This is a genomic window from Sneathiella sedimenti, assembly GCF_017313765.1.
Classification (GTDB): Bacteria; Pseudomonadota; Alphaproteobacteria; order Sneathiellales; family Sneathiellaceae; genus Sneathiella; species Sneathiella sedimenti.
Genome location: NZ_JAFLNC010000001.1, coordinates 511,850 through 627,192, shown reverse-complemented (window position 1 = coordinate 627,192; position 115,343 = coordinate 511,850). Strand labels below are relative to the sequence as shown.

The 115,343-nt window shown below is 51.9% G+C and carries 107 protein-coding genes and 2 tRNA genes (2 of these 109 running past the window's edge); 48 read left to right on the top strand and 61 right to left on the bottom strand.

Features of this window, described 5'->3' with window-relative positions; genetic code table 11:
- From miaB to tsaB, 6 genes are all read right to left on the bottom strand, one after another.
- On the bottom strand, positions 1 to 674 hold the beginning of the coding sequence (gene miaB / locus J0X12_RS03040) for a tRNA (N6-isopentenyl adenosine(37)-C2)-methylthiotransferase MiaB (protein WP_337925136.1). It extends 688 nt beyond the left edge of the window; 674 of the gene's 1,362 nt are visible here — the first part of the coding sequence; its start codon is at positions 672 to 674; the stop codon falls past the left edge of the window.
- A gap of 162 nt (positions 675 to 836) precedes the next feature.
- Complete coding sequence (locus J0X12_RS03035) at positions 837 to 1,619, bottom strand: lysophospholipid acyltransferase family protein (protein ID WP_207042092.1); 783 nt, start codon at positions 1,617 to 1,619, stop codon at positions 837 to 839.
- A gap of 21 nt (positions 1,620 to 1,640) precedes the next feature.
- The gene (locus J0X12_RS03030) at positions 1,641 to 2,126 is read right to left on the bottom strand and encodes a Fur family transcriptional regulator (protein ID WP_207042089.1); all 486 of its coding nucleotides are present in this window, start codon (positions 2,124 to 2,126) and stop codon (positions 1,641 to 1,643) included.
- A 96-nt stretch (positions 2,127 to 2,222) separates the two neighbouring features.
- A complete protein-coding gene (locus J0X12_RS03025) occupies positions 2,223 to 2,636 on the bottom strand; it encodes a Ros/MucR family transcriptional regulator (RefSeq protein ID WP_207042087.1) in 414 nt (137 codons plus the stop codon).
- A gap of 143 nt (positions 2,637 to 2,779) precedes the next feature.
- Positions 2,780 to 3,238: a ribosomal protein S18-alanine N-acetyltransferase gene (gene rimI / locus J0X12_RS03020; RefSeq protein WP_207042086.1), complete on the bottom strand. Its 459-nt coding sequence runs from the start codon at positions 3,236 to 3,238 to the stop codon at positions 2,780 to 2,782.
- A 12-nt stretch (positions 3,239 to 3,250) separates the two neighbouring features.
- Positions 3,251 to 3,955 (bottom strand): tRNA (adenosine(37)-N6)-threonylcarbamoyltransferase complex dimerization subunit type 1 TsaB, encoded by a 705-nt coding sequence (gene tsaB / locus J0X12_RS03015; protein WP_207042077.1) that lies wholly within the window; start codon positions 3,953 to 3,955, stop codon positions 3,251 to 3,253.
- Positions 3,956 to 4,047: 92 nt separating this feature from the next.
- Between tsaB and ddpX the strand changes: the two genes are divergently transcribed.
- Genes ddpX through J0X12_RS03000 form a run of 3 tightly spaced genes read left to right on the top strand, consistent with a single transcriptional unit; the run spans position 4,048 to position 6,477 of the window.
- Positions 4,048 to 4,638 (top strand): D-alanyl-D-alanine dipeptidase, encoded by a 591-nt coding sequence (gene ddpX, locus J0X12_RS03010; protein ID WP_207042067.1) that lies wholly within the window; start codon positions 4,048 to 4,050, stop codon positions 4,636 to 4,638.
- A 6-nt stretch (positions 4,639 to 4,644) separates the two neighbouring features.
- Positions 4,645 to 5,682 (top strand): polysaccharide deacetylase family protein, encoded by a 1,038-nt coding sequence (locus tag J0X12_RS03005; RefSeq protein WP_207042065.1) that lies wholly within the window; start codon positions 4,645 to 4,647, stop codon positions 5,680 to 5,682.
- Positions 5,683 to 5,706: 24 nt separating this feature from the next.
- A complete protein-coding gene (locus J0X12_RS03000; RefSeq protein ID WP_207042063.1) occupies positions 5,707 to 6,477 on the top strand; it encodes an HpcH/HpaI aldolase family protein in 771 nt (256 codons plus the stop codon).
- Between the two features lie 44 nt (positions 6,478 to 6,521).
- Here the strand turns inward: J0X12_RS03000 and J0X12_RS02995 are convergent, their stop codons facing one another.
- The 8 genes from J0X12_RS02995 to J0X12_RS02960 form a co-directional block, all read right to left on the bottom strand.
- Positions 6,522 to 7,565 carry a malate/lactate/ureidoglycolate dehydrogenase gene (locus J0X12_RS02995; RefSeq protein ID WP_207042061.1) on the bottom strand — a complete coding sequence of 348 codons (1,044 nt, stop codon included), beginning with the start codon at positions 7,563 to 7,565 and terminating at the stop codon, positions 6,522 to 6,524.
- Between the two features lie 29 nt (positions 7,566 to 7,594).
- Positions 7,595 to 8,365, bottom strand: coding sequence for a glucose 1-dehydrogenase (locus J0X12_RS02990; RefSeq protein WP_207042059.1), 771 nt, complete (start codon positions 8,363 to 8,365; stop codon positions 7,595 to 7,597).
- Between the two features lie 147 nt (positions 8,366 to 8,512).
- Positions 8,513 to 9,511 carry a glucosaminidase domain-containing protein gene (locus tag J0X12_RS02985; protein WP_207042056.1) on the bottom strand — a complete coding sequence of 333 codons (999 nt, stop codon included), beginning with the start codon at positions 9,509 to 9,511 and terminating at the stop codon, positions 8,513 to 8,515.
- A 310-nt stretch (positions 9,512 to 9,821) separates the two neighbouring features.
- Positions 9,822 to 10,307 (bottom strand): universal stress protein, encoded by a 486-nt coding sequence (locus J0X12_RS02980; RefSeq protein ID WP_207042054.1) that lies wholly within the window; start codon positions 10,305 to 10,307, stop codon positions 9,822 to 9,824.
- Positions 10,308 to 10,360: 53 nt separating this feature from the next.
- Positions 10,361 to 11,350 (bottom strand): DUF2333 family protein, encoded by a 990-nt coding sequence (locus J0X12_RS02975; RefSeq protein WP_207042052.1) that lies wholly within the window; start codon positions 11,348 to 11,350, stop codon positions 10,361 to 10,363.
- Positions 11,351 to 11,437: 87 nt separating this feature from the next.
- Positions 11,438 to 12,436 (bottom strand): tryptophan--tRNA ligase, encoded by a 999-nt coding sequence (gene trpS / locus J0X12_RS02970; RefSeq protein WP_207042050.1) that lies wholly within the window; start codon positions 12,434 to 12,436, stop codon positions 11,438 to 11,440.
- Between the two features lie 138 nt (positions 12,437 to 12,574).
- Positions 12,575 to 14,131 (bottom strand): murein biosynthesis integral membrane protein MurJ, encoded by a 1,557-nt coding sequence (murJ, locus tag J0X12_RS02965; protein ID WP_207042048.1) that lies wholly within the window; start codon positions 14,129 to 14,131, stop codon positions 12,575 to 12,577.
- A gap of 36 nt (positions 14,132 to 14,167) precedes the next feature.
- Positions 14,168 to 16,960 (bottom strand): [protein-PII] uridylyltransferase, encoded by a 2,793-nt coding sequence (locus tag J0X12_RS02960; RefSeq protein WP_207042046.1) that lies wholly within the window; start codon positions 16,958 to 16,960, stop codon positions 14,168 to 14,170.
- 154 nt (positions 16,961 to 17,114) lie between these two features.
- On the opposite strand from J0X12_RS02960, the gene J0X12_RS02955 reads away from it, so the two are divergent.
- Both J0X12_RS02955 and J0X12_RS02950 read left to right on the top strand, forming a co-directional pair.
- Positions 17,115 to 17,537, top strand: a complete 423-nt coding sequence (locus J0X12_RS02955; RefSeq protein WP_207042038.1) for a DUF1801 domain-containing protein — start codon at positions 17,115 to 17,117, stop codon at positions 17,535 to 17,537.
- 4 nt (positions 17,538 to 17,541) lie between these two features.
- The gene (locus tag J0X12_RS02950; RefSeq protein ID WP_207042036.1) at positions 17,542 to 18,168 is read left to right on the top strand and encodes a LysE/ArgO family amino acid transporter; all 627 of its coding nucleotides are present in this window, start codon (positions 17,542 to 17,544) and stop codon (positions 18,166 to 18,168) included.
- A gap of 11 nt (positions 18,169 to 18,179) precedes the next feature.
- Here the strand turns inward: J0X12_RS02950 and J0X12_RS02945 are convergent, their stop codons facing one another.
- Both J0X12_RS02945 and mutS read right to left on the bottom strand, forming a co-directional pair.
- On the bottom strand, positions 18,180 to 18,950 hold the full coding sequence (locus tag J0X12_RS02945; RefSeq protein WP_207042034.1) for an SDR family NAD(P)-dependent oxidoreductase: 771 nt from the start codon (positions 18,948 to 18,950) through the stop codon (positions 18,180 to 18,182).
- Positions 18,951 to 19,036: 86 nt separating this feature from the next.
- Complete coding sequence (mutS, locus tag J0X12_RS02940; RefSeq protein WP_207042033.1) at positions 19,037 to 21,703, bottom strand: DNA mismatch repair protein MutS; 2,667 nt, start codon at positions 21,701 to 21,703, stop codon at positions 19,037 to 19,039.
- Positions 21,704 to 21,800: 97 nt separating this feature from the next.
- Here mutS and J0X12_RS17545 point away from each other — a divergent pair, with 97 nt between their 5' ends.
- The gene (locus tag J0X12_RS17545) at positions 21,801 to 24,068 is read left to right on the top strand and encodes a phosphate acyltransferase (protein WP_207042031.1); all 2,268 of its coding nucleotides are present in this window, start codon (positions 21,801 to 21,803) and stop codon (positions 24,066 to 24,068) included.
- A 15-nt stretch (positions 24,069 to 24,083) separates the two neighbouring features.
- Here the strand turns inward: J0X12_RS17545 and J0X12_RS02930 are convergent, their stop codons facing one another.
- From J0X12_RS02930 to J0X12_RS02920, 3 genes are all read right to left on the bottom strand, one after another.
- Positions 24,084 to 24,860 (bottom strand): ABC transporter permease, encoded by a 777-nt coding sequence (locus J0X12_RS02930; protein WP_207042029.1) that lies wholly within the window; start codon positions 24,858 to 24,860, stop codon positions 24,084 to 24,086.
- A gap of 5 nt (positions 24,861 to 24,865) precedes the next feature.
- A complete protein-coding gene (locus J0X12_RS02925; RefSeq protein ID WP_207042027.1) occupies positions 24,866 to 25,768 on the bottom strand; it encodes an ATP-binding cassette domain-containing protein in 903 nt (300 codons plus the stop codon).
- 100 nt (positions 25,769 to 25,868) lie between these two features.
- Positions 25,869 to 26,447, bottom strand: a complete 579-nt coding sequence (locus tag J0X12_RS02920) for a carboxymuconolactone decarboxylase family protein (protein WP_207042018.1) — start codon at positions 26,445 to 26,447, stop codon at positions 25,869 to 25,871.
- Positions 26,448 to 26,620: 173 nt separating this feature from the next.
- On the opposite strand from J0X12_RS02920, the gene nthA reads away from it, so the two are divergent.
- The 4 genes from nthA to J0X12_RS02900 all read left to right on the top strand — a co-directional run bounded on the left by nthA (position 26,621) and on the right by J0X12_RS02900 (position 28,592).
- Complete coding sequence (gene nthA / locus J0X12_RS02915) at positions 26,621 to 27,241, top strand: nitrile hydratase subunit alpha (protein WP_207042016.1); 621 nt, start codon at positions 26,621 to 26,623, stop codon at positions 27,239 to 27,241.
- A gap of 1 nt (position 27,242) precedes the next feature.
- Entirely contained in the window at positions 27,243 to 27,911 is a 669-nt protein-coding gene (gene nthB, locus J0X12_RS02910; protein WP_207042014.1) for a nitrile hydratase subunit beta, read from the top strand.
- Positions 27,901 to 28,263, top strand: a complete 363-nt coding sequence (locus tag J0X12_RS02905) for a nitrile hydratase accessory protein (RefSeq protein WP_207042012.1) — start codon at positions 27,901 to 27,903, stop codon at positions 28,261 to 28,263. The genes nthB and J0X12_RS02905 overlap by 11 nt, the downstream gene beginning before the upstream one ends.
- A 65-nt stretch (positions 28,264 to 28,328) precedes the next feature.
- A complete protein-coding gene (locus J0X12_RS02900; protein ID WP_207042010.1) occupies positions 28,329 to 28,592 on the top strand; it encodes a hypothetical protein in 264 nt (87 codons plus the stop codon).
- A 16-nt stretch (positions 28,593 to 28,608) separates the two neighbouring features.
- Here J0X12_RS02900 and J0X12_RS02895 read toward each other — a convergent pair whose 3' ends face one another.
- A complete protein-coding gene (locus J0X12_RS02895; protein ID WP_207042008.1) occupies positions 28,609 to 30,120 on the bottom strand; it encodes a 3-hydroxyacyl-CoA dehydrogenase in 1,512 nt (503 codons plus the stop codon).
- Positions 30,121 to 30,316: 196 nt separating this feature from the next.
- Between J0X12_RS02895 and J0X12_RS02890 the strand changes: the two genes are divergently transcribed.
- Positions 30,317 to 30,775, top strand: coding sequence for an Hsp20 family protein (locus J0X12_RS02890; RefSeq protein ID WP_207042005.1), 459 nt, complete (start codon positions 30,317 to 30,319; stop codon positions 30,773 to 30,775).
- Positions 30,776 to 30,809: 34 nt separating this feature from the next.
- Positions 30,810 to 31,028, top strand: a complete 219-nt coding sequence (locus J0X12_RS02885; protein ID WP_207042003.1) for a hypothetical protein — start codon at positions 30,810 to 30,812, stop codon at positions 31,026 to 31,028.
- Between the two features lie 30 nt (positions 31,029 to 31,058).
- Here J0X12_RS02885 and ptsN read toward each other — a convergent pair whose 3' ends face one another.
- From ptsN to J0X12_RS02790, 19 genes are all read right to left on the bottom strand, one after another.
- Positions 31,059 to 31,523: a PTS IIA-like nitrogen regulatory protein PtsN gene (gene ptsN, locus J0X12_RS02880; protein ID WP_207042000.1), complete on the bottom strand. Its 465-nt coding sequence runs from the start codon at positions 31,521 to 31,523 to the stop codon at positions 31,059 to 31,061.
- A gap of 42 nt (positions 31,524 to 31,565) precedes the next feature.
- On the bottom strand, positions 31,566 to 32,159 hold the full coding sequence (gene hpf / locus J0X12_RS02875; protein WP_237687985.1) for a ribosome hibernation-promoting factor, HPF/YfiA family: 594 nt from the start codon (positions 32,157 to 32,159) through the stop codon (positions 31,566 to 31,568).
- Between the two features lie 160 nt (positions 32,160 to 32,319).
- Positions 32,320 to 33,867, bottom strand: coding sequence for an RNA polymerase factor sigma-54 (rpoN, locus tag J0X12_RS02870; protein WP_207041996.1), 1,548 nt, complete (start codon positions 33,865 to 33,867; stop codon positions 32,320 to 32,322).
- Between the two features lie 33 nt (positions 33,868 to 33,900).
- Positions 33,901 to 34,674: an LPS export ABC transporter ATP-binding protein gene (lptB, locus tag J0X12_RS02865; protein WP_207041994.1), complete on the bottom strand. Its 774-nt coding sequence runs from the start codon at positions 34,672 to 34,674 to the stop codon at positions 33,901 to 33,903.
- Positions 34,675 to 34,688: 14 nt separating this feature from the next.
- On the bottom strand, positions 34,689 to 35,246 hold the full coding sequence (gene lptA / locus J0X12_RS02860) for a lipopolysaccharide transport periplasmic protein LptA (protein ID WP_207041991.1): 558 nt from the start codon (positions 35,244 to 35,246) through the stop codon (positions 34,689 to 34,691).
- Between the two features lie 21 nt (positions 35,247 to 35,267).
- Entirely contained in the window at positions 35,268 to 35,945 is a 678-nt protein-coding gene (gene lptC, locus J0X12_RS02855) for an LPS export ABC transporter periplasmic protein LptC (RefSeq protein WP_207041983.1), read from the bottom strand.
- Between the two features lie 3 nt (positions 35,946 to 35,948).
- The gene (locus J0X12_RS02850; protein ID WP_207041981.1) at positions 35,949 to 36,950 is read right to left on the bottom strand and encodes a KpsF/GutQ family sugar-phosphate isomerase; all 1,002 of its coding nucleotides are present in this window, start codon (positions 36,948 to 36,950) and stop codon (positions 35,949 to 35,951) included.
- 130 nt (positions 36,951 to 37,080) lie between these two features.
- Entirely contained in the window at positions 37,081 to 37,695 is a 615-nt protein-coding gene (locus J0X12_RS02845) for a ribonuclease D (RefSeq protein ID WP_207041979.1), read from the bottom strand.
- A 315-nt stretch (positions 37,696 to 38,010) separates the two neighbouring features.
- Positions 38,011 to 38,598, bottom strand: a complete 588-nt coding sequence (locus J0X12_RS02840) for an ANTAR domain-containing response regulator (RefSeq protein ID WP_337925135.1) — start codon at positions 38,596 to 38,598, stop codon at positions 38,011 to 38,013.
- Positions 38,595 to 39,731: a transporter substrate-binding domain-containing protein gene (locus J0X12_RS02835; RefSeq protein ID WP_207041975.1), complete on the bottom strand. Its 1,137-nt coding sequence runs from the start codon at positions 39,729 to 39,731 to the stop codon at positions 38,595 to 38,597. Before J0X12_RS02835 ends, J0X12_RS02840 begins: the two co-directional genes overlap by 4 nt.
- A 12-nt stretch (positions 39,732 to 39,743) precedes the next feature.
- Entirely contained in the window at positions 39,744 to 41,120 is a 1,377-nt protein-coding gene (locus J0X12_RS02830) for an amidase family protein (RefSeq protein WP_207041973.1), read from the bottom strand.
- Complete coding sequence (locus tag J0X12_RS02825) at positions 41,098 to 41,256, bottom strand: hypothetical protein (RefSeq protein WP_207041971.1); 159 nt, start codon at positions 41,254 to 41,256, stop codon at positions 41,098 to 41,100. The genes J0X12_RS02830 and J0X12_RS02825 overlap by 23 nt, the downstream gene beginning before the upstream one ends.
- A 1-nt stretch (position 41,257) precedes the next feature.
- Positions 41,258 to 41,956, bottom strand: a complete 699-nt coding sequence (locus J0X12_RS02820) for an ABC transporter ATP-binding protein (protein WP_207041969.1) — start codon at positions 41,954 to 41,956, stop codon at positions 41,258 to 41,260.
- Positions 41,940 to 43,778 carry an ABC transporter permease subunit gene (locus J0X12_RS02815; RefSeq protein WP_207041961.1) on the bottom strand — a complete coding sequence of 613 codons (1,839 nt, stop codon included), beginning with the start codon at positions 43,776 to 43,778 and terminating at the stop codon, positions 41,940 to 41,942. Before J0X12_RS02815 ends, J0X12_RS02820 begins: the two co-directional genes overlap by 17 nt.
- 9 nt (positions 43,779 to 43,787) lie before the next feature.
- On the bottom strand, positions 43,788 to 44,648 hold the full coding sequence (locus J0X12_RS02810; RefSeq protein ID WP_207041952.1) for an ABC transporter permease subunit: 861 nt from the start codon (positions 44,646 to 44,648) through the stop codon (positions 43,788 to 43,790).
- A gap of 57 nt (positions 44,649 to 44,705) precedes the next feature.
- The gene (locus tag J0X12_RS02805) at positions 44,706 to 45,914 is read right to left on the bottom strand and encodes an urea ABC transporter substrate-binding protein (RefSeq protein ID WP_207041950.1); all 1,209 of its coding nucleotides are present in this window, start codon (positions 45,912 to 45,914) and stop codon (positions 44,706 to 44,708) included.
- A 377-nt stretch (positions 45,915 to 46,291) separates the two neighbouring features.
- Entirely contained in the window at positions 46,292 to 54,757 is an 8,466-nt protein-coding gene (locus J0X12_RS02800; protein ID WP_207041948.1) for an RHS repeat domain-containing protein, read from the bottom strand.
- Between the two features lie 79 nt (positions 54,758 to 54,836).
- Complete coding sequence (locus tag J0X12_RS02795; RefSeq protein ID WP_207041945.1) at positions 54,837 to 56,996, bottom strand: FAD-dependent oxidoreductase; 2,160 nt, start codon at positions 56,994 to 56,996, stop codon at positions 54,837 to 54,839.
- A 331-nt stretch (positions 56,997 to 57,327) separates the two neighbouring features.
- Positions 57,328 to 57,414: transfer RNA gene (locus J0X12_RS02790), tRNA-Leu, on the bottom strand.
- Positions 57,415 to 57,592: 178 nt separating this feature from the next.
- On the opposite strand from J0X12_RS02790, the gene J0X12_RS02785 reads away from it, so the two are divergent.
- The 7 genes from J0X12_RS02785 (at position 57,593) to J0X12_RS02755 (ending at position 67,721) form a co-directional block, all read left to right on the top strand.
- Positions 57,593 to 58,531 (top strand): complex I NDUFA9 subunit family protein, encoded by a 939-nt coding sequence (locus J0X12_RS02785; protein ID WP_207041935.1) that lies wholly within the window; start codon positions 57,593 to 57,595, stop codon positions 58,529 to 58,531.
- Positions 58,532 to 58,843: 312 nt separating this feature from the next.
- Positions 58,844 to 60,286, top strand: coding sequence for an NAD(P)-dependent oxidoreductase (locus J0X12_RS02780; protein WP_237687933.1), 1,443 nt, complete (start codon positions 58,844 to 58,846; stop codon positions 60,284 to 60,286).
- 17 nt (positions 60,287 to 60,303) lie between these two features.
- Entirely contained in the window at positions 60,304 to 64,866 is a 4,563-nt protein-coding gene (gene gltB / locus J0X12_RS02775) for a glutamate synthase large subunit (RefSeq protein WP_207041933.1), read from the top strand.
- Between the two features lie 204 nt (positions 64,867 to 65,070).
- Positions 65,071 to 65,343 carry a hypothetical protein gene (locus J0X12_RS02770; RefSeq protein WP_207041931.1) on the top strand — a complete coding sequence of 91 codons (273 nt, stop codon included), beginning with the start codon at positions 65,071 to 65,073 and terminating at the stop codon, positions 65,341 to 65,343.
- Positions 65,344 to 65,430: 87 nt separating this feature from the next.
- Positions 65,431 to 66,099 carry an FtsZ-binding protein FzlA gene (fzlA, locus tag J0X12_RS02765; protein WP_207041929.1) on the top strand — a complete coding sequence of 223 codons (669 nt, stop codon included), beginning with the start codon at positions 65,431 to 65,433 and terminating at the stop codon, positions 66,097 to 66,099.
- Positions 66,080 to 67,246, top strand: a complete 1,167-nt coding sequence (gene queG, locus J0X12_RS02760; protein ID WP_207041927.1) for a tRNA epoxyqueuosine(34) reductase QueG — start codon at positions 66,080 to 66,082, stop codon at positions 67,244 to 67,246. The genes fzlA and queG overlap by 20 nt, the downstream gene beginning before the upstream one ends.
- Positions 67,233 to 67,721, top strand: coding sequence for a class I SAM-dependent methyltransferase (locus J0X12_RS02755; RefSeq protein WP_207041925.1), 489 nt, complete (start codon positions 67,233 to 67,235; stop codon positions 67,719 to 67,721). The genes queG and J0X12_RS02755 overlap by 14 nt, the downstream gene beginning before the upstream one ends.
- A 6-nt stretch (positions 67,722 to 67,727) precedes the next feature.
- Here the strand turns inward: J0X12_RS02755 and J0X12_RS02750 are convergent, their stop codons facing one another.
- The 10 genes from J0X12_RS02750 to J0X12_RS02705 form a co-directional block, all read right to left on the bottom strand.
- Entirely contained in the window at positions 67,728 to 68,525 is a 798-nt protein-coding gene (locus J0X12_RS02750; RefSeq protein WP_207041923.1) for an SDR family NAD(P)-dependent oxidoreductase, read from the bottom strand.
- Between the two features lie 220 nt (positions 68,526 to 68,745).
- Positions 68,746 to 69,543 carry an exodeoxyribonuclease III gene (gene xth, locus J0X12_RS02745; protein ID WP_353890932.1) on the bottom strand — a complete coding sequence of 266 codons (798 nt, stop codon included), beginning with the start codon at positions 69,541 to 69,543 and terminating at the stop codon, positions 68,746 to 68,748.
- Positions 69,544 to 69,572: 29 nt separating this feature from the next.
- A complete protein-coding gene (locus J0X12_RS02740; protein ID WP_207041919.1) occupies positions 69,573 to 70,166 on the bottom strand; it encodes a hypothetical protein in 594 nt (197 codons plus the stop codon).
- A gap of 63 nt (positions 70,167 to 70,229) precedes the next feature.
- Positions 70,230 to 70,796, bottom strand: coding sequence for a LolA family protein (locus J0X12_RS02735; RefSeq protein ID WP_207041917.1), 567 nt, complete (start codon positions 70,794 to 70,796; stop codon positions 70,230 to 70,232).
- Between the two features lie 141 nt (positions 70,797 to 70,937).
- On the bottom strand, positions 70,938 to 73,316 hold the full coding sequence (locus J0X12_RS02730; RefSeq protein ID WP_420497038.1) for a DNA translocase FtsK: 2,379 nt from the start codon (positions 73,314 to 73,316) through the stop codon (positions 70,938 to 70,940).
- A 12-nt stretch (positions 73,317 to 73,328) separates the two neighbouring features.
- Positions 73,329 to 74,522: an aminotransferase class I/II-fold pyridoxal phosphate-dependent enzyme gene (locus J0X12_RS02725; protein ID WP_207041905.1), complete on the bottom strand. Its 1,194-nt coding sequence runs from the start codon at positions 74,520 to 74,522 to the stop codon at positions 73,329 to 73,331.
- Positions 74,523 to 74,669: 147 nt separating this feature from the next.
- A complete protein-coding gene (locus J0X12_RS02720; RefSeq protein WP_207041897.1) occupies positions 74,670 to 75,899 on the bottom strand; it encodes an ammonium transporter in 1,230 nt (409 codons plus the stop codon).
- A 215-nt stretch (positions 75,900 to 76,114) separates the two neighbouring features.
- On the bottom strand, positions 76,115 to 77,440 hold the full coding sequence (locus tag J0X12_RS02715; protein ID WP_207041895.1) for an ammonium transporter: 1,326 nt from the start codon (positions 77,438 to 77,440) through the stop codon (positions 76,115 to 76,117).
- A gap of 10 nt (positions 77,441 to 77,450) precedes the next feature.
- Complete coding sequence (locus tag J0X12_RS02710) at positions 77,451 to 77,789, bottom strand: P-II family nitrogen regulator (RefSeq protein ID WP_207041894.1); 339 nt, start codon at positions 77,787 to 77,789, stop codon at positions 77,451 to 77,453.
- A gap of 204 nt (positions 77,790 to 77,993) precedes the next feature.
- Complete coding sequence (locus J0X12_RS02705) at positions 77,994 to 79,340, bottom strand: amidase (protein ID WP_207041891.1); 1,347 nt, start codon at positions 79,338 to 79,340, stop codon at positions 77,994 to 77,996.
- A 78-nt stretch (positions 79,341 to 79,418) separates the two neighbouring features.
- Here J0X12_RS02705 and J0X12_RS02700 point away from each other — a divergent pair, with 78 nt between their 5' ends.
- Positions 79,419 to 80,648 carry a UbiH/UbiF/VisC/COQ6 family ubiquinone biosynthesis hydroxylase gene (locus J0X12_RS02700; RefSeq protein WP_207041890.1) on the top strand — a complete coding sequence of 410 codons (1,230 nt, stop codon included), beginning with the start codon at positions 79,419 to 79,421 and terminating at the stop codon, positions 80,646 to 80,648.
- A gap of 7 nt (positions 80,649 to 80,655) precedes the next feature.
- On the opposite strand, the gene J0X12_RS02695 is transcribed toward J0X12_RS02700, so the two are convergent.
- From J0X12_RS02695 to J0X12_RS02675, 5 genes are all read right to left on the bottom strand, one after another.
- Positions 80,656 to 81,039, bottom strand: coding sequence for a gamma-butyrobetaine hydroxylase family protein (locus J0X12_RS02695; protein WP_207041887.1), 384 nt, complete (start codon positions 81,037 to 81,039; stop codon positions 80,656 to 80,658).
- Positions 81,039 to 81,239, bottom strand: coding sequence for a Trm112 family protein (locus J0X12_RS02690; protein ID WP_207041885.1), 201 nt, complete (start codon positions 81,237 to 81,239; stop codon positions 81,039 to 81,041). The genes J0X12_RS02695 and J0X12_RS02690 overlap by 1 nt, the downstream gene beginning before the upstream one ends.
- Before the next feature lie 22 nt (positions 81,240 to 81,261).
- Positions 81,262 to 81,921 (bottom strand): LON peptidase substrate-binding domain-containing protein, encoded by a 660-nt coding sequence (locus J0X12_RS02685; protein ID WP_207041883.1) that lies wholly within the window; start codon positions 81,919 to 81,921, stop codon positions 81,262 to 81,264.
- On the bottom strand, positions 81,918 to 82,823 hold the full coding sequence (trxA, locus tag J0X12_RS02680; protein ID WP_207041874.1) for a thioredoxin: 906 nt from the start codon (positions 82,821 to 82,823) through the stop codon (positions 81,918 to 81,920). Before trxA ends, J0X12_RS02685 begins: the two co-directional genes overlap by 4 nt.
- 157 nt (positions 82,824 to 82,980) lie before the next feature.
- On the bottom strand, positions 82,981 to 83,481 hold the full coding sequence (locus J0X12_RS02675) for a prolyl-tRNA synthetase associated domain-containing protein (protein WP_207041872.1): 501 nt from the start codon (positions 83,479 to 83,481) through the stop codon (positions 82,981 to 82,983).
- A 157-nt stretch (positions 83,482 to 83,638) separates the two neighbouring features.
- On the opposite strand from J0X12_RS02675, the gene J0X12_RS02670 reads away from it, so the two are divergent.
- Positions 83,639 to 83,713, top strand: a tRNA-Gly gene (locus J0X12_RS02670).
- Between the two features lie 48 nt (positions 83,714 to 83,761).
- Here the strand turns inward: J0X12_RS02670 and J0X12_RS02665 are convergent.
- Positions 83,762 to 84,199, bottom strand: coding sequence for a PaaI family thioesterase (locus tag J0X12_RS02665; protein ID WP_207041870.1), 438 nt, complete (start codon positions 84,197 to 84,199; stop codon positions 83,762 to 83,764).
- A 120-nt stretch (positions 84,200 to 84,319) separates the two neighbouring features.
- Here J0X12_RS02665 and J0X12_RS02660 point away from each other — a divergent pair, with 120 nt between their 5' ends.
- On the top strand, positions 84,320 to 85,114 hold the full coding sequence (locus tag J0X12_RS02660) for an enoyl-CoA hydratase/isomerase family protein (RefSeq protein ID WP_207041868.1): 795 nt from the start codon (positions 84,320 to 84,322) through the stop codon (positions 85,112 to 85,114).
- 56 nt (positions 85,115 to 85,170) lie between these two features.
- A complete protein-coding gene (locus tag J0X12_RS02655; RefSeq protein WP_207041860.1) occupies positions 85,171 to 86,838 on the top strand; it encodes an acyl-CoA synthetase in 1,668 nt (555 codons plus the stop codon).
- On the opposite strand, the gene J0X12_RS02650 is transcribed toward J0X12_RS02655, so the two are convergent.
- Positions 86,801 to 87,736 (bottom strand): winged helix-turn-helix transcriptional regulator, encoded by a 936-nt coding sequence (locus tag J0X12_RS02650; protein ID WP_207041859.1) that lies wholly within the window; start codon positions 87,734 to 87,736, stop codon positions 86,801 to 86,803. The two genes, J0X12_RS02655 and J0X12_RS02650, sit on opposite strands and share 38 nt — an antisense overlap.
- A gap of 110 nt (positions 87,737 to 87,846) precedes the next feature.
- Here J0X12_RS02650 and J0X12_RS02645 point away from each other — a divergent pair, with 110 nt between their 5' ends.
- A complete protein-coding gene (locus J0X12_RS02645) occupies positions 87,847 to 88,821 on the top strand; it encodes an NADPH:quinone oxidoreductase family protein (RefSeq protein WP_207041857.1) in 975 nt (324 codons plus the stop codon).
- Here J0X12_RS02645 and J0X12_RS02640 read toward each other — a convergent pair.
- The gene (locus J0X12_RS02640) at positions 88,814 to 89,275 is read right to left on the bottom strand and encodes a DoxX family membrane protein (protein ID WP_207041855.1); all 462 of its coding nucleotides are present in this window, start codon (positions 89,273 to 89,275) and stop codon (positions 88,814 to 88,816) included. The two genes, J0X12_RS02645 and J0X12_RS02640, sit on opposite strands and share 8 nt — an antisense overlap.
- 181 nt (positions 89,276 to 89,456) lie before the next feature.
- Positions 89,457 to 90,266, bottom strand: a complete 810-nt coding sequence (locus tag J0X12_RS02635) for a formate/nitrite transporter family protein (RefSeq protein WP_207041853.1) — start codon at positions 90,264 to 90,266, stop codon at positions 89,457 to 89,459.
- Positions 90,267 to 90,399: 133 nt separating this feature from the next.
- On the opposite strand from J0X12_RS02635, the gene arfB reads away from it, so the two are divergent.
- Both arfB and J0X12_RS02625 read left to right on the top strand, forming a co-directional pair.
- The gene (gene arfB, locus J0X12_RS02630) at positions 90,400 to 90,819 is read left to right on the top strand and encodes an alternative ribosome rescue aminoacyl-tRNA hydrolase ArfB (RefSeq protein ID WP_207041851.1); all 420 of its coding nucleotides are present in this window, start codon (positions 90,400 to 90,402) and stop codon (positions 90,817 to 90,819) included.
- A gap of 220 nt (positions 90,820 to 91,039) precedes the next feature.
- Complete coding sequence (locus J0X12_RS02625; RefSeq protein ID WP_207041849.1) at positions 91,040 to 91,246, top strand: cold-shock protein; 207 nt, start codon at positions 91,040 to 91,042, stop codon at positions 91,244 to 91,246.
- 287 nt (positions 91,247 to 91,533) lie between these two features.
- Here the strand turns inward: J0X12_RS02625 and J0X12_RS02620 are convergent, their stop codons facing one another.
- Positions 91,534 to 92,844 (bottom strand): alpha/beta hydrolase family protein, encoded by a 1,311-nt coding sequence (locus tag J0X12_RS02620; RefSeq protein WP_207041847.1) that lies wholly within the window; start codon positions 92,842 to 92,844, stop codon positions 91,534 to 91,536.
- A 351-nt stretch (positions 92,845 to 93,195) separates the two neighbouring features.
- Here J0X12_RS02620 and urtA point away from each other — a divergent pair, with 351 nt between their 5' ends.
- The 18 genes from urtA to J0X12_RS02530 all read left to right on the top strand — a co-directional run bounded on the left by urtA (position 93,196) and on the right by J0X12_RS02530 (position 108,454).
- Positions 93,196 to 94,482: an urea ABC transporter substrate-binding protein gene (gene urtA, locus J0X12_RS02615; RefSeq protein ID WP_237687932.1), complete on the top strand. Its 1,287-nt coding sequence runs from the start codon at positions 93,196 to 93,198 to the stop codon at positions 94,480 to 94,482.
- Between the two features lie 83 nt (positions 94,483 to 94,565).
- A complete protein-coding gene (gene urtB / locus J0X12_RS02610) occupies positions 94,566 to 96,203 on the top strand; it encodes an urea ABC transporter permease subunit UrtB (RefSeq protein ID WP_207041845.1) in 1,638 nt (545 codons plus the stop codon).
- A 51-nt stretch (positions 96,204 to 96,254) separates the two neighbouring features.
- Complete coding sequence (gene urtC, locus J0X12_RS02605) at positions 96,255 to 97,385, top strand: urea ABC transporter permease subunit UrtC (RefSeq protein ID WP_207042933.1); 1,131 nt, start codon at positions 96,255 to 96,257, stop codon at positions 97,383 to 97,385.
- Complete coding sequence (urtD, locus tag J0X12_RS02600; protein WP_353890929.1) at positions 97,385 to 98,158, top strand: urea ABC transporter ATP-binding protein UrtD; 774 nt, start codon at positions 97,385 to 97,387, stop codon at positions 98,156 to 98,158. Before urtC ends, urtD begins: the two co-directional genes overlap by 1 nt.
- Positions 98,159 to 98,160: 2 nt before the next feature.
- Positions 98,161 to 98,856 (top strand): urea ABC transporter ATP-binding subunit UrtE, encoded by a 696-nt coding sequence (gene urtE, locus J0X12_RS02595; RefSeq protein WP_207041841.1) that lies wholly within the window; start codon positions 98,161 to 98,163, stop codon positions 98,854 to 98,856.
- Positions 98,828 to 99,727, top strand: coding sequence for an urease accessory protein UreD (locus tag J0X12_RS02590; protein WP_207041839.1), 900 nt, complete (start codon positions 98,828 to 98,830; stop codon positions 99,725 to 99,727). Before urtE ends, J0X12_RS02590 begins: the two co-directional genes overlap by 29 nt.
- Positions 99,728 to 99,738: 11 nt before the next feature.
- Complete coding sequence (locus J0X12_RS02585; protein WP_207041831.1) at positions 99,739 to 100,041, top strand: urease subunit gamma; 303 nt, start codon at positions 99,739 to 99,741, stop codon at positions 100,039 to 100,041.
- Between the two features lie 10 nt (positions 100,042 to 100,051).
- Positions 100,052 to 100,369: an urease subunit beta gene (locus tag J0X12_RS02580; RefSeq protein ID WP_207041828.1), complete on the top strand. Its 318-nt coding sequence runs from the start codon at positions 100,052 to 100,054 to the stop codon at positions 100,367 to 100,369.
- A gap of 1 nt (position 100,370) precedes the next feature.
- Complete coding sequence (ureC, locus tag J0X12_RS02575) at positions 100,371 to 102,083, top strand: urease subunit alpha (RefSeq protein WP_207041817.1); 1,713 nt, start codon at positions 100,371 to 100,373, stop codon at positions 102,081 to 102,083.
- A 3-nt stretch (positions 102,084 to 102,086) separates the two neighbouring features.
- Positions 102,087 to 102,560 (top strand): urease accessory protein UreE, encoded by a 474-nt coding sequence (gene ureE, locus J0X12_RS02570; RefSeq protein WP_237687930.1) that lies wholly within the window; start codon positions 102,087 to 102,089, stop codon positions 102,558 to 102,560.
- On the top strand, positions 102,517 to 103,236 hold the full coding sequence (locus J0X12_RS02565) for an urease accessory protein UreF (RefSeq protein WP_207041815.1): 720 nt from the start codon (positions 102,517 to 102,519) through the stop codon (positions 103,234 to 103,236). The genes ureE and J0X12_RS02565 overlap by 44 nt, the downstream gene beginning before the upstream one ends.
- Complete coding sequence (ureG, locus tag J0X12_RS02560) at positions 103,233 to 103,847, top strand: urease accessory protein UreG (RefSeq protein WP_207041813.1); 615 nt, start codon at positions 103,233 to 103,235, stop codon at positions 103,845 to 103,847. Before J0X12_RS02565 ends, ureG begins: the two co-directional genes overlap by 4 nt.
- A 120-nt stretch (positions 103,848 to 103,967) precedes the next feature.
- The gene (locus J0X12_RS02555; protein WP_207041811.1) at positions 103,968 to 104,363 is read left to right on the top strand and encodes a type II toxin-antitoxin system MqsA family antitoxin; all 396 of its coding nucleotides are present in this window, start codon (positions 103,968 to 103,970) and stop codon (positions 104,361 to 104,363) included.
- 104 nt (positions 104,364 to 104,467) lie between these two features.
- On the top strand, positions 104,468 to 105,430 hold the full coding sequence (locus J0X12_RS02550; protein WP_207041809.1) for a mechanosensitive ion channel family protein: 963 nt from the start codon (positions 104,468 to 104,470) through the stop codon (positions 105,428 to 105,430).
- A complete protein-coding gene (locus J0X12_RS02545) occupies positions 105,427 to 106,398 on the top strand; it encodes a zinc transporter ZntB (RefSeq protein WP_207041799.1) in 972 nt (323 codons plus the stop codon). Before J0X12_RS02550 ends, J0X12_RS02545 begins: the two co-directional genes overlap by 4 nt.
- A 43-nt stretch (positions 106,399 to 106,441) precedes the next feature.
- On the top strand, positions 106,442 to 106,849 hold the full coding sequence (locus J0X12_RS02540; RefSeq protein WP_207041797.1) for an allophanate hydrolase-related protein: 408 nt from the start codon (positions 106,442 to 106,444) through the stop codon (positions 106,847 to 106,849).
- A complete protein-coding gene (locus J0X12_RS02535; RefSeq protein WP_207041795.1) occupies positions 106,846 to 108,003 on the top strand; it encodes a M14 family metallopeptidase in 1,158 nt (385 codons plus the stop codon). Before J0X12_RS02540 ends, J0X12_RS02535 begins: the two co-directional genes overlap by 4 nt.
- 88 nt (positions 108,004 to 108,091) lie before the next feature.
- Positions 108,092 to 108,454, top strand: a complete 363-nt coding sequence (locus J0X12_RS02530) for a heme-copper oxidase family protein (RefSeq protein ID WP_207041793.1) — start codon at positions 108,092 to 108,094, stop codon at positions 108,452 to 108,454.
- Positions 108,455 to 108,457: 3 nt separating this feature from the next.
- On the opposite strand, the gene J0X12_RS02525 is transcribed toward J0X12_RS02530, so the two are convergent.
- Positions 108,458 to 108,994: a glycine cleavage system transcriptional repressor gene (locus J0X12_RS02525; RefSeq protein WP_207041791.1), complete on the bottom strand. Its 537-nt coding sequence runs from the start codon at positions 108,992 to 108,994 to the stop codon at positions 108,458 to 108,460.
- Between the two features lie 275 nt (positions 108,995 to 109,269).
- Between J0X12_RS02525 and J0X12_RS02520 the strand changes: the two genes are divergently transcribed.
- Positions 109,270 to 110,772 (top strand): cyclic di-GMP-binding domain-containing protein, MshE-related, encoded by a 1,503-nt coding sequence (locus tag J0X12_RS02520; RefSeq protein WP_207041789.1) that lies wholly within the window; start codon positions 109,270 to 109,272, stop codon positions 110,770 to 110,772.
- A 25-nt stretch (positions 110,773 to 110,797) separates the two neighbouring features.
- On the opposite strand, the gene J0X12_RS02515 is transcribed toward J0X12_RS02520, so the two are convergent.
- Positions 110,798 to 111,526: a UTRA domain-containing protein gene (locus J0X12_RS02515; protein ID WP_207041787.1), complete on the bottom strand. Its 729-nt coding sequence runs from the start codon at positions 111,524 to 111,526 to the stop codon at positions 110,798 to 110,800.
- Between the two features lie 326 nt (positions 111,527 to 111,852).
- Between J0X12_RS02515 and htpG the strand changes: the two genes are divergently transcribed.
- The 3 genes from htpG to J0X12_RS02500 form a co-directional block, all read left to right on the top strand.
- Positions 111,853 to 113,730, top strand: coding sequence for a molecular chaperone HtpG (gene htpG / locus J0X12_RS02510; RefSeq protein WP_207041785.1), 1,878 nt, complete (start codon positions 111,853 to 111,855; stop codon positions 113,728 to 113,730).
- A 218-nt stretch (positions 113,731 to 113,948) separates the two neighbouring features.
- Positions 113,949 to 115,058, top strand: a complete 1,110-nt coding sequence (locus J0X12_RS02505) for a hypothetical protein (RefSeq protein ID WP_207041783.1) — start codon at positions 113,949 to 113,951, stop codon at positions 115,056 to 115,058.
- Positions 115,042 to 115,343 carry the 5' portion of a hypothetical protein gene (locus J0X12_RS02500; RefSeq protein WP_207041781.1) on the top strand. Its footprint extends 25 nt past the window's final position, so only the first 302 of its 327 coding nucleotides appear in the window; its start codon is at positions 115,042 to 115,044; its stop codon lies beyond the right edge, outside the window. Before J0X12_RS02505 ends, J0X12_RS02500 begins: the two co-directional genes overlap by 17 nt.

Sequence of the window (115,343 nt, the reverse complement as noted above, 5' to 3'; positions counted from 1 at the left end):
CGCGCGAGACTGACGGGTTTTCCGTCTAACCCATCACCATGATAGGCATTCACATTCTGCCCCAACAAGGTTATTTCCCGGGTTCCTCCCGCGACCATACGTTTCGCTTCGTCAATGATTGCCGCCGCCGGACGTGAAAATTCTGCTCCCCGGGTATAAGGCACTACACAAAAGGCGCAGAATTTATCGCAACCTTCCTGAACAGTGAGGAAAGCGCTGAGATTCTTGTCAATCGCCTCTTCTGGAAGAAAGTCGAACTTCGGTTCAAGCGGGAATTCCGTTTCCAGAATATGGCCGACGCCGCGGGTTGCCTTTGCCACCATCTCCGGAAGCTGATGATAGGACTGCGGTCCGAACACCATATCCACATAGGGCGCACGTTTCATGATTTCCGCGCCTTCGGCCTGTGCGACACATCCGGCCACCGCGATGATCATATCGCCTTCCTCGCGGGATTTCCTGTCCTCCCGCAGATTGCGCAGGCGCCCGAGTTCGGAAAAGGTCTTTTCAGACGCTTTTTCCCGAATATGGCAGGTGTTGAGGATCGCCATATCCGCACCAGCGGGTTTATCAGTCAGGGTATAGCCAAGAGGGGCCATCAGATCTGCCATGCGGGCTGAATCATAAACATTCATCTGGCAGCCATATGTCGATATATAGAGTTTTTTGTTCACGCGTCCTTGTCAACCTCACCGGTTCTGAAGATCTTGTCCGTCAGTCTGGAAAACCGTTCTTTATCATGAGTAAATTAGCAGTTATATGACAAATAGAGAAGCACGGGCTGTAATTCACGGGAAAAATTGTCAAACGCGCATTTTTCCCGGAATTGTTTGACATTAAGGTTCTTCCCGACCCGTAAGCGCCCGACTGAGGCTCTTCGCGATCGTCAATTGACAGTCACTCGCCATTGTTTTTCGAGAATCATAGTCGTCAATCGTCACCGGCGGGTGAAAACGCAACTCCGCCGTTATCGTGCCCCGTTTTAAAAACGCCCAGATATGGCTGAGTAATTCCTCATCGCCAACCCAGGCAACGATCCTCATTGTGCCGCGGGTGAGGGGAATCCCGTTTAATTTGCTATAGGCAACTGTAACGGGCTGCACAAGAAGATGACGGCCGTTGATCTCCCGTTCCGCAAGACCGAAATACGCGCTCTTGAAGTTTTGGATAATTATCCCGTTCGACGAGGTGCCTTCCGGGAACAGGAACAGATTGTCGCCATTTTCAAGATGTTCTTGCATCTCCCCTTTATGGCCCTTGATGGCGGGCCGGGTGCGCTCAATAAATATCGTCTGCTGCAGCTTTGAGATCGCCCCGACAAGTGGATAAGCCGCCACTTCCTTCTTGGCGACAAAACTGCCCGGAACCACCTTACCGACCACAGGAATATCAAGCCAGGAAATATGGTTGATCACGAACAAGGTCGGATCACCATGCTCAATCTTGCCGGAAACGACGACCTTGACCCGAAGCAGCCAACAAATCCCGGCGTGGAAAAGCTGCGGGATGCGATATTTATGTCGCTTAAAGGCCAGCAGGACGATCAACTGAAAGGGAACCAGTACGCCCGCCCAACAGAAGACGGCCAACACGGTAAGGATTGGGCGGATATTACTCATAAACAGAAATGCACGGGATCATTAATCGAATTTCTTACTGTGGATCGTCTGCTTGATATTTACGACCGATTCTTCGGGAGATACGCTCCCTTTTGCGGACTTTGACAGTGGCTTTCCATACAGTTCAAGCCGATGGTCAATTAACTCAAATCCAAGTTCTTTGGCAATCTTCTTCTGTAATTCTTCGATCTGGTCGCTGGTAAACTCAATTACCTGACCTGTTTGCACGTTGATCAGGTGGTCATGATGATCTTCAGAGGCTTCCTCATAACGGGCGCGGCCGTCGCCGAAGTCGTGACGCTCCAGTATGCCGTTTTCTTCAAACATGCGTACGGTACGATAGACTGTGGAAATACTGATTGTATCATCAATCTCCGAGGCCCGTTTATATACCAGCTCAACATCCGGATGATCCTGCGACTCCGAAAGTACGCGCGCAATTACGCGGCGCTGCTCAGTCATCCGCAAGCCCTTGTCAAGGCAGATTTGTTCCAAACGGGTAGGCATATGAACCTCTGTTAACGTTCTATCACTGCTGATTAATTGTCAGCAAAACTGATTTTATACGAATTATTTTTTAGGGCCAGCGAAAGTAGAGATTACTTAGCTCTTTACTTTCTTGCGCCGCGTACCAAGGCCTATCTTCTTTGCAAGATTACGGCGTTGTTCGGCATAATTGGGGGCGACCATTGGATAGTCGGCGGGGAGGCCCCAACGCTCCCGGTATTCGTCCGGTGTCATGTCGTATGACGTTTTGAGGTGGCGCTTGAGCATTTTCAACTTTTTCCCGTCTTCCAGGCAAATAATGTAATCCGGATGTACGGATTTGCGGATGGCGACTACCGGCTCTGGCTTTTCCTCCTCCTCGGCGGCCTCACCAATGGTTGAAAGAGTTTTATATACATCATTAATTAAAGATGAAATTTCCCCGGTGTCGACCGGGTTGCGGGACAAATGTGAGGTAACGATATCCGTAGTCAGAGCAAGAAGCTCCAGCTTTTCAATTTTTTCGGACATTGTAATAAACCTCCTTCAATATCGGATGACTTAAAGTGTATAATCAATATAAGAACGACAACGAAATATAAAATAGAATAAAGAAAAAAAATATTATAAGCCAACATTTATTCCAACTTGGTGTTTTTTTATCCTTTTATAGGTTAAAGACGATTTTTCATCATAATTGCATCTTCCGGCTTCCCGCCGTGGTTGTAATAATTTCTCCGACGCCCAATCTCTTTAAATCCCTGTTTAGTATAAAGACGTTGCGCGGCCAGATTTCGTGAACCGACTTCAAGGTAAAGGCAGCAAACACCGGATACTTTCAGTTTCTCGGAACCAGAGAACAAAAGATGCGCTGCAATTCCCTTTCCGCGAAATTCGGGCAGGGTTCCGAGGGTAAGTATCTCCGCTTCATCCATTACAATGCGATACAGTGAAAAGGCGGCGGGTTCTTCGGCGATGCTGAGAATTTGCAGCAGGGTCCCCGGTATATCGAGCGCGGAGATAAAGTCGGCTTCCTTCCATGCCTCTGAGAAACACCGGGCATGCATTGCCGCCGCAAGCGGCGCCATGGATTTTCCAGTAAAGAAGTCGATGAATATGGCGTCTTCCTTCATGGATCGTCTCTATCACCCGGCCGTCGGGTCTATTCCGCCGGGTAGCTTTGCGTCCGGAGCGCGGAGATAGAGCGGGGCAGGAGCCGGCAAGCCATCTGCCGGCAAACCGCGTGCGACGGCCAGGTGGATCAACTGGACAGCATCCGGGTCGTCGGACAAATCGAGGATGCTGTATTTTCCGGAGTCAAAATTGGGAATACTTTCCAGCAGCGAGGCACCTGAACCGACGAGGATTGCCTGTTCTGTATCAAGTGTCGCCAGTGCCTGCTCTGTCCTAATTGCAGCGGGAGCAGAGAGGGGGGAGATGATTTCGCCCTGTTCCAGTCGCTTGAACGCCTGTATGTAAACTTCCCCGCGCCGCGCATCTGCCGTGGCAATTACCGGACGACCATTAGTGGCGGGGAATGGCACGGCAGCGGCAAGCGCCTCGAGCGTGGTAATGCCAATAACCGGCTTTTTGGCGGCAACGCCAATTCCACGAGCGGCGGCAAGCCCGATCCTGAGTCCTGTAAAAGTACCTGGTCCGACAGTTACCGCAATCAGATCGAGATCCCCGTAACCAAACCCGGCTTCCTGAAGTTGAGCCTCTATCATTGGCATCAGGGCTTCCGCATGACCGCGCCGCCGTTTCTCATGACTCCGGGCGAGGATCGTTGTCCCGTCGGCGACGGCGACAGAGCAGGCATTTAGTGCGGTATCAAATGCCAATATCTTCATTATATTGCCTTCCGTAATCCAGCCATGTAGGGTCACCGTGAGGCGAGAGTGTTACGCTCAAAGCCGCGTGATTTCAAGTCAACAGGTTCAAGATGCCCCTAAATGCGAACTTAACCGAAATAACCGCCGAAGAATTCAATGTCGAACTTGATCTGCGTTACGCGACAACAAATAATTTTACCGGCGCGGCTGTATACAGGCGAAGTGCCTGCTTTTTGAACCTAGAGGCCGCAGACAATCTGCGCCGGGCCGTGGACCTGGCGGCGGATATCGGGCTGCGGTTCAAGCTCTTTGATGGTTTTCGTCCGACTGAGGCTGTACAGGCGCTGTGGGACCATACTCCGAATCCGGATTTTCTCTCCAGGCCAAGTAATGGTTCGCCGCACTCACGCGGGGCGGCAATCGACCTTACGCTGATCGACAGCGCGGGACGGGAGCTGGAGATGGGGACCGGGTTTGATGCAATGACGCCCACGTCGTATCATGGTGCGCGCGATATTTCGGCCGAAGCGCAGCGGAACCGGGCCGTGCTTCTGGGAGTGATGACGGCGGCGGGCTGGGATTTTTATCGGAATGAATGGTGGCATTACCAATTGTTTAGACCCCGCCGATATCCTACCCTCTCGGACAAGGCAGCCGGCAGCCGGATGATGGGGCATGCCGGTCTTTCAGAGGCGGAATAGGGTGCCATGGGACAGATGTTAAAAGTAAAGATACGCATACTGTGCGTCATATTATCAGCCGTCGCGGTTTTGGGGGGCAGCCCCGCACTGGCGGCCGACTGGGCCAGCGTGATTATGTATCATCGGTTCGGGGAAGATCAATACACCTCGACAAATATTCGCGTTGAACAGTTTAAGGAACATGTTCAGGAACTCCAGAACGGTGAGTATACTGTTTTGCCGCTCAATGAGATTGTGGATCGTCTTGAGAAAGGCGAAGAATTGCCCGATCGTACTGTCGCCCTAACAATCGACGACGCCTATGCCTCTGTTTACAATGTTGCCTGGCCGATATTGCGGGACGCGAATTTGCCGTTCACGGTTTTCGTCGCCGTCGAGGGAGTGGACAAGCAGTTCGCCGACTACATGACCTGGGACCAGATCCGTGAGCTGCGTGATGCGGGCGTCCATATCGGTCATCATAGCTATGCTCATGCGCATCTACCCCTAATGAGCCCGCAAGAAATTGAAGCAGATATTAATCTGGCGAGTGAACGGTACCAGGAGGAATTGGGGTTTGTGCCTGCCATATTCGCCTATCCTTACGGCGAGTATGGGAATGAGGTGAAAGCCGTAATTCGCAAAATTGGCTTCAAGGCCGCGTTTGGCCAACAGTCCGGTGTTTCCTATTCCGGCCATGACCGTCTTGAACTGCCGCGGTTTGCCATGAGCGAGAATTATGGTGGTATCGGGCGTTTTCGGTTGGCCGCGAATGCCTTGCCTTTGCGGGTAACGGATGTGACGCCATCTGATAATGTATTGAAGCGCAATCCTCCCAATTTCGGTTTCACCATTGCCGAGGATTACGGTAACCTCAGCGGCCTTTCGTGTTTTTCCTCCAACCAGACAGGCGGGGCCGTCCCGATCGAAAAAATCGGCGATGCGCGGATCGAGATACGATTGACAGCCGACTTCAAGCCCGGCCGGGGCCGAATTAATTGTACTCTTCTTGGACCGGATCGACGCTGGCGCTGGTTCGGATCTCTCTTTTACATCCCGAAATAATAGCAATCAAAATGAGGAATGCCGATGTATCGCCCAAACAAACTAAAAGAAAAACTAAAAGCCGGTGAAAAAGCAGCAGCCTGCTGGCTCTTCTCCAATTCCTCGGATATGGCGGAGATTGTGGCAGGGGCTGGATTTGACGCTCTCATGATTGATCATGAACATGGCTCTGGAAGCCTCGAAACTGCGATCGACCAGCATCGCGCGGCGCGTTCAGTAAGTGACGTGACTATTCTGATGCGGGTACCCTGGAATGATACCGTTCTGATCAAGCGATCGCTCGATGCCGGAATGGACGGGATCATGGTGCCCTCAGTTAATACAGCGGAAGAAGCAAAGGCGGCCGTTGCTGCCTGCCGTTATCCACCGACAGGAATACGGAGTGCGGGTTTTGGCGCGGCACGGGCCGGCGGCTATGGACGGACCGCTCGGTCATATCGCGACAATCTCGACAATGACTTGATGATCATCTGTCAGATTGAAACGAAGGAGGCCGTTGGTAATATTGAAAGTATTGCCGCTGTCGATGGCGTCGATATGCTGTTTATCGGCCCCAATGATCTGTCCGGGAGTATCAATAAACTTGCGGAATTTGATGATCCGGAGGTGAAAGCACTTTTTGAGGAGGCGCGGGACCGCATCAAGGCGAGCCCCGCCTTCCTTGGATGCATTTCGAAGGGCGCAAAGCAGACGAACGAACTCTTTGCGCAAGGGTTTGATTTCCTCCTCTGCGCTGGCGATACAGGTCTTGTGACAAGTGCAGCGGATGATCTGTTAAAAAACCTCAAGAAATAAGGACTACCGTCTGAAGAGGGATATTTTCAGACGGTAAACTCCGATTACAAGGTCACATTATGGCTGGCCGCAGCCTCGGTGATCTGGCGCCAGGTTTCCTCGTCTATTTCGATGCCGTGGGTACGGCGCAATTCCCGTTGTTCCCGCTCCGGATCGCCGGGCACAATCACGTTGTCATACCCTGCGCGCGGCGGGGAGTCGCGAACGTAATCACACATGGCCTTCATCTCGCTCGCGATATAGTCCGTATCCGTCAGGCGAGTTGGATCAATAACGATCGAAAGCATGTTGTTGATGATACGGGTATCACGGGTGTTTTTTGGCTGGATCGTTCCGCCACCGCCAATCGCACCTGTCAACAGTTCGCACATGAGCGCAAGGCCATACCCCTTGTGTTCCGCCAGAGGAAGGAGCGACCCAACCTTGTCTGCAAACATGACGCCCGGATCAGTGGTTGCGTTACCGTCATTGTCGATAAGCAGCCCTTCGTCGACCTTCTTGCCGCTGTTATGGGCAACCCGGATCTTCCCGAGGGCGACCTTGCTTGTAGCAAAATCGAGAATTATGCGGGGCTCTTGCGCGGTATCGGGGAGGGAAATGCAGATCGGATTAGTACCGTAGCGGGCATCCGAACCGCGATGCGGCGCGACAAGACCTCTATGACCGGTAACATTGACAAAGTGAATGGAAACAAGACCCGCATCTGTGCATTGCTCCCCATAGGTGCCGACGCGGCCAATATGATGGGCATTCCGTAAAGCTGAAAGTGCGAGCCCGGTTTCCTGAGCGACAGCAATGGTTTGCGCCGTCGCTTCCCGCGCGACGACCTGACCAAATCCGGCGCGACCATCGAACACCAGAATAGAGCCATCCTTCTTGAGTAACTCCACATGCTCGTTGGGGCGAAGGAATCCGGCCTTGATATTCTCCACATAGCGGGGGATCATCCCGACGCCATGGCTGTCATGGCCAGAAAGGTTGGCAAGGACGAGGTGATCGGCAACGATCGCGGCTTCCGTGGGACTACTCCCGGCAGCCTTGAAAATTGCCTCAACGAATTCCTGCAGGATATCATGCTCAATACGCATTAATCGATTACTCCCGTAATTTATTATTATTAGATTGCGGTCATGCCGCCATCGACGACAAGTTCAGATCCGGTGACATGGCGGGCCTCGTCAGAGGCGAGGAAGAGAATACAATTGGCAATGTCCACAGGCTCGGCCGGGATTTTTAATGGAACGCGCCCTGGAATGGCTTTCCAGCCTGCGTCGACTTTCCCGCCGTACATACCCATCAATTCGTCGCCCATATTCGTGCGCACCGGATCAGGATGCACGGAGTTGCACCGAATGCCGTAATCTTTACTGGCGCAGTGAATGGCGACGGTTTTTGTCAGTTGCCTTACCGCTGCTTTTGAAGCGCCATACGCCGCGAGTGTTGGCGTGCCGATAATGGCAGCAACAGATGAAATATTGACGATGGAGCCGCCACGACCCTTCATCGCCTTGACGGCAGCCTGACAACCTAGAAAAACACCCTCGACATTAACCTTTTGGATGGCCTGCCAATGAGCGAGGTCCGTATCTTCTATAGTTTGATGATCCCCGATTGCAAGAATACCTGCGTTGTTCACCAGAATATCTATTCCCTTGCTATCGGCGGCGATCGTGGCCATGACCCTTTGCCAGTCGGCTTCCTTCGTGACGTCCTGTTCTAAAAACTGCGCCATCTTGCCGAGTGCTTTCGCCGCAGCCTTTCCGGCTTCCGCATTGATGTCGGTCATCAGGACAAAGGCCCCTTCCTCGATGAAGCGGCGGGTCGTTGCGAGGCCAATTCCGGTAGCGGCCCCAGTCACCAGTGCGACTTTGTTTGCCAATCGATCCATGATCCCCCCTTTTTGTTTTTCTTATGGCGCGTTCAGCATGAAGCGGCGCCTTTTTCAGATTAGGCGTCCGGCTATCTTTCCATATCCCTCAAATATTTGCGAGATGGAAAGACGCAGCGATAGAAATAAACGGAGATTGGGTGAGGACTACGGACGGTTGGCGGCCAGCTGCTCCGGCGCGAGGATAGCATCTTCAAAGTCATCGAACTGGTTTATCTCGATCAGCGACCGAAGATTATCCACATACTCAGGCCCTTTTTCGGAATAAACATGCAGCGTGTCAATGAGCGGCGGATCCTCATACGCGGCTAGGACGCCAGAATGATGACGGGCCCGAATTTCCCGAAATTCAGCATAGGCTGCATGGGAATTGAGATTATGAATATAGGCAGCGATCGAGTCGGCTATGGACTTGAAGGCTTTTACTTCATGGGTTTCATTTTCAGCCCGCTCTTCCGGCACTATTCCTTTGCCGGTCGACCAGACTCGCTGACCGAAGAGCGCATTTCCTTCACGGGCGAAGCGTGAGGTGCCCCATCCGGATTCTTCTACGGCCTGTGCAAGCGCGAGCGATACAGGAACCTTATCCACTTTCAGCATCAGTCGTTCCGGATCGGCAATGTCCTCTCGGTAGCGAACGGCCATTTGATCAAGCCATTTGCGGTCCGAAGGCCCGATTCGTTCCCCTTGTTCCTTTTTCTTAAGCAGATCCGCAAGACGTTCCCGCCTTTCCAGGATTTTCTCGTTTGTGCTCAAAATCAAGGGCAGAACGAGCTTGATAAAGGTTTTTTTGCGTTGTTCTACATCCGTTATATCGTCAATATCGACCGGGATTTGCTCTACATAAAAGCGCGGAACAGGATGTCCTTCACGAATGTCCTGTAACTGGTAGTCTACCTGATCCAGTGCGGTTTCCAGCGATGCCATATCGAACTGATCCGCATGATCGTGCGCGGAAATTTCCCCCGGCTTGCGACCAGGCGACGACGCATTTTTGGCGAATAATGTTCGGCCACCATTAAAAGACGACGTTTTGTCGTCGGAAGTGCGGCCGATAAAATCAGGCACAACATACGCAACTGCCAGGACAATAACCGCCAACGTTGCAAACTTGTTTAGTCTGATACTGGATTTAAATAGCTGCATGATAAAACTTGCGTTGCGCCCTAAGCCATCAACTGTGCCATATCCTAATAAAGCACAATATATAGACTAAAATGTCAATCCGATACACAATATATAGGCCCAAAATGCTTTTTACGTCACCTTGGGCCGAGGATGAAATATGTGTGTCTCTACTTGCGAATTCAAGAGTAGATATTTACAAAAGAAATTTATTAATTGATTCAGCTGGTTAAAAGATTTCGGTCCATTTTGGACAAATTTAGTTCAAATAAAAACCGGCTAAATCGCGAATCGAGGGCGCGGTTTCAGGTTGGAACTACAACCGGCGGGATTACGTAACCGCATCCAGCTGCCGAGTGGTCAAATTTCCTGGTACCACGGTAATCGGGATTGCGAAAGTCCCGGACATTTCCCCAACGAGACTTTTGATCAATGGGCCCGGTCCACCGGTATCCGGGGACGCGGCCAGGACAAGAACGCGAATATCGGAGTCTTCCTCAATCAGCGCCAGCACCTCTTCCTTCTTGTGACCATCGCGAATGACGAATTCCGGCACAATGGTCGTTTCCTTCTGAATTTCCTCCGCGAGGTTCAGCAAGAGTTCTTCAGCAGCTTCACGGGCTTCTTCGCGCATTGCCTGTTCCACCCCCATCCAGTGCTGGAATTCCGGTGGCTCGATAACATACAGCAGGATCACGCCGCCCCCGACATGCCAGGCCCGGCGGCTCGCGAAGCGGATTGCCGACTTGCATTCCGGTGTTTCGTCGACGACGACAAGAAATTTGTTGCGTACGCCGCTCTGGGTCTCCTCTGACATACAGACTCCGTCAGTTGTTCTAGGGGAAAATTATCCTGCCACTATCAGCGGGTTTATTTCAAGAGAATGTTGCTGATCTCTTGTAGCTGCGTCCGGGCACGCAACACGTAAAAGCCCTGGGCTGTCAGATGATTGGGGAGAAACTGGGAATCTGGCGCCGCGTTGATGACAATAAAGGGATCAAGATCGATCACGGATTTGAGGCTCGCCAGCATCTGCGCCCAGGCATTGGTAAGATTACGCTCCTTGATCAGGCTTTCATAATCCTGTGACAGTGCCTTCAGGAGCATGTAATAGCCGTACGCCTGCCCTTTGACGCCATAAAAAATATTGTCTGCCTGGAAATCAATGATATCACCGGAATTTTCGTCGATATGCTGGTCGATCGTTGCGGTAGAGGACCCCATATCAAGGGCAATCCGGTCAAGGGTCGCCAGCAGGTTATCGGCGCGCCGTTCGAAGACGGCCTTGCCATTGGCCAGCCGCTTGTTATAGCTGATGAGAGAAGAGCGGGCTTTTTCATACTGTTCTTCGGATGCTGCGGTCGGCAAGAGAGAAATCGTCGGATCCCACGCCCATTTTGTACCGGAATACTGGAGCAGGCCCGCGGCTTCCTGCAAATCCGGGTCTGTTTGACTGGATCCGCGTGTTCGCCCAATCTGGTCGGTTAGCTCAAAGCCGAACCGCGCGAGGGCGGAAATAATTCCCTGCTGGTAATTCGGCATATTGTCGAGGGCGGCAGACGGCATGAAGAAAGGGTCATTCGCTGTCCAGCGGTTAACGTTGATTTCCCGATCTATCAGGCCGGCCATCATGTCCACTGCATGACTGCCTCCGGCAACAACATTTGTACCGGTCGGCACGAATTCCGTATCATCGTCAATATTATTGATCATGATCATGCCGACGGGATAATAGAGCAACAGGAACAGCAGAATAAGAATTGCGAAGACTTTCCAGCTTCGCTTTGCGCTTTCCCGAACTGCCGCTGCGCGCCCACCAATCCGTTTGGTATCGCCGCCGCTATTGCCGATTTCGCTCATCTATCCTGCCCCGTCACCGCGTGATCTGTTCATGTGGCTTCAATTAAAGATGTATGTTGTTTCGACCCGACTTACAAGCGGACTTCCTTAAGGATGAATAAATCCAACGACTTCCTTCACCTCAGCCAATACTGGCGCAGCTAGTGCGGCGGCACGTTCGGCCCCTTCTTTCAATATGGCATCCACATGCGCCGGGTCGGCCATCAGCTTTTTCATTTCCTCGCCGATTGGGCCAAATTTTTCAACGGCTAGGTCGGTAAGCGCTGGCTTAAACGTTGAAAAAGGAGCGCCAGCAAATTCACTCAGCACTTCCTGCTTACTGAGATCGGCAAGCGCAGCGTATATCCCGACGAGGTTGGCGGCTTCCGGGCGATCCTTCAAGCCCTCTTCCGTTTCGGGAAGTGGATCGGCATCCGTCCGCGCTTTGCGGAGTTTCTTTGCGATGCTGTCCCGGTCGTCCGTGAAAGTAATACGCGAATAGTCGCTGGGATCTGACTTTGACATTTTCTTCGATCCATCGCGGAGGGACATCACCCGTGTAGCCGCGCCAAAGATCAAAGGCTCCACCAGCGGGAAGGTTTCAGTTCCATAGTCATTGTTGAATTTCTGCGCGATATCGCGGGTCAACTCCAGATGCTGTTTCTGGTCCTCCCCGACAGGCACATGGGTTGCCTTATAGACCATAATGTCCGCCGCCATCAGATTGGGGTAGGCATACAGGCCGACAGAGGCATTCTCGCGGTTCTTTCCGGCTTTCTCCTTGAACTGGGTCATGCGGTTCAACCAGCCAAGGCGGGCAACACAGTTGAATATCCAAGCGAGCTCCGCATGGGCAGCAACGGTGCTTTGGGCGAAAATAATAGACCGCTTTGGGTCTACTCCCGCGGCGAGATAGGCGGCGGCTACTTCCCGTGTATTGTTGCGTAACGCTTCCGGATCCTGCCAGACGGTAATGGCATGCATATTAACAGCACAATAAATGCACTCATAATCATCCTGTAACCCGACGAAATTACGGATCGCGCCGAGATAGTTACCGAGATGAAGGTTGCCACTTGGCTGAACGCCGGAGAAAATACGAGACATAACTAAAAGCTCCTCACGCTTTGGACACGGGCCCCAAAATTGACGGACTGACAATCAGATCGTCGGGGCCGGGGATTGGGCATTGCCCGGGAATTGATCCCGGCCTTATTGCAGGCGGCTTGCGGATCGTCAACCGATTTACGCTTCGGGGCGGCGTTTCAGCATTGATTTTATCTCCTGCAGGCGTGCTGTCCCGGTAAGAATACCGCTGACCGCATAGAGCACACCACCGCCGACTACAAGCGCAATGAGCGCCCCGACCCTTACAGGTAAATCTCCCGTGAAGGCGCCTGCCAGATTTTCCCGAGCGAAATAGAGGCCGACGGACATGATTACGGACGCGACGATCATACCGACGAGCCGACGAAGTAGCCGCGCGTCCGCTGTATAGTGACCGCGCCGGCGTAAAATAATAAACAGGAGGAGGACGTTAAACCAGGAGGAGAGGGATGTCGCAAGCGCGATTCCGACGTGATCCAGATAGCGGATGAGGAAAAGGCTTAGCACTACATTCATAATCATGGCGAAGATGCCGACAATCACCGGCGTTGTCGTATCCTCCCGCGCGAAAAAGCCCGGCGCAAGAATCTTGACAAGAACAAAAGCTGGAAGCCCCGTTGCAAAGGCAAGCAGAGCCGATGCCGTGGCTTGGCTGGCGACCGCAGTAAATTCCCCATGTTGGAATAGGACAGAGGTAATTTCTTCCGGAATAACCATCAGTGCTGCCGCTGCCGGTAAGGTCAGGAGCAAGGAAAGCTCCATCGCGCGGTTCATGCTGTTCATTGCCGCTGTCTCTTCGCCTTTCCGCAGTTGACGGGAGAGCATAGGTAGAAGCGCCGTGCCAACTGCAATACCTATTACGCCCAGAGGCAACTGGTAAACCCGGTCCGCATAGTAAAGATAGGAGATGGACCCTGTTGCTAGGAAGGAGGCGATTATTGTTCCGACCAGAATGTTGATCTGCATTACACCTGCGCCAATCGCGCCGGGGACCATCAACCGGAACAATCGCTTGATATCCGCGTTAAATACGGGCCGGCGAAGCTTGACCCCGATTTCCGCCCGCTGGCAGGCGATGACGAGGAAAACAACCTGCGCCAGTCCGGCAATCGCCACCCCGACGGCGAGCAGCATACCAACATGGCTCTCGCTTCGGTTAATGCCTATCAGCAAACAGGCAATCAGGATGATATTCAGCAGGATCGGCGCCGCCGCCATCGCCGCGAATTTATAGAAGGCGTTCAGAATGCCGCCTAAAAGGGCCACGACAGCCATCGCGATCAGATAGGGAAAGGTGATACGGGTATACTCGACGGCTAAGTCAAAACGTAAACCCTCTGGTGTAAACCCGGGTGCCAGCAATAACATCATGACCGGCATGAAGATCATGAAAAGTGCTGAAAAAATAAGGAGAAAGCCGACAAGAATACTCAATGCATGACCGGCAAACGTCAGAGCAGCCTCTTTGCCATCGGCTTCCAGCTTACGCGCAAACAGCGGGATAAAGGCGGCGGAAAAGGCGCCTTCAGCGACCAGGCGCCGAAACATGTTTGGGATGCGAAAGGCAACAAAAAATGCGTCCGCCACCGGCCCGGCGCCCAATACCGATGCCATCAGGATGTCGCGTAAAAAACCGAGAACCCGACTGATCATGGTAAAGCCACCGACTGTGGCCACGGACTTAATCAAACTCATGCTTCCCCTATAGCACTGGCGAACCTGCGCTGCCCATCAGCTTCCGCTGCTCGCCGTATTTTTTGCGCGCACCGATTTTCTTTTCGGCTCCATATCCTCCGTGAGGGCGTGGAGCAACTTCTTCTCGATATTGGCAAGCTTGACCTTGTTGGTGATTTTGAGGCCGAAGCTGTCCTTAACATAAAATACGTCAACCGCCCGTTCGCCGTAGGTGGCAATATGTGCCGATGAGATGGAAAGAGACAATGTGAACAATGTCCGTGTCAGGTTGGCAAGCAACCCGGGCCGGTCACGCCCCCGAACTTCGATAACCGTATGAGTGTTGGATGCCTTGTTATCGAGGATGACAGCCGGTTGAACCGTAAAAATTTCAGTCCGGCTCGGCAGGCTCGATTCCCGCCGGTCCATGATCTCCAGATGGGGTCTGCGTGCGCCCTGCAATGTATCTTCGATTGCCTGACGCAATTTTTTCATGCGACCCCGTTGATCGTAAACCTTGCCTTCGGAATCCTGAATGTAAAAAGTATCGAGTGCCATACCATCCGTCGTCGTGTGAATTTTCGCGTCGACGATGTTGGCGCCGCTTACCGACATCGCGCCGGTGATCCGGGAAAACAGGCCCGGATGGTCTGCGGTGTAAACAAGAACCTCGGTAATAGACCGGAAGGGATCGCTCTTTGACTCGATGGTAAATAGGGACTTTTCCTTGTCAGCTTTTTGCATGAGCTCTGCGTGGGTAACGCGATCCTCACTGCTGGTCCCGATCCAGTAGGATTGATAGAAGCGCTCTATGTGCGCCTCAATTTCGTCTTTTTTCCAGGTACTTAGAAGGCCGCGTAGTTCCTCCTGGTAATGCTTGGCGCGCTCCGCCCGGCCTTCGGAGATATGACCCCCTGTAAGAGCATTTTCGGACGCATAATAAAGCTCCCGAAGAAGCTGCCCTTTCCAGCCGTTCCAGACACTCGGTCCAACCGCACGGATATCGGCGACAGTCAGGACAAGCAGAAGCCGCAAGCGCTCCGGGCTTTGAACAATTTTGACAAAATCCTCAATTGTTTTCGGGTCAGAGATATCCCGCTTGAACGCAAACGCGCTGAATGCCAAATGATATCGCACAAGCCAGGCAACTGTCTCCGTTTCAGACGGCGACAGCCCAAGCCTTGGGCAGAGTTTCTCCGCCACCTCCGCTCCCAATATTGAGTGATCCCCACCTCGCCCCTTGGCGATATCATGGATCAGGACGGCGCAGTACAGGACATTCCGCGACACGATCTTTGGCATGATATTATGAGAAAGCGGATGATCCTCCTTCAAGGCGCCATCCTCGATCTGCGAGATGATACCGATGGCGCGAATGGTGTGCTCGTCAACCGTATATACATGATACATGTCATGCTGCATCTGGGCGACAACTCGTCCGAAATCGGGAACAAAGCGGCCAAATACGCCAGCTTCATTCAGGCGTCGCAAGGTTGTTTCCGGATCCTTGCGGCTGGTCATCATCTCCAAAAAGAGTTGGTTGGCCCGTTCATCATTGCGAATATTCCGGTTGATCAGCTTAAGGTCCTGGCGGATTAGGCGCAGCGCATTCGGATGGACATCCAGGCCCTTCTCCTGAGCCAGGTGGAACAATTCCAGCATCCGGATCGGGTCTTCCTTGAAATCATCTTCATGCGCCACATTGATGCGACCACTTTCGACGACATACCCTTTCAGTTTCCGTTTGGCGAGGCCGAGGCGCGGGAGTGGCAAGCGGCTTTTCTTCTGTTGTTCGGCTTCCAGATTGGCGCAAAAAATACGTGTCAGGTCGCCAACATCCTTCGCAACGAGGAAATAATGCTTCATGAACCGTTCAACCCCGCTGGTCCCGGCATGATCCTTGTAGTGAAGCCGCTTGGCGAGCTCTGTCTGAACGTCGAAAGTAATCCGTTCTTCGGGGCGACCGGTCAGATAATGCAGGTGGCATCGGACCGAACGGAGGAAATTGGACGCCTTGGTGAATTTGCGTCGTTCCTTCTCTGTAAAGACCCCAAGTGCCACAAGTTTGGAAATATCTGTTGTCCCGTGTAGAAATTTTGCTATCCAGAACAGGGTCTGAAGGTCGCGCAGCCCGCCTTTCCCCTCTTTGATATTTGGTTCCACAACATAGCGGGAATTGCCGAAACGATCGTGGCGTTCTTTCCGTTCCTGCAGTTTGGCCTCAATGAACTCGCGGCTATGCCCGGAAACAACCTCCTTCATATATTTACGATACATCTCCTTGAACATATCCTGATCGCCCCAGACATAGCGCGCTTCCAGTAAGGCGGTCTGGATCGTTGTGTCCTTTTTAGCAAGGCGGATACATTCGCTCACGGTGCGTGTGGAGTGGCCGACTTTCAGGCCAAGGTCCCAAAGCATATAGAGAACGAACTCGATCACCTGTTCGCACCAGGATGTCTGTTTGTAAGGAAAGAGAAACAGCAGGTCGACGTCTGAACTGGGCGCAAGCTCACCGCGGCCATATCCGCCAACGGCGACAAGCGACAGTTTTTCCTCAGGAGTTGGGTTGCTTAATCGATAGATGTATTGGGTCGCAACATCGAAAATACTACGGATAATCTGGTCGACCAGAAAACACTGGGCATACATCATTGCCCGGCCCTTATTCGATTGCAGAAAGCGCTCTTCCACGACCTTACTGCCGTGATCGAGGCTTGTCTTGAATTGCCGCAGGATTTCTTGCCGGAACTCAAAACTGGTCGGAGCGAATTCCTCGGCCGCCGTCGCGATCGATTGCACTAATGCGCGGCGGTCGATGATCTCTTTTTGGTTTGGAATTTTTTCCATCTATTATCCAATTTGCCTGCCGAGCTTGATATAGGACAGACAGCCTTTTAAACTTTGCTGAGACGCTGTTTAGCAAATATCGGGATAAAATGCCCGAAATATATAATCGGCTACCTTTAAAATAGCGCGGCGAATTACTTATTGGGCATTTATCATGACGCAGTATGATATAGAGGATTTATCGGTTGCTGCGGTCTATAAATCCTACCCAGAAGATCTGAGAAACAAGTTGCTGGCATTGAGACAGCTCATTTTCGAGACTGCGGATGCCATCGGCGATGTGGTATTGACTGAAACGCTGAAGTGGGGCGAGCCGAGCTATAATGCAAGTGGTAGGGCCGGCACGCCAATCCGACTCGCGCCGTCTAGGGAAAAAAGCACTTACGGTCTTTTTGTGCATTGCCAGACTAGTCTCATCGCTGAATTCAAAGAGAGATATCCGGATATTTTTCATTACAGGGGTACGCGCGCCATACTTTTTTCTCCCGATGATACTATTGCAATAGCGGAACTCCGGGAATTTATTACCACGGCATTGACCTATCACCGGCGCAAATCCCTTTTGGTAAAGTGCTGACATTATGAATTTCTGGGCATTTGCTGAAGGCGCAATGCTTGGCGCCGCGCTTATCATCGCCATTGGCGCACAGAACCTGTTTGTCCTGCGACAGGGCGCCCGGCGGGATCAGATATTCATTATTTGCCTGTTATCGTCCCTGATTGATGGCTCGTTAATTCTGTTGGGAGCGATGGGTCTCGGCTCCGCCATCGCGGCTTTCCCCGAGCTGGTACCATGGGCGAGCTGGGGCGGAGCGATATTTCTGATCCTTTTTGGCCTACTTTCCTGCCGTCGGGCTATTTGGCCAGATATTATGCAGACGACGGATGAGACGCCTGTTGTGAGCTCAAGGCGAAAAGCGGTTCTCTTGACACTCGCATTCGGTCTTTTGAACCCTCACGTCTATCTGGATACGGTAATCTTGCTGGGAGGAATAGCGGCCGGATATGAAATAAATGCCCGTATCTATTTTGTCAGCGGGGCAATCATTGCGTCTTTCATCTGGTTTTTCGGTATTGGGTATGGCGCCCGTCTGCTTGCGCCGTTGATGCAAAACCGGACAGGTGCCCGCAGTCTTGATCTGATTGTCGCCGCAATGATGTTTCTTATTGCGGCCAGCCTGATTAACGAACAGCTGACCGCAATATAATAAAGGTTCGATCAGGTGATCGTCTGGCCGCCATCGATCACAATCGTCTGACCTGTCAGGAAAGTCCCTGCGTCGGAGGCCATAAGAATGGCCGCACCAGCAATCTCTTCCGGCTGACCGATACGCTGCAATGGGGCACGTGATGTCGCGCGTTTCAGGATCTCAGGATCTTCCCAGAGCGCGCGGGCGAAGTTTGTCTGGATCAACCCTGGTGCAATTGCATTCACGCGAATATTATCCGCGCCATGTTCTACGGCCAGGTTGCGGACAAGCTGCATATCTGCTGCCTTGGAAATACTGTAAGCGCCCAGAACCGCAGAGCCACGAATGCCGCCGATCGAGGAGACAATAATAATTGCGCCATCCTTGCGGGCCTTCATCTCCGGCAGAACCATGTTGCAGAGCCAATGGTTTGACTTGATGTTGGCTGCCATAATCTTGTCAAACGCATCATCCGGAATATCGGTGGACGGACCAAAGAAGGGATTTAGCGCGGCATTGCAAACCAGTACATGAATCTCGCCCAGCTGTTTGTGCGCCTCATCCACCAGATTTTGCAGAGACTCTTTGGAGTTGATATTGCACGGGATGACGACTGCCTTGCCGCTGCTGCCTTCCGGCAAGCTGTCATTGATTTCCTTCGCCACTTCTTCGCAAATCTCGGCCTTCCGGCTTGAGATCGTGACTTTTGCACCGGCCAGTGCCATTTGATGGGCAATTGCCTTGCCGATCCCCTTGCTGGAGCCGGTAATGACAATATTTTTTCCGGAAAGATCAAACATACGGTGTCTCCTTTATTGTTATTCTTAATGTCAATTATTGAGTTGAAACCTAATGAGTTGTAACGGCCTTGTCATTAAATAGTTGGTCAGTCACGCCCCAGTTCCTTGAGCTCATAAAGCAGATTGAGTGCGTCGCGAGGCGAGAGATCGTCAACATTGATAGTCTTGAGCCTTTCTTCGAGCTTGGACGGCATTTTTGTTTTTTCCTGCGCGGCCGACTCCGCAATTACGGTCGAGAAAAGCGGCAGATCATTTGCGAGCCGCGTGGCCGCTGACCCCTGATCCTTTTCTTCCAGCGCTGTAAGGACTGCTTCCGCCCGCTTAATGACGGCTTTTGGAAGGCCGGCCAGCTTTGCTACCTGAATGCCGTAAGATCGATCTGCCGAGCCTTCTCCGACCTCATGCAGAAAGATAACGTCGCCTTTCCATTCGCGGACGCGCATGCTGTGATTCTGGAGAGCGTCGAGCTTTGACGCAAGGGCTGTCAATTCGTGATAATGAGTTGCGAACAAAGACCGGCACTGATTTACGTCATGCAGATTCTCAACAGTCGCCCAGGCAATGGAAAGTCCGTCATAAGTCGCGGTTCCACGCCCAATTTCGTCAAGGATGACAAGGGCGCGGGGGCCTGCCTGATTGAGGATAGAGGCGGTCTCTACCATTTCGACCATAAAGGTTGAACGACCGCGGGCGAGATCATCGGCGGCACCAACGCGGCTGAAAAGCCGATCAACTACGCCAATATGGGCGGTGTTCGCGGGAACAAAGGCACCCATCTGCGCCAATATCGTAATCAACGCGTTCTGCCGTAAAAACGTGCTCTTACCGGCCATGTTGGGGCCTGTCAGAAGCCAGAGTCGCTGGGCCTCGTTGAGGCAGCAGTCATTAGCGACAAAATCGGCTTCCGCACTGGATTTAAGCGCAGCCTCGACGACCGGATGGCGGCCGCCGGTAATCTCAAAGCTGAGGCTGTTATCGACAACGGGGCGGCAATAGGATTGTTCAACAGCCAGTTCTGCATGACTTACCGCGACGTCGATCCGGGCAATTGCCTCGGCCGCTGCCAGGATTGCCGGGCCCGCCTCTTTCACTTTGCCGACCAGCTCATCAAATAGCGAAATCTCCAAGGCGAGCGCCCGGTCCGCGGCGCGGGATATTTTGTCTTCCAACTCTCCAAGCTCAACCGTCGAATACCGCACGGCATTTGCCATGGTTTGGCGATGGATAAACTGCTCTGTCATTTTATCGACGAATCGGGGCGTGATTTCGATAAAGTATCCAAGCACATTGTTATGTTTTATTTTGAGGGAGGGAACATCGACGTCTTTCGCGTAGGCCGCCTGCAGATTGGCGATATGGCGACGGCTTTCGTCGCGCAGCGTCCGGAGTTCCTCCAGATCGACGCGAAATCCACGGGCGATAAACCCTCCATCCCGGGCGAGCAAGGGAACGTCTGGCGCGAGCGCCGCCCGCAGGAGTTCCACAAGTTCGGCGTGGTATCCAAGCTGTTCGCTTGCGGTCATCAGGCCAGCGGGAAGGGAATCAAGCCCACTTGTCGCTATGCCGGCGCGTATATTGGCAGTTTCGCCGAGACCGTCACGTATTACTGCGAGATCGCGCGGTCCGCCGCGGCCCAGCATTAATCGAGAGAGCGCCCGTTCCGTGTCGGGGCAACGTCTCAGGATTTCCCGAAGCTGCTCTCGCCGACCATGATCGCTTGTAAAGTAACTGACCATATCCAGTCGTTCTGCGATTTTTGCCGGATCGGTGAGGGGACTGGATAAGTCGGCGGCTAGACGGCGTCCTCCACCACCTGTAACCGTCCGATCAATGGTGGCCAGCAGGCTTCCGGTCCGATCTCCTGTCATTGTGCGGATTAGCTCTAGGTTGCGTCGAGTCGCTGCGTCAATGGACATGACATCGGATGCCGCGAGCTTTACCGGCACCTTGATCAAGGGAAATTTGCCCTTCTGAGTGAGCTCCACATAGTCCACCAACGCCCCCGCTGCGGCCAGCTCCGCGCGATTAAAGGCGCCAAAGGCGTCAAGGGTCGCCACATCGAACAGGGCTTTGAGGCGCTTTTCGCCATTTTGGCTGTCAAAACGTACGGACGGGAGCGGGGTCAGCGCCTTGCCCCATTCGTTCATCAGTTCTGAAAAATTTGCTTCATCCAGCCATTTATCCGAAACAAGAATCTCACCGGGTTGCAGGCGGGCAATTTGCGCCGCCAGCTCTTCTGGCTCGGTGGACGCCGCAAAAAACTCGCCGGTGGATATATCAAGCCAGGCCATCGCGTAATCTTTCCCGGCGCGCGCCAGCGCGAGTAGGAAATTATGGCTCCTTGCGTCAAGAAGGCTGTCTTCGGTAATGGTGCCTGGCGTAACCAGACGGACAACCTCCCTCGCAACAACGGCTTTAGAGCCCCTTTTCTTTGCCTCCGCCGGACTTTCCGTCTGTTCGGCTACGGCGACGCGATGCCCCTTGCGGATCAACTTCTGCAGATAGCTGTCTGCTGCATGAACAGGAACACCGCACATTGGTATGTCGTCGCCGGCATGCTTGCCGCGTTTCGTCAGGGCAATATCCAGTGCCTTCGACGCGACTTCCGCGTCATCGAAAAACAACTCGTAAAAATCTCCCATCCGGTAGAACAGCAAGCTGTCTGGATGTGCCGCTTTGATGGCAAGATACTGCTCCATCATGGGCGTTACTGATTTATTCGGTTGCGACTTGGTTTTTACTAGGGTAGGCATGAGGGAAAACTACCATAGCAGGCCATTTTGCCAACTGCTTAATCGTATTTTTATATACTTGAATTAGATGACAAGAGTTTTGTGAGGACACGGGTCGATGAGCGATAAGCCGGATTTCAGCCAGTATGAAGAAGCACTGCGTTATCACGCGCAGGGCAAGCCCGGGAAACTTGAAATTGTGGCGACCAAGGCCGTGGCTACTCAACAGGATCTTTCCCTTGCCTATTCACCAGGTGTTGCGGGGCCGTGCCTTGCGATCGCTGACGATCCCGAGCGAGTGTATGACTACACCACGAAAGGCAATCGCGTCGCCGTTATTTCCAATGGTACGGCCGTCCTTGGTCTTGGCAATCTGGGTGCTCTCGGTTCCAAGCCGGTAATGGAAGGGAAGGCAGTTCTTTTCAAGCGCTTTGCCGATATCGATTGTTTTGATCTTGAGCTTGATACCGAAGACGTTGACGAATTTGTCAATTGTGTCCGGCTGATGGGGCCGAGTTTCGGGGGAATCAATCTTGAAGATATTAAGGCACCGGAATGTTTTATAATTGAGCAGCGCCTGCGCGAGGCGATGGATATTCCGGTCTTTCACGATGATCAACATGGCACCGCGATTATTTGCGCCGCCGGTATCATTAATGCGCTGGACCTGACAGGGCGAGATCTCAAGACCTGCAAGGTTGTGGTGAACGGCGCCGGGGCCGCCGCAATTGCCTGCCTTGAACTGATCAAGGCGATGGGATTGCCGCACGATAATGCCATTCTTTGCGATACCAAGGGCGTTATCTATCAGGGCCGCGAAGACGGGATGAACCAGTGGAAGTCCGCCCATGCGATTACCACTGATGCCCGGACACTGGAAGAAGCCATGGTCGGCGCGGATATTTTCCTGGGGCTTTCGGTAAAGGGGGCTGTCAGCAAGGAGATGGTCGGAAGCATGGCGGACAAGCCGATTATTTTCGCCATGGCCAATCCCGATCCGGAGATCCGGCCCGAGGAAATTGCAGAAGTACGTAAAGACGCCATTGTAGCAACGGGACGTTCCGACTTTCCGAATCAGGTTAATAATGTCCTCGGCTTTCCTTATATTTTCCGCGGTGCCCTCGATGTGCGGGCGACGACAATCAATGAGGAAATGAAGATCGCCGCTGCCGAGGCTTTGGCCGAATTGGCACGGGAGGATGTTCCCGATGAAGTGGCCGCCGCCTATAAGGGCAAGCGGCCAATCTATGGCCCGGACTATATCATTCCGGTGCCGTTCGATCCGCGGCTGATCAGCCATGTGCCGACGGCCGTTGCGAAAGCGGCGATGGACAGTGGCGTTGCCCGCCGCCCCATTATCGATGAGCAGGCATATCGGAACGAGCTTCGGGCGCGTCTCGACCCGACGGCGGGTTCGCTGCAGCTTATCCTCGATGAAGTGCGCGCCGCGCCGCGCCGGGTGGTGTTTGCCGAAGGTGAAGAAGAAAAGGTTATCCGCGCGGCTGTTGAATTCCAGAAAGCCGGATACGGCATTCCCGTGCTTATTGGCCGAGAGGATGAAATTCGGAAAATCATGGCCGAGATCGGCATTGAGGGTTCTGAGAATATCGAGATTTACAATGCGCGTGAAATGGAGCATCGGGAAAAATATTACAATTTCCTTTATGAACGGCTTCAGCGGAACGGCTATCTGCGCCGGGATTGCGCCAGACTTGTAAATCGGGACCGTAATATTTTCGCGGCCTGCATGGTTGCCATGGGGGATGCGGATGCGGTTCTTACGGGCGTTACCCGGCGTTTCTCAGTTGCCTTCAAGGAAATCCAGAAAGTGATCGATCCTAAGCCCGATCAATTGGTCATCGGGGTTTCTGTCATCGTCGGCCGTGACCGGACTGTCTTTATGGCTGATACGACCGTTACCACTTTGCCAACAGCAGAAGAGCTTGTCACTATTTCCAAGGAAACGGCAGAAGTCGCAAGGCGCCTGGGGCATGAGCCGCGTGTCGCGCTGTTGTCCTATTCCAATTTTGGAAACCCGAAACATTACACGGCCGACAGTATCCGCAAGGCCGTGGAGATAATGGATCGTGAAGAGCTCGATTTTGAATATGAAGGCGATATTTCAGCGGATGTCGCGCTGGACCCGGAACTGATGGCCAGCTTCTATCCGTTCTGTCGTTTGTCGGGGCCGGCCAATGTTCTGGTCATGCCCGGCCTGCATTCCGCCAATATCGCATCGAAACTCATGCCGGTTCTGGGGGAGAGCAAGGTAATTGGTCCGTTGCTTGTTGGATTGTCAAAGCCGGTGCAGATTGTTCCGATCGGCGCGACCGTTTCCGACCTTGTCAATATGGCGGCGCTGGCGGCGCATGAAGCCAGTCAGTAAAGAATACAGCGTATTTCAGTCATACAGCCGCTGACGCAGCTTTCTGTGGGCAACCCAGAAAGCTGCGGCGCTGAACACAATGATATAGCCTACATGCAGCAGGGTTGCGGCGACATCCACTTCCGTGCCGGCGGTAAGGGGGCGAATGGCTGCCACCAGATGCGTCATTGGGAAGCCCCAGGCAAGATACTGGATAAAATCCGGAAATCGGCCGATGTCGAAAAACACACCGCAGAACACAAACATCGGCGTTATCCAGAATGTGAAGAAATAGGCGAAAAATTCATATCCTTTCGCGTAGGCCGTGGCGACCAAGCCAGCGCATGCGAAGCATACTGACCCCAGGAAAACAATCGGCAGGGCAATCAGCGGTTCAAATGATGTTGGTACGCCACCCCATATCCAGCCAACAATCAGGACGCACACGGCCGAGAACAGGGCCTTCACTGAAGCCCAGAGAATTTCCCCCATCATTAATTCCGCAAGCGTAACCGGGGTTGAGAGAATGGCGTCCCAGTTTTTCTGTAGAAAATAGCGGGTAAAAGCACCAATCGACGTCTCGAAACTTGCAGCGAAGGCAGCGGAATAACCAATCATTCCGGCAACGACGAATGTCAGGTAATCCATCCCCGACATGGTGTCGATGAAGGAGCCCATGCCAAAGCCAAAGGCAAACAAGAACAGAATGGGGTTGGCAACATTTGAGACAAGAGAGGAGCCCAGAAGTTTTCTGAACACCCGATACTGACGATTATATACCGCCAACACATATACAGATTCCGGCATTTTCATCGGGCTTAATTCTCTCTCAGCTTTCTTCCGGTCAGGCGCAGGAAAACATCTTCAAGATTGGCGGGGCGATGCAGATAGATTGCGTCTTGGGGCAAATCGACAATGAATTCCGCGGTGTCATCGACAAAATAGAGCACGGAATCCCCAATATCCTCCTGTTCCCATCGATCATCTGGAGAGGCGGCAAGGTTGGGCTTTTGCACTTCGAACACAAATCCCTTCACATGGCGGGCGATCAATTCATCAGGTGTGCCCTGATCGAGAATCATGCCGTTGTCAATGACGACAATCTGGTCACAAAGCCGCTGCGCTTCATCCATATAGTGGGTTGTCAGCAGAAGGGTTCTTCCGTCCCTTTTAAGTTCCATCAACTGTTTCCAGATGAGGACACGTGCCTGCGGGTCGAGCCCTGTAGTCGGCTCATCAAGGATCACCATTTCAGGATCGCCAATAAGGGCCCGCGCAATTGTTAGGCGGCGCTTCATGCCGCCGGATAAGGCATTCACCGGAGCAAACTCCTTATCGCTGAGTTGCATGAAATCCAGCAGTTTTTTGCTGCGCTGGTCGATGACGGGCTTGGAGAGAGCAAAGTAACGGCCAAACGCAACCAGGTTTTCCCGAACCGTGATATCGGGGTCGAGATTGCTTTCCTGCGGCACTAGGCCGATTTTTGCTTTTACCTCCCGGCTCATGTCGGTGGCGGTTTCGCCGAACACTTCCAACTCACCGGAGGTTATTTCAGAGAGGCCCATGATCATCCGCATGGTTGTTGATTTCCCGGCACCGTTTGGCCCGAGCAAACCGAAACACTGTCCCGCCGGCACGGAAAAATTGATTCCCTTGACCACTTCAAGCGTGCCGTACCGCTTGACAAGGTTCGTGGCGGTGATGACGGCAGTGCTTCCCATGGGGCTCCCTCTTAACTCATAAAAGCGGGAGGGTATGGAGTTTAATCTCAAAGCACAAGACTTTGATTGTCGCAATTGGGTTTAGCTTCGTTGCCCGAAATCAGGTGTAGGAGGTCTGCGCCTTTACATCGTCTCCCGTCTCATACACTCCGAGGCCGAGAACAGTACGGTTGACGTATGAGAAATAAGAAACGGCCTGATTAATTTCGAGAATTTCACCATCCGAAAGACCTGAATTCCGAAGCTCGTCGATCATGCTGACAGAGATCTGGTTTGGCCGTGTTGTCAACAGATTGGCATAGAGCATCATTGCCAGATCCGGACCGGCGAGAACAAGGTCCGGTTGGTCTGCTTCCAAGGCGGACCAGAGCCGCTTCGAGTCCTCCTCGTCTTCCATCAGTGCGCAGAGCGCCTTGAAATAGAAATCCGCGCAATAGTCGCATCCGTTCAACAGGCTGACATAGACACCGATCGCATCCAGTTTCCATTTCGCGAGGGCGTTGGCACTGTTGTTCAGGACATTCTGGGACAGTATTCTGTGCCCTTCCATCAAATGCGGGCGGAGCGAATGCGCGACCATGACGGTATCGAGTTCGCCGTCTTCTCCCTTGATCTGTTCATAGAGGTTCCTTAGGGGGCCATCTGCCTGTTCCATTGGGATAGTTCTGATCCAGGTCATTTCTCTCCCCTCGTAATTGCGATCCGGACGGACAGCGCAGTACAAAGCTGTGCGGCAACAGTCCTGCTTATTTTTCGCAAATGCTTTTGAACTCCATAAAAATGCAGCTTATATTCGCTGATAGAGCCTTAACGAATGATTAAGAACAAGCAAGACTGCTTTGGGGGGAATTAATGGCATCCAATCATAAACACGACGATCCACTGCCGGACACAGTTCTTCGCGTGAAAAGCCTTGAATCCCTGCTCATTGAAAAGGGGTTGGTAGAGGCAGAGGCGCTTGATGCACTGATTGACCGATATGAAAACAAGGTGGGACCGAAGAATGGCGCAAAAGTCGTCGCACGGGCGTGGGTGGATGCGGCCTTTCGAGAGCGGTTGCTGGCAGATACGACATCGGCGGTAGCAGAGTTTGGTTATACTGGCGCACAAGGCGAAGAATTGGTGGCGGTCGAGAACACGGACAAGATCCATAATGTCGTCGTTTGTACGCTCTGCTCCTGCTACCCCTGGCCGGTGCTGGGCTTGCCGCCGGTCTGGTATAAATCTGCGCCCTATCGGGCGCGCGTCGTCCGGGAACCGCGCAAGGTCCTAGAGGAATTTGGAACGTTTTTGCCTGATGATATGGAAGTCCGGGTTTGGGACAGTACAGCGGAAACCCGATATCTCGTTATCCCGAAACGACCAGAGGGAACAGACGGAATGGATGAAGAGGCACTTGCGCGGCTGGTTAATCGCGACAGCATGATTGGCACGCGGGAAGCGGACCGACCCGCTATGGCGGAGGGCGCTTGAGGTGAACGGCATTCATGACATGGGCGGCATGCATGGCATGGGCCCGGTTGAACCTGGGGAGAATGAACCGGTTTTCCATGCGGATTGGGAAAAGCGGATGTTTGCGATTAACAACGCGATTACCGCTGTCGGCGTGCGTAATCTAGATGAATCACGTCATGCCCGGGAACGCATGGATCCGGCAACCTATCTTGGCAGCAGCTATTACGAAATCTGGCTTGATGGCCTAATCCGTATCTTGACCGAGAAGGGTCTGATTTCAGAAGAAGAGCTTGCCGGCGCTCAAGAGCCAAGACCGGTTACTACTCCGAAACCGGCCCTGAAGGCCGAGGACGTCGATCCGGTGATGGACAAAGGCGGAAACTTTATCGCAGAAGATGGAAAACCTGCACGCTTCAAGGTGGGGGATAAAGTGCGCGCAAAAAACATCCATCCAGTAGGGCATACCCGCCTTCCCCGTTACGCAAGGGGGCACATTGGGGAAATCGTTGCCAATTACGGCCCTCATGTTTTCCCGGATGCTAGCGCGCATGGCGGCAGTGATCCGCAGCCGCTATACAGTGTGAAGTTTGCTTCGACGGAGCTTTGGGGGCCGGATGGCACCGAAGGCGACTATATCTTTATCGACCTGTGGGATGACTATTTGGAGGCGCCGGGCGATGCAACTTGACCCCGTACTTCAGGCTATCGATATTCCGCAGGATGGCGACGGTCCGGTATTTGAAGAACCATGGCAGGCGCAGGCCTTTGCGATGACAGTGAAACTGAATGAAGCTGGCCAGTTCAGCTGGAGCGAATGGGCGGATGTTTTTGGCGCTGAAATTTCGGCTGATACTGCGTCAGGGCAGGGGGTCGGAAACACGGCCTACTATCTTTGCTGGCTGTCTGCGCTCGAGAAAATCGTCGCCCAGAAAAACTTGCTGACGGCAGAGCAATTGTCGACGCGTAAAGCGGAATGGCGCGAAGCATCGGAGCATACCCCCCATGGACAGCCAATCGATATCCATAAATCCCGGAAATAGATTTGCGTATCGTGAAACAAAGCCTTATGTCTCTGGTCAGTTCAATCTAGAAAACTGGAAAGCTCGTGACTGACAATATTTCAAACCCCGTGCCCGATGATGACACCCAGCACAAGTTGGAGAAAGCCGCTGAAATAATCACCGGCCATCTCGATACTGCGCTACACGATTGTTTGTCCGCGGGACTAGAGCGCGAACATTTCACGGCGGCAGTTATTGCCACAATGATGCAGGCTGTTGAAACCAGCCTTGGCGGCAACGCAGCCGGTGCACTTCAGGAAATGGCGCAGATGGCGTCAGAACGAGAAGAAGAAACGCCCATCCAGTAGATGGGCGTTTCGGCAGTTAGTCCCGTGTGTGGATCGGGAGGTCCAGAATTGCGCGTCGGCGAAGCCATTGGCTTGGCCGATAGCGGTCCTCCCCGGTAATTTCCTGGAGTTTTTCCAGAATCCGTAAGCAGTTTTTGGTGCCCATATTCTCGGCAAGCTCCACGGAACCCAGCGGATAATTAAGGCCAAGCTTCATGCCTTTGTCGATATCCTCCGGCGTTGCAACCCCGATCTGGGCCATCTCACAGCCGAGGTTCGCGATCATGGCGCGGATACGTTGCGCAACGAAACCCGGGTTGTCCTTGATGCGGGTCACGCCGCCCGAAACCGCACTCAGCATTGCCATGACGGATTGAACGGTTTCTTCGTTTGCGCCCGGGGCCGCCATGACGGTTGCCCGAGAGAAAACGCCTGTATGGGTGTCGATGGCAACCAGGCGTTTTGAATCAAGGCCGAGCCGGGCACATAACGCCGTGCAATCCTCCCCAATCGGATCGGCAAGAATAGGCGACACACCATCGTCCTCTGACAGGACGCTGACACCAAGGTCCCGCAAGAGGCCGTCCAGTGTCGTGGACGGTTCGGCAAGGATGACGCGACGGGCGGGACTCGCAGAGACCTCCTCCGTCACGTCCGGGCGTATAATGGTGCTATCTTCAGTATACTCATAGAAACCGGCCTTCGTTTTCTTACCGAGGCGGCCTGCTTCCATCATGCTTTCATGCAATGGGTAAGTGGAAAGGCGCTTATCCTGGAAATAGCCGTTGTAAATAATCTGGCTGACCGGAAAATTGACGTCGATCCCTGTAAGGTCAATAAGCTCGAATGGGCCCATACGGAACCCGCAGGCATCACGCATAATGGCGTCCACCTGGAACGGTGTTGCAACGCCTTCAGAAACAATCCGCAGGGCTTCTGTGGTATAGGCACGCCCTCCAAGATTAACGAGGAAACCAGGCGCATCCTTGACAACTACCGGAACGCGGCCCATCCGCTTTCCAATGACTTCCAGCGCCTTCGTGACATCTTCACTGGTATCCGTGCCATTGATCACTTCGACCAGTTTCATCAGGGGAACGGGGTTGAAGAAATGCAGGCCTGCAATCCGGTTACGATGTGTGCAAGCCGAGGCGATGGAGGAAATGCGGATACTGGACGTGTTAGACGCGATAATGGTTTCCGGGCGGACAACACTTTCCAACTGCCGGAAAACCTTCTGCTTGATGTCAATATTCTCAACAATTGCCTCGACGACCAGATCGCAATCCGACAGTCCCTCGATGCTGCTCGCAACATGAACGCGCGCAATGGCCGCGTCGCCGTCACTTTTTTCCATGCGACCCTTCTCAACGGACCGGCTGATCATTGAGGTAATGAAATCTTTTGCCGCTGTCGCCGAGCCATCGGCCGCGTCATAAATATATACCGGCATGCCGCCAGTTGCGGATACTTGGGCGATGCCCCGGCCCATGGCGCCGGCGCCGACGATACCTATCTTTAAATCCTGCTTTTGCGGGTCGATGCTCATTCTGTTTTCCATTTTTGTTCTTGTCGAAAGTAGTGACCGACTTATACCTTGCGCATGAAATTTGTAAAACCCTACCTTGATGACATCGCATCTAATCCTTACATAATTCACTGATAGTGCCTTTTTTGGGCTATTAATGGCTGCGGTTAATATCTAATTCGCAGCTGGCTCGCTCATTTGGAGGAGAATATGTAGCATGCCACGCGCATCATCATTTAATCACCCGCTCATGCTGGGGTTTGACCGCTTTGAACAGATTCTCGACCAGCTTTCAAAGTCTTCGAAAGAAGGTTATCCGCCTTATAATATTGAACAATTGAGCAACAGCGAATTGCGCATTACGCTTGCCGTTGCCGGTTTTACCGAGGATGATTTGCAGATAACGCTGGAACAAAATCAACTTATCATTCATGGTAAGCAGAGGGACGAATCGGAGCGAGTCTTCCTGCATCGTGGAATCGCCGCTCGTCAGTTCCAACGTAAATTTGTACTTGCGGAGGGTTTGAAAGTTACGGGCGCGGATATGGAGAATGGACTTCTGCATATCGATCTACAATTACCGATACCAAAAACGGAAAGCCGTCAGATCAAGATCAGAAAGAAAAGTTCAAAAAAAGAGATGAAACCCGTCAATTCGTCGGAATTTATTGAATAATAGATAATTGGGGTCGCGTTAAGGAGTTTTTAAAATGCAATATCAAGAAGCTACTCTCCGCCACTTAAGTCCCGCTGCCTTCGGTATGCTGGGATCAATGGATATGGCTTATGTTCGTGCCTTCGAAGAAAGCGGGACCGTTGTATTTCGCATTTTTGCAGCCAACGGCCAGCAACTTGGAGAGGAAAAATCAGCCGATACCGCACTGGTTGTCGCCCGCCAGAACGATTTCGAGGCATTTCTCGTCAACTAGACACCAAAGCGGGACATTCCCATCACCAGATCAGGCAGCCGACTGCGCGCCCTCTTCCGTCAGGATTGCATATAGGGCATCCGCATCTTGGCTGCCTCTCAATTTCTCACACCGCCCCTTGTCCCGAAGCGTGCGGGAAACACGGGCAAGTGCCTTGAGGTGATCGGCGCCGGACGATTCCGGAGCAAGCAGCAAAAACAGAAGATCGACGGGCAAATTGTCCATCGAATCGAAATCGACACCGGTGCTCAGCTTTGCGAAAATCCCATATACCTTGTCAATTCCGGGTAGTTTCCCGTGAGGTATAGCAATACCCTTGCCGATTCCGGTAGTGCCCAGGCGTTCGCGTTCGATTAGAACGTCGAGAATGTCCCGCTCTGGACAGCCTGTAACAGCTGCAGCACGACGTGCCAGCTCCTGCAAAGCCTGTTTCTTGCTTGTGGCTTTCAGATCCGCAAAGACTGTCTGCGGCTGAATAAGATCACTGATTTCCATGATACCTGATCTAGTTGGTCGTATAGACGGCAACAAATAAAATTATACGGACTTTTCGACCTTGGGGTCGATCCAGCCGATATTTCCATCAGGCCGCCGGTACACCACATTCAGCTCTTTCGTCGAGGAATTATGGAACATCATCGCAGGCACGTTGGCAAGGTCCATGCGCATCACGGCTTCGCCAACAGAGCAGTCCGGAATATTCGCGTTGCTCTCCGCGATAATAATCGGTTGCCAGTCGTCCTGCGTTTCATGTTCTGATGGGTCTTCTTCTGGTTCCGGCGCAAGGACATAGCTTTGTGCGGCAAAAGCCATCTTCGCTTGATAGCGTTCTTTGCCATGATGGCTTTTAAGACGCCGTTTGTAACGGCGGAGCTGTTTCTCTATGCGTTCCAGCGCAGAATCGAAACTGCTGTAGGCATCTGTATGATCTGCAGAGGCGGCGACATCGATGCCGGAGCCAATGTGGACATTACACTCCGTGTGGAAGTTATGGCTGTTCCGGCTCAACGTTACTTGCGCATCTATCGCATTATCGAAATATTTGGAAACGCCGTTCTCCAGATTCCCTTCGATATGCTCGCGAAGGGCATCGCCGACATCAATCTGCTTACCTTTTACAATCACATGCATCACAACGATCCAATCCTTGAAGTGAGACCAATATCCGCCGAAAAATAGCGCTTAATTCCATTTGAGGGCGGGACCATAGTTTTTGCGCGTGGCAATGTCAACACACGCTATTTGAAACGGAAAAATGCCGTGCCCGAGGCACCATTTTATGCATCCCCATTTATGAAGCAATCAACTGCTTTTTCATTCTACGCCGTTCCACGGACGACGGTATATTCATAGCATCACGATACTTTGCAACGGTGCGTCGTGCAATATCTATCCCCTGAAGTTTCATCAATTCGACGATTTTGTCATCTGAAAGGATGCGATTTGGGGCCTCATCATCAATAAGCTGTTTTAATTTATGCCGGACGGATGTGGCTGAATGGGAATCGCCTCCGGATGTCGAGTTAATCGCTGAGGTAAAGAAGTATTTCAGCTCAAATACGCCGCGCGACGTCGCCAGATATTTATTGGAGGTAACCCGGCTAACGGTACTTTCATGCATCGAAATCGCCTCGGCTATGGTTTTAAGGTTTAGCGGGCGGAGAAATTCAATGCCTTGAGTGAAGAACATTTCCTGTTCTTCAACAAGTGCGGTGGCTACCTTCAAGATAGTATGGGCGCGCTGGTCCAAAGATTTTACCAGCCAGTTAGCCGAATTCAGACATTCGGACAGATATTCTTTCTCTTCCTTACGCCGCGATTTGTTGTTGATAACCGAGTAATAGCGGTTGTTGACGAGAACCTTGGGCAGTGTCTCACTGTTCAGTTCGATTTGCCATCCGCCATCCGGCCGACGTTGAACAAAAACGTCGGGCACAACTGTCTGGGCAACCTCGCCACCGAATTGCAGCCCGGGTTTTGGGTCCAGCGCTTTGATTTCCGAAATCATTTCCGCGAGATCTTCCTGATCAATGTCGCAGACTTCCAGAAGTCCCTTGAGATTTCCTTCTGCCAGCATTTCCAGGTTTTCAAGCAATGCCGCGATAGCCGGATCGTAACGGTTCTTTTCCTTTAGCTGTAGAGCGAGGCAGTCGGCTAGGTCTGTTGCAAACACTCCTGTTGGTTCCAGACCCCGCAAGATTTCCAGGACGGACTGAAGCCGCTCTGTCGTGCAGCCAAGGTTTTCTGAGGCTTCTTCCAGGTCGCCAACGAGATATCCTGCATCACTCACCATATCAATCAGGTAGGACGCGATTAGCCTGTCTGCGGGAGTAAGGGAGAGAAGATTTAACTGCTGATCGAGATGGTCGCGAAGGGAAAGATCCTCACTCAGGGTATTCTCAAGATTAAGATCCGCGCCGGAAAAAGAATTGCTGCCTCCCGTACTGGCGGACAGAATGCCTGTATTCGCCGCGTCCGCGCCGATTGCTTCAGATGGGGCATCAAGAGGGGCGTCGCTCGTATAGATATTGTCGTAATCCGTATCGATGGCAGTGTTTTCAGCTGCGGACAGCGGGGCATCTTCGGAAATGCTTATTTCCTCAAGCGACGCAAAGTCTCCGTCATTGTCAACATCTCCACCATCGTCTGAGGCAGGGTACTCATCTTCACCCGGCAAGCTGTCCGCCCGTTCAAGAAGCGGATTTTTCTCCAGTTCCTGCTCCACATAGGCGGCCAGGTCCAGATTGGACAGTTGCAACAGCTTAATAGCCTGCTGCAACTGAGGTGTCATCACAAGTTGCTGGCTTTGCCTTAGATCAAGTCTGGGCGTTAGCGCCATTGTCACTCCTGATCCCTGTCAATCCCGAGTAGTCTAGAGATTGAAGCGATCCCCCAAATATACGCGTCTCACTCCTTCGTCGGAAACGATCTCCGACGGGTTTCCTTCCTTTATGACACGTCCTTCGTTAAGAATATATGCACGATCAATGATATCAAGCGTTTCACGCACGTTATGCTCAGTGATCAGCACACCAATTCCGCGGTCTTTGAGATGAGAAACAAGATCACGTATGTCGCCAACCGCGATCGGATCGATGCCCGCCAATGGCTCGTCGAGCATGATGTAATTTGGCTTGCCCGCCAGTGCGCGGGCAATTTCAACCCGGCGGCGTTCACCACCAGACAGCGCAATGGATGGCGTGCGTCGAAGATGGGAAATGGAAAACTCCGCCAGAAGGCTCTCCAGCTGGTTCTCGCGCTTTTCCCGGACAGGCTCGATAAGTTCCAGAACGGATCGAATATTCTGCTCGACATTCATGCCGCGGAAAATCGAGGCTTCCTGAGGAAGATAGCCAATACCCAGACGGGCACGCCGGTACATCGGTAGTTCCGTGACATCTCGGCCATCAAGATAAATCGTGCCATAATCGGGCCGCAGCAGTCCTGAAATGATGTAGAAGCTGGTCGTCTTCCCGGCGCCATTAGGTCCCAGAAGACCAACGGCTTCACCGCGACTAACGGTAATATCAACGCCGCGAAGGATTGGCCTTTTTTTGAAGGACTTCCCGATATTCTGTGCTCTCAGGCCGGTATTTTCCGCAACCAGGCGAGGCCCCTGATCCAGTTCATCTGTTCCTGTTGTCATAATTGCCTCATACTCTACTCATTGGCTTTTTTCTCAGGAACAAATATCCCTTTCACACGGCCCGTGCTTCCGCCGGTCGTGCCACCACCGTCAACCCGGCTTTTGCCGGTGATCAGGTCAAGTGTCAATTTGTTGCCACGCAGAACATTCTTTCCCTGCGTTAGTACCACATTTCCCTGTAAATCAATTTGCTTATTTGTCACATCATAGACGCCCTTGTCGCCCTGCGCCGTTTCACGCGGACTGGACAGGAAAACGTCTCCCATAGCATCTATCTGGCGAATGTTGGCTGGCTCCCCATTCTTTGACTGGCTCTTGTCGGCATAATGAACCACCAGCTTCGCGGCGCGCATCCTGATGTTGCCTTGGACAACCTGAACATTGCCTTCAAATATTGCAAGCTGGTTGGCTTGCTCCACCTCAAGTGAGTCTGCGGTGATCTCTATTGGTTGATTGGAATCGATGCTGCCTCCCGTGAGCGCAGATTGAGCCCAAGCACCCTGGGGCAGCCCGGCGGAAGAAAGGCCAATGGCAAGGATTAGTATTTTTGCTTTTTGTATCAGCCTACGCATTCGAGGGTGTCCAAGTATTCTCTAAGGATTGATAGTCAATTTGACATTGCCGTCAAATCGTATGTTACCAGTAATCTGATCTGCGGCAAGACTATCCGCTTCAATGGCGCCAAGCGGGCCATGCCCTTTCAGCCGGTTTTTACTTGTGATCGTCCGCTTCTTCAGATTGACGCGGGCCGAGTTGGCGGAAAGTTGATTGCCGCTGTCACTGAAAATGTCAATTTTACCGTAGAGATCAAGTACGCCAGTTTCCGTATCCAGATCTCCTTTCGGTGCCGATATGGAAATCCAGTCCTTGCTGGGCAGCGTGATATCTGCCTGAATATTCTTAAGCGACACTAGGGAGGCGGTTGCCGTCTTCTGAGTCGCTGTATCCGCCGTAACAACATATTGGCGCTCGTTAATGTCGCTTGCGACATATTGCGGGTTTTTCATCGTCAGGCCATCATCTGACACCGTGACATCCGCGTAATCGAGTGTGAATCCCTCCGGCTTGTCGAGGTTAGGGAGAATAAAGGCCAATCCAACCAGCAGGATTGCGAGACCCAATAATATAAACTTAATGACAGCAACAAAATGGCTGTAGCGGGCATTGAATTTCATTTCCGCGAGTCCTGGCGTACCAATGAAATCAGCCGTACCAGCGAGCGTTTCGTTAGAAATTTCGTCTTTTGTCGGAATGGCATCCGCGCGTTTCATTTTTTACATGACCCCGCTGCGCAGGCAATCATGCACACTGATAATCCCGATCGTCTGATTTTCATCGACGACGAAAAGACATGTAATGCCATTAAAGCCGGTCGAATTCATCTGCGCCAGAGCTTCACCGGCAAGCGCTCGGGAGGAGATTGTCTGTGGGTTGCGGGTCATCACTTCATTGACGGGCTTACCAAGAAGATCCGAGCCCATATGGCGCCGTAAATCGCCATCTGTAATGATACCGATGAGCGCTTTGTCTGCGTCCAGTATTCCAACACAGCCAAAACTTTTTGCCGATATTTCTATCAGTGCTTCACTCATCAACGTGTTCTCATCGACGAGCGGCATGGCGTCCCCGGTATGCATCAGGTCCGCTACCTTGATGAGTGACCCGCCGAGTTTACCGCCGGGGTGGAAGACGCGGAACTGCTCCGCACCAAACCCGCGGCGTGACAGCAATGCGACCGCCAACGCATCTCCCATCGCGAGGGCTGCGGTCGTGGAGGTTGTCGGGGCCAGACCCATCGGGCAGGCTTCGGGGACATCGGGCAGGAGCAATAAGGCATCCGCACGGCGGCCAAGCGTGCTGTCAGCTTTTCCAACGATTGCGATGAGCGGGATATGGAACCTTCGGGTATAGGCAATGATATCGCTCAGCTCTTTTGTGCCGCCAGAATTAGACAGGCACAGGACCACATCGTCCTTTGTGATCATACCCAGGTCGCCATGACTGGCTTCAGCGGGATGGACGAATTGCGCGGGTGTTCCTGTGGACGCCAGCGTAGCTGCGATCTTGTTGCCGATATGCCCACTTTTCCCCATGCCGCTGACGATCACACGACCGCGCGCGTTGAAGATAAAATCGAGGGCTTTGACAAATTCCCCGTCAAGGTCATCAAGAAGCTGTAACAGTGCATCTGCTTCAGCTTTCAAGACTTTCCGGGCAGCAACAAGATCGGCCATTTCGTCAAACTGAGTTGTTGCCGCTTCCTTTGAAATTGTCATTAACCGTCCGCCGTCTGTTTGCGTTTTCCGGCACAGTCCTTACCGGCCCGACATGTAATAGCTGAAGTTCATCAATATATAAGAAAATTGCGCCTTCTTAACAAGGTTAATAGCGTCTAGCCGCCCTGCCTTAGCTATGTGCGAATATGTCTGTGTCCATCCAGCCGGCCAGATCAAGCTGTGCGCGTGTCGGCAGGAACTTGAAACATTGTTCCGCCAATTCCATACGTCCTTCCCGCAGCAACATTTCATCTAGGCGTGATTTAAGCTGATGCAGGTAGAGAACATCGGATGCAGCATATTCCATTTGCGCGTCCGACAGTTCATCCGATCCCCAATCTGAGGATTGTTGCTGCTTGGAAATATCAATGCCGAGTATTTCCTGGCACAGATTTTTTAATCCATGCCGGTCAGTGAAAGTTCTGACAAGGCGCGACGCAATTTTTGTGCAATAAATCGGGGCGCAGGTGACGTTGAGATAATGCTCCATAACGGCAATATCAAACCGGCCGAAATGGAATATCTTGAGCCGATCGGGGTCGCCAAGCTGCCGCACAAGATTTGGTGCTTCGTAGCTTTTCCCGTCAAACTTCACGAGATGAGCATTGCCGTCGCCAGAAGAGAGCTGTACCAGGCAAAGTCTGTCACGATGAGGAAGCAGCCCCATCGTCTCGCTGTCCACAGCAATGGACGACCCGAGGTCGACATCGTCGGGAAGGTCGCCATGATGCAGAAAAATTGCCATTTCATCCTCCGGTACCGGCTAGCGCGTCGAGTAGGATAGGGACATAACCGTAAATATATGCTAAAACATTCGCGCTCAGAAGATAAATCGAGTACTAAATGTTTATATGTTGTTGAAAAACAAGAGAAAAAATCCCCACCTTCTTTGCATTGTATACCAGCAGTATTTTGGTAACACAAGAAGGGATTTGTTGGTCGGCTCTGTCTCTTTTCCAGCCAGCCGTCAAGCTCCTTAATCCGAGAGCATCAGGTCTAAGTAGCTCAGTTAATTGAGCGCATCGAACGCCGCGATATTGGTTGAAAGTGCGGATGACGTCTAAAGGTCGCTGGAAACGATAAATGCTTCCGCAAGTTCGCTGATCGGGATGCGATCCCTCATCGATTTTTCCCTTAGCAGACGATAGGCTTCCTCCTCAGAAATTCCCCTGGACTTTCTGAGAATACCGATAGCCGTTTCGACTTTTCGCCGCCCTTTGAGGGTTTCGTCTTGCAGGCGAATTCGCCGCCGAAGACGCGCAATATGATTGGAAACCTGAATGGAATTCGTAACAGCGGCAAGAACACCGAAGTGTCGGATAGGTTTCGTTAAAATACTATGAGCATTCAGCTTGTCCAGTTGAACAAGGATTTCAGGTGTCTCGTAGGATATGATCGCAATGCGGGCGACATCTGCTTCCGAGCTCATCCATTCATAAGAATTGCTATCTTCGTCCGGGCTAAGAAGAAACAGGACAACATTAACTTCCTGTGGCAATTCGGATGGTGCCGGCCATACCCGGTCAGCGACACAACCGACGCGCACCAAGTGGCGTGTCAAAGCTACGCCATCCTCGTCATCAGGGTGTAAGACGAGCGTTCGAGTTTTCCGCAAAGTTCTCAGAATAGATATCTCTGAGTCGGTCATGTCATCCTATTAGCAACAATCAGACGGTCATAGCTCATCAAGTAAGGATCAGGGTTAACAAAGTCCGGGCTGCTCCAAACTATTTTGAACTCACCATTTTTGTTTGACTCGCCTATCAGGCGTTTAAGAATAGTATGATTTGTATTGCTGTCCAGAGAAATTCGCCCACCAGGCACCTCAAGGGAAACGCTGGATAGAGAGCTCAGGATATCTTCGGTTGAGTCGCTCGCTGACCATTTCAAAGCCTCGGAAAGCATGTGGATTTGATTGTAAGTCGTCTGTGTATATACGCTTGGCTGTCGCGAGTTTCCAAATTTCGATTTATAGAGCTCGACAAACTTCTGGTTCGGCTGATCATCTTCCGAACCAAAGTAGGAGGAAACCGTCAAATGCCCTGCGCGCGCGGATTCCGGAAGAAGCGCCAATTCCGACTCTGTTGTCGTAAGGGAGGCAATTTGGGGCAACTTGTGACTTTCCGATAATTCCGAAAAGCTTTCATAGAATTTTCGAATTTCGCCCCCGACAAAGGTTGAGAGAATTATGTCAGGCTGGCTTTCAATGGTACGCAGCGCGATATTTCTAAATGCCTCTTTTGGGGTGCCCAGCGGGACATAATTCTTTGTAACAAAAGAACCGCCGCTTTCTGATAAGAACTCGGCGACGATCCGGTTGATTTCGCGTGCAAAAAGAGTATCCGTTCCAATGAGGACCGCCTTTTTCTGGCCTTTGGTAAATAAATATTCCAATAGCGGAATGATCATCTGGTTAGGCGTGGCGCCCCCATAAATCACATTTGGGGAATACTCAAACCCTTCATAGACCGAAGGATAGAAGAGCACGCCATTGAACCTTTCTACGATTGGCAATACACGCTTTCGGCTTGAGGAGAGACAGCATCCGAATATAACATTGACGTTATGGCGCAATAGCAATTCTGTCGTCATTCGCGCGTATGTGGACGCATCACTCTTCGGATCAAGAATTATCGGATCAAGCAACCGGTTGTTGATGCCGCCCGCGTTGTTTATTTCTTCGCAGGCGAGAAGAATTCCCTGTAGATGCGCGGTTTCGGTTACTGCCATTGTCCCTGATTGCGAGAACAAGACTCCAAAGCTGAACGGGCTCTGTTTCATATCTCTATCCTATCAAGGATTTATGGCTAAATCCAACTTACGTGCCGCATTAAACAGTTTTTCGTCCTCTCCCGCGCAGCCCATTAACATCATGCCGACTGGCAGGCCTGCGCTGGATAGTCCGCAAGGGATCGAGAGACAGGGAAGACCTGCAAGATTGCCGAGCCAGCAAAACCACGTCATGCTGTCCTGACTTGTAACCCGCAAATTCCCGAACTCCTGCCAGTCTTCACCAAGTTTTGGCGCGGTGACGGGGAGGGTTGGCAATACCAACGCGTCCGCATTTTTCAATAGCTCATCTATTGCACGGCAAAACTCAGTTCGCAATTGTTGTGCTTTTAATAACTCGGTCGCCGACAACAATTTTCCAGCCTCGAGATGTGATCGGGTGACCGAGCTATATCCGGAGGGGTCATTGGCAAGCTGTTCGGCATGAAAGCTGGTGGCTTCGGCGTGAAGGATTGCCTCCCACGCCGCGAAGTAGGAGCCGAGGTCCGGTATTTCACCTGTATGAATTTCTGCAAATGCTTGAACCTGCCGCAGGGCATGATTGAGCGTTGCATCGACTTCCTCACTCCGCTCCAGTCCTGTGCCAACAAGATTGACGAGCCTTGGGTGCTCGATGGTTTTGCCCGATGTGTAGGGTTTGGAATGGATCGTGGTTCTATCCGCCTGATCAGCGCCGATGAAATACGGAAGTAGAAGTTCAAGGTCATGTAATGTAGTGGCCATCAGACCCGGCGCATCCAATGACCAGGATAACGGCAATACACCATGCCGTGACGCACGGCCGTAGCTAGGTTTAAATCCATAAATCCCGCAGGCCCCGGATGGAATGCGGACCGACCCGCCGGTATCGCTTCCTAAGGCAGCAGGTACAATTCCGGCGGCAACCACCGCCGCAGAACCTCCGCTGCTTCCCCCGGTAATATGCTCGACGTTATGGGGGTTCCTTGTGGGGCCTATACTGGACGTTCCATTTGTTGCGCCATATGCCCATTCATGCATGTTAGTCTTGGCAAAAATTACGGCACCCGCAGACCGAAGTTTTTCCACAACCGATGAATCTACATTCTCCGGATATATGGGTGCCGCATTCGAACAGGCCGTCGTGGGATAATCTTTTGTCCAAAAGTTATCTTTCACTGCGATGCAAACGCCATCAATCTCGCTCAAAAGTTTACCGGATTTCCGGCGTACATCCGACGCAGCAGCCTGCTGGCGAACAATTTCCGGATCCAGTGACACAATGGCATTCAGGACAGTCTTATCTGCGGCCAACCCCAGCGCGACGTTCGCTAATTCCATTGCCGAAACATCGCCGGCCGCCATTGCCTTGGACTGAGAACTGACAGTCCAGCTCTTCTCAACGCTCAACTCTTTTCTCACTAAACGCCTCCGGATTAAAGATATGAGACGGCTCCAGATCTGGATCGCATTTTTTTGCTAGCCCTTCTGTAATTCTCTTGAGGGTCGCCTCGATATGATGTTTTTGCTGTTCGGATAAAGGTATTTTCTGCGTCATGTCACACCCCAAGCAACTCTTGCTGCAGAGCCTTGTCCTTACGCAGGCTTTCCCGGTCTGTTTCCAGACGGATAGTTCCTCTCTCCATGACATAGGCTCTTTCAGCAATGGACAGGCAGAAGTCTAAATCCTGTTCAGCGACAAGCATGGAAATGCCCCGTTCCTTGTTTATTCGAAGGAGTGTTCCGGCAATTTCATCAATGATTGAGGGCTGAACGCCTTCCGTTGGTTCGTCCAGCAACAATATGCAAGGATCTGCCGCCAGTGCGCGCGCCAATGCGAGGACTTGCTGCTGTCCGCCGGACAGGCCACCTGCCAACGCGGTTGCTTTCGGTCTGAGGAGTGGAAATTCCTCCAACGCTTCCTCGACGGCCATAGTGGCATTCTTGCCATTGGTGGCCGCCGCGACGGCGATGTTCTCGATAACAGACATGCGGGGAAACACAAACCGCCCTTGCGGTACATATCCCAGGCCGACCCTGGCGCGGCCAAATGTCGTGTTCGGGGCCGGGCGACCGGCTATTTCCACTTTGCCTTTCTTCGCGGGAATAATAGCCGTCATGTATTTCATTAAAGTTGATTTGCCGACGCCGTTACGCCCTAGAAGCGCGACGATCTCGCCCTCCCAAACATTAAGGCTTACATCATGAATAATGACGGTTTTCCCATACCCACCTGTTGCGTCAGATACTTTGAACATGTGCGCGCCTCCCCAAATAGATATCCAGAACTCGGTCATCGGCTCGCAATTTTACGATATCGCCCTTCGCGAAAAACGCACCTTGGTGAAGGACTGTCACCATTCCGTCCAGGGTGCGTACAAATTCCATGTCATGCTCTACTACCAGGACCGTTGTTTTCTTCGCGAGAATTCTAACCAGGTGAGATAGTTCGCGGGTTTCCTCATTCGTCATCCCGGCCGCGGGTTCATCGAACAGAATAGTTCGCGGAGTCAGGCAGAGCACCATACCGATATCCAGCCATTGCTGCTGCCCGTGAGACAGGGCGGATGCTTCCACATTTCCCTGTTCATGCATGCCCAGCATGGTTAGAATTTGATCGGCGATCTGGTTGGCTTTGTTCTTGTCGCGCGTCATCGAAAAGGCGGCGGTCCATAAATTTTCGAAAATGGACAACTCGCCAAATACCTGAGGTTTTTGGTTCTTAACTCCCAACCCTTTGGCAACGCATTGGAAAATAGGCGAATGCGAGACGTTTTCGCCGCCGAGCAGGACGTCCCCGGAATCCGGCGGATACATCCCGACGCAGACTTTAAGGAAGGAACTTTTTCCCGCGCCATTCGGACCAATAACAGAATGGGGGATGCCGGGCTCAAATTTCAGCGATACGTCGTTGACAGGTATAACGCCACCAAATGCCTTGGTGGCATTTTTCGTCTCCAGGGATTTTGGCGGGCCTGCCGCGACTTCCGCGTCAGCTAGAATATTTTCCACGACCGACGCATCTATCGTTACGGGCTTGATGGAGTGTACCGCCCGATTGCGATCAGGAAGAAAACGCAGCCATAAGCTATTCAGCGCCCCAAGAATGCCGTTTTTCAGGAAGATCACGAGGACAATCAACACCAATCCTAAAATGAGTGTGGTTTGGCCGCTGATGGCGCCGCCACCGAGCCAAAACGACAATCCGCCGATAAGCACGGATCCGATAAATGCACCTGACAAAGTTCCGGCACCGCCGACCAAAACATATATCGGCACCATCAATGCTTCCTGAACTGAGAAAATCGAGGGGTTGAGGTAATTTGACCAGGCTGCGAACAAAGCTCCGGCTATACCTGCGATGGCACCGGCAATCATAAAATTCTGCAGCTGATATTTCCGGATATCGTAGCCAAGTAGCTCTGTTTTCTCCCCGTCGATCCGGATGCAGTCAACTACTCTGCCGAAAGGACCGCTCATGAGTAGACGTACGGCGAAATATATGACTGCGGAAATAACAACCACAGTTGCAAACATTGCATTTGGCTCGAGCGTGGTCGCATCCTCGCCGAAGTCCAAAATCATGCCGGGAATATTGGCCATGCCGTTGTCACCACCAATTTTGGCTTCTCCGATGGTAATCTTGAAGGACTGTGACAACGTCCATAACAAGATGGTGAACGTATAGGTAAGGATTGTCGTCTGAAGAGGTCCGGTGCGGGCGTAGAATATCAGATATCCGATCACAGCCGCAGACAGGGCACCACAAGCCGCCCCTGTTGGCAACGCCCAGATAAGGCTGTTGCCTGTAAGTTCGGAGAAGTTGATAGCGACAACTGAGCCAAAATAGCCGCCTAATCCGTAAAAGGCGGTTTGACCGAGACTCAGGACACCTCCGCGGCCCCAAACCAAATCAAGGCTCATACCCAGAAGACCATATATTACCCACAAGGACGCGACATACGCCAAATAGGGGTCAAGCATTCCGGAAATGCCAAGGGCGATAATAACGGCGATTGTGGGCGCTGAAATGCCGATTGATCCATGAATTTTTTCGGCGGTTGTTAGATTGTGCTCCATGTTTACCCCCTAAAGCTTAATACGCCACTTGGCGGAAACCCCCAGGGGGTATAGCCGTAGCAGGACAACAGTCAGGATGAAGAAGAAAAGGTCGCCAGCAACTGATGTCATGAAGCTGGCGACAACGCTGGCGCCGGTACCCACGCCAATAGCGGCCAGTGCACTTCCTGCAAGAGTAACCGGTCCGGCAATGACAACAGTCAAAAATGCCTTGATCACAAATGCAAAGCCCATCGAGGGGGTTGCCGGAACAATTGGGAGGAGGATTGCTCCGGCAAACCCGGCCAGTCCGCAACCAATGGCGAACGTCAGCGTATTTGTTCGAGCGGAATCGATTCCTATTGCCCGCGCCATATCAGGCACCTGAATGGCAGCGCGTGCCTTCATGCCGTAGACAGTCCGTGTAAGAAGGGCATAAATGCCTGCAAGCATTACGGCGGCAACGAGAATCATGAATATTGGATAAGCCGCCAGAGTATAGTCTCCGACGTTGAAGTTAATTTGGGGCATGCCAATTCCCGGAGAAACCGAGCCAAAGATCAACACCGCGCCTTGATAGAGAGCCAAGCTTAGTCCCCAGGTGGCCAGCATTGTGTCAAACAGTCTTCCGTACAGGCGCCTAATAATGATTATTTCCACGAGCGCGCCGAAGACCATTGTCACCAGCACTGCAACCGGAATAGCTAGAATAAAGGGGATGCCCAGCTGCGTGGCGGTAAGCGCAGAGTAGGCGCCCATCATGATAAACTCACCATGCGCCAAGTTAATCACGCCCATCAAGCCGAACACTACAGCCAGTCCGAGTGTTGCGATCAATAAGATTGATGCACTCGAGAGCGATGAAATTAATACCGTCGCAAAATAATCCATTTTTCTTTTCCGATGAATATGGAGTGCCGCGGATCGTCGCGGCACCCCCTTAAAAAATCAGCTTTCAGGTGTAAAATGCTCTGCCAACCCGGGATCTTTAACCAGGTCGCATTTGTCCGCTTCGAAGACGGCGGGTACGTCCGTAAACGTAACCAGGATATCGAAGCCGTGATCTGCATTACCTTCTGCAATGTAGATGTTCTGGTTCAAGTGGTGGGATTTGGAGTCCAAGGACACCTTACCATTCGGAGCGTCAAAGCTTAGGCCGCTCTCCAAGGCACTGATGACAGCTTCGGTCTCCGAAGAATTTGCCTTGTTTACTGCCAATGCCCACAGATGAACGGCATTCCAGACGTCCACGGCGCCGGAAACGATAGGCGTATCCGTGCCGTACTTAGCCTGCCATTTTTTTACGAATTCGGCGTTCTGATCGTTCGCCACTTCCATGAAGTAACCAGCACTTGCAATAATGCCCTTACCGGCCTGAGGAGAGACAACGACTTGTTGGTTGCCCGAACCATAATTGGTGGAAACAATACCAATGCGGTCTTTCAGGCCCGCGGCTGCGAACTGTTCTAGAAAGCCTGTTTGGTTGGCGCCGACCGGAAGGGCCACGACGAAGTCCGGCTTTGCAGCCTGAATTTTCTGAAGGGTTGGCGCGTAATCAGAAACGGTGAGAGGCAGGAAATCTTCTCCAACAACCTCGCCGCCATTTCGCGTAGCGTATTCATGGACCCAATGGGCAGAAATTGTACCGAAATTATAATCTGGAGCCATAATGTAAATTTTCGGCCCGTATGTGCTTACGCCCCATTCGATCAATTTAGACATTTGCTGTGAGGCCGATGAACCGGTCACGAAGGTTACCTTGTCGCAAGCGCCGCCCTCATAGAGGGAAGAATAGAAATAGGGAATGTTGGCTTTGCGTACGATGGGCCGGATGGCTTCGCGGGATGAACTCGTTAAACCCGCGAAGAGTGCGGTGATCTTGTCACGGAGAATGGCCGTGTTGGCAAACTGGGTATATTTACTGAGTTCTGACTGTGCGTCATACGAGACAACTTCAATGGGTTCGCCCAACACGCCGCCGTTAGCATTAATTTCTTCAACAGCCAATTGCAGGGCATTGTTCTGTTGAATACCATATATGTTCAGACCGCCGGTCAGGTCAAAAATTGCGCCAATCTTGGTGCCGGCAACTGCGGTTCCCATAGATAGGCTTGCCGTAAGCGCGAGTGCGCAAACTCCTGATAGAATTGTTTTCATTAACCACGTCCTCCTGTTAATTTGGACGCGACCGAACACAAAAACAAAAAAGCGACAAGCATCACCCAATTGAATGGTGTTCAGCTACGTCGCTTACAATTTTCTACGCTTCAATGCGTACTATAAAATTAGCAGTTGTTTCTTTTAAGTCAAGAAAATTTTATTTAACGAAATTTTCTAACAAATTTCCACCCTATTTTTTTCTTAAATTCCCTTTGCTGACCATCCCGCCGTGCGGTGGATACGGCGGGGTGGTACTGATTTAAACCACAGAAAAATATATATTTTTTAAGGGTTACGATTGACGGACCAACTCTTGAACGTGGTTAGTTGTGAGTTGTCCAATTCTACTTCTTTGATTTCGACATTGAGTTATCTTATTCATCGTCCTCCTGAAACGGTTGCGTCTCTATTTGAAGTCTGGTTGCAGGAACAAAATCTTCCAGATTAAGTTCATCCACAGGCATTGGTATCGGAATTGGATCGCGGGGAAATGAATTCCGGTGCCTGATCACCAGAATTCTGTACAGGGCTTCCTGGGTCCCTATCCAGAAAACATAAATTATTCCCTCGACAACGATCATAGTTAAGGCATTCCAGGCAATTCCGGCTTGTCCTGAAACGAGGCCTTGGCGATGCCCCCAATAGCGTGTCGGAGGCGGGTTCTCATAGCCTTGCCACATACCGCCAAGAACGAGAGTGGATACCGTCGCCCCGGACATTCCATACAGGAACGAAGCCCTCCTCGAGTTCATCACAGATGCAATTGAGGCCGGGACATCCGGATCGGCCCAAAAATCGCTTCTCTGTCTAATCCTGAATTGGTGAGCGGCAAGCATATAGCTGAGTTCGCCCAAAACCAAAGCCGGGTATACGGTGATAACCGCTTGTGCGCCAATCCCTCGGTAGGACGCATATCCGATAATAGCCTGCCAGGCTGTTTTTGACAGGATGACCCCGGCAATCTGTCGCCAGCTTCCCCGATTGTAGCGGGGGGTCGTACCGGTAACGCTCGGTCGACCTCCTGTGACCCAGTTCTTGGTCATTAACAGGAACGTCAAGAGCAGCATCATATTGACGGGAACCTGGAGTATATGCAGAACCCGGTCGAATTGCGGGCGGGGGCCAAAGGCAATCAGTCCTTCCCTCACAATGTGAATTATCAGAAATCCTTTGTAGTGCAATTGTGCGGCGTTTAAGGCCCGGATGGTCGTCAACGCCATATTGGTTGACGAGCTGTTTCTAAACAACGCGCCAACGGCCAAAGTTGCTCCTGTAAAACCGGCTAACCCCACGGCGATCCAAAATGTAACAACATTGCCGTCCGGATCCGTAAAATTCACCCAGTTATTGGCCATGGCTGTATAAGGAGAAATGCTGTCAAACGCCTCATCAAGAGATGCCCAGCGCATTTGGTCTGGATCATATAGCCGTGCGGGGAAAGCATAAAGGCCGGCCAAAGTATTCTGTTTATCAGCACCAAACTCAAGAAACCGCTGCCCCTGGTAAAGATACTCGTACTGCCCGGCCTCGCAGGTTCCGTAACAGCTGTCCGTTACCGTCGGCTTGCCGGTAATATCGTAATCATACTTGGCAACGATTTCGCCCTGCTGGAGTATACCGCGTGTCGAATTCAGATAGTCCTTAACCGGGAAAAATGTCATTCCGGTCTCCGCATTATACTGTCCTCCACCAGGCAGACTGTAGGTAACAGACGTATTTTTCGCATTCGTCTGGAATTCCGCGATAGGTCGGATGAAGCCCGCCCTTACGAAATGCCGGCTTGTCTGCGTTTCGCCAACCGTTTTTATTTCAACGGCGCGTCCGTCCGGGCCATCCTGGAACTTAAAGCTACCTTCAGCATCGCGTGATTGAAATGCGACATTTACAGGCCGGATACCGTCCGCATCCCGCGTAATCACAACTTTGTCGATATCTGGAGTGGCGAATGTATTTAAAGTGCCGTAGCGTGTGTCATAGCTGAAGTTAGATTTACGATCAGTGTTATCTCGCTCAAACCCGGGATTCCCAGGGTTGTCACCTGAATTACTTGTGTCGCCCGAATTATTGCTGCAGACGCCAGAATTATAGGATGCTTGGGCGATGGAATTGCCGTCATTGTCCAGTTCAAAGAGCCTACTTTCGCAGAGATACTCTGGTGTATTGGCCTCATTCAGGGCAACGAGCTTACGGCTATGCTTTTGAACGATATTGCCATTCTCATCATACTGGAATGTCTCTATCTGCAGGTCGCTTCGGGTGTTTTTCTCTTCGTTTAGCACTCGTACGATTTTTGTGAGTTGTCCATCCCCGTCATATCCATAACACCGTTCATCGCTGTTCGATTGCAGGTCTGACACAGCATCCTTGTCAAACCAGGCATCTCCGGACAACCGCTTCCAAGCAATTAGGTTATAGCTGTACTGTGTGAGATTGAGGTCATGACAGGCCCTATGGGCTTGGGTGCCGGGTGTCCCCAAGTCGCTGAGATACCCAAATTCTTCCAGCAAAAGCAGCTTGCCGTCCTGGTCTTTTTGAGTGATTGCTACCGGCATGTTCTGAAAATTGTATTTTACCTCCTTCGTTATATACGTTTGGTCTTTGTTTTTATCGGTGCCCATCGCATAAATCTCTGAAACCGGTTCTCCAAACCTGAAATCGGCCACCTTCCATAATTGCGAAGACTGACCACCAATTGTTTTTGTTAGAGAGCTAATCCGGTCAAGGCGGTCCTTCTGTGCCGTGATAGAAAAATCACCCGAATTGCCGTCGGCATCTGAAGGATAAAATACTCTGATATAGTTACCGTCAGAGTCGAATTGATGGGATTTTAGGTAGAGGGATCCGTTTCTAAGTCCGCGATCGTCAACAGTGACAATATTTGTGAAATCATGGAGAGGACGGCCATATTGATCATATATTTCTGTCGTTAGAACATAATTGCCTAACCCTGCCTCTGTATCATTCTTTTGGTTATTGCATCCATCATCCGTTAGGGCGTTCTGGTTCCAGCCGTCCTCGTTTTCGGAAACGGTTCTTGAATATTGTATTTCAGCAATGCTTAACCCTCGACCGTTTAGAAGACTAGACTGAAGCCTCGTATCTGCGGAAAGATTCTTCGCTTGCGAGTTGCTTCCTGAGGACTTGGCGTACAATGGAACATCGCTGTAGCTATCGTACTTTTTTTGAGCAACGATGCAGGACTTTAAGTCCAGTAATTTTGAGTCATCAAACGCGGAATCCGCTGTCGTCGACATCCACTGCAACGCGGTATAATTGACATTTTTCAGCCGACCACTCTCAATAAGGCGACCGTAGGTGTCGCGTTTAAAGTAGCTGACAATCTGTTTGGGCGCGCGCTCCTTGATATTTTGGTCGAATCCAGGCCCACGGACAATAATTCTTGTGCGGCCAATGCGGTCCGTAAAGATGCTGTGATCCGCCGAGTCGGTTCGCTGTTGTGACGTCCAGTGGCCGAGTAGATCATAGGTTGTGTTATGGATGGTTTGCGCTGACACCAGCTCGCTTGACTTGTGGTTTTCCTGATACCACAGCGGAAGTCTGGTTTCCCGGTAAGAACCTATCGGTGCGGCTGTTCCGACGCTGTCTGCAATTTGCGACTTCTTCATTAAATCATATACAAAGCCATCAAATTTCATGGTGTTCTTCGTTATTTGATCATTTGGGCTGTGTGAAGATTTGCCGGAGATAACAGGGTTTCCAAGCCCGTCTTCCAGTGTGAAGCTAAGGAGGCCGTTTCCTTGAGGGAAAACAGATTCATGATCGCGGTATCTGAAGCCAGAGGGAGGTTGGTTCTGTTCCATTTCCTTATAGGGAGACAACAACGCGTTGCTTGACTGACCGGATGTTCCAGGGCTAGGAGCATTTACCCGATGATCGATGTTTGCGAACGCAAATACTGCATCCTTGTCTGCATTGCTGAACCAGAGTTGCCCAGGGTTTTTACCGGAGTAAAACTGGTATAGATCGGAACTATTCAGACCAACCGTCAGCAAACTGTCTTGCAGTCCCGAAAAAACGAACAAACTGCTTTTTTGATCAACCTTTACTGTGGGAATTCCATTGGTGTAGGTATGATTTTTGCGAAAATCCCTATCGTCGCCAGCATGATTATTTGCAAATTGAATACTGTCGACTCCGTTCCATTGTAGATTCCGGATATAAACATTGCCCAGAGCAATGTCTCCACTCTTGTCTTCCACGCGGATCAAGGTTTCCTTCCCGGTTTTATGACTGTCCACGGAAACGGAAACATGTTGCCAAGCAAGGTTTTGTTCAGATTTGGATATCCGTGACATCGCTCCCTTGACGGCAGGGCTTGCTTTTGATGTTCCGAATTGGATGGCATAATGTAAATCCTCCCCATCGCCGGTTTTCGGATCAAAGGCTATGTCGAAACTGAGTAAATTTTCAGTCTTGGCGAATAGAGTTAATCTGGACCAATCAATTGCCCCAAAATTACGGATGGGAGTAGGAGAGGCTTGAGTCCTGGAAGGGTTGGTAGCGTATTTCACGCCACGGAATTGCAGAAGGTTCGGGATCAGTTTTTGAGATCCAATCGGATATCCGGGACTAAATTTTCGATGTTTCGGAACAGAGGCATCCTGGCTAGCTGGCGCCGTATATTCAACCGGCTTCGACACTAAATTTTGTTGTCCGTCCCCACCATACCAGTTTGCGTGGGCGACATCTGTGAAATGGAAAACATTGTCTGTTCCAAGGAACCCGCTAAGGGCATGATCTTCGATGACGCGTCCAGATCCGTCAGTATAGGAGGCAGTAACTGTGCCTGCCCAGGGGGCAAAGATAATCTGCCTGAGTTCATCCCCGGTTAGCATAACGGCAACATCACTTGTACTGTCTGAAACCCCTTTAGCGGGTGGAAAGTGACTGACGATCAAATTTCCATCGGCCAAAATGATTAACGCAGGATTTCCAGAAAGTGCGTTATGCACCGCAATCAGAAATTCCTCCGGGGCAACCCTCTTTCCGGGCGGCAGAGCCATTGATTTACCATTCAGTTTGACGATGAGTTCCCTATCAAACTGGATATCCAGTTTCGAGGGGGTGTCAGAACCCGTTGGCCCTAAGGTCAGTGAAACACCCTTTTCACCTAGGGTTTTTGTATCGAACCGGACAAAGAATTTGTCAGAGTTCCTAATCGTGACTTTCTGGCTGCCTAGTATTTCCTTGAAATAAGCAGCGGTGTTTGTGCCGCGGGCCTCAATGCCGGAATATTCGTGGTTTGGTATCGCAGGATTGAAACTGGCGCGGAAGTCAGGCGCGGGCCGGTTATGGCCTTCCCAACGGCTCATCCCGCTTGCTATGGACAGGTCTGTAAGGGTATGCAGCGATCGGCAATTCGGTGAACTGAGGGCACATTGGGGTTTGTCAATATCCTGAAGCATCTCAGCAACCTTTTTGCCGTCGTCGCCATAAAGCGCTCGAGATATCATCCCGTTGTCTGCATGGGATGCTATCGGCAACCCGTAACTACTCGACGAAATATCTGTATCATAAACAACTGCGTTAAACTTGCTGCCCAGGGGAGATACGCGAATATCGTCCACAGCACCTTCACATGTTAACAGGGTCGATCCTGGTGCCATATCCGCGCCATTGGGCGTCGTCGCTTCTATGTAAAACCATTTTTCATCATCTGGGTTTGCGGACAGGGTTTCGGCATAATGGTCTGAAGCGGTACTGCGGCGCACAGCCTCTTCTAATAGATCTGCATCTGGAAGTATGTCACAAACACCGCCTTTTACCGGCCTCACCCATGCACTGACGACATAAGGTTGGGTTTTCTTGGGTGCAAAATTTGAGTTTAATGAGACGGCAAGCGGGCGTGATTTTGAACCGGCTGTTGTCTTTACCGATCTGTCACAGTACCTGTTCCCTGAATTTGCATCAGGCCCTTGAGCCAGTACACCGCCTGAAACACTGATTCCCAGCGCATGTGATGAGCAGCTTGGCAGTACATTTATCAGTTCATCAAATGCAATGTCCTCGTACTTTTCAAATCCGATATAGGTGGCCGGAACGTCAACATTCGAAGATTGTCCTTCGTCCTTTCCCAAAGCGAAATGGGCATACTCATATCGTCTTGGGTAGCTTAAGGAAGGGTCATTCCTATTTTCATAGGCGGAAAGTGTTTTATACGTCTCTCCAGTGGCAAGCCGGGAGGCAATTGGATATCCCGTCGTCAATTCTCTCCGGATAATCTCGGAATCCGCCATCCATTTTTCGTCCTCCACAACCTTCGTTGGTGGATAATCCAACAGGAATTGCACCGGTGATTGCCAATTTTCTCCTAGTCTTAGCTCGTAACTAATATTGGAGATTAGCGGCCCATGTTGCTCCGCTACAGGTGAGTTGAAGGATGAAAACCCGTTGATTGTGGCCTTTTTTATGACCTCTGGAGAGCTCTCGTTTTTCGCCGTTGTGATGCGTGCATAAACCTCGTTCAATCGGTTCTGGTTTAGTAGGTGTGGCGCATATTCTTTTACGAAAATGGCCCGTAGTATGTACTCAGTTATTGTTAACTGCGAGATATCCTGATTCCCAATTGTGGGTTTGCCATCTTCTGAGCCGTGGTTGAACTGTGTCGTAGTTGTCGAGTTTGATAAAGACTGGAAATAATTGTCATATGTATGGACTTTGACTGTGGTGGCCGAGGTAGTGCTATCCTTGCCGCCATGAAGTTCATAACGAACATCTTTCTGTTCATAGGGCAGGATCGCTCTTTTGGTAACGACGGCTTTTCCCTCGCTATCGTGTTGACTGACATGCAGAGCGAGATATTTCGTGCTGACCTGCCGATGAATTGATTCAGATCCATCCGCATCACGGATACCAACTCGGGTTTCGTATGGTAGTCCGCGAGCTGCGTTAAGCAATGTCTCGGTTAGAGCGGAATTTTTCGGTCGCGCTCCATTTTCTGCATCTTTAAGCGTGAAGATTTCAGGAACCGTTTTCCTCATATCTCCCGCATAAAAATCTGCTTCAATATAACTGATCGCAGCCTGATGTCTGACATCGCCATAGATGATTTTCACGGAGGGATAAATAATGGAATGTCCGTTCAGGGCGGTATATTTAATCGGCGAATTGGGCTTGCCGCTATTATAATCATAGAAAAGGGAAGAAGATTGATACCCGCTATCTACGGAAACGGAGGCGACGGTGTAATCCTCCGCCGACTTGTTGGGATTTTCCCAAAACGCATGATTACTTTCTCCCAGAAATGCGGTTTGTAAATCAATCAAATTCCGTTGATATGAGATGACAATGCGCTGGCCATATGGATTAGTAACGGATTTCAAGGCTCCGTACCGGGCGGCATTCTCGTCCGCGTCATTTCCGGTGGTATAGTAATCAAAGAGAGTTGCTGGTTCCGAGAGGATCGCCTCTCCCTTTGACGCAGTAAAAAAGCGGATTGCGTAGGGTAAGTAGGCGACGTTTTCCTTATTCTTGCCCGAGCTTAGCGGGCAGTAGGAAATAGCAGTGCTTTCTAGTTTCCGAATAGTTTTTTTCGCTCTTGCTCTTGCCGATACGGCGAATACATCCAGGGCCGTTAATAGAATTTCCTGCGAAGAAGGCATAACTTCTTCCGCGGTGCGGTCGGTTCCCTGGGGTGTACTAGAGCAAAGCGGATCAACAGGCCTGCTTGCCATTGTTGGTATTTGATAATTGAATGACACAACATTGCCACCTGCTGACGCGACTTGGTAAGGCAAGCAGGTGCTAGAGGCATTCGGCCTATTAACGTCGAAAGAGCAGGCATATGATAATATTGTCGCCATGCCGGTGATCGGATCTTCCCGCTCTGCGAGGTTCCAAGCGCTTTCAGTGAATATCTTTCTGGATGAGTTGGAGTCTTCAGGTTGACTTGAGAGTTCGACGGCAAGGAAATGACAGGAGGCCGGACGTCCTGCTGTAATCAAGGCGCAAAGGGCAGCCGATTTCTCGCCACCGGAAAGGTCCGCAACGCTTGTTTTTTGCTTATTGGCCGTCCCGATGTCGTAGGGGCTTATGGCTCTATTGGCGAGGATGCTAGACTTGCTTTCGTAATCTCCATAGCGGGAAATTTCACCATATTTGTTTATGACTTCCCAATAGCTGGGTAGGTACTCATCTTTACTACTGTCGCGGATATTTTCGGGATTTGGCAAGGAGTCGTTTCTATACCAGTTAATAATGCTGCTGTCGCCCTCGGTCGTCGTAAAGGATATCTTCAAACGGCGGTCATTGAGCATTGTTTGACCAATCGGAAGCAGCTCGACGGAGCGCTCCCCGTCCTGCAGAAAGAAACGGTCGTTTCGATCATTGGTGTCAGAGCTGTGTTGTCTCACAATGCGCTGATTTAAGACCGGAACAGACCAGCCATTCCCCGCATTCGCACGGGCGGTAGCTGCGGAGGCAGACTCCAGAGATCCCGGCGTCTGGCTTGAGTAAAACATATCAATGTTGAAACCCGGACCAACATCCGACAAGACTGTAAGCGGCTGGGAGAATTTGACTTTTCCGCTGGGGAGATCCACGATCCCGGGGTTTTCTGCACCATATGGCTGCAGGCTTGCAGTGGTCACGGAAGGCCCCTCCAAGTTGTCAGAGGTTACCGAAACTGGCAAAGCGTTGTAGGGGCCCGCAGCAGCGGCCATCGCCGACCACAATACCTGGGTCACGATCAGAGATACGGATAACGTAAAAACTAGCAGAGTTCTATATATCCATTGAAGAAAAGTAATGTCGAAATGGCCGTTAAAGCCTAATGGAAAGGCCGCAATCCTGCGCAGACTTATTTGTGGTTTAAGCATCATAATAAACACCTAAAAATTGTATATTCGGGTAAAAAAATCCCCGCACGTGGACGTCCGGGGATTCGGCTGTTAAAATTCTTTATTCAACTTTATGGGTCGCGGGATCAAAGTTCGGATCGTATTCAGGGTAATCCCTCTCGAAATTGAAATCCTCTGTAAGAATATTGATTCCGTTATGGAGGAAAATGCGCAAAACAGAGTCTATCGCTGTTCGGAATGCCGGTTCGACCCAGCCGGCATCGACGTGATATCCTTCGCCGGCGAAGTAAAGCTTTGATTTCTTGCTGTATAGCTGGTTATACATCATCGGTACCTGGGTATTTTTCCAGGTCCGCTGATCGTAAAGCCGTGCCGCGCCTTTATAGTTCTTTTGCAATTCCCAATGGTGGACCCAGCCTTTGTAATTGATATTGCCAAACTGGTCCTTGGTAAATTTGACATAACGGGAAATATCGTATGAACCCATATTCTTGCAGTTCTTCAGCATCCGGTCCGCTTCTTTGACTGCGAGGTTGATCAGTTCCTGATCTTCGTAACCAACGAGCTTTGTCGCGTCGCGCCACCAGGTGTAACTCAGTAGCAGGATGCCCGTTTGTTTACCTTTGGTGCCCTTATTTATTCTGACCCCGTATGTGTCGCGGATAAAGGTTTCACTCTCTATAATTTGCGGGATCGGACATTCGGGATCCTCCCAATAGGGTGTTATCAGTTCAACAAAGACCTTCACACAGGGTTCCCAATGCGCCTGGGCCAGATAGGCCTGCAAATCATACGGCCATTCGTCTTTAGGGTTGAAACCACTTACTTCGATTTCTGTTCCGAACTGGTGGGTCGGGACAGTAACAATGACGGCATCATATTCTTGGGATGCAAAATCGAAGTTAAAAGATTTGTCGACGCCATATTTTACATGCAGCTTAACCTTTCCGTTTTCCAATTTCTCGATCTTGGAGACCGGGCTATCAAAGAACAGGCGCAACCCGTCAGCTTTCGGCTCTTTTGAGATCATCCCTTTGACGTGGTTTCCATAAAGCGCGGGTGTATTACTTTGACCGCCTATTTCCCCGAAGAGGAGGCAATCTGTAATAGTTGATGTTCCAAGATATTTTGGTGTCGCAATTTGTCCTCCAAGGCTATCGAACGTATGGTTATTCTGCCCTGGTCCTCGCAGGCGGTTTCCATTCTCGTCAAACAGTCCTTCGATCACTTGCAGGTCTGTTCCAAATCCGTGAATAAATGTCCTGTAAACATATAAGAAACTGAGATTAAAGAAGGACCCCCAACCGCCATCACCAGCGCCGATTACGTAAAATATCCGGGCCTCTTCTTCCGTCATTCCAAGACCACCGAAATTGCCTTTTTGATGTTCTTCGTCGTCGTCAATCACCGGCAAAAGAACAACATCCCGGAATGTTTTATCGTAGTAGTTAGTGACAATTTTTTTCCAGAAATCAGGCCAACCTGGCGTTGGGTAGGCTTTGCGGACATATTTTTTTACTTTATTCCCCCAGTCGTCCCACTTCTTTTTAACGTTTCGCAACTTCTCGTTTGGAGGGTCATTCTGATCCCCATGCCAGATAAGCATCGTCCCCTTCCCGCGTTGGTTAGTTTCCCTATGGTCTTCCTGAAACCTTTCTTCCTCTTCGTCGTTATCAGTCTTGATATCTGGTTCAAGCGATCCCTCGTTATAGTAAATTCCGGTTTTCGCAATTTTTGATCCGGGATTGGGAAATTCGCCAGTCGAGATTTGAAACTTGTTCAAGTAGTATGACAAAATAGAGCAGCCGCCACGGATTTCAGCGCGTCTTTGCTCTGGATTTGGGTTTTCTCTTTTTGCCCGCTCGTCAATAAACGGCGGCATTCTCATTGCCCCCGCATCCATCGCGGAGTACTGCTCTTCGCCATTATCAGGATCAAGCGTTTTGGTCCAGAACCGCCCGCCATACCGGTTGCTTGCCTCATATAAATGAATATTCTTGAGCCCGCTCCGCGCCAGTTCATGGGCAGCAGTCAACCCGGCAGGTCCGGCGCCGATAATCGCGACTTTAATGGGGGACTTGCTGGCGTTACCTATTCCATTTTCTGAATTGTCGAGCAGTTTCCTGTAGTTGAAATTCCGGTCGGCTGGCCCGGGATAGGTGGCGCACCATGGCTTGCTGGTCGAGCGGACGGTCGCAATCATTAGGCCGCTTTCTGCACTTTCACTCGAATCACTTACGTCTAGTTTTTTCTCCGACATTTATGTATTTCCTTTCTAATATTGAGCCAAATACATTAATAACCTCTAGTTATTTGGCGTATCGACTAATAAACGATTGGAAATAGAGGATGTGATTATTTAGTTTTTCTATCTTTAATACTGATAGTCAGGTAAGTTGTAACCATTTATACAGGCATAGGGCAATTGGAATGGGGTGGGCGCATTGGCATAATTGTGCGCCGGAATGGAGAAGCAAGGCCAACTAAATGGCGCCGTGGTGCGGAAAATCGGCTATTCCGACCTGGTCGGAACCCACGCGTAATGGATTAACAGGAAAATCCTGCCGAATTTCTAGTTAGTAAAAGGGGGATGGTGCCCAGGAGAAGACTCGAACTTCCACTTCCATACAGAAACTAGCACCTGAAGCTAGCGCGTCTACCAATTCCGCCACCTGGGCAACTTATCGACGCCTCTGATATAAAGCGCTTGGCCATATGTCAACAAACTTCGTCAAAAGAATTGAAGAATTTTACCGTTTGCTCTTGGCGTTGCCGATCTAAGCGGGTAGATATTGGCATCAACAGAGATACATTGGGCACGATATTAAGGTCGCCCGTGAGCAGAGGAATTAAGGAATGTCGGGTCATTTGATTACCATTTTTGGAGGTTCCGGTTTCATAGGTCGGCACCTGGTCGGCCGTCTGGCGTCGAAAGGGTACCAAATTCGCCTCGCGGTCCGCGATCCTGAAAGCGCAGCTCAATTAATGACGCAGGGCGTTGTTGGCCAGATTGCCGGCGTCAAGACGAATGTCCGGGATCAGCAATCCGTGGAGCGGGCCGTTGCGGGCGCCGAAATAGTCATCAATCTCGTTGGCATTCTCTATGAGAAAGGCGCGCAGAACTTCGGTCGCCTGCATGTGGACGCGGCGGAACGGATCGCTGCGGCGGCAAAATCGGCCGGCGCGAAACAGCTCATTCATATGTCCGCCCTCGGTGCGGAAAAGAATCATGAATCGGCCTATGCCCGCAGTAAGGCCGTCGGCGAAGAGCTGGCGGCTAAAGAGTTTCCGGGGGCGACAATTCTCCGCCCGTCCGTCGTGTTTGGTCTCGACGATGATTTCTTCAACCGGTTTGCCAGCATTTTGTCCCTGGCACCGGTCTTTCCGCTGGCCGATGGCGGCAAGATGAAGATGCAGCCAATCTGGGTGGAGGATCTGGCAGACGCGATTGTCCGGATTATTGAAACACCCGCGCAGCAGGGAAAAACCTGGGAACTGACAGGGCCGGATGTATACAGCTTCAAGGAACTCTTGGAAAAAGTTCTCACCTTTACAGGGCGCAAGTGTGTGTTGATGCCCGTACCCTCTGGCGCAATGTCCATCATGGCTTGCGTTATGGTATTGGCGCCGGGGCGGCCCCAATTGACACCGGACCAAGTCAAACTTTTAAAGCATGACAATGTGGCGAGCGGGGAATTTCCGAATCTTCAGGATCTTGGAATTCAGCCGGCTACAGTCGATGCGGTGGTACCAGAATACCTGCGCCGCTACCGCCGAGGTGGTGCACCACTTTAACCCGCTACGCAAAGGTCCGAAACGGAACTAAATTTTTTACCCCAACGGAAATTTCCGGGCCGGGGCAGCAAAAAACCGCAAAAATCGACAAAATATAGGTCAGTATAGATGACTTATATGTCATTTTTTGCTGGCCATTCTCTGACAATTGAGTTATTCAAAATCAGAATTTGCGTGTTTGTGGTGATTTAAGCCTTCGGTGCGAAGGCCTCAAAAGATCGGTCTCCCTACTCGCGGTTGGATTTGTAACGTGAACAATGCTGTTGTTATTTGCCCGCGCCTCAAGACTGAGGTCCGGAACGGGAAAGCCTGATGACTGAAAAAATGCTGAAATTCGTTTCATTGGAAAAGAAAATGCCGGCAAAGCGCTCTGCGGAAAAGCGTCGCCAGGATTTCGGTGAGATTTATGATGAGTTTGATAGTGATCGGGCTACGGAACAGGCAAGCCGGTGTTCACAGTGCGGTATCCCCTATTGTCAGGTTCATTGCCCGGTCCAGAATAATATTCCTGACTGGCTCATGATGACGGCGGCAGGCCGACTGGAAGAGGCTTATGAAGTCAGCCAGTCGACAAATAACTTTCCGGAGATTTGTGGTCGCATCTGCCCGCAGGACCGCCTTTGCGAAGGTTCATGTGTCATTGAAAAGGGTTTCGAATCTGTAACGATTGGCGCTGTCGAAAAATACATTACGGACACCGCATGGGAGAAGGGCTGGGTCAAGCCGAATAGTCCAAGCGTGGAACGCGAACAATCCATCGGAATCATCGGGGCGGGTCCGGGCGGTCTTGCGGCCGCGGATGAACTGCGTAAGAGAGGCTATCAGGTCCATGTCTATGACCGCTACGACCGTGTTGGCGGGTTGCTGATTTACGGAATTCCGAGCTTTAAGCTGGAAAAAGATGTCGTGGAAAAGCGTGCCAAGCTTCTGGCGGATGGCGGTGTTACCTACCACCTGAATTTTGAAGTTGGTCGCGACGCGACGCTTGCCGAACTCCGGGAGAAGCACGACGCTGTCATTATTGCGACCGGCGTCTATAAATCTCGGGACATTTCGGTGCCGGGGAGCGGCCTCGGGGGTATTGTGCCGGCGCTTGAATATTTAACAGCGTCCAATCGGAAAGGTCTTGGCGATGAAGTCCCGGCATTTGAGGACGGGACCCTGAATGCGTCAGGAAAGAATGTCGTCGTCATCGGCGGCGGCGATACGGCCATGGACTGTGTCCGCACGGCGGTACGACAGGGGGCGAAGTCTGTAAAATGTCTCTATCGCCGCGATCGTAAAAATATGCCCGGATCGCTCCGTGAAGTATTAAATGCAGAAGAGGAAGGCGTCGAGTTTGTCTGGCTTTCCGCGCCGAAAGCGTTTCTTGGCGATGACAAGGTAAATGGCGTCAAGGCAATCAACATGCATTTGGGAATTGCGGATTCCACCGGCCGTCAGGTGCCGGTCGAAATTGACGGGTCGGAGCATGATATTCCTTGCGATCTGGCGATTAAGGCGCTCGGTTTCGATTCAGAAGATATTCCCCAGCTTTTTGATGAACCGGGCCTGGAAGTATCCAACTGGGGCACTGTATCGGTCAATTTCAAGACATCGATGACCAACCTTGAAGGGGTGTTCGCCATTGGCGACATTGTCCGGGGCGCGTCTCTGGTGGTCTGGGCCATTCGTGACGGGCGTGATGCCGCACAGTCTGTCCACCAGTTCTTGACCGAAAAGCAGATGAGTGAACAAACAGTGCTGGCTTCGTAATGGAGTGGGATGGAAAAATGAAAAAGCATATTGAAAATCAGCAAGGCGATCTCTCCATGGGCGAAGAATTTGTCAAATCCTGGACCGAGAATGCGGCTCATCTTCAGGCCAACGGGATGTATGACCCGGCTGAGGAAAAAGATAACTGCGGCGTTGGCCTTGTTGCCGCGATCGACGGCAAGCCGTCGCGCGCTGTTGTTGAGGCCGGAATCGATGCCCTGAAGGCAGTCTGGCACCGCGGCGCCGTGGATGCTGACGGGAAGACGGGTGACGGTTGCGGAATTCATGTGCAGATTCCGCAGGACTTCTTCAAAGAACATATCATGCGTACGGGGCATGAACCCATCGATGGCAAACTGGCCGTCGGGATGGTGTTCCTGCCGAAAACGAATTTCGAGGCTCAGGAGACCTGCCGAACAATTGTTGAAAGCGAAATTCTCGCCTTTGGCTATTACATTTATGGTTGGCGGCAGGTGCCGGTGGACGCGAGCATTATTGGTGAAAAAGCCAATGCGACCCGCCCCGAGATCGAGCAGATCATGATTGCCAATACAAGAGGCGTCGATGATGACGAGTTCGAGCGCGATCTCTATATCATTCGTCGCCGGATTGAGAAGAAAGTACTGGCGGCCCATATCAGCGGATTCTACATCTGTACCCTGTCCTGCCGCTCGATCATCTACAAGGGAATGTTCCTGGCCGAGCAGCTGTCGAGCTTTTATCCTGATCTTCTAGATGACAGGTTTGTATCGACATTCGCGATTTATCATCAACGCTACTCAACCAATACATTCCCGACATGGAATCTGGCTCAGCCCTTCCGGATGCTGGCCCACAATGGCGAGATCAACACAATTCGTGGCAACATCAACTGGATGAAAAGCCATGAAATTCGGATGGTTTCCAATACCTTTGGGGACAAGTCAGATGACGTAAAGCCAATTGTCCAGGCAGGAAGTTCTGACAGTGCGGCCCTAGATGCGGTGTTTGAGGTGCTGGTTCGCGCCGGGCGCAGTGCGCCGATGGCAAAAACGCTCCTGATCCCGGAGAGTTGGGGCAACAAGGAAAATATGCCGGCAAAGCATAAGGCCCTGTATGCCTATTGCAACTCGGTGATGGAGCCTTGGGACGGGCCAGCCGCTATTTGCGCAACGGATGGGCGCTGGGTCATCGCCGGGATGGACCGCAATGGACTACGGCCACTTCGCTACACGATCACCGGTGACAACTTGCTGCTGGTGGGATCGGAGACGGGAATGGTGCCTGTCAATGAATCCAAGATTACGCGCAAGGGCCGTGTTGGGCCGGGCGAGATGATTGGTGTTGACCTGAAGAAGGGCCGTTTCTATTTCAATCGCGAACTGAAGGACAAGATGGCCAATGCCCAGCCCTTTGAAAAGTGGATTGAGAACACGGTCGATCTTGGTAGCAAGATTGAAGGGTCCGAAGAAACACGTCGTTTCGACCGTCAAGAGCTGCGTAAACGGCAACTGTGTTCCGGCTGGTCGTTGGAAGACCTGGAACTAATTGTCCAGCCAATGGTCGAGGACGGAAAAGAGGCTGTTGGCTCGATGGGCGATGATACACCGCTTGCCGTTCTGTCGAAGCAGTATCGTGGCCTGCATCATTATTTCCGGCAGCGGTTCAGCCAGGTGACAAATCCTCCCATTGACAGTTTGCGCGAACGCCGCGTCATGACCTTGAAAACCCGGCTGGGCAACCTGAATAATATTCTGGATGAGGACAAGAGCCAGGCGGAAATCCTGTCCCTGGAATCACCTGTACTGACAAATGGCGAGTTTGACGCCATGCAGAAATATATGGGTGATGCTGCGCAGGAGATCGATTGCACGTTCGATGTCACGGATGGTCCGGAAGCCCTATCCAAAGCCTTGCGGCATATCCGGGCTGAGGCTGAAAACGCCGTCCGGGGTGGTTGCGCCCATCTGATCCTCAGTGATATGAATTCAAGCGCCGACCGTGCGCCCATTCCATCTATTTTGGCGGCGGCAGGGGTTCACACGCATCTTGTGAACGAGGGGCTGCGGACCTTTACCTCCATAAATATTCGATCAGGTGAATGTCTGGATGTCCAGTATTTTGCCGTTCTCATTGGTGTCGGAGCGACGACGGTCAACGCCTATTTGTTGCAGGAAGCGATTCTGGATCGTCATGAACGGGGTCTTTTCCCGGGCCATGATATCCGGAGTTGTCTTGCACGGGCGAAAGAGGCTGTCGATCAGGGCCTGCTGAAAGTCATGTCCAAAATGGGCATTTCTGTAATCAGCTCCTACCGTGGGGGCTACAACTTCGAGGCTGTTGGCCTGTCGCGCGCGCTCGTGGCAGAATTTTTCCCGGGCATGCCGTCACGGATTTCCGGAATTGGCCTTCCCGGAATTCAGCACAAAATTCTCGAACAGCATGAAAAAGCCTATCGAGAGGATGTGATCAGCCTGCCTGTTGGAGGACTGTATCGCTACAGGGCATCCGGTGAGGTGCATTCTTTCGATGGAGAGTTGGTCCATCTGCTGCAGTCGGCAGTCGAAAAGGATAGCTATTCGCTTTACAAAAAATATAGCGAGGGAATGCGGAAGATGGCGCCGGTAAATCTGCGCGATTTGCTGGACTTCAAGTCACCCCGCAAACCGATCCCAATTGATGAAGTTGAGAGCATTACGGAAATTCGCAAGCGGTTTGTTACCGGAGCGATGAGCCTTGGTGCGCTCAGCAAGGAGGCGCATGAGACGCTTGCCATCGCCATGAACCGGATTGGCGGCAAGTCCGATAGCGGTGAAGGCGGAGAAGACGTGAGCCGGTTCAAGCCACGTCCCAACGGGGACAACGCCAACTCCGCGATCAAGCAGATTGCCTCCGGACGGTTCGGTGTGACAGCAGAATATCTCAGTAATTGTGAAGAGATTGAGATTAAAATCGCACAAGGCGCCAAGCCCGGTGAAGGCGGACAGCTTCCCGGTTTCAAGGTGTCGGAGATGATTGCGAAACTACGTAATTCAACACCGGGCGTGACCCTGATTTCGCCGCCGCCGCATCATGATATCTATTCCATTGAAGATCTGGCGCAGCTCATTTACGACCTGAAGCAGATCAACCCGGAGGCGCGTGTCTGCGTCAAGCTGGTTGCAGAAGCGGGCATCGGAACGGTTGCGGCGGGTGTTGCCAAGGCAAAAGCGGATGTCATTATGATTTCCGGTAACTCGGGCGGAACCGGCGCAAGCCCGCAGACATCGCTTAAATATGCGGGCGTTCCCTGGGAAATGGGCCTGCCGGAAGTCAACCAGGTACTGACTTTGAACAAGCTCCGCCATGGGGTGTTGCTCCGGGTCGATGGTGGGATGAAGACCGGCCGTGATATCGTTATCAGCGCCATGATGGGGGGCGAAGAGTATGGCCTTGGGACAGGCGCACTGGTTGCGCTTGGCTGTATTCTCGTGCGGCAATGTCATTCCAATACCTGCCCAGTCGGTATCTGTACGCAGGATGAGGAATTGCGTAAAAAGTATGAGGGAAATGCGGATAAGGTCGTTAATCTCTTCAGTTTCCTCGCCGAAGAGGTGCGTGAGATTCTGGCGCAGCTCGGTTATCGCTCCTTGCAAGAAATCGTTGGGCGTAGCAGCCTGCTCTCCCAGGTCAGCCGTGGTTCGGCGCATCTGGATGACCTCGATCTGAATCCATTGCTCGCGGAGGCGGATGCCGGGAACAACCCCAGATATTGTATCAATGAGGGGCCGGTTCCCGTTCCTGAAACATTGGATGCGCAGATGATTATGGATGCCGCAAGCGTTTTCACAAAAGGTGGAGAGAAAAAGCAGCTTGCCTACAGCATCCGCAATACGCACCGGGCCATCGGAACCAAGCTCTCCTCGCGTATTGTACGGACTTTCGGCATGACCGGCCTTGAACCCGGCCATATCACTGTTCGGCTACGCGGTTCTGCGGGGCAGTCTCTTGGGGCATTCGCGGTTCAGGGCTTGAAACTGGAAGTACTGGGAGACGCCAACGATTACTGCGGCAAGGGGCTTTCTGGCGGAACGATCGTCGTTCGCCCGGTTACCTCAAGCCCTCTGAAATGGAACGAAAATGCCATTATCGGTAATACGGTTCTCTATGGCGCGACTTCCGGCGCACTTTATGCCGCTGGTCAGGCCGGCGAGCGGTTCGCAGTCCGAAATTCCGGGGCGGTCACCGTGGTTGAAGGGTGCGGAACCAATGGCTGCGAATATATGACCGGCGGTACGGTGGTTATTCTTGGCGCTGTTGGAGATAACTTCGGCGCCGGTATGACCGGGGGCATGGCCTTCGTCTATGATGTTGACGACCTGTTACCAGTTCACATTAACGAGGAGTCTGTTGTTTATCAGCGGCTCGCATCCAGCTATTGGGAGGGCGTGCTGAAGGAGATGATTGCGGATCATGCGGAAAACACGCATTCCAAGTTCGCTCAGGCACTGCTCGCCGATTGGGGATGGGAGCGGGATCGCTTTTACCAGATCTGCCCCAAGGAAATGATGAACAAACTTGAGCATCCGCTATCTGATGAGGTTGCCCAGCAGAGAGCCTGAGGGCGGCATTGCCACATTAAAAAAGCCGGGATCAGATCGTCCCGGCTTTTTTAATGGGTAGAATTTTCCCAATATCAGGCAGAAATTCCTTTTTATCTGAATATTCTTGGTCATAGCTGACGGTCACAGCCGTATTTCCTTGGCACGGTGCTTGCTTACTTAAAAACGGAAACAACTGTAAACATTCTGACAGGCGAACCGAGTATGGAAAATATGACAACCATTGATGCGGGTGATCCCGGCAACTTCTCCCTGAAACACGCGGACCCGATTATCAGCACAGAAGACGTCAAATGGGTGGCACGACGATTTATTCTGATCTATGGAGAAGATGCGCCGGAAATGGCCCTCAGACAGGTAGCCCGTCTTGATCAGCGTGGGAAAATCCGCGTTGCGGAAATGTTTGAACGAATTCGTTGCGAATGCGCGCGGCTGTTGAAGCGAAGTGATAGCCTCAGGATTTACCCGGTTAATTGATTGGTGCACCCTGCTGTTGCGATATTTTTCGTAAAATCCTCCAATCACCCTATTCTACATTCCTTCCGCATGGGGTAATGTCCCCCCATGCGTACACTTTATCATTTTTGGATAACTCCGGCCTGCCGCAAGGTGCGCCTCGCCCTAGCTGAAAAAGGGCTTCAATTCGACCTTAAAATCGAAAAACCGTGGGAGAGAAGACACGGCTTCCTTGCCCGTAACCCCGCTGGCGAAGTCCCCGTCCTTGTCGATGAGAATGAGATCACCTTGGCTGATAGCCAGGCGATTTGTGAGTATCTGGAAGAAACCTACGAAGACATCCGGCTTCTCCCCGAAGACAAAATTGCCCGTGCGGAGACAAGACGACTGGTGGGTTGGTTCGACCGGAAGTTCTTTATCGAGGTGACAGATAATCTCGTTGAAGAAAAGATCATGAAACGGCTGACAAAATCGGGGACGCCGAATACGGCAGCGATCCGCGCCGGCCATCACAATATTCACTACCATCTTGAATATATTACCTATCTGGTGGAACGGCGGTCCTGGCTGGCAGGGGATGACTTCAGCCTGGCCGATATAGCCGCTGCTGCCCAGCTTTCCAGTGTGGACTATCTTGGCGATGTTCCGTGGGAGCAGCATCCCGCGGCCAAGATATGGTACGCAAGGGCGAAGTCACGGCCGAGTTTTCGCGCTATCCTGGCAGACAATCTGCCGGGCATGCCAGCACCTCCCCATTATGCCGACCTCGACTTCTAATCCCTCCCAAGGCTCTGTCAACAGGGCTGAATTGCGCGCGGCTGCGCTGGCTGAAGGATTTGACACGGTCGGTTTTGCGCCAGCGGAGTTTGGCGCGCAGCCCGGAAAATATCTTGAAGACTTTATCGCGGCCGGGCGGTACGGCGATATGGACTGGATTGTCGAGAAAGCGGCACGCCGCCAGCATCCCCAGGCGCTTTGGCCGGACGCAAAATCAGTCATCATGCTTGGGCTCAATTATGGCCCTGAAATCGATCCTCTTGCCTATTTAGAAGAGAGCGATCGAGGTGTCATTTCGGTTTATGCGCAGGGCCGGGATTATCATGATGTCGTGAAGAAAAAACTCAAGCGGCTTGCCCGAGGGATTGTCCGGGATTACGGCGGTGACGTAAAGGTCTTTGTAGATACCGCACCGGTGATGGAGAAGCCGCTCGCCGCGAAAGCGGGCCTCGGATGGCAGGGCAAGCACACCAACCTGTTAAGTCGGGAATTTGGCTCATGGCTGTTCCTAGGGTGCATATTCACGACCCACGAAATAGCCCCCGATGTGGCGGTGGAGGGCAGTTGCGGTTCTTGTACGGCCTGTCTCGATATCTGCCCGACCAACGCATTTCCCGCGCCGTATCAACTCGACGCAAGGCGCTGTATCTCCTATCTCACGATTGAGACGAAAGCGCATATTGAGCGAGAGATGAGACCGCTAATCGGCAACCGGATTTACGGATGTGATGATTGTCTGGCGGTGTGCCCCTGGAACAAATATGCGAAGAGGGCAAGCGAGTTAAAACTTCATCCACGCCCTGAACTGATCGCCCCTTTGCTGGCCGATCTTGTAAAGCTGGACGATACGGCATTTCGCACGCTTTTTTCGGGATCGCCGGTCAAAAGGCTCGGGCGAAACCGCTTCGTGCGCAATGTCCTGATTGCAATCGGTAACAGCGGGCGACCTGAGTTTCTGGACGCTGTTACCTCGCTTTTAACGGATGAATCACCAATAGTGCGTGTTGCCGCGGTGTGGGCATTGGGTCGTCTGGCCATTCCAGAGGTTTATAGCGAGACATTCGATAAACTGGTAGGTCAGGAAACAGATGCGGAAGTTCGGACAGAATGGACGCTAAGCAAAAGGAACAATAATGAGCAGGCTTGATAGTTTTATTCGGCGCGTCAGTGCGCAGCGCGATTGCCTCAATCACGCGGTGAGCCTAATTGAGAATATCCCGGGTAGTATGTTGGAGCTTGGCCTTGGAAATGGCCGCACTTTCGATCATCTGCGCAGCTTGATGCCGACACGGGACATCTATGTGTTTGACCGTCATGTGAAAGCGCATCCTGACTGTATTCCGGATCCTGAGCATATGATCGTCGGCGATTTTCTCGAAACCGTTCCTACTGCGCTTGAAAGGATGACGGAAAAAGCGGTTCTAGCCCATTGCGATATCGGCTCCGGTGACAAGGCGGCGAGTGTTTCGCTCGCCCATGCGCTGGGAAGAAGCCTTCCGAAGCTGCTATCCTACGGTGCGATCATTGTCAGTGATCAACCGTTTGACGTCAAAATCTGGCAATCCTGCCCGCTTCCGGACGGCGTGGCCGAGGGGCGCTATCACATCTATCGGCAAGTCTGACTGGCGCTATTGAGCTAAATAACCGCCATCCGCTACAAATTCCGCACCAGTCACGAATGCCGCTTCATCGGAAGCTAAATAAAGGATCATCGATGCGATTTCTTCGGGTTTGCCGAGGCGGCCAAGCGGATGCGATTTTTTCAATCTCGTTTCCTCCGCTTCACGTTCCGCATCGGCGATTTTATCGAACCGCCGCATGACCATTGGCGTTTCGATATATCCCGGGTGCACAGAATTGACACGCACATTGTAGCCTTTTTCCGCGCATTCGATGGCCGCCGCCTTCGTAAAGAGCCGCACGCCTCCCTTGCTGGCGGCATAGGCGGAAATGTTGGACATCCCTACGAATCCAAGTACGGATGAAATATTGACGATAGCGCCACCGCCTGTGTCCTTCATGCTGCCAACTGCAGCTTGCGTGCCGAGGAAGGTGCCGTCCAGATTGATGGATATTGTCTGGCGCCAAAAATCATAGCTCATATCAAGCAGGCCCTTGGCACGCCCAATTCCAGCAGAATTGACAAGAATATCCAGCTTTCCCCACCGGGTTGTAACGGTGTCTACGACGGTCAGCCAATCGTCCTGGTCTATCACGTCAAGGTTCTGATAAAAGGCCTCATGTCCCGCCTTCGTTAGCTCATCCACTAACTTTTTGCCCTTTTCGGCATCAATGTCGGTGAGTGCAACTTTTGCGCCTTCGCGGGCGAACCGTTCCGCCGTTGCTTTGCCAATTCCAGACGCTGCCCCTGTAATCAGAGCGATTTTCCCTTCCAAGCGGCCGCCATTTGATGACTCCATTGCCATTTTTCCCTCCCATTTTTATTATTATTCTCCGACTTTGCCGCAAGCCTTCGCCTTGAGCAAGTCCTAACCGTCGGGTGGATTTGGCGACAGGAAATGGATTCCGACCAGTGTAAAACCCGTCAACAGGTCTTTACTTGCGCTTACAGTCTGAATGCGCCACGGGGCAATTACACAGTCAATATTGAGAAAGCGGGATGACTAAATTATGCTGGTAAGATGTCTACCGTAAATTAGTAAAATCGACAATGACGGGTGCATGATCTGAGGGTTTCTCCCAATCACGGGCATCCAGGGTGATTTCCATTCTCTTCAGATGAGATTTGAGAGCAGGTGTTACCCAAACATGATCAAGCCGGCGACCCCGGTTGGACGCGCGCCAGTCACGGGCGCGATAGCTCCACCAGGAATAAAGCGGCTCCGGTTCCGGCACAAAGTGACGCATTGCGTCGATCCAGTCATGGGAATCATAAATTCGTGCCATATGCTCAACTTCTATCGGGGTATGGCTGACGACCTTCAAAAGCTGTTTATGGTTCCACACGTCAGTTTCCAACGGAGCGACGTTAAGATCTCCGACGAGAATGAGCTTATTGTCCTCTGTCCGGCGCTCTGTGAACCAGTTCGACATCTCCGTCATGAAGTCCAGCTTATGCGCAAATTTTTCGTTCAGCGTCACATCGGGAACATCGCCGCCCGCGGGCACGTAGAAATTATGCACCTCCACCCCGTTCTCCAGCGTGACGGCCAGATGGCGTTTGTCATCCTTGCCGCACCATTCCTTGGATTCCGACGGGACAAAAGGCAGTTTCGAGAATATAGCCACGCCATTGTAGCTCTTCTGGCCAGCAATGGCATGATGCACAAACCCCATTTTTGCAAATGCCTTGAGCGGAAATTCGTTGTCCGTCACCTTGGTTTCCTGAAGGCAGAGAATGTCGGGTTGGTGTTGTGCAACAAATTGTTCTACATGGGCAAGACGGGCACGGACAGAGTTGACGTTCCAGGTGGCAAGGCGCAAATCATTCATTATTGTTTTTCCGGGTCTACTTAGAAAATATTAAAACTGCTGCCTGTAATGGCAATCGGCCAATGCCCCTGTTCGAACAGCTTGTACTTCAGCGCGAAGGGATGGGTATCTTCCTCCCCAGCGGCAAGCACTAGCGCGGCCTGATGGCAACTTTGAACGGCGGAGCCAATGGCCGCACGGATTAGTTCCTGATCTTCAATTCTGGCGTCATCCGCCATCTCTTCCACTGCCTTGGAGATGATCTCTGACGCGGTCGCAGAGACCTGGGTGAGGGCAAGGTTCAGGTCCTCCTCACTCATAAGCTCGAGCGCCATCGTGGTTAACCCCATTCGAAGCTGTTCCTCAGCCTCCCACCATTCACTGTTGAATTCTGGATTGCTGGCGGCGTAGGCGGCATCTTCCCAGGTCTCCACCTCTGCAACGAAGGCGTCTGGAAACCCGAGCGTGTCCATATAGTCACGTGCGGTTGTCCGGGATTCTCGTGGTAAAGGCTCCCCTACATCCGCAAACCACGGGATAGAGGGGATGAGTTTGTTAAAGCGAACAACGGAAATCAGGGTTGGATAGTCTTCGATATCGGGCAGGTCTTCATCGAAATCGTCGTCATAATCCATATTGGTCTCTCGATTCATGATCATGGCGGAATATGTAACACGAATTTAAGTGTTGCTTCATGCTTATTCGTAATCGCTATCGAAGAAGGTGAATAGTTCCGCATTGAGCTTGATATTCTTTTCGACCTTACCGAGGCTAATACTCGTGACCTGACCCTGGGCATCGGTCACCAGCCACTGACGTAATTGCAGCGGGTTGTCGCTGAAAATCAGGACAATATTTCCTTCATCGGGATTATCCGTGTCAACAATGGTCAGGCGCAGGGTATTGGCATCATGCTGAACCTTGGTAACCGTGACATCACCGCTCAATTGGACATTTTCCTTCAGCAGGATATTCACCGGCGTAGCGGAAAGCGGAAGGCGAGTTGTCTCTTTCAACTCCTTGTCGTGAAATACGAGCCAGAGGCCATCCGCAACGACAAGAATTTGTGCCGGCGGCTTGTATTCAAATCGCATCCGGCCGGGCTTTCGCATATAAACCGCCCCTTCGGCAATGCCGCCTGCCGAGTCAATTTGCAGGAAATCCGCCTGCATGGTTTTTATGGTATCGAGATAGGCTTCCACACGCGCGATTTGCGCCCGATCTTCTGCATCAACTACAGCAACGGCAGGGGATGCCGCGGACATTACGAACAATATCGCAAAAAAGATTTGGGCCGTATTTCGTATAAATCGCATGTTGTCTCACTTCAGCTTTGATCTTGTCAGCGAGGATCGCTCCCCCTGATATGGGAAAGCCGCCTGCAAATGCAAAAAATTGATGCCTATTTACCGTTCCCGGTCATCAATGTCACGAGCCAGTACTTCCCGCTTGCCGACATGATTTGCCGCTCCGATCACGCCCTCTTTTTCCATCTGGTCAATAATGCGGGCGGCGCGGTTATATCCGATTTGCAGGTGCCGTTGCACGAAGCTGGTGGATGCCTTGCGTTCCCGGCAGACCAGCTCGACAGCGCGGTCATACAGCTCATCACCGGAACTACCACCGGCACCGCCGCTGCCAATGCCGTCGAAATCGCCCTGATCTTCCTCGGTGACTTCCTGTTTGTAGTCCGGCTCGCCTTGTGCTTTCAGGAAGTTGACGACCTGCTCGACTTCTTCATCCGATACAAACGGGCCATGAACACGTTGCACGCGGCCAGCGCCCGGCATATAGAGCATGTCGCCCTGCCCAAGAAGCTGTTCCGCTCCCTGTTCGCCAAGCACAGTTCGGCTGTCGATTTTGGATGTCACCTGGAAGCTGATGCGGGTCGGAAAGTTGGCCTTGATGGTACCGGTAATGACATCAACAGACGGACGCTGGGTTGCCATAATCACATGCAGCCCCGCGGCACGGGCCATCTGGGCGAGGCGTTGTACCGCCACCTCGATATCCTTGCCCGCGACCATCATCAGGTCCGCCATCTCATCGACGATAATTACGATCATCGGCAACGGCTCCGTATCGAGGTCGCGCTCTTCGAAAACGGGTTCGCCGGTGGCGGCGTCAAAGCCAGTCTGGACGGTACGTTTTAGGACCTCGCCTTTTTTCTGTGCTTCCCGAATACGCTGGTTGTAGCCATCGACGTTACGCACACCGAGCTCGGCCATTTTGCGGTAACGATTTTCCATCTCCTTGACCGCCCACTTAAGCGCAACAACGGCTTTGCCGGGCTCAGTAACCACAGGAGCCAGCAAATGGGGGATGCCGTCATAAACGGAGAGCTCCAGCATTTTCGGATCGATCATGATGAAGCGACATTCATCCGGTGAGAGCCGATAGAGTAGCGACAGGATCATGGTATTAACCGCGACGGATTTACCGGATCCCGTTGTACCGGCGATCAGCAAATGCGGCATCCGCGCGAGGTCAGCAACGACCAGATCGCCGCCGATATCCTTACCGAGCGCAAGGGTGAGTTTTGAATTCGTGCTCTCATAAGCGGCGGCAGAGAGGAGTTCGCGCAGGAACACGGTTTCCCGCCGCTGATTTGGGAGCTCAATCCCGATGGCGTTACGGCCGGGAATAACGGCGATACGGGTTGATATTGCGCTCATCGACCGGGCGATATCATCAGCAAGACCTATCACGCGGGAGCTCTTCAGGCCTGGCGCGGGTTCCAGCTCATAGAGGGTGACAACCGGTCCAGGGCGGACGCGGCTGATGTCTCCCTTGATACCATAGTCGTCGAGCACAGATTCAAGCAGGCGCGCATTCTTGGACAGGGCCTCCTCGCTGACCGGTTTGGATACAAGTTTAGTATCGGGAAGCGAGAGAAGGTCAAGCGGTGGTAGTTGGTATTCACCAGCCGGTCCCAGATCAAGCGCAGGCTGTTTTTCCGCCGCAACTCGTTTGCCAACGGCGGCTCCGGCCTTACGCTGTTCAATTTGTGGCTCGACAGCCTTGCGGATGACCGGGGCCTTCTCCTTTTTGATCCGCAACTTTTTCTTCTTCTTGACGGGCTTTTCCACATCAACAGGGTCGTCGTCCTCCTCTTCGTCGGAGTTACGACGGAAACGGAAGTCACGTAAATATCCCGGGGCGAGCAACAGCGTTTGCACAACGGCCTTAAACGACAGCCCAACAACCCGCCATTCCTGCGCAGAAACGCCAAAGGACACAAGTAGCAGAGCAAGCGCGATGACCGCCAATACAGGGCCAAGTATTACTGCTGGAATATCCAGGCCAATCTGCTGTCCTCCGACGATAATCGAGTTGAATATCACCTTGCCGACAATGCCGCCATAGCCGGCATTCAGTGGCCAGGAGTCCGCAACAGGCAATGCCGCCAATGTTGCCGAGGTAAAGGAGACCCCAAAGGGAAGCATCGCAAGATGCACCCAGCCCCAACGCAATCCCCGATGTGACATTACCCGCCACGACCAGGCAACCAGTCCAAGGATCAAGGCAATGGATCCGAAACCTATTGTCTGTAGGAGCAGGTCCGAGAGATGCGCGCCGCCCAGCCCCAGAAAATTGCTCGGAGGACTCGCGGTGGCATGATTAAAATTCGGATCATCCGGCGAATAGGAAACGAGGGACAGAACACAGATTAATGCCAGCAACAACAGCGCCAGCCCGCCCAGTTCAACTAGCCGCCGGTGAAGAAAATCTACGCTTCCACTCGGCAAAAGGGAAATCGATTTTGAGCCTTTTGATTTAAACATCATACGGGTATTCTATAAGCTATTGGCGAGTCTAGTTAAAGCCTCTTTACTGTTCTCTGGCGGTGAGACCAGGGCAATTCGGATATACGGATCGCCGGGATTGACTCCATCGGGGCCTGCTACACTCAAAAACCTGCCGGGAAGGACGCGGATCGCAGCCTTTGTCCAGAGCTGTTTTGCGGCCTCGACGCCGTCCCCGACATCGAGCCAGAGAAAAAACCCTCCTTCCGGGCGGTAAAACCCGAACCGCGATCCGAAAATCTCTTCTGCCATATCGAATTTTTCGCGATAAAGAGCGCGATTCTCCTCCACATGAGTGTCGTCATTCCAAAGCGCTGTTGCCGCCGCGCACACAGGCAGGGGCGACGCGGCGCCGGCAAAATTCCTTAAATTGAGGAAGGTTTGAATGAGTTCTGTCTCACCGACGCAAAAACCCGATCTCAGGCCTGCTGCACTGGAACGTTTTGAGAGAGAATGAAACGCGATGACATGATCAAGAGAACCACCTTGTTCCGCGCAAATCTCCAGGATACCGGTAGGCGGAGTTCGATCGTATATTTCAGAATAACATTCATCGACGACCAGCATGAAGCCATGCTTGCGGGCCAGAGTAAGGGCCGCCCTGAGATAGTCAGCGCTTGCCACTGTTCCCTGCGGGTTGGAAGGGTTGCACAAGTAAAATGCGGACGCGCGGTCGAGAACTTCCGGCGATAACGCGTCGAGGTCCGGAAAGAAATGGGTTTCCGGGCCAGCGGGTAGAAATACAGGCTCCGCCCCGGCCATGACGGCGGCGGCATGATAGACATGATAATAGGGGGTCGGCAGCAGAATGACCGGTTTTGGCTGATTGTGGCCCGCCCGTTCCGTAATCACGGATGCGATCATATAAAGCGCTTCTTTTGTGCCGTTTACCGGGGCGATATGCTGGTCGGCTGCTATCATTCCATCTGGCAGCCCGTAGCGGCGGGTGAGCCAACCGGCAATTGCGCCTCTTAGTTCGGCTGTTCCGCCCACCGGCGGATACTTCCCATAAAGATGCTCATTGGCTCGCAGTGCATCAATCATCAGCTGAGGAGGTGTGTGTTGTGGCTCGCCAATCGTCAGGATGGCGGGATCAAAATTTTGGGCCGGGGTCAGCGGATCTAGTAGCGATCGAAGCGCATCAAATGGGGAGCCACGCAAATGGGACAGTTCGGAGTTAATCATATACCCAGAGTACCGATGTCGAAGGGAATAAACGGGCTCTGAATTTAGTTAAATCAAACTTGGGACACAAGCGGCATCACACCGAAAGGCGTTATAATTCGACACGTCTTGCTTTTATACCACGCCTTTCAGGCGTCATGAGTTGCGTTAGCGCAGATCCTGTTCCGGGTACGCCCCGATTTTATGGATGCTGAGATCCGCCCCGATAAACTCATCCTCTTCCGAAAGGCGGATGCCACTAACCATTTTTAGCAGGCCGTAGACGAGGAATCCGGCGATCAACGCATAAACACACCCAAGAAGGCTGACAGTCAACTGGGCCATAAAGCTGACACCGCCGAGGCCGCCCAGGGATTCAAGCCCGAATATACCTGCCGCGATACCGCCCCATAATCCACAAAGCCCATGTAACGGCCAGACGCCGAGGACGTCATCGATTTTCAGTATGTTCTGACAGTAGGTGAAGGCGACAACGAAGAGGGCGCCGGCGACACCACCAGTTAGCAAGGCCCCGATGGGATGCATGATATCCGAACCGGCGCATACCGCGACAAGGCCGGCAAGCGCGCCGTTATGCACAAAACCGGGATCGTTCTTTCCGACAAAAAGCGCGGCAATGATGCCGCCGACCATGGCCATCAGTGAATTCATGGCGACGAGGCCGGAAATTCCGCCGATTGTTTGTGCACTCATGACGTTAAAGCCGAACCAGCCGATGCAAAGTATCCAGGAACCGAGGGCAAGAAACGGAATGTTTGAGGGCGGAATACCGTTTACGCGACCGTCTTTTGTATAGCGACCCTCCCGCGCTCCGAGATGGAGGATGGCGCCAAGGGCGATCCATCCGCCAACAGCATGAACGACGATTGAGCCGGCAAAGTCATGAAAACCGACTCCGAATATTTCTTCGATATAGGTCTGTAGGCCCAAATTGCCGTTCCAGATCAGACCCTCAAAGAAAGGGTAGACAAGGGCGGTCAGAATTGCGGTCGCTATTAGCTGGGGCCAGAACTTTGCGCGTTCAGCGATGCCGCCGGAAATGATAGCGGGAATGGCGGCAGCAAAAGTCAGCAGGAAGAAGAATTTGACCAGATCGTACCCATTACTCGAAAAGGCATATCCTTCCGCGTCTGCCTCGCCTGAGAGGACAGCAGCACTCACCAGGAAATCGACACCATAGGCGACGGCATAGCCGACAAAGAAATAGCTGATTGTTGAAATGCCGAAGTCGGCAATGATTTTGACCAGCGCGTTGACCTGATTTTTCCGGCGGACCGTGCCGACTTCAAGAAAGGCGAAACCGGCGTGCATGGTAAAAACAAGAATGGCACCTAGCAGCACGAACAGGACGTCCGTGCCCGTAATTCCCTCAGACATTTAACTTAGCTCCCTCATCTTCTTGTGGCCGCGTTGGGGCGCGGATTAGGGATTGTGTATCAAGGAGTGTGCCAAGTCGTTTATGTCCATTTTTAGCCCGTTATCGTGTATTCTAGGGCTTAACCAACGAAAATTGCCCAATTTCTAGCCAAAACGAAGGCCAAAAATTGGGCAATTGCTTAACCGTGGGGCGGCAGCGCCGCCCCATAGTGTTATTAGAAGGACTGTGATCCCTGGCCGAATTCAGGATAGGCTTCAAGGCCGAGTTCTGCCTTGTCGAGTCCACCGACTTCATCCTCTTCGCTGGCTCGGATGCCCATCGTGTACTTCAGGATCAGCCAGAAAATGCTGCTGAGGACAAGGACGAAAGCGCCGATCGCAACGATGCCGGTGAGCTGTGTAACGAATGTCGCGTCCGGATCGGAGATGGCGACCGCAAGCGTACCCCAGATACCACAGAAGAGATGGGCAGGGATCGCGCCGACGACGTCATCGATCTTGAGCTTGTCGAGCAGAGGTACAGCGAAGACCACGATTGCACCGCCGATTGCACCGATGATGATAGCCATTCCGATTGTTGGGTCGGCGGGCTCTGCGGTAATGGAAACGAGACCACCGATTGCACCGTTAAGGGCTAATGTCAGATCAACCTTCTTGTAGATGATCTGGGTTACGATCATTGCCGCAAGAACGCCACCAGCCGCGGCCATATTGGTGTTGGCGAAGACATTTGCCATTTCGATAGCACTTGCTGCCGATCCGAGGGCAAGGACAGAACCACCGTTAAATCCGAACCAACCGAGCCACAGAATAAAGGTACCAAGGGTTGCCAAAGGCAAGTTTGCGCCTGGAATCGGGTTTACTTTTCCATCCGCCGTATATTTGCCTTTTCGGGCGCCGAGAATGATTGCGCCGGTCAGGGCAGCCCAACCCCCAACAGAATGCACCAAGGTGGAGCCGGCATAGTCGGAGAAGCCCAGTTCTGCGAGCCAGCCGCCGCCCCATACCCAGGATCCCTGAATTGGGTAAATAATCGCTGTCAGCAGGACAACAAACGCCAGAAACGACCAGAGTTTGATCCGCTCGGCCAGCGTCCCCGACACAATAGACGCTGCCGTTGCCACGAAGACCATCTGGAAGAACCAGTCTGATGATGCAGAGTATCCGCCATCTGCGAATGTTCCAGCCAACGCTTCCGCATCGTCAGGACCCCAGAACGGGCTGAAGCTGCCGATAAAGCCGGTCACATCCATATACATAAGATTGTAGCCGACCAGGTAGAATGTCAGGCCCGCGACCGAGTATAGGGCGATATTTTTAAGACATATAGTAGCTGTATTCTTGGAGCGGACAAGTCCGCTTTCCAGCATGGCAAAACCCGCAGCCATCCACATGACGAGGGCGCCGTTTACAAGGAAGGAAAATGTGTTAAGGACATAGGCTGTTTCGCTGTCGACGGCCGCGAAAGCCGGAGCCGCGCCTGCAAGTGCGAATGCCGCAAGGGATGCGGCGGCTGTTTTTATATATTTCAAATTACGCATCATAAATCTCCTAGAGCGCGTCTGCGTCAGTTTCGCCCGTTCGAATACGGACGACATTCATCAAATCGAAAACAAAGATTTTGCCATCTCCGATCTGCCCGGTTTTCGCAGCGCCAGCAATTGCTTCGACCACCTGTTCGGCAAGATCCTCCTTTACGGCAACCTCGATTTTAATTTTGGGGAGAAAAGATATTGCATACTCCGCGCCGCGGTATATTTCTGTATGCCCTTTCTGTCGGCCATACCCCTTGACTTCCGTTGCGGTCAGTCCATCGACACCGATCGATGTCAAGGCATCACGCACCTCGTCCAGTTTGAAGGGCTTTATTACAGCCATTACCAGCTTCATGATGGTCACCTCATTGACTTGTCATTTTGACCGGGGTGAAAAACTCCGGTTTCGGTCTCTATTTTTCAAGACCCGTGCCAACTGAGGTTCTTTTTGAAAATTATAATATAATCAATGGATTAGAGAGATGTTGCCAAAAGTATGGGCGTAAATACGCGCCGATTTTGCCTAATAATTAATCAAAACGGGAAAATAGTCTAAAATTTAGGCATTTATTGGCTTGAGGGCGGTTTCTGCCGCGGCAGACAGTCGGAGTAGCTTTCCTTCAGTGTCGCCTGGCGACATCAACATAAGCCCGACCGGAAAACCGCTTTCCCGTCCGCAAGGCAATGTTGTCGCGCATAACCTAAGCAAATTCGCCAGCCGTGTGAGGCTGATCGACATCATCGTTGCCTTTAAATACGCCTCGACGCTTTGAAGAAGCGGAGCAATCGCCGGCGGGTGCTCTGGCTGTGTCGGGCCGACAACAAGGTCATAGCCCGCGGTTTGATCCAGATAGTCAGAGATCAATGCTTCCATGCCGCGGTACAGGGCCGCGGCATCGACTGCTGTAAACTTGTCGGCGGCCAGGATTCTCTCCTCGATCGGTTCATACATGCAGCCGCGATTGGCGCGGATTTGATCGCCGTACATCATGCATGCCTCTATCGCGGCCGGGCTACCATGCTTTGCCGAGAGTGCGATAACATCATCAAATGCCTTTACTGGTCCCTCTGTCACAACGGCGCCTGCGGCCTCCAACAGGGAGAGGCCTTTCTTCACCTGTTCTATAATGGCGGGGTCGGAAAGTGCGTCGAACTGGCTTGTCGCCCTTAAAATGCGCACACCCTTCAATGAAGCACCGGACAAATCCGCCACGGGTCGGCCGGAAAGAATGCTGTAAAGGATATTTGCATCGGCAATATCGCGGGTAAGCGGTCCGATCGTATCCTGTGTATAGGAAAGCGGGACGGCACCCTCCAGTGAAATTTGCCCGTACGTCGTTTTCAGGCCGGTGACACCACACCAGGCGGCTGGAATACGAACAGATCCGGCGGTGTCAGATCCAATAGCTGCCGGGGCGAGTCCTTCGGCAATGGACAGCGCCGCACCCGCTGACGATCCACCCGGCACGCGTTCAATTTCACGGTCAAAAGGATTGGGGCCCGTCCCGGTCCAGGGATTAACACCGATGCCTGAAAAGGCAATGTCCGGCATGTTGGTCTTGCCAAGACAGACAAGTCCTGCGCGGCTAGCCCGGGTCAGGCATTCGGCGTCTTTTGCCGGGATGCGTCCCTCAAAAAGCCGTGTGCCGGCTTCGGTTGCGATGCCGGCTGTATCAAACAGGTCTTTCCAGGAAATTGGAACACCATCCAGAGGGCTGAGGCGTGTTCCGTTTTTTGCACGGACCGCGGCGGCTTTCGCTTCGCTCAACGCTCTTTCTTCGGATAATCGGACATAAATTCTCCGCTCCGGATCGTGCTTTTTAATGCGATCAAGGAAATATTGCGCAAGTTCAGTTGGATCAATTGAACCTTCGCCTATAAGATGCCCTAGTTCCAAGGCTGTCATTTCATGCCAGAGCTTTGTCATGACAGCAAATTAGGCATATATCTCTTTTGTGGCAAGTAATCTGGTGAATTTGTTCGCATGGCGGAAATGATGACGGAAAAATCAATCAATGTGGATGTTCTTGTCGTTGGCGGTGGCCTGAACGGACTACCGTTTGCGATTGCCGTAGCGTCTGCGGGATTAGAGGTTCTAGTCCTTGAGAGAGAGGAGCCGAGCCATCTTGTCGATGCGGAATTCGATGGGCGTGTATCAGCAATCGCCCATGCCTCGCGAAACCTGTTCCGCTCCTGTGGTATTTGGAGCCATGTGAAGGCGAAAGAGCCGATGCTGGACATTCGAATTACGGACGGCCCGTCAAAATTCTTCCTGCATTATGATCATCGCCAGCTTGGAGATGAACCTTTTGGTCATATGGTGGAAAACCGGCATCTGCGCGAAGCTATATACGCGCGAGCCGCAGAAATTCAGACATTGAGCATTCTGGCGCCTGCGGAATATAGCGCAATCACACGGGACAGTTCGGGCGTTTCGGCACATCTTACTTCAGGCGATATAGTGACGGCACGCCTTCTCGTCGCGGCGGACGGGCGCAATTCCCCGCTCAGAAAGCTTGCAGGAATAAAGACCGTTGGCTGGTCCTATGACCAGATGGGTATCGTTTGCACCATTGCGCATGAGACGCCGCATCACGGTGTAGCGCAGGAACGGTTTTTAAAACCCGGCCCTTTCGCAATTTTGCCGATGACCGGAAATCGTTCTTCCCTTGTCTGGACGGAACCAACAGAGCGTGCAAAAGTCATCATGGCCTTGCCGGAGGCCGAGTTTCATCGAGAGATGGAGAAGCGCTTTGGCGATTATCTCGGCGACCTCAAAGTGGTTGGCCCGCGCTGGAGCTACCCTCTCAATCTGCATCAGGCGGAGCGTTATACCGATTTACGGCTTGCCCTCATAGGGGATGCCGCCCACGGCATGCATCCGATAGCCGGACAGGGCCTTAACCTCGGTTTGCGGGATGTTGCGGCGCTGGCGGAGGTGGTGGTCGATGCGGCCCGGCTCGGGCAGGATATCGGTGGCGCCACGGTGCTTGAGGATTATCAGCGCTGGCGCCGGTTCGACAGTATTGCCTTGCTGGCTATCACTGACGGACTCAACCGGCTCTTTACAAATGATATTCCGCCGGTTCGGCTGGCACGTGACCTGGGCCTCGCCGCCGTCAATAAGATGCCGACGCTCAAGGGGTTCTTTATGGAACATGCACGCGGCACCGTTGGAAAGATGCCGCGATTGCTGCGCGGCGAAGCTCTTTAAACAGGCCCTACGGGTCCCGGCTAAGGCCGGCCTTAGCCAGATTATCGAGATAAGTCTCCCAGACATGATCCTGATTCAGTCCGAGTTCATACAGATAGGCCCAGGAGAAAAGGCCTGTGTCATGCAAGTCATCAAAGCTGATACGCACTGCGTAGTTGCCGACCGGTTCCAGCCCCATAATCCCGACATGTCGTCGTCCGGCGACAATCTGTTTCTGACTGGCCCCGTGACCCTGTACTTCCGCAGAAGGACTCTCCACGCGCAATAGCTCCGCCGGGAATAAAAAGGAATGGCCATCCTCAAAGGAAACGGCCAATCGTTTCTCGTTCTTTTTCAAGCGGATCTCGGTCGGCTTCGGCCTTCCCGCCTGATCATAGATTTCGCCGCTCATTAGCCGTTCGTCTCGTCTAGTTCCCGGGCTTCATCCACGAGCATGATGGGGATGCCATTTCGTATCGGATAGGCAAGATTGGCGGCCTTGCTCACCAGTTCGTTATTTTCCCGTTCAAAAATCAGCGGGCCCTTGGTGAGCGGGCAGACTAGAATTTCCAGTAGCTTCGGATCTACAGCGAGGGCCTTGTTGTCGGGCATGAGGTGTCTCTTTAGGTTAGAGTTATTGCACGGTGCGGTGGGTTTCCACCTGTTGCAGCATCATCTGCAGCAGACAGATCAGCAAATTTGCCCTGGCGGCAATATCCGTTGCTTCCAGCAAAGCCTGCTTTTCAACTGGCGAGAAAGGGCAAATCATGGACAAGGAATTCACCAGACTGTCATCTTCCATGTGATCAAGCGTTTGCCAGTCGCTGGCCCCGTCTTCGAACTCCAGAAAATGATGCAGGGCTTCATGCAGGGCGAGACGATCAACGCAATTGCGCTGGACCGGCTCCATATCATGCTTGAATTTACGATACTCCGCCATCACCTGCCGATAGGGCGTCGCGACATTCAGCTCTTCGATCACCTCGAACCGGCAGATACCCTCCAGGGTAATGCGCAGCATACCATTTGGCATTTCCCCATACTCACAGATTTTACCGGCGCAACCAATCTGGTAAATTTCTGGCGTCATATGGTTGGTTTCCGGATCACGGGGCTGGACCATGCCAATCAGACGATGGGTTGCCATGGCATCCTGCACCATGGCGAGATAGCGGGGTTCAAAAATATTCAGCGGGAGATGACCATTGGTCAGGAGCAGCGCACCGGTTAAAGGGAAAATCGGCAGGGCAGACGGGAGTTCTTCCAATCCCGTATTCGCGCCGGTGTCGGTCATGCGAATAGGATCGATGAGAGTTGCCGGCGCAGGCTCTTGGTGAGCGGGTCAGCCGGACCCATCACTTCCAGCATCTTGAGAAGTTCATGGCGTCCCGCGGCCTCATTCCAGTCACGGTCGCGGCGAATGATCTCCAGGAACTCTGCGCCGCCGGCTTCATAGTCTCCCGCGCCCGCCAAAGCTTTTCCATACTCAAGCCGGGCGGCGAGGTCATCGGGATTTTCTTCGACTTTCAAGCGCAGTGGTTCCAGTTCCCCTGCATCGGCAGCGTTTTCGGCAATCGAGATGGCAGCGAGCGCAGCCGTTACAGCGGGTGTCTGCTTGGTATCCTCCGGGATCGTTTCCATCAGGCTTTTGGCGGCGTCTAGTTCCCCGAGCTTGATATAAACGCGGGCAAGCTGGGCTTTTGCGTCGACATGATCCGGGTCCAGTTCCAGTATTTTCGCAAAAGCCGTCAAGGCGACTTCCGTATCCCCGGTTTCGAGCGCCTCGGTGCCGGACTGATACGCTTCCTCAACAGGGGAAGGACCAATGGGACCTGCGTGTCGCTCTACAAATTCCTTGATCTTGCTCTCCGGCAATGCCCCCATAAAACCATCGATCGGCTGGCCATTTTTAAAGGCAAAGACCGCCGGAATCGACTGCACCTGGAGGCTCTGGGCGATCTGTGGGTTCTGGTCGATATCGATCTTGACCAGCTTCACCGCGCCTTTTGCGTCCCTAACCACTTTTTCAATCATTGGGCCGAGTTGCTTGCAGGGGCCACACCAGGGCGCCCAGAGATCGACCAGGATTAAGGTTTCCTTGCTCGCCTCGACTACTTCCTGCATAAAGCTCTCTGTGGAGCCGTCCTTGATCAAATCATCGCCTGCACCGGCGCTTTCGCTAATCAGAGTTTCCATAAGCCTAAATTACCAATGTCATTTTGTTTCCAAAGAAGAGCGAGCCATCAGAGCAGCTATTGCCCGATTCATGGGATAGCACCATACGCCTGCTTTGTTAAGAGCCCTGTGGATGATTTAGGCCAAGGGAAAAGACAATCAAGACAGCCGTGAAATCTTATGTGCGTTCGGGCAGGTCAAGAATACGGGGCTGATGGCCGCACCCCTCGATAAATTTTTCGAGATCACTGGAGGTGATCTGAGTGGTCATCGTATTGCGTAACGGGTGATAATTAAGCAGGTCATGCGCCATCATCCGCTTTTCCAATATCACCATGACGAGGCGATCCGTATCATTGATGAGCGAAAAAGGCGTGACAGAGCCTGGCTCAACACCGAGGACTTCCCAAAGAAGTTCCGGTTTGCCAAAGCTCAGGTTCCTGGCTCCCACCAGCTTGCGAAAGGCTTTCAGGTCAACCGCGGTATCCTGAAGGCAGACGACCAGATAGAGATCGCCGGTCTTGTCCTTCAAAAACAGGTTCTTGCAATGTCCTCCAGGAAGATGATCGGTATGCGCCTGCGCTTCGTCGACGGTGAAAACCGGCGCGTGATGATGGGTTTCATAGGTGATTCCCAGCGCATCGAGTTTTTCAAATAATTCCTCGGGTGTTGCGGGCATTCGTGTTCCTCGTTCCTGTTCGAGTGGGAGAAATTAGCGGCTCTGTCGCCCTGTGGAAATAAAGAATTGGCAAAAGCCGCATTTTTTGACAAAACGCGCTTGCATTCATAGGCTATTTACGTATTATCCCGCCTCGCAACGCATGTTGCACGCTCGAGCGGGCGTAGCTCAGGGGTAGAGCATAACCTTGCCAAGGTTAGGGTCGTGAGTTCGAATCTCATCGCCCGCTCCAATTTTCAAAAAAGGCCCTGCAGGAATGCGGGGCTTTTTTGCTTTCAGGTTAATTTTTCCGCGCGGCTTTCCCCTCAAGCAGTCGAAACACCCCACTCGCAGTGAAGATGGTCTTCCCCCCGACCCAGGCTTCTGCCTCAACATAGGCGATGCCATCATTAAGGCCGATTTGGCGGGCAGTGCCTTCCAGCCAGTCCCCGATATCGGCGGCAGAGCATATGTCGCAGTTCAGGCTGATCGTGACGGCCGTGATTTTGTTGGCGCGGGCCACTGCCGTGGCCATCAGCCCGTCGGCAAATGTCGTCATCATGCCGCCATGCAGTCGTCCACGTGAATTGCAATGACGTTCGGCAATATAGAGACCGTGCCAGAATTGATCTCCCTCTACCTTGTGAAAGAACGGACCGTTATGGGTTGAAAAAGGACCTCGTGTGTGGCTTTGGACGAAGCCCGGCGGGGGCGATTTCTCTTGGTGATCTTGCGTCATCTTTCAGCCTTTTTCATTCATCAATTTGGACATTGACTTTCGTTATTAGACTTTCTATAAATCTTATAACAAAAGTAGCGTCGCCTAACAAGAACGACCTAACGGGGAAAGGATATAACAATGAGCGACTATAAGAAGCTGATCTTCGACCGCCAGGACACGGTTACCACCATAACATTGAACCGGCCCGAAGTGCATAATGCGCTGGATCGGGAGCTTTCTGCGGAGTTGAAGGATGCCATCCTTGCGGTGCGCGCGGACCGGGAATGCCGGGTCATGATCCTGCGCGGGGCGGGCAATACCTTCTGTGCTGGCGACGATATCAAAGAATTCAATGAATGGAAGGGAGATGAATCCTACTGGCAGGTTCGTCTCTATCAGGAAACGGTCCAGCTGATCGAGGACCTGACGCCGGTCACCATCGCGGCTGTGGATGGGGTGTGCACAGGCGGTGGCCTGGAGTTGACACTTGTCTGTGACTTTGTTGTGGCGACAGACCGGTCGCGCTGGGGTATGCCGGAAATTGACTGGGATATTACACCTGGCTGGGGAGGTCTCTCGCGCATTCCGAAATTTGCCGGGCGACGCAAGGCGAAGGAATGGAACCTGATCGGAATGATGTTTACGGCAGAAAAAGCGGAACGCTATGATCTGGTTAATCGCGTTGTCGCGCCGGAGGAACTCGATGATCAGGTTGCCCAGTTGACGCATATCATGCTGCAAAAACATCCGATGACAGTTCGCCGGACCAAGTTCGCCCTGAACAAGAGCGCGGATTTGCCGGTCCAGGGTGCGCTGGCCTTCGAGGTGCCGATCATGCCCTATGCAAGGGGGTCCTCGGGCCTCAAGGACTTCAAGAGTGCAGAAAGCCGGAAGAAACGCCGGGAACTGTCAAAGGATTTCTGGTCAGACTAAAAGGATTGAATTCCGGGCCGCGATGTTATTCGCGGCCCGGATGCATTTTAAACTACATGTTTCATTTACCACAGATCCTTGATTGTATTACCGCCGCGGTTCCCGAGAGGACGGCCATCGTCTGTCGGGACAAAAGATGGACATTCGCGGAATTTACAAGCCGGTCAAATTGTCTGGCCAATGCATTGCTTGACCTGGGATTAGGATGTCATACGGAACGCAGCAATCTGCAGAACTGGGAATCCGGTCAGGACCTCCTCGCAGTTTATCTTCATAACAGTAATGAATATCTCGAGGCCATGTTCGGCGCCTTCAAAGCACGGCTCGCCCCGTTCAATGTAAATTACCGCTATGTCGAGGAGGAGCTTGCCTACCTCCTCAATGATGCGCAGGCGCGCGTAATTGTTTATCAGCGAAGTTTCGGCGAGAAACTGGCGGCCATTCGCAATCAGGTACCGAGTTTAACGCATTTTATCGAAATAGATGACGGTGGGCCTAGTTTCATTGAAGGGGCGATCGATTACGAAAGCCTGATCGCGGCATCCTCACCCAGCTCACCGGATCTACCTTACAGCCCGGACGATCTGTATATCCTTTATACCGGCGGCACCACCGGTCAGCCAAAGGGCGTGCTCTGGCGGCAGGGGGATATCTGGATTTCAGTCCTGGGCGGGCGGCGACTTATCGATAGAGGCATAATTGAGAGCCTTGACGAAGTCGCCGCCATTGCATCCGAGGGAACAATGCCTGTTCTGCCGGCGCCGCCGTTCATGCATGCCGCCGGGCAATGGAATGCGATCATGGGCCTGTTCGCAGGGAACACGGTAGTGATTCAGGGGCGAGTGGATCAACTGGATCCCGTTGATATTCTGGACACCATCGAGCGGGAAAAAATCGTGATGATCTCGATTGTCGGTGATGCCTTCGCCCTTCCATTGATAGAGGGAATCAAGGCAGGCAGGCATAACCTCAATTCGCTCCGTTTCTTCCTGAACAGCGGTGCACATCTGTCGACAAAATCCAAACATGCCTTGTTGAAGCTGCTTCCCAAGACCCGCATTCTTGATTTTCTTGGATCCTCGGAAGGTGGCAATCAAGGCCAGCATGTGGAGGATATCGACGGAAGCCTACCGGGAACCTTCCGAATGTCGCCTGGAAACGCGGTCCTGAACGAAAATCGTACCGGGCTTCTCGAGCCCGGACATGACGGAACAGGGTGGTGGGCACGCAGGCGCTACGTGCCTATCGGCTATCTGAATGATGAAGCCGCAACAAAAAAGACCTTCCTAGAGCTGGAGGGAGAGCGGTTTGCGATTGCAGGTGATCGGGCTGAGTTGCTTCCGGGAGGTCTCGTCCGGCTGCTCGGCAGGAATTCTCTTGTTATCAACAGCGGTGGAGAAAAAATCTTTGTCGAGGAAGTTGAAGAGGCCATAAAGAATCATTCTGCGGTAAAGGATGTGTTGGTTGTCGGAAGGGAGAGTGCTCGCTGGGGACGGGAAGTAACGGCTGTTGTTTCGCTGCACCCGGAGGCCACCGTCGACGCTAATGACTTGCTCGGTGAGGGGGCCCGCCATATCGCTCGCTACAAGCTGCCTAAGGCAATTTTTATCGTTCCCGAAGTGATGCGGCATGCCAATGGCAAACCGGACTATAAATGGGCGAAAGCAGTTGTTGCGGCGGGCGGCACTATGCCAACGCCTGATACTCCACATCATCAAGAGTGATTCCGACGTCGCAACTCCGGCACCGAAGTTCCGCCGAAAAAACGTGACCGCAACGTTTATGCGTCAGGATCAAAGGGGGACCATTTGTCCCGGCGAGCCATTTGTCGCCCCAGGCGATAATGGTTAGCGGAACAGCATAGAGCGCCATTCCCTTTTCGGTTAATCGATACTCGGAGAGATGGGGCTGATCAGCAACGGGCTGTGTCCGCAGCACACCTGCCGCGAGCAGTCGCTTCAATCGCGCGGTCAGGATATTGCTGGCAATGGAGAGTCGTTGCTGGAAGGCATCAAATCGTCGAATACCGTAAAAGCATTCGCGAATAATCAGAAAGCTCCATGGATCGCCGATCGTTGCCATGGTCCGCGCAATGGAGCTGGGGCGCTGGCGTTCAAGCAGTGTCTGCTCTACATAGCGCATTTTCGCGAATTTCTCGCGCCCCTTGCTACGGTTCCTTATTTTACTTGTGAAGCTGACGTCCCGCGGATCCACTGGAACGTGGCAATGAGAACAGACTACAGCCTGCTCAAGAGCGTGGCCGCATTGCTTATGTGTCAGGCGCTCAGGTGCAGGACCTTCATTGGCCCATACTTCACCCCAGTTAAGTGCTGCCACCAGGGCAGGCAACAGATCCCGACCTTGTTCCGTAAGAAAATATCCTTTTCGCAATCCCCCCGGCGCGAGTGGGCGATGGTCCATGACGCCATTGCGCACGAGACGGTTGAGCACACGTTTCAAGGACTCGCGCGCAATGCCGAGATTGGATTGAAAATTATCGAACTGGACGACATTTTCAAACACGGCTTCTCTCAGCACCAGGAAGGTCCAGGCACCGCCCAAAATTTCGAAGGACCGCTCAACGGAACAGCTGCTGTCCGGCAGAATTTCATGCTGTAACATACAGGTCTGTATATCATTTATGTGCTTTCAGTACGAGACTTTTATACTTGCAATATGAGACTTATTGGCGCTATCCTGATTTTTCAGAGCAGCAAGACGGAATAAGAAGAATGAAAGCGATTGTTGTTACCGAGACAACGGGTCTGGATAGTCTGACCCTAAGCGAGTTCCCGAAACCCGCGGTGCGACCGCGTGGATTGATTGTCGAAATCAAGACGGCGGCCCTTAATTTTCCGGATGTCCTGCAGCCGCGGGGGCTTTATCAGGATCAACCAGACCTGCCTTTTGTTTTGGGGCTGGAATTTTCAGGGGTTGTCCGGGAGACGGGATCGGAATGCCGACGACTCAAAGTCGGCGACCGGATCGTCGGTATGGGACAGGGGGCGCTTGGACAGTACAGCTCTGTGAGAGAGCAGATGTGTTTCAGGCTTCCCGATAGTCTATCCTATGACATTGGTGCGGCCATTCCTCTGGCAGGTGGAACGGCTATGTATGGACTGAAATACTGTGGGCACCTGATGCCGGGAGAAACTCTTGTTGTGCTTGGCGCTGCCGGGGGCACAGGAAATTACGCCGTTCAAATCGGCAAGGCCCTTGGGGCACGGGTTATTGCTGTTTGCTCCAGCGAGCAAAAGATGAAATCGGCCACAGCCGCGGGCGCCGACGTGGTAGTAAATTACACTGTGGAAGACCTGAATGAGCGGTTAAAGGAACTAACCGACAATAAAGGGGTTGATGTTGTCTATGATCCTGTCGGCGGCGATCTTTTCGATATCTGCTCACGACGTATGGCAAGGGGAGGCCGGATACTCATCGTTGGCTTTGCGTCGGGACGGATACCGGAACTTGGCGTGAATATGCCCTTGATCAAATCTTATGCTGTTCTCGGCGCGAACTGGTCAACAACGGCCTGGTATCAGCCAGACATTTCGAACAACGTGATGAATGACCTGTTCAGGCTTTGCGAGCAGGGGCATGTTAAGCCGTCAATCGACAGAACATTTCCGCTTGAACAGGCAAAGGCAGCTCTGGCCCGCCTGGAAAATCAGCAGGCAATCGGTAAAACATTGATTCATGTCAGCTGACCTGGTGACGTCTTTCTCGCCTGCGCCGCTGTAACCAGGCATCGAGGGAATAGTGATCCCGATGGCGTAACATCCATAAGGCCGCAAATGCAGCCAGCGTCGCGAGCGCAATCGAATTGTTGCGATTAACGGGAAATCCGTCTTCGATCACAAATGGGGCGATCAGGCTGGGGAAAATCACGATCACGGTGACCAGATGCATCAGAAAAAGAAGACCATATGACAGGGTCCGCCAGAGCCCCAACGCGGCCATGACGCAAATGATAATCTGGGCAGCCCCCATGACATAAGGCATGGTTGCGCCAATATCGATACCATGAAAATAGCCCCAGATGCGCATATACTGCTCAGGTTCTAAAACCTTGTTTACGGCCCAGACAAAGAGGAACCATGCAAGACCTAGCCGCAATATTAACAGGGCAACCGCATCGCGCGAGTCAGGGTTTTTCGTCACAGGTAATCTCCCTATAAATCAGGATGCCTCCGTTAGGTGATAGCAGATAGAGCGGCTGGCCGAGTACACGATATCTCACTATTGTGTGAGCTTTGAGGGCAATGGTGCTAATCTGTAAATTTAAGGTCTAACTCCAACAGCCCCCTAATTTACCAAACGTACTATTCGAGCCAGGGGTAAGTTAAGCCTGAGGGGCTTTTCGCAAATATATAAGCCAATAAACTAGCGCGACGAGGGCGCTGCCGCCCAAAATATTGCCGCCAGTTACGATGGATAGGTTGGCGGCGAACCCGCTGATCGAAATTGTTTCCGCACCTTCAAAAAAGGCAACGGGGATGAAATACATATTTGCGACGGAATGTTCAAACCCGAGGGCGACAAAACCGGAAATAGGAAAAATAATGGCAAGGATTTTTCCGCTGACCCCACGCGCAGCGAAGCAAAGCCATACAGCAAGACAAACAAGAGTGTTGCATAAGATAGCCCGGAAGAAGGCTTCCTGCCAGGAAAGGGCAAGCTTGGCATTGGCAATGTAAATAGCCGTCTCGGCGACGGCCCCGTCACTCATCGAAAGCACGCCGGAAAGACTAATCAAGGCTGCGGTACTTAAGGCGCCGATAAAGTTACCAATATAAACAATGATCCAGTTTCGCAGAAGTTGGCGATGGGTAACTTTGCGGCTTGCCCAAGCCATGACGATTAGATTATTACCGGTAAAAAGTTCCGCTCCGCCAACGATGACGAGAATGAGACCAAGCGAAAAGGCAATTCCGCCTACGAATCGGGTTATTCCGTATCCGAGTTCGCTTCCAGTAATAACCAGAGTGTAAAAAGCACCTCCCAGTGCAATAAAGGCTCCTGCCAGAATAGCTAGCATAAGGACTTGTGTAAAACCGAGCCGCGCCTTTGCAATACCACTAGTCTCGACCCTTGCGGCTATGTCCTTCGAGCTATACGCGTCGATGCCCAGATCATCGGGATTGGCCGTCATGCGTTCTGACTCCAATTGAAGGTTTATAGGGATACTGTACTCCATGCAGTGAGGTATGCAACGGAGTCTACGTCAGGCTTGGAGCATTGCAGGCCTTGCCTTTACGCTCATTTTTCTGTTTAACCGAGGCATTATGATTAAAGTTGATGGCAATATTAAACTGGACGATGCGGAAATCACGGAGAGCTTTCTTCGCGCTTCCGGCCCTGGTGGACAGAACGTTAATAAGGTGGAAACTGCTGTTCAGTTGCGTTTCGATGCCAAAAACAGCCCGAACATTCCACCTTATGTTTTCGTAAAGTTACGAGTGTTGGCCGGACAGCGCATGACGAAAGAAGGAGTGCTCGTCCTTACGGCGAGCGAATATCGGTCTCAGGATCGCAATCGGAAGGCAGCCCTTGAGCGGTTGGTCGACTTAATCAGGACAGCGGCGATCGTTCCCAAATATCGTCGGCCGACAAAACCGACCTTTGCCTCCAAGCAACGCCGGCTTGAGAAAAAGCAAAAACGGGCGGGTCTCAAGAAGACCCGCGGAAGAGTGAAGTTGGACTAAAAGACGCTTTCTGTTCCGGCTCAAAAGACATTTCGATGTAAATCATTGACTTATGAAAAATAATCTATATCTATGCGTGACGTGTTACATTCGTTTTGACTTGCCTAAATAATCGGTACGCTGGTTACCTTAGTTATCCCTGACAATGTGATCGTTACGAAAACCGTAGGCCTGCAAGGTGTGGGTCACGCGTTTCATGTTGCTATAAAGGAATAATACTATGGCTACAGGTACTGTAAAATGGTTCAACCCAACAAAAGGTTTTGGCTTTATTGAGCCTGAAGATGGATCAAGCGACGCTTTTGTCCATATTTCAGCGGTTGAGCGCGCCGGGCTTCAGAGCCTGAATGAAGGGCAGAAAGTTTCTTATGAACTCGAAGCTGGCAAGAACGGCAAATCCTCTGCAGAAAATATTTCTCTGCTCTAGTTTGCGGTAATCGAAAGCCGCCGTCGGTTTGTATTGACGGCGGTTTTTTTGTGCCTGGCGCTTGAGAATATGGCAACGGGTTGCAGGGTTACCGATTAAATTACAATCGAATCCGTGTAATTGACGGAAGTAAAATTGGCCCGATGCCTTTGCGGTTAAATTATGCCCAGGACAACAGCGATTGATTGCCGTTACCTGGCGAAGTTTCTCTCGGAAAACTTGCTTTATGGGGTGGTTGCCAGACCACGGCGGCATTCTGAAAAGTGATCTGGCGGTTGTGTCGAAGCCTAATTCGCTTTGGTCTTATGCTCCAGTATCAGACCCTTGGCGGTTCGGTTCTGGAAACCTTTCCAGTAATTATGCTCAGGCTTCTGTGTTCCGTCTTTCTCGACTGCATACACGCCCTCACTGGCCGTTTCGATAATATCCAGATAGCTTTTCTTATCTGCGTCGCCTTTCAAATGAGAATCGAAATAGGCGGTGACGAAATGTTGCGTGATATTATTCATGCGAAGTGTATCCCACACCGCATCCGCATAATGTTCAAAGGGAACAAAATCGAGATTATCGACTGGTTTCCATGATTCTGCAGGCGCAGGAATAGGTGCGGCGGCATTGTGATTGGCATTTACAAAGGTGAGCAAGTAGCGATCTGCATTCACCGCATTCTCGAAAATTGCCTTTACGCCCTTTTCATAGCCCGATACGTCGTCAACGCTGCCGGCAATGAAAAACATCGGTACGCGCACCCCCGCCAGACCTTCCGCATCCCAGAAGCCATATGTCATGCCCCAGGGCGCAATGGAGACAATTGCCTTGAAGCGATCATCCAGCAGGGCTTTGTGTTCTTCGCTGCCAGCCATCATGCGCTCTAAAGTGCCAGCTGGTGCGCCCCAGCTGAGTTCGGTAGCGGCTTTCGTGACACCACCTCCCGCCGTAATAACTGAACCATAGGCGCCCATGGAATAACCAATCAATCCGGTGTCATTCGCATTTACCAGGCCATTCAGGAAGCTGTCCGGATCCTTTCCAAGACGATCCATCTCCTCCAGCACAAACTTCTGATCCAGCGGTCTGTTCACCAATGTACTGCCAAACGCAGCCTTGTCATGATACATGCTGTCCGTATGGTCTATTGAGGCGACGACATACCCCTTGGAGGCCAGATTTTCAGCCAGATGACTCAGAAGAAATCGATTGCCCGGATAGCCGTGAGAAATAATGATAAGAGGGTAGGTTGCCGCGGATTTTGCCGGTGCAGCATCACGGACTGCTTGGCCAAATAGCGTTACTTGCGTTTTTCCATCGCGTAAATAGACATTTTCATAACTGCCGCCCCGCTTGGCGCCGTCTGACGGATACCAGACTTCTACCGTCAACGGTCGATCATAGGTGGGAAGTGGCTTGCCCGCCTCAACCTTCAGAATATCAACCTGACCTTTATTGATGAACTGCAGGGTTCGCACGCCAATCGCATTATCTCCAGGAGCGGCGAGCTCCGGTGCGTCCGGCCGTAATCCGTCTACCCTGTTATCTGCTGCAGATACTGTCCCGCTCATAATTAGTCCTAAGATAAGAATACCGAGTATTTTTCTCATTTTCCCCTCCCTTGAGGTGATCATTGGTGCGTCTGCCCAGCGAATATTTTCACGCGGCGCGCGGCATTACCATAGCGTTAATATGAAAGTTACAAGAAAAAGCACAAAAAATAGACAATTACAGAGAATAAATCTGAAACTGACCAAATACGACTAAATTTTAGGCAAATGTGGATTTTCTGATCATTTTCTGATCAGGAGGCCACAGTCGATTACGGCTTCGCTATTTTATAATACTATATTTATCAATCGATTAATAGCTATTCGAGCGATGCTGATGCTTTCTGGCACATCCTTTGCTTTTTATGATGCACTGCAAAAAAACAAATGGGCTAATGGAGGCATCATCAAATGTTAGGACTACGCAAAGTCGCAGGTGTGATTACCGGCGCGGCCATGTTGGCGACAAGCGCTTTCGGCCTGGGAACGGCCCAGGCGGCGGATGACGTGATTAAGGTGGGGGTCTTGCACTCCTTGTCCGGCACGATGGCAATTTCGGAAACCACCTTGAAGGACGCGGTCCTGATGATGGTGGATGATCTCAATAAAAATGGCGGCCTTTTGGGTAAAAAAGTAGAGGCGGTTGTGGTTGATCCTGCATCCAACTGGCCCCTATTTGCGGAAAAGGCGCGGGAGCTGATCGAAGTTGACAAGGTTGACGTTGTTTTCGGCTGCTGGACATCAGTGTCCCGAAAATCTGTGCTACCGGTATTTGAAGAACTGAACAGCATGTTATTCTACCCGGTTCAGTATGAAGGCGAAGAAAGCTCTCGCAATGTGTTCTACACGGGTGCTGCGCCGAACCAGCAGGCAATTCCGGCCGTTGAATATCTGATGAGTGAGGAAGGCGGAAACGTCAAGCGCTGGGTCCTGGCCGGTACTGACTATGTTTACCCGCGCACGACCAACAAAATTCTGGAATCTTTCCTAAAGTCGAAGGGTGTCGCTGAAGAAGACATCATGATCAACTATACACCTTTTGGTCATTCCGATTGGCAGACGATCGTTTCTGACATTAAAAAGTTTGGCTCTGAAGGCAAGAAAACGGCCGTTGTATCGACTATTAACGGTGACGCCAACGTTCCTTTTTACAAGGAACTCGGTAACCAGGGCATTGACGCCGCTGATATTCCGGTAGTCGCTTTTTCTGTTGGTGAAGAAGAGCTGGCTGGTCTCGATACTGCGCCGCTTGTCGGCCATCTTGCCGCATGGAACTACTTCATGAGCGTCGAAAGTGAAGAAAATGACGCGTTCATCAAGCAGTGGAAAGCATTTATCGGTGACGACAAGCGAGTTACCAACGACCCGATGGAAGCAACCTATATCGGCTTCAAGATGTGGACGCAGGCTGTTGAGCAGGCCGGCACCACTGACGTGGATGCAGTTCGCCAGGCCATGTATGGCCAGAAGGTCAAGAACCTGACAGGTGGTACAGCTGTCATGAACACCAACCACCATCTTTCCAAGCCAGTCCTGATCGGTGAAATTCAGGACAACGGCCAGATTGAAACGGTGTGGCGGACAGAAGATGTCGTCGTTGGCGACGCCTGGAGCGATTACATTCCTGAAAGCGCCAAACTGATCGCCGACTGGACATACCCCTATGTCTGTGGTGGCTGTGAAAAGCCGATGTACTAATCAATCTTGTACTAGCAGAAGGGCCGGCGATCGACCGGCCCTTTCTTCCCTTCCCTTAGTTTAGCGAGAATCCGGTTACCCCCATGCGGATTACAATAAAAACCATCATTGCGGCCTTGCTGTTTCTGCTGGCGACCCAGGCCTCCGCTTCTGCGGATCTGGCTGACGCCGCGAAGGGCCTGCTCTCAAAAAATTACAGTGATAAAATTCTGGCCACCGAGACTATCGCTGCTTCGGGCGATCCACGATCAGCATTTTTACTGGAGGCGCTGCTCGGCGGGAATCTTTACGCGACCAAATCTGGCAACCGACTCGTTTCCCGGGAAAAAGTAAGTGACGGGTATCAGATCAAGGATATTGTCACCGATGAGGACCTCGGTGTTGTCCAAAGCGGTGATCTCTCCAAAATACGCATCAACAACCGTATGCGTGGCCTTATCAAGGATCTTGTTGGACGGTTGACCCTCTTGAACGAGGATCCTGCGTTGCGGTTAAAGGCGGCGGATTCAGTGTTCAAGAGCCGCCCAAAGGAAATGATTGTTCCCCTGAGTGATGCCTTGGCGGCGGAAGCGGATTCTTCGGTAGCTGCGGCAATGCGCCGGGCGCTTGCAGCTTTGAATTTTGTCCATGGAGATACACCAGAGGCACAAGCTGAAGCGCTTCTCATATTGGAGGAGCAATCAGATCCCGAAGTTAAGTCCCTGTTGAGCGCAGAGGCGAACAGGCTTGCAGCTATCGTGAATCCGTCGCCTGAAGTTCAGGAATTTGCGGCGCGTGTAGACCGGGCTCTTGCCAAGGTAGACGAAAAACTCGCGATGCTTGGCATTATAGAAAATATATTCCAGGGTATTTCGCTTGGCTCCGTTCTGCTCCTTGCCGCCATCGGCCTCGCCATCACTTTCGGAGTGATGGGGGTGATCAATATGGCGCATGGGGAAATGGTAATGATCGGTGCCTATACCACCTATGTGGTGCAGGAGCTTTGTCGCAACTTCGCACCGGACTTACTTGTCTACTCGCTGATAGCGGCAATCCCTGCGGCATTTATCGTCGCGGGCCTTTGCGGCGTTGCGATCGAGCGCAGTATTATCCGGTTCCTTTATGGCCGCCCGCTTGAAACGCTTTTGGCGACCTGGGGGCTGAGCCTGATATTGCAGCAATTTGTCCGGACGATTTTTGGACCGACGAATAAAGAAGTGTCCTCGCCCGAATGGCTAAGTGGCACCTTGGAAATCACCGGTGGCCTAGCGCTTACCTATAACCGGATCGCCATCATTCTTTTTGCGGCGGCCGTGCTGTTTATGCTGTTACTGGTGTTGCGCAAGACATCCTTTGGCTTGCAGATGCGCGCGGTCACCCAGAATCGCCGGATGGCTGCCTCGATGGGCATTCGAACCGGCTGGGTTGACGCCATGACGTTTGGCCTGGGATCCGGCGTTGCCGGAATGGCGGGCGTTGCCTTAAGTCAGATTGATAACGTCAGTCCCAATTTGGGGCAGGCCTATATCGTTGACAGCTTCATGGTTGTTGTTTTCGGCGGTGTCGGCAACCTTTGGGGCACGTTGGTGGGTGCCCTCAGTCTCGGTGTTACGAACAAGTTTCTCGAACCCTACACCGGCGCAGTTCTCGCCAAGATTTGTATTCTCGTTTTCATCATTTTGTTTATCCAGAAACGACCCAGGGGGCTGTTCGCCCTCAAGGGCCGAGCTGTGGAGAACTAAGCCATGGCTAATACGATATTCAAAACCAACAAAGGCCCGTTCGTTTCCCTCATGACGGGTCTCCCGGGCGGCGGCAAGACGTTTTTGGGGATTCTTCTTGTTGCCGCCCTTCTCGTTCCCCTGAGCAATCTTTTGCTCCCAGAGACCTCGCCGTTCCATGTGCCGACCTATCTTGTCAGCCTGATGGGGAAATATGTCTGCTTCGCGCTTCTGGCGCTGAGTGTTGATCTTATCTGGGGGTTCGCAGGTATATTGAGTCTGGGGCATGGCGCCTTCTTTGCGCTGGGCGGCTATGCCATGGGTATGTATCTGATGCGTCAGATCGGTGACCGGGGAGTTTACGGCAATCCAGTGCTACCGGATTTCATGGTGTTCCTCAACTGGACGGAGCTTCCATGGTACTGGTACGGCTTCGACATGTTCCCCTTTGCCATGCTGATGGTTTTGCTGGTTCCCGGTGTGCTCGCTTTTGTTTTTGGTTGGTTTGCTTTCCGTTCACGGGTGACGGGTGTTTATCTCTCGATCATCACCCAAGCGATGACCTACGCGCTCCTACTCGCGTTTTTCCGTAACGATATGGGGTTTGGCGGCAATAATGGACTCACAGATTTCAAGGATCTACTAGGCTTTGATCTACAGGTGACCGGGACAAGGTTGAGCCTTTTCGTCGCCTCCGTGATTGCGCTCGGGCTTGGATATCTTGTGTGCTGCTTTATCACTCAATCAAAGCTTGGCCGAGTCCTTGTTGCCATTAGGGATGCGGAAAGCCGGACGCGCTTTTCCGGTTATCGGGTCGAGTATTACAAACTTTTTGTCTTCGTCGTGTCCGCCGTTCTGGCCGGTATTGCGGGCGCGCTTTATGTGCCGCAGGTTGGAATCATTAACCCGTCAGAATTTTCCCCGGCCAATTCGATTGAAGTGGTGATCTGGGTGGCGGTTGGCGGACGGGGGACTCTTTGGGGCGCTGTTCTCGGCGCTTTCCTCGTAAACTGGGGCAAGAGTTACTTTACTGGCAGCTTTCCGGAAGCCTGGCTTTACATGTTGGGAGGCCTTTTTGTCTTCACAACATTGTTTTTGCCAAAAGGGATTGTCGGCACTTCCGCCACCTGGATCGAAAAATTAAAGAATAGGCGACGGGAGAGTCCGGACATCGGCGCTCCCTTGTCGGTGAAAGAAGAATGATGACGACGCATGCAAATGAATCTAGTCAGCAGGAATTGACCTCAATCCTGTATCTGGACGGAGTTAGTGTCAGCTTTGATGGCTTCAAGGCTTTGAACAATCTCAGCTTCGTAGTTGAACCTGGCGAGATGCGGGCGATTATTGGCCCGAATGGTGCCGGTAAAACGACGATGATGGATGTAATCACAGGAAAAACGAAACCTGACACGGGCGAAGTTTTTTTCAAGGGCGGTATCGATCTTACCAAGCATGACGAGGCATTTATTGCCAACCTTGGCATCGGCCGCAAATTCCAAAAACCGACTGTGTTTGAAAGCCAGACAGTCTTTCATAATCTGGAACTTTCGCTAAAGGGTGAGAAAGGTGTCATGACGACTCTTTTTGCTGCGCTTAATGATGCGGAAGTCGCCCGAATTATAGATGTTCTCGGCACTATCCGCCTGACGGAAAAGGCCGGAGACCTTGCCGGCAACCTCTCCCACGGTCAAAAACAATGGTTGGAGATTGGCATGTTATTGATGCAGGACCCGGATCTTCTGCTTGTCGATGAGCCTGTCGCCGGAATGACAGACGCGGAAACGGAACAGACAGCTATTTTACTTCGTGAAATCTCTGCGACCCACTCAGTTGTGGTGGTCGAGCACGATATGGAGTTTGTTCGCGCGCTAAAGTCCAAAGTGACTGTCCTGCATGAAGGGTCGGTGCTCGCTGAGGGCAGCCTTGATACTGTGCAAAACAACCAACGTGTTATCGAAGTTTACCTGGGGCGCTGATCATGCTGACCGTCGAAAATGTCGATCTTTACTATGGTGCTAGTCAGGCGTTGCGCCACGTATCTTTGAATGTCAACAAGGGTGAGGTTACCTCATTGCTCGGCCGCAACGGTGTTGGAAAGACCAGCACGCTTCGGGCCATTGTTGGCCAGCACCCGGTATCGAGTGGAAAAATCATTTGGGAAGGTAAAGACATCACGAATATGAGCGCGCATCAGCGCGCCCGGGAAGGTATTGCCGTAATCCCGCAAGGGAGGGAGATATTCCCGCTATTGACCGTGCATGAAAATTTGAAGACGGGCTTTGCCGCACTCCCTATGAGCCAGCGATATATCCCGTCCGAGATCTTTGATTTGTTTCCTATACTTCAGGATATGCTAAGAAGGAGGGGTGGAGACCTGTCGGGTGGTCAACAGCAACAGCTGGCGATTGCCCGGGCGCTGGTAATGCGACCAAAGCTACTGGTCCTGGATGAACCGACTGAGGGCATACAGCCCTCTATCATCAAGGATATCGGCAATGTTATCGAAATATTGCGGGAACGCGGGGACATGGCCATTTTACTTGTAGAGCAGTATTTCGAGTTTGCGCGCGATCTTGCGAACCGCTTTGCTGTTATGGATCGCGGGGAAGTCGTACTCGCCGGAGCAAAAGAGGATATGCTGGAAAGTGACGTACGAAAATATCTTACTGTCTGAGCCCGTGGTACCGGAAACATCGGCAAAACCTCGTACAGGCCCTGCAGCGCTTGCCCGATCCGAGGGGCGGGTTGAATTAACATTTCGTCGTAAGGAAGGGGGCTCAAAGCTCGCGCATTTGTATCAGCGCGGGTGCGGGCGGGTCCGGTTTCCGACTGTAGATCACGCGGACTATCCCGAAGCCGTCCTGATCAATACGGCGGGCGGTCTCACAGGTGGTGATCACATGTCCTATCTGGTCAGACTGGAAGAGGGGGCAGGACTCACCGTATCGGGTCAGGCTGCCGAGAAGATATATCGCTCCGTTGGGTCAATGGCGACAATCGAAGCGGAGATGCATGTCGGGAAAAAAGCTATCCTCGAATGGTTGCCGCAGGAAACTATTCTTTTTGAGAAAAGCCGTTTGCGCCGGATGAATCGCCTGTATCTCGAGGCGGGTAGCCGCCTGATCGCTCTTGAGGCGACGCTGTTTGGCAGAACGGCTCATGGGGAGGTTTTGCGGTCCGCCAGTCTTCGCGATGGTTGGAAAATTTGGCGAGACGGCAGGCTTCTCTGGCTCGATAATTTTGTGCTGGAAGGGGATATTCATGGCAATTCCTTGCGCCCGGCAGTGCTGGACGGAGCGAAGGGAATGGCGACGATCCTGATCGCGGACGATGATGCAGAAAATTATCTTGAGGCGGCGAGAGAGACGGCGCGTGAATGTGGCGTGCGCGCGGCCGTGACCTCAAGGGAAGAATTGTTGATAGTGCGGGTGCTGGCGAATAGCGGATATGAGCTACGTAAAAGCCTGACGCAAATTTTGACAAAAATGCGCACAGAATTGACAGGGCATTCGGTAGAGCTGCCAAAAGTGTGGGAAAATCAATAAAAGGGCGGAACATGCAATTTACACCAAGGGAAAAGGATAAACTGTTGGTCTCACTGGCGGCCATGGTGGCACGCGAGCGGCTGGCCCGTGGGGTCAAGCTGAACTATCCCGAATCCATTGCGCTCATCACCGATTACGTAATCGAGGGGGCGAGGGATGGTAAATCCGTTGCCACCCTGATGAGTGAAGGTGGGACCGTCGTCAGTCGGGAACAGGTCATGGACGGCATTGCGGAAATGATCGATGAAGTGCAGGTCGAAGCCACGTTCCCGGACGGGACCAAGCTGGTTACCGTACATGATCCCATTCGATAAGGAGCGCGAGATGAAACCAGGTGAAATAATTCCCGCCAAAGGAAGTATCGAACTGAACGTGGGACGTCAGTCCATGACACTGACCGTTTCCAATACCGGGGACCGTCCTGTTCAGGTGGGCAGCCATTATCATTTTGCGGAAACCAACAGTGGCCTCGAATTTGACCGGGAGGCCGCTAAAGGATTCCGTCTTGATATTCCGTCAGGCACGGCTATCCGTTTTGAGCCCGGGCAAACGAGAGATGTAAATCTCGTCGCGATTTCGGGCACCCGCACAGTTTATGGGTTTAATCAGGCCGTTATGGGCTCGCTGGACAAGGGAGAATAAAATGGCGGTCACCTTTTCACGAGGCGCCTATGCGGGCATGTTCGGCCCGACAACGGGCGACAAGGTTCGCCTTGCCGATACAGAGCTTTTTATCGAGGTCGAGAAGGATTTCACGACCTATGGAGAAGAAGTCAAATTCGGCGGAGGCAAGGTCATCCGTGACGGCATGGGCCAGTCACAGGTAACGCGGGCTAATGGCGCTGTCGATACCGTGATTACCAACGCGCTGATCGTCGATCATTGGGGCATCGTTAAGGCCGATGTTGGTTTGCGGGATGGGAAAATACAGGCAATCGGTAAGGCCGGAAATCCGGATATCCAGTCGGACGTCAATATTATCATTGGCCCGTCGACCGAAGTGATCGCCGGTGAGGGAAAAATCCTCACAGCGGGAGCGCTTGATGTTCATATCCATTTCATCTGTCCACAGCAGATTGACGATGCGCTCTATAGTGGCGTGACAACCATGATGGGCGGCGGTACGGGCCCGGCGACCGGCACCAACGCGACGACTTGCACGCCTGGCGCGTTCCATCTTGCCCGCATGATGCAGGCGGCGGAAGCTTTCCCGATGAACCTTGGCTTTTTCGGAAAAGGTAATGCGAGTTTACCGGACGCTCTTGTAGAGCAAGTACAGGCAGGAGCATGCGGTCTGAAACTGCATGAGGATTGGGGCACCACGCCCGCCGCCATTGATTGTTGTCTTTCGGTTGCCGATGACATGGATGTGCAGGTGCTGATCCATACAGATACACTGAATGAATCCGGTTTTGTCGAAAACACTGTCGCAGCGTTCAAGAAGCGGACTATCCATGCGTTTCATACCGAGGGGGCAGGGGGCGGTCATGCGCCGGACATCATCAAGGTTGCCGGGGAGCCCAACGTGATTCCGTCTTCAACCAATCCAACGCGCCCTTTCACGGTCAACACGATTGATGAGCATCTCGATATGCTGATGGTCTGCCACCACCTTGATCCGAATATCCCCGAAGACGTGGCCTTCGCAGAGAGTCGCATCCGAAAAGAGACGATTGCCGCCGAGGATATCCTCCACGACCTGGGGGCGTTCTCCATCATTGCTTCCGACAGTCAGGCGATGGGCCGGGTCGGCGAAGTCCTTATTCGCACCTGGCAGACGGCCGATAAGATGAAGAAGCAGCGCGGTCGGCTGGTGGAGGAAACGGGGGATAACGATAACTTCCGCGTTAAGCGCTATATCGCGAAATACACGATTAACCCGGCCATCGCTCAAGGGGTTGATAGCTATGTCGGTTCTGTTGAGGCAGGCAAGCTGGCCGACCTCGTACTCTGGTCGCCGGCGTTCTTTGGCGTGAAGCCGGACCTCGTGTTGAAATCCGGGACAATTGTCGCGGCGCCAATGGGGGACCCGAATGCCTCCATCCCGACACCGCAGCCGGTTCACTATCGTCCGATGTTCGGCGCATTTGGTAAAAGCCTGACGGCAAGTTCTGTTACCTTCGTGAGCGAGGCTTCGCTCCAATATGACCTTAAAGGAAACCTTGGTCTGGAACGAGACCTACTGCCCGTGAAAAATACCCGTTCGGGCATCGGTAAGGCATCCATGATCCATAACAGTGCAACGCCGAAGATCGATGTTGATCCTGAAACCTATCTGGTTCATGCGGATGGCGAACTACTCACTTGCGAACCGGCGTCGGAGCTTCCGATGGCCCAACGCTATTTCATGTATTAACCCATGAAGCATGCACAGGCCATTTATACATCGACCACACCTTTTGACGGCGTGATGCTGGATACGGTAACACTTGATTTCGACCATCGCCGTCGCCGTCGCCTGAAACTTGAGACCGATAAGGGGACAGCTTTCTTACTCGACCTGCCGGAAACAAAAACCCTGCGTGACGGCGATATTCTTTTGCTTGAGGATGGGACCGGTATTGGGGTGCGTGCATGCAATGAACCCGTAGCAGATATCAGTTGCAAAGACCTTGCGCATCTGGTGCGTGTCGCCTGGCATCTTGGGAACCGGCATCTGCCGACCGAATTAATGGGCGATCGCCTTCGCATTCGGCAGGACCATGTGATTGAGGAGATGGCAGAAAAGCTCGGTGCGACGGTTGGCCGATTGGAGGCTCCCTTTAATCCCGAGGGCGGCGCATACGGGCATGGCGAGACAGAAGGTCATGGTCACGGGCATCATCATGGATAATCGCGCACTTTTTAACCTGATGTCCTGGATGTCGCCTTCCTATCCGATTGGTGCCTATACATATAGTCATGGGATTGAATATGCGGTGGAGGCCGGGCTAGTGACCAGTCTGGAAGATCTGGTGCCCTGGATCACTGACATACTGGCCTTTGGCAGTGGTAAGTCCGACTGTATTTTGCTGGCTGCTGCCTATGGCGCGACTCTGGATCAGGATATGGCCGCTTTGAAGGAAGTTGCAGAAATTGGCAATGCCTTTGCCCCAACAAAAGAAATCGCACTTGAAACAGCGCAACAGGGACGAGCGTTCGTGAGTGTTATTAAGGATGTCAACACGGAGGCAACGACATTAGATGCGCTGGGTGAACATTGGAATGGACCGCTCATCCATCCGATAACGGTCGGCATCGTTGCCGCGGACCATGCTGTGCCGCTTGGCGAGACACTCATCGCCTATCTTCACGGATTTATTTCCAATCTTGTCTCTGCGGCGGTCCGTCTTGTGCCGCTTGGACAGACAGATGGACAAAGGGCGATAGCCGCACTCGCCAATGAGGTTGGCCGGATTGCCTATATTGCAAAAGAGGCACATATCGACGATCTGGGCTCCGCGACCCTGATGGTTGATTGGTGTTCCGCTTTACATGAAACACAATATACGAGGTTATTCAGATCATGACGTCACGACATAACGGACCCTTGCGTGTCGGTATCGGGGGGCCGGTGGGCTCCGGAAAAACGGCACTCACCGACGCTCTCTGCAAATATTTGCGGGAGGATTATAACATTGCGGTGATTACCAATGATATTTACACGCGCGAGGACGCAGAGTTCCTGACGCGTTCCGGGGCATTGCCACCTGAGCGGATTGTCGGTGTTGAAACGGGAGGGTGCCCGCATACAGCCATTCGTGAGGATGCGTCCATCAACCTCGCCGCGGTGGCAGATATCTCGGAAAAATTCGAGGGTCTGGAACTGATCCTGATCGAGTCGGGCGGTGATAACCTCGCGGCGACCTTCAGTCCGGAGCTCGCCGATATCACGATTTATGTAATCGATGTTTCCGCCGGTGACAAAATTCCGCGAAAGGGCGGCCCGGGAATTACACGGTCTGACCTGTTGGTCATCAACAAGATTGACCTTGCACCCTTGGTTGGCGCCGATCTGGGCGTGATGGACAGAGATTCAAAGAAAATGAGGGGAGATCGACCCTTTGTCTTTACCAATATCAAGGCAGGAGACGGAGTAAAAGGTGTGGCAAGTTTCATCATAGACAAGGGAGGGTTGTGACGACGCGACACTGAAAGGTAATTGTAACGATTAGGTGCCATAATGGTGCCATAGTCTGTTGTTAGAGACGCGGCTCTTTGATAGTTATTATTTTCAGTGAATATATTTTTGAGGATTAGTATGGCCTGTCCCTTATGCGGCGGCGACGTCGAACGTCAAATTCGAACATATGAGATTAAATACAAACATTTACAGAGCTATGCCGATCTTCCTGGCCTTTATTGCAGCAACTCCGATTGCGGTGAAGGCATGGTTGAAGAGAGTGCCTGGAATGACGTTGAAAGGATAAAGGCTGATTTGAAAGCGGAGTATCTTGGCGTTATGCCGCCAGAACGTATTCGCGAGCTCCGCGTTGACCTCAATCTGTCGCAACGACGTGCCGGTCAGATTTTTGGCGGCGGACCAAATGCTTTTCAAAAGTATGAGACGGGCAAGGTCACTATTTCCAAGCCGATGAATAATCTGCTTCGCCTGGTGGCTAAATATCCGGAATTGATGGTTGAGCTGCAACGCTGAAGCCAGGTTCACTTCTTCAGGATAAATCACGACAAAAAAAATTAGCCAAATTAAGTATCTACAGTATTATTCCCTGAAGTAATTGCGGGAGTAACGCGACAGGTATGGCTAAATTCTTGAGTTCACTCTTTAAGCCGCGGGCGTGGGTAGCCAAGCTGCTGCTTATCCTGGTGATCGTTGGCTTTGCCGCGTTTGGATATCTTGGTTATCTCGACCCGATCCGGGAATATCTCGATTCCGATAATTTCTCCTTTAATATTGGGGACACTCGGTTTTCCGCCTATCTGCTGGTCAAGGCGGTTTTTATCGTCATTCTTCTTTTCTGGCTGGTCGGAATCCTGTCCGAGGCGTTGGAGAACCGGATTAAGTCCCTCCGCCGTATCAAATCAAGTAACAAGGCACTGATCATCAAGGCGATACAGACCGCCATTTATTTTTTGGCGTTTCTTTTCGTGTTGGGGGTGCTGGGCATAGACTTGACAGCGCTTACTATTTTTAGTGGGGCGGTTGGTATCGGTGTCGGTTTTGGGCTCCAGAAAATTGCCTCAAACTTTATCAGTGGAATTATCCTGTTATTCGAGAAGTCCGTCGAGGAGGGCGACCTGATTGAGCTGAATGACGGGATTATCGGATATGTGCAGGAAACCGGCGCCCGCTATACCCGAATTGAAACATTCGAGGGACATGAAACCATGGTCCCGAACGAAGATTTCATTACCAATCGCGTTACAAACTGGACATACAGTAATTCCCGCACGCGTGTGGACATCAATATCGGCGTCGCGTACGGAACTGACCTTGACCTTGCGTCCCGGTTGATTGTTGAGGCGGCGCAGGAGCATCCGCGATGTATGGAAACCCCTGCCGCTGAATGTTTTCTCGTAGATTTTGCGGATAGCTCGATTAATTTCACGCTTTATTTCTGGATTGAGAATGTGTCTGAGGGGAGGATGCGCCCGCGCAGTGATGTTCTGTTTGCGATCTGGCGAAAGTTTGGTGAGCACAATATCGAAATCCCCTTCCCGCAGCGCGATATACACCTGAGAAATCCGGAGGCGTTAAAATGAGTAGTCCGATTTTGCTGGCATTCGATTTTGATGGCGAGGGAGGTGGAAAATCTGTCAGCGACAAGGCAATCGTTCGTGAACTGAAAAATGAGAACCTTGCCTGGGTTCATCTGGATTTAAGTCATCCCGAAACCAAGCCCTGGCTGGATAAAAAGATTTCCTATCTCGATCCGTTTGTTGTCGATGCCTTGCTTGCGGACGAAACCCGGCCACGTGTCGCAGAAATCGGGGACGGGGCGCTGATTATATTGCGCGGTGTCAACCTGAATGAGAATGCGGATCCGGAGGACATGGTTTCAATTCGGTTATGGATTGATGCAGAACGGATCATTAGTGTTCAAAGGCGCCAGTTAAAAGCGGTTCAGGAAATCGAAGAAAGAATCTTGGCAGGCCGAGCACCAAAAAATTCCGGCGATTTTATCAATTTGCTGCTGTCGCGATTGTCGGAAAAGATGGCCCTCGTCTTGACCGAACTTGACGACGCGACAGACGATGTGGAGGAAAAAATCCTCAATAATCCGGACACGGCCTTTCGCGAGAAAATCATCAACATACGAAAAGAAGCGATTGTCCTTCGCCGCTACATGGCGCCGCAGAAGGACGCTATCGCACAATTGCGCTTGTGCGAATTTTCATGGCTGGACTCCGGGCATAAACGCCATCTGCAGGAAAACTACGATCACCTGATGCGATATGTGGAAGACTTGGATGCCATTCGCGAAAGGGCGCAAATCGTCAAGGATGAACTCGCCAATATCCTTGCTGATCGACTGAACCGCAATCTTTATGTCCTGTCAGTTATTGCCGCGGTTTTTTTGCCGCTTGGTTTCCTTACAGGACTCCTTGGCATAAATGTCGGAGGAATACCCGGTGTTGATAACCCGGACGCCTTTTTTATCTTTTCCGGGATACTGGTCATCCTTGTTGTCGTCCAAATCCTGTTATTTAAAAAACTTAAATGGTTCTGAATATCTTTAAAGTCTGCTGAGGCCGCAGGCAGGGGAGTAATGTGTGACGTCTGTTTTGTTAGCTGTAAATGGCACCTTGATGCGAGGTCTGGAACTCAATGGAAATTTGCTCGCGGTCGATGCAAAATTTGTTCGAGAGGCGAAAACGGTACCGCAGTATCGTCTCTGGTCAATTAATGACCGGCATCCTGCTATGCAGAGAGTAGTTAAAGGCGGCGCGTCGATAGAGCTTGAACTCTGGGAAGTCCCGGCAAGTGGGCTCGCGACCGTTCTGATGGAAGAGCCGTCTGGGCTTTGTATCGGCAAGGTCGAGCTCTCTGGTGGCGAGACTGTTCTAGGGGTCCTCGGCGAAGCTGCGCTGTGTGAGGGTCAGCGGGAAATTACAGAACATGGTGGTTGGCGGACTTATTGCGCGGCGCGTGACGCGACGAGATCCGGGACGACAGCATGATTCACATCACCAGCCAGTTCGATGGCGGCAATATTATCTGTGATTCATGCGAGGACCCGGGCAATATCCAGCTGCGTATCAGGCCCGATACAAATGCAGATTTCTTCCAGTGGTTTTACTTTCGCCTGAGCGGCGCCAAAGACAGCGACTGTATCCTGCGGATAACCAACGCAAAGGAGTCGTCCTACGCCAAGGGGTGGGAGGAATATCGCGCGGTTGCCTCTTATGACAGACAGAACTGGTTTCGGATTGATAGCCGATATGAGGACGGAGAACTGAAATTGCAGCATCGTCCGGATTTTGATTCTGTCTATTACGCTTATTTTGCTCCCTATTCCATGGAACGGCATGCGGATCTCCTGGCGCGAGCAGGTCAATCCCCCCGCGTGTCACAATCCGTTATCGGAAAGACGATCGAAGGACAGGCTATGGATCTCCTGACAATTGGGGAGAGACGGGGCAACAAGCGGAATTTCTGGTTGATCGCCCGTCAGCATCCGGGGGAAACCATGGCCGAATGGTGGATAGAGGGATTTCTTCACCGCCTGCTCGATCCGGATGATGCCGTTTCGAATGCATTGCTGGACAGGGCGATATTTCATGTTGTGCCGAACATGAACCCGGACGGCAGTCGTAGTGGGCATCTTCGGACCAACGCAGCGGGCGCCAACCTGAACCGGGAGTGGCAGGACCCAGATATGAAAAGAAGCCCCGAGGTGTTTGTCGTGCGGGAGAAGATGCGGGAGACAGGTGTAGATTTCTGTCTTGATGTCCATGGCGATGAAGCCATGCCGCACAACTTTATTGCAGGTGCCCAGGGTGTGCCAAGCTGGAATGCTCAAAAAGATATGTTGCTTACGGATTTCAAGAGAAGCTGGCAGCAGGTGAACCCGGATTTCCAAACCCATCACGGCTATCCAATTGCCAAAAAGGGGGAAGGAAATATGACCATTTGCGTCAATCACGTCAGCGAGTATTTCGGCTGTCTCGCCATGACACTGGAAATGCCGTTTAAGGATACGGCGGACAGGCCTGATCTAGTTAATGGTTGGTCGCCTGCCCGTGCACGCAAGCTTGGAGCCTCGGTTATTGATGTCATCTACAAGCTTTTCGACCGGCTCCAGGGAGAGGGTGCGAACAGTTCCCCAAACTAAAAATTTCGTTTGCAAATTAGCGAAATATAGATTTTTCTATTACAGGGAAACAAAAAGTTAGCGAAATAATAAAAATGGGGGTCGAATAATGCTTGCAGAAAAATTTATCAAGTCAGCTGCAATTTACATCATTCTTGGCATGATATTGGGGATCTATATGGCGGCTTCCCAAGACCATTCCCAAATGCCCGCACATGCGCATCTCAACCTCTTGGGGTGGGTGACAATGGGGATCATGGGTCTCGTGTACAAGAACTGGCCTGCAGTCGCGGAAGCGAAACTCGCAAAGCTGACGTTCTGGTTCGCCCATATTTCGGTTATCGGGATGACAGCTGGTATTGGGCTTATCTACGCGGGCATGCCGGAATATGAGCCAATTGCCATTGTCGCGTCGTTTATTGCCGTGCTTAATATGATACTGTTTGCCTTCTTAGTCTTTAAGAACGCCTGAACATTATCCTAAAGAAGAATTTTCGGCCGTTAACGTCTGACCAAGAGCACTTGCCGTGTTATCTAACGCGGCAAGGCAGTTCTCGGTGCGCTCCGGCGGGATATAGACAGAAAAGCGTGTAATGAATATCGTTTGGCCGTTCCGGTCGACTTGATCCGATTTCAGGCGAACGATATTGGCATCGAAATCGATAAAAACTTCCGACAAACGCGCGAGTACGCCAGGTTGGTCCGGTCCCTCACAACGAATGTGATGGGTGATGTCAGTCGGCGGGGTGTCCCCTTCCTCAAAGGCGAAACGCCGGACGTCAATATCTGCGTCCTGCATTCCTTCCAGAGTGCGTAACTCGTCAATCAGTTCCGATTCCGACACATCTGCGGGAATATCAATCACACTGGTAAATTCGCCGCCTTTTCCAAGAACGGCGAAGGATGTGTCTCCAAGATTGATCCCTTTGTCGAAAAGGTGCCCTGTTACGAGGGAAATCAATCCTACACGATCCTTTGAAAAAACGGATAATAGCGCTTTATAGTCTGACATGGCATTGCTCGCGAAATTCAGTTCTAAAGGAGCGTTGGATATACAGAATTACTCCCTTCGCGCCATTTCAACAACCATTTTACCTTTTCCGTTCCCCTATTTCCGAAACCACCGCCGGAAAAATGAAAATTAAGGGCACAATTCAGCTTTTCTTGTATCAGATAACCTTGCGTTAACGAAAATCAGGTATGTCTTGGGAGCGACTTGGTGAAAAGCCTGCCGTAATTCTGTGTTTACAAGGCACTGTTTGGCGGAAACAGAACTGGAGAAATTGGATGCTCATCGGTGATATCTTATTGGCGCACGACCTGGTTACGCCGGAGGATATAAAGATTGCCCTTCACCGTCAAAAAGAGAACGGGGGCCGTCTCGGCGACAATCTCGTTGCGCTCGGCGCCATGACCCAGGAACAGCTCGACCGGGCGATCTATGAAGCTCCGCGAGCACCGAAAACCATTGAAGATACTGGCATTCCAAACGGCAATCTGCTGCGCATCCTCTTGAAGCTGATGTACACAAATACACTTGAAACCGCGTCTGAACTGTCAGCGGCGATCAAGCTGCCGATCGGCGTTGTCAATCGCCTCATTCAGGAGGCCGGGGACCGGAAATTTCTTGAATCCTTAGGGAATACGGATCAATCGACATTTTCTGAAACCCGCTACATCATGACCGAAGCGGGAAAGCGCTTCGCAATTGAAGCGCTGGAGCAGAATCAATATGTCGGACCGGCACCGATCTCTCTCAACGACTATCAGGAACGGATCAATCAGCAGAAAATTACAAATGAGCGGGTTGAGCAGGAAAAAATTGAGAAAAGTTTCGAAAATTTGATCATATCCGATGATTTCGTGCGCCGTCTTGGGCCGGGTGTGAATGCCGGCAAAAGCATCCTTCTGTATGGACCTCCCGGTAACGGTAAAACGACAGTTGCTGAAAAAGTCGCCGAGATTTTTTCCAATGTTATTTACGTACCTTATTGCTTTGAAGTGGACGGACAGATTATCAAGGTATTCGATCCTGCGATACATAAGCCGAAATTCACTAAAGAACTGGACAAGAAAAAAAATTCCGGCTTGCGGCGCGAAGAGTTTGATGGTCGATGGGTTCCTTGTGAGCGCCCGGTCGTGATAACTGGCGGTGAACTGACCCTGGAAATGCTCGATCTCAGCTTTAACGCTCATGCCAAATATTATGAGGCGCCTCTGCATGTGAAAGCGTCCAATGGGACGTTTATTATCGACGACTTTGGCCGCCAACTGGTCAGTCCGGAAGACCTTTTGAACCGCTGGATTGTTCCGCTTGAAAGCCGGGTAGATTTTCTCAAGCTGCATACCGGGAAAAGCTTTTCACTGCCTTTTGATGAGCTGGTGATATTCTCAACCAACCTTTCGCCGGATGATTTGATGGATCCTGCATTCCTTCGACGTATCCCCTACAAGCTGGAAACGGTTGGACCCACCCGCGATCAGTATTTCCAAATCTTTAAAATGGTGGGCAAAAGCCGCGGTCTTGAATTCACGGAAGAGATCCTCGACACGATTATCGAGGAATTGCAGGTGAACAACAGCTTTGACCTGGCATGTTACCAGCCGAAATTTATCGTGGAGCAGATTATCGCGGCCTGCAAATATCAGGGCGCAGATCCCTATGTCAGCAGAGAGCTAGTCGTTGACGCCCTTAAAAATCTCTACACTTCCTCCGCGAAGGGCGCGGGTAAAACGGCTGCGAAATCAGGTGGCGGGGATCGTTCCAAGCCGGCCGTGGCGGCTATCTGACCGGACTGGCGGACATAGAGTACCTTCAAGTAAGCTGAATTCTGTTTCCTGGAAATACGAGACGGGCCGCCGAGATAACGTCGTCGCCCAGCCAGCTCTTGCGATTGATGACGATGCAGGCAGTCGTGGTTTCCAGTTCGAGGAAGTGATTTATTTCGGCATTCGACACAGCGGCCTGAACCACATGGGAATGGGAAAGCAAGGCAAACTTCTGGCTTAAAAGGGTATCTGCGGTCAAATGGGTGAAGTCCGACTCCAGATATTCCGGCATAAATTTGGGATGTACATAACGATCCTCCAGCATTACCGGTAATCCGTTATCTCGATGCACGAAGTAGGAACGATAGACCTCCTCCCCGGATGTCATCGCCATCATTGCCGCCGCATCATTGTCGATCGGCTCCTCTTGCAAGAAATGAACGTCGCATTGGTGCCGCCCTCCCCGGCGACGAATAATGTCGTCAATCTCGCTGAGCTCGATCGCTTTCCTTTGCTTTTTCGGGGCGGCTACGAAGGTCCCGACACCCTGAATGCGTTCAAGATAACCGGCCTGGGTTAGTTCACGAAGCGCACGATGGATTGTCATACGGGAAATTCCCATTTCGCGAACCAGGGTATGTTCGGAGGGGAGCTGGAAATAGGCGGGCCATTCTCCGGATTCCATATTCTTTAGCACATAGGATTTAACCTGTTCATACAGTGGCTTTGGCGGGGAATAGGGGCGGTCATCTTTTTGCGATATAAAATGGGGCATCGGCGAAGTCCGTCTTCTCTGTTAGCATATACAGGAAGACGTCACATCCGGCCGCGATGTGAATTCACGAGCTGGACGATGCAAAAAAATTAAAAAATAATACTTGAACGATCGTTCCAATTATATATATGATTGGATACTGATCACCTCCATCTACGCATAAATGTTGTTGATCTGTGAATGGCCCGCCCCGATTTTCTGCGCCCCTCGGGGTGGGCCGACTTCACCATCTCTCCTGACAAAATCCTCCTTTTAAACCTTGAATGAAATTGCCTCATTGGTCATATAGACGACAGAGGAAATTTTATCTGAGGTAAAAAACGTAGATGACAGAGCAAACACATGAATTTCAGGCGGAAGTCGCCAAGCTTTTGGACATTGTGACGCATTCCCTCTACAGTGAAAAGGAAATTTTCCTAAGGGAGCTTGTCTCTAACGCCTCCGACGCCTGTGACCGGCTACGTTACGAAGCGCTGACAAAGCCGGACTTGATAAAAGATGATCCGGATTTCAAAATCTCCATCTCGATAGACGAGAAAGCCCGTACGCTGACTATCGAGGACAATGGCATTGGCATGTCTGAGCAGGACATGATCGATAATCTGGGTACGATCGCCCGCTCGGGCACCTCCCGCTTTTCTGAACAGTTGACCGGTGATGCCGCAAAGGACGTAACCCTGATCGGACAGTTCGGTGTCGGGTTCTATTCTGCGTTCATGGTAGCGGACAAGGTCACAGTGACTAGTCGTCGCGCCGGGGAAGAGGGTGCGACGGTCTGGTCTTCCAAAGGACAGGGATCCTTCGCGGTTGAGCCTGCCACGCGCGAGTTACGTGGCACAGAGATCGTGCTGCATATGCGCAAAGACGCCAAAGAATATCTGGAGCCTGCCCGGTTGCGGCAGATTATCAAGACATACGCGGATCATATTGCAATCCCGGTTATCCTGAAATCAACTAAGGAAGACGAGGAAGATGAAACGCTCAATACTGCGAGTGCATTATGGACGCGTCAGAAGTCAGAAATTACGCCTGAGCAATATACGGAATTTTATCACCATGTAGGACAGGCGTTCGACACACCTTGGCTGACATTGCATAGTCGGGCAGAAGGTCGTATCGAATATACAATGCTCTTGTTCGTCCCTGAGCAGCCCCCCTTCGATCTCTTCAATCCCGAACGGAAATCGCGGCTTAAGCTTTATGTGAAGCGGGTCTTCATTACCGACGACTGTGAGGAGTTGATTCCGGCGTACTTGCGCTTCCTGCGCGGCGTCGTGGACTCGGAGGACCTGCCGCTAAATGTCAGTCGCGAAATGCTGCAGCACAATCCCGTACTGCAGAAAATCCGTAATGGCTTGGTCAAAAAGGTTCTCGGTGAGCTTGAGAAAAAAGCAAACAAAGATACAGAGAACTTCGCCAAGTTCTGGGATAATTTCGGCGCTGTACTGAAAGAGGGGATCTACGAAGATACCGTCAATGGCGAGCGCATCCTCAAAATGGCGCTTTTCAACAGTACCATCAAGGAAAGCCGTACAAACCTCAATGACTATATTGGCCGCATGAAAGAAGGCCAGAATGCTATCTATTATATTACCGGTGAAGATCTGGAAGCTCTCAAATCCAGCCCGCAGCTAGAAGGATTTGCCGCAAAAGGCATAGAAGTGCTGTTGCTGGCCGATGCCGTGGACAGCTTCTGGCTGAGCCGGACCAATGAGTTTGAAGGCAAGCCTTTTAAGTCCGTAACCCGGGGCGCCGCTGATCTCGACAAGGTCGCCGATGCGGATGAAAAAAGCGAGGAGACCGATAAGGCACCTCCCGGCGAAATGGATAGCTTGATTGCTCTGTTCAAAACAGTACTTGAGAATAAAGTTAAGGATGTCAGGATTTCGTCCCGGCTGACGGGAAGCCCTGTTTGTCTCGTCGCCGATGAGGGGGATATGGATATCCATCTTGAAAAGCTATTGAAAGCCCACAAACAGTTTGGCGCGGGGGATAGCTTGCGTATTCTGGAGTTGAACCCCAAGCATCCCTTGATCAAGAAGCTGGCAACCAGTGCCAAGGAGAAGGGGACTTCGGAGGCCATGCAGGATGCGGCTCTCCTGCTCTTAGACCAGGCGCACATTGTCGAGGGCGATCCGGTTGCCGATCCGGTTGCCTTTTCAAGGCGCATGGCCGATTTCATGGCGAACAGCCTCTCTGCTTGAGTGGACATGAAGATCTGGAGGGCTGGCATATGCTTATATGCCAGCCCTTCGTGCTTATGACGCATTCTACTATGTAAAACATTGACGTACCGCAGGTGGCCACCGGGACACCTGACGGATTTGTGCATCCATAATAACTACTATAAGTTATAAATATTGAAAACAATACAACTTAATATTAAATATGCTGTGATCGATACGATAGACAGCAATTTAATATGCAGCGTTTGTTTCAAATCTTTATCCTAATAGGTTTTCTGCCGGGCCTTTCCGCCTGCAGTGTTATTGATGATACATTGCTGACAGAGGAGGTTCGCGAATTTTCCCGTGGGGTTGTCGCTCTTTCAGCCATTATCACACACGAGTTCTCGCTGGCTGAAGAGGTCAACACACTCGGGTTTATGGACAATCTGCAGTTTCAACTGGAACTGGGTGGAAATCCCGATACCAACTTAAAGCCCTTGTTCAGTGCATCGGATATTGCTGCCAGACAGAGTCTTTTGACGGCCCTTAACGGATATGCCGAAACCCTGGTGGCTGTCGCGTCGGGAAAGCCGCTTTCCTCGGAATATTATAAACTGGCGGGAACAACAGAAAATTTGAAGCAGCTAACGTCCGGCCATTTTAATCTAGCGCATTCCCTTTCCATTCTGGATTCTGATCAGCTTGTCAATGACGTAAGCGTCATTGACCGGTTGTTTATCCTGCCGGAGCGGGACAGGCGCTTGCTTCCGATCGTCGAAAAAGGAGGAACTGCCTTATCAAAAATGGCAATTCTCCTTTATTTCGATATCGGAGCCGTTTCGGATCAGTCAAGCAAATGCAGCTATACATATCCGAAAAATGAACTTGATGCCGATTTGGCAAGTTTACGGCTATGTAAGGGAGGATTGCGGTCAATTGTCAGCAGCGCCATCAGTTTTGATACGAATGTTTGGAAGGACAAGCTGGCGTATCTAAAGACCCAGGACCAGAAAACGTCAAGAGATCGCCGCATCGCAATTGAACGCCTCGTTTCGATCCAGAAATTGGGCCAGCGACTGGATCAGCTTCTCAGTGAAACCCAGACTTCCCTGATTGCCATGGTCAACGCGCATGACGCTCTTGAAAAGACGCTGAAAGATGCGGAAAAGTCGAGTGGTCTACCCGTTGCTGCGACCTCAAAATCTATTCTTTTTGTTGAGAGGCTCCGCGGACTAACGGGGGCAGCCGCATCCATTGAAAGCGCTCTATCTACGCTATCCGTGACCAACTCGGCCGCTCAGAATTTCCAGCCGAGTTTCAACACACAAACTGTCACCGGAGTAAATGATGACAAAGAGTTATGAAGACGCTCTTGCGCAGCTGGAAAAGGCCCAAGCGGCGTTGAACGCCCAAGACATATCGCAATTGCCCGCTGCCCAGCTGATAAATCTCGAAAGGTCGAAAGCCGCTGTTTATGGTGAGATACAGGCGCTTCAGGCCAAACAAATTGAAGATCGCGATCAAGGCTATGTGGCGGTTACCGATGTATTTCGCAAGTGCAAATCGGACCTGAAGGAACTCTCGAACTGGGTGTCGGCGAAAGAGGCGCGGGATCGCGCCATCTTCTCAATGCTGACAAAGGGCGTCAG

What these genes read in the sequence shown, in the direction of transcription:
- J0X12_RS02530 (WP_207041793.1), top strand. Translation starts at nt 108,092, where the DNA reads ATGCTTGCAGAAAAATTTATCAAGTCAGCTGCAATTTACATCATTCTT.
- J0X12_RS02565 (WP_207041815.1), top strand. Translation starts at nt 102,517, where the DNA reads ATGGCGAGACAGAAGGTCATGGTCACGGGCATCATCATGGATAATCGC.
- J0X12_RS02580 (WP_207041828.1), top strand. Translation starts at nt 100,052, where the DNA reads ATGAAACCAGGTGAAATAATTCCCGCCAAAGGAAGTATCGAACTGAAC.
- J0X12_RS02520 (WP_207041789.1), top strand. Translation starts at nt 109,270, where the DNA reads ATGCTCATCGGTGATATCTTATTGGCGCACGACCTGGTTACGCCGGAG.
- J0X12_RS02785 (WP_207041935.1), top strand. Translation starts at nt 57,593, where the DNA reads ATGTCGGGTCATTTGATTACCATTTTTGGAGGTTCCGGTTTCATAGGT.
- J0X12_RS02695 (WP_207041887.1), bottom strand. Translation starts at nt 81,039, where the DNA reads ATGAGCGGCGAAATCTATGATCAGGCGGGAAGGCCGAAGCCGACCGAG.
- trpS (WP_207042050.1), bottom strand. Translation starts at nt 12,436, where the DNA reads ATGTCTCGTATTTTCTCCGGCGTTCAGCCAAGTGGCAACCTTCATCTC.
- murJ (WP_207042048.1), bottom strand. Translation starts at nt 14,131, where the DNA reads ATGAGTTTGATTAAGTCCGTGGCCACAGTCGGTGGCTTTACCATGATC.
- lptA (WP_207041991.1), bottom strand. Translation starts at nt 35,246, where the DNA reads ATGCGTAGGCTGATACAAAAAGCAAAAATACTAATCCTTGCCATTGGC.
- J0X12_RS02755 (WP_207041925.1), top strand. Translation starts at nt 67,233, where the DNA reads ATGAGCAGGCTTGATAGTTTTATTCGGCGCGTCAGTGCGCAGCGCGAT.
- htpG (WP_207041785.1), top strand. Translation starts at nt 111,853, where the DNA reads ATGACAGAGCAAACACATGAATTTCAGGCGGAAGTCGCCAAGCTTTTG.
- J0X12_RS02925 (WP_207042027.1), bottom strand. Translation starts at nt 25,768, where the DNA reads ATGGGAAGCACTGCCGTCATCACCGCCACGAACCTTGTCAAGCGGTAC.
- J0X12_RS02650 (WP_207041859.1), bottom strand. Translation starts at nt 87,736, where the DNA reads ATGTTACAGCATGAAATTCTGCCGGACAGCAGCTGTTCCGTTGAGCGG.
- fzlA (WP_207041929.1), top strand. Translation starts at nt 65,431, where the DNA reads ATGCGTACACTTTATCATTTTTGGATAACTCCGGCCTGCCGCAAGGTG.
- ureC (WP_207041817.1), top strand. Translation starts at nt 100,371, where the DNA reads ATGGCGGTCACCTTTTCACGAGGCGCCTATGCGGGCATGTTCGGCCCG.
- J0X12_RS02690 (WP_207041885.1), bottom strand. Translation starts at nt 81,239, where the DNA reads ATGCCCGACAACAAGGCCCTCGCTGTAGATCCGAAGCTACTGGAAATT.
- J0X12_RS02930 (WP_207042029.1), bottom strand. Translation starts at nt 24,860, where the DNA reads ATGAAAATGCCGGAATCTGTATATGTGTTGGCGGTATATAATCGTCAG.
- tsaB (WP_207042077.1), bottom strand. Translation starts at nt 3,955, where the DNA reads ATGAAGATATTGGCATTTGATACCGCACTAAATGCCTGCTCTGTCGCC.
- J0X12_RS02515 (WP_207041787.1), bottom strand. Translation starts at nt 111,526, where the DNA reads ATGCCCCATTTTATATCGCAAAAAGATGACCGCCCCTATTCCCCGCCA.
- urtD (WP_353890929.1), top strand. Translation starts at nt 97,385, where the DNA reads ATGACGACGCATGCAAATGAATCTAGTCAGCAGGAATTGACCTCAATC.
- ddpX (WP_207042067.1), top strand. Translation starts at nt 4,048, where the DNA reads ATGCCCCTAAATGCGAACTTAACCGAAATAACCGCCGAAGAATTCAAT.
- J0X12_RS02545 (WP_207041799.1), top strand. Translation starts at nt 105,427, where the DNA reads ATGAGTAGTCCGATTTTGCTGGCATTCGATTTTGATGGCGAGGGAGGT.
- J0X12_RS02625 (WP_207041849.1), top strand. Translation starts at nt 91,040, where the DNA reads ATGGCTACAGGTACTGTAAAATGGTTCAACCCAACAAAAGGTTTTGGC.
- J0X12_RS03000 (WP_207042063.1), top strand. Translation starts at nt 5,707, where the DNA reads ATGTATCGCCCAAACAAACTAAAAGAAAAACTAAAAGCCGGTGAAAAA.
- lptB (WP_207041994.1), bottom strand. Translation starts at nt 34,674, where the DNA reads ATGACAACAGGAACAGATGAACTGGATCAGGGGCCTCGCCTGGTTGCG.
- queG (WP_207041927.1), top strand. Translation starts at nt 66,080, where the DNA reads ATGCCGACCTCGACTTCTAATCCCTCCCAAGGCTCTGTCAACAGGGCT.
- lptC (WP_207041983.1), bottom strand. Translation starts at nt 35,945, where the DNA reads ATGAAACGCGCGGATGCCATTCCGACAAAAGACGAAATTTCTAACGAA.
- J0X12_RS03025 (WP_207042087.1), bottom strand. Translation starts at nt 2,636, where the DNA reads ATGTCCGAAAAAATTGAAAAGCTGGAGCTTCTTGCTCTGACTACGGAT.
- J0X12_RS02685 (WP_207041883.1), bottom strand. Translation starts at nt 81,921, where the DNA reads ATGACCGACACCGGCGCGAATACGGGATTGGAAGAACTCCCGTCTGCC.
- J0X12_RS02645 (WP_207041857.1), top strand. Translation starts at nt 87,847, where the DNA reads ATGAAAGCGATTGTTGTTACCGAGACAACGGGTCTGGATAGTCTGACC.
- J0X12_RS02920 (WP_207042018.1), bottom strand. Translation starts at nt 26,447, where the DNA reads ATGACCTGGATCAGAACTATCCCAATGGAACAGGCAGATGGCCCCCTA.
- urtB (WP_207041845.1), top strand. Translation starts at nt 94,566, where the DNA reads ATGCGGATTACAATAAAAACCATCATTGCGGCCTTGCTGTTTCTGCTG.
- J0X12_RS02665 (WP_207041870.1), bottom strand. Translation starts at nt 84,199, where the DNA reads ATGACGCAAGATCACCAAGAGAAATCGCCCCCGCCGGGCTTCGTCCAA.
- trxA (WP_207041874.1), bottom strand. Translation starts at nt 82,823, where the DNA reads ATGGAAACTCTGATTAGCGAAAGCGCCGGTGCAGGCGATGATTTGATC.
- J0X12_RS02750 (WP_207041923.1), bottom strand. Translation starts at nt 68,525, where the DNA reads ATGGCAATGGAGTCATCAAATGGCGGCCGCTTGGAAGGGAAAATCGCT.
- J0X12_RS02635 (WP_207041853.1), bottom strand. Translation starts at nt 90,266, where the DNA reads ATGACGGCCAATCCCGATGATCTGGGCATCGACGCGTATAGCTCGAAG.
- J0X12_RS02885 (WP_207042003.1), top strand. Translation starts at nt 30,810, where the DNA reads ATGCAATATCAAGAAGCTACTCTCCGCCACTTAAGTCCCGCTGCCTTC.
- J0X12_RS02890 (WP_207042005.1), top strand. Translation starts at nt 30,317, where the DNA reads ATGCCACGCGCATCATCATTTAATCACCCGCTCATGCTGGGGTTTGAC.
- J0X12_RS02955 (WP_207042038.1), top strand. Translation starts at nt 17,115, where the DNA reads ATGACGCAGTATGATATAGAGGATTTATCGGTTGCTGCGGTCTATAAA.
- J0X12_RS03030 (WP_207042089.1), bottom strand. Translation starts at nt 2,126, where the DNA reads ATGCCTACCCGTTTGGAACAAATCTGCCTTGACAAGGGCTTGCGGATG.
- J0X12_RS02850 (WP_207041981.1), bottom strand. Translation starts at nt 36,950, where the DNA reads ATGACAATTTCAAAGGAAGCGGCAACAACTCAGTTTGACGAAATGGCC.
- J0X12_RS02945 (WP_207042034.1), bottom strand. Translation starts at nt 18,950, where the DNA reads ATGTTTGATCTTTCCGGAAAAAATATTGTCATTACCGGCTCCAGCAAG.
- J0X12_RS02990 (WP_207042059.1), bottom strand. Translation starts at nt 8,365, where the DNA reads ATGGATCGATTGGCAAACAAAGTCGCACTGGTGACTGGGGCCGCTACC.
- J0X12_RS02730 (WP_420497038.1), bottom strand. Translation starts at nt 73,316, where the DNA reads ATGTTTAAATCAAAAGGCTCAAAATCGATTTCCCTTTTGCCGAGTGGA.
- J0X12_RS02895 (WP_207042008.1), bottom strand. Translation starts at nt 30,120, where the DNA reads ATGAGCATCGACCCGCAAAAGCAGGATTTAAAGATAGGTATCGTCGGC.
- J0X12_RS02505 (WP_207041783.1), top strand. Translation starts at nt 113,949, where the DNA reads ATGCAGCGTTTGTTTCAAATCTTTATCCTAATAGGTTTTCTGCCGGGC.
- J0X12_RS02995 (WP_207042061.1), bottom strand. Translation starts at nt 7,565, where the DNA reads ATGCGTATTGAGCATGATATCCTGCAGGAATTCGTTGAGGCAATTTTC.
- ureE (WP_237687930.1), top strand. Translation starts at nt 102,087, where the DNA reads ATGAAGCATGCACAGGCCATTTATACATCGACCACACCTTTTGACGGC.
- J0X12_RS02980 (WP_207042054.1), bottom strand. Translation starts at nt 10,307, where the DNA reads ATGTCAGAGGAGACCCAGAGCGGCGTACGCAACAAATTTCTTGTCGTC.
- ureG (WP_207041813.1), top strand. Translation starts at nt 103,233, where the DNA reads ATGACGTCACGACATAACGGACCCTTGCGTGTCGGTATCGGGGGGCCG.
- J0X12_RS02585 (WP_207041831.1), top strand. Translation starts at nt 99,739, where the DNA reads ATGCAATTTACACCAAGGGAAAAGGATAAACTGTTGGTCTCACTGGCG.
- J0X12_RS02845 (WP_207041979.1), bottom strand. Translation starts at nt 37,695, where the DNA reads ATGGCAATTTTTCTGCATCATGGCGACCTTCCCGACGATGTCGACCTC.
- J0X12_RS03005 (WP_207042065.1), top strand. Translation starts at nt 4,645, where the DNA reads ATGGGACAGATGTTAAAAGTAAAGATACGCATACTGTGCGTCATATTA.
- J0X12_RS02985 (WP_207042056.1), bottom strand. Translation starts at nt 9,511, where the DNA reads ATGCAGCTATTTAAATCCAGTATCAGACTAAACAAGTTTGCAACGTTG.
- J0X12_RS02800 (WP_207041948.1), bottom strand. Translation starts at nt 54,757, where the DNA reads ATGATGCTTAAACCACAAATAAGTCTGCGCAGGATTGCGGCCTTTCCA.
- J0X12_RS02815 (WP_207041961.1), bottom strand. Translation starts at nt 43,778, where the DNA reads ATGGAGCACAATCTAACAACCGCCGAAAAAATTCATGGATCAATCGGC.
- J0X12_RS02840 (WP_337925135.1), bottom strand. Translation starts at nt 38,598, where the DNA reads ATGACCGACTCAGAGATATCTATTCTGAGAACTTTGCGGAAAACTCGA.
- J0X12_RS02660 (WP_207041868.1), top strand. Translation starts at nt 84,320, where the DNA reads ATGAGCGACTATAAGAAGCTGATCTTCGACCGCCAGGACACGGTTACC.
- J0X12_RS02820 (WP_207041969.1), bottom strand. Translation starts at nt 41,956, where the DNA reads ATGTTCAAAGTATCTGACGCAACAGGTGGGTATGGGAAAACCGTCATT.
- J0X12_RS02720 (WP_207041897.1), bottom strand. Translation starts at nt 75,899, where the DNA reads ATGTCTGAGGGAATTACGGGCACGGACGTCCTGTTCGTGCTGCTAGGT.
- J0X12_RS02835 (WP_207041975.1), bottom strand. Translation starts at nt 39,731, where the DNA reads ATGAAACAGAGCCCGTTCAGCTTTGGAGTCTTGTTCTCGCAATCAGGG.
- J0X12_RS02525 (WP_207041791.1), bottom strand. Translation starts at nt 108,994, where the DNA reads ATGTCAGACTATAAAGCGCTATTATCCGTTTTTTCAAAGGATCGTGTA.
- gltB (WP_207041933.1), top strand. Translation starts at nt 60,304, where the DNA reads ATGAAAAAGCATATTGAAAATCAGCAAGGCGATCTCTCCATGGGCGAA.
- J0X12_RS02975 (WP_207042052.1), bottom strand. Translation starts at nt 11,350, where the DNA reads ATGAGCGAAATCGGCAATAGCGGCGGCGATACCAAACGGATTGGTGGG.
- nthA (WP_207042016.1), top strand. Translation starts at nt 26,621, where the DNA reads ATGGCATCCAATCATAAACACGACGATCCACTGCCGGACACAGTTCTT.
- J0X12_RS02535 (WP_207041795.1), top strand. Translation starts at nt 106,846, where the DNA reads ATGATTCACATCACCAGCCAGTTCGATGGCGGCAATATTATCTGTGAT.
- J0X12_RS02805 (WP_207041950.1), bottom strand. Translation starts at nt 45,914, where the DNA reads ATGAAAACAATTCTATCAGGAGTTTGCGCACTCGCGCTTACGGCAAGC.
- J0X12_RS02715 (WP_207041895.1), bottom strand. Translation starts at nt 77,440, where the DNA reads ATGCGTAATTTGAAATATATAAAAACAGCCGCCGCATCCCTTGCGGCA.
- J0X12_RS02780 (WP_237687933.1), top strand. Translation starts at nt 58,844, where the DNA reads ATGACTGAAAAAATGCTGAAATTCGTTTCATTGGAAAAGAAAATGCCG.
- urtC (WP_207042933.1), top strand. Translation starts at nt 96,255, where the DNA reads ATGACGGGTCTCCCGGGCGGCGGCAAGACGTTTTTGGGGATTCTTCTT.
- mutS (WP_207042033.1), bottom strand. Translation starts at nt 21,703, where the DNA reads ATGCCTACCCTAGTAAAAACCAAGTCGCAACCGAATAAATCAGTAACG.
- rpoN (WP_207041996.1), bottom strand. Translation starts at nt 33,867, where the DNA reads ATGGCGCTAACGCCCAGACTTGATCTAAGGCAAAGCCAGCAACTTGTG.
- urtE (WP_207041841.1), top strand. Translation starts at nt 98,161, where the DNA reads ATGCTGACCGTCGAAAATGTCGATCTTTACTATGGTGCTAGTCAGGCG.
- J0X12_RS02960 (WP_207042046.1), bottom strand. Translation starts at nt 16,960, where the DNA reads ATGGAAAAAATTCCAAACCAAAAAGAGATCATCGACCGCCGCGCATTA.
- ptsN (WP_207042000.1), bottom strand. Translation starts at nt 31,523, where the DNA reads ATGGAAATCAGTGATCTTATTCAGCCGCAGACAGTCTTTGCGGATCTG.
- J0X12_RS02620 (WP_207041847.1), bottom strand. Translation starts at nt 92,844, where the DNA reads ATGAGAAAAATACTCGGTATTCTTATCTTAGGACTAATTATGAGCGGG.
- J0X12_RS02770 (WP_207041931.1), top strand. Translation starts at nt 65,071, where the DNA reads ATGGAAAATATGACAACCATTGATGCGGGTGATCCCGGCAACTTCTCC.
- J0X12_RS17545 (WP_207042031.1), top strand. Translation starts at nt 21,801, where the DNA reads ATGAGCGATAAGCCGGATTTCAGCCAGTATGAAGAAGCACTGCGTTAT.
- hpf (WP_237687985.1), bottom strand. Translation starts at nt 32,159, where the DNA reads ATGCATGTGATTGTAAAAGGTAAGCAGATTGATGTCGGCGATGCCCTT.
- J0X12_RS02705 (WP_207041891.1), bottom strand. Translation starts at nt 79,340, where the DNA reads ATGACAGCCTTGGAACTAGGGCATCTTATAGGCGAAGGTTCAATTGAT.
- J0X12_RS02810 (WP_207041952.1), bottom strand. Translation starts at nt 44,648, where the DNA reads ATGGATTATTTTGCGACGGTATTAATTTCATCGCTCTCGAGTGCATCA.
- J0X12_RS02795 (WP_207041945.1), bottom strand. Translation starts at nt 56,996, where the DNA reads ATGTCGGAGAAAAAACTAGACGTAAGTGATTCGAGTGAAAGTGCAGAA.
- J0X12_RS02725 (WP_207041905.1), bottom strand. Translation starts at nt 74,522, where the DNA reads ATGATTAACTCCGAACTGTCCCATTTGCGTGGCTCCCCATTTGATGCG.
- J0X12_RS03035 (WP_207042092.1), bottom strand. Translation starts at nt 1,619, where the DNA reads ATGAGTAATATCCGCCCAATCCTTACCGTGTTGGCCGTCTTCTGTTGG.
- J0X12_RS02655 (WP_207041860.1), top strand. Translation starts at nt 85,171, where the DNA reads ATGTTTCATTTACCACAGATCCTTGATTGTATTACCGCCGCGGTTCCC.
- J0X12_RS02905 (WP_207042012.1), top strand. Translation starts at nt 27,901, where the DNA reads ATGCAACTTGACCCCGTACTTCAGGCTATCGATATTCCGCAGGATGGC.
- J0X12_RS02675 (WP_207041872.1), bottom strand. Translation starts at nt 83,481, where the DNA reads ATGCCCGCAACACCCGAGGAATTATTTGAAAAACTCGATGCGCTGGGA.
- urtA (WP_237687932.1), top strand. Translation starts at nt 93,196, where the DNA reads ATGTTAGGACTACGCAAAGTCGCAGGTGTGATTACCGGCGCGGCCATG.
- J0X12_RS02710 (WP_207041894.1), bottom strand. Translation starts at nt 77,789, where the DNA reads ATGAAGCTGGTAATGGCTGTAATAAAGCCCTTCAAACTGGACGAGGTG.
- J0X12_RS02555 (WP_207041811.1), top strand. Translation starts at nt 103,968, where the DNA reads ATGGCCTGTCCCTTATGCGGCGGCGACGTCGAACGTCAAATTCGAACA.
- J0X12_RS02700 (WP_207041890.1), top strand. Translation starts at nt 79,419, where the DNA reads ATGGCGGAAATGATGACGGAAAAATCAATCAATGTGGATGTTCTTGTC.
- rimI (WP_207042086.1), bottom strand. Translation starts at nt 3,238, where the DNA reads ATGAAGGAAGACGCCATATTCATCGACTTCTTTACTGGAAAATCCATG.
- J0X12_RS02740 (WP_207041919.1), bottom strand. Translation starts at nt 70,166, where the DNA reads ATGGATTATGACGACGATTTCGATGAAGACCTGCCCGATATCGAAGAC.
- J0X12_RS02550 (WP_207041809.1), top strand. Translation starts at nt 104,468, where the DNA reads ATGGCTAAATTCTTGAGTTCACTCTTTAAGCCGCGGGCGTGGGTAGCC.
- J0X12_RS02950 (WP_207042036.1), top strand. Translation starts at nt 17,542, where the DNA reads ATGAATTTCTGGGCATTTGCTGAAGGCGCAATGCTTGGCGCCGCGCTT.
- J0X12_RS02825 (WP_207041971.1), bottom strand. Translation starts at nt 41,256, where the DNA reads ATGACGCAGAAAATACCTTTATCCGAACAGCAAAAACATCATATCGAG.
- arfB (WP_207041851.1), top strand. Translation starts at nt 90,400, where the DNA reads ATGATTAAAGTTGATGGCAATATTAAACTGGACGATGCGGAAATCACG.
- J0X12_RS02735 (WP_207041917.1), bottom strand. Translation starts at nt 70,796, where the DNA reads ATGTCCGCGGCATCCCCTGCCGTTGCTGTAGTTGATGCAGAAGATCGG.